Here is a 115,343-nt window from a genome sequence, read left to right on the forward strand (position 1 = left end):
GCCCGCCAATGACGATGATCTCGCCGTCGTCCGCCAGGATCGTGCTCTTCAAGGCGCGCTTGTTGGTGATCAGGTCGGATGAGTCCACGCCGGTGACCGAGGGGGCGATGTCCGAGACTTCCTGCTGGACCTCCAGGCGCAGGGTGGAACCTTCGTTGATGTACGGCTTGACCTTGAGGCTGATGCCGACGTCCTTGCGCTCCACGGTGGTGAACGGGTTGTCGGCGCCGTTGCCGCTAGTAGCGTAGGAACCCGTCTTGAAGGGGACGTTCTGGCCGACGATGATTTCCGCCTCCTGGTTATCCAGGGTCAACAGGCTGGGCGTGGACAGCAGGTTGCTGTGGGTATTGCCCGCCAATGCCGAGACCAGTGCACCGAAGCGATCACTCCCCAATTGCAGGACCGCGCCTTCTGGCGCGTTTTTCAGTGCATCGGCATCCAGCCCGCCGAAGATCGGCACCTTGGTGCCGGGAAAATTGATGAAGCCAGTGGCACTGCCGCTCTTGAGGCCCCATTGCACCCCCAGGGCCTCGGCGATGTCCCCGGTGATCTCGACGATGGCCGCGTGGATGAGCACCTGGGCGCGCGGTTGATCCAGTTCCCGGACAATGTTTTCCACCGTGCGCACCTGGGCCGGCTCGGCGAGCAGCACCAAGGCGTTCTGGCTTTCGTCAGCCTTGACCATGAAGCCGCCATTGGCCGCGCTTTCCCGCTGGCCGGCCAGGGTCGGCGTGGTTTTCCGGTCCTGGCCGACCGCTTCCAGCACTTGGGCCAGCTGCTTGGCATCGCTGTGGCGCAGGCGGATGACCCGCGCGTTGCCCTGGGAGGCGGCCGCTGGCACATCGAGGGTCCGGGCCAGGTCCGCCAGGCGCTGGCGCACCGCCGGCGCGCCGATGATCACCAGGCGATTGCTGCGCGCGTCGGCAATCACCAGGCCTGCCGTGTCGCCGTCGCGCTTGCCGGAGGCGGCTTCCATCACCGGCGCGATGTCCACGGCCTGGGCATGGCGCAGGGGCAGCACCACGTGGTTGCGGTTACGCCCGGCGTCCAACTGCGCCACGACCCCGGCAATGCGCTGCACGTTGGCGGCGGTGTCGGTGACCACCAGCGCGTTGGAGGAAACCGAAGGCCCGACGTAGCCATTGACCGACACCAGCGGCCGGACCAGCCCGGCGACATCGGCGGCAATGCTCGAATGCAAGTCCAGGACCCGAGTCACGAATTGCGATGGCGTGGCGCTGTTGGCGTCGCTGGCGCCGGCCCGGGTCTTGGCCTCGGCGACCGGGGTAATCAGGATCCGCTCACCTTCATCGATCACCGTGAAGTTGTGTGCATCGAGCACCGAATAGAACAACCGGCGCACGCCTTCGCGGTCCAGTGCCTGGCGCGACATGACGGTAATGCGCCCCGACACCCGCGGATCGAGCACCACGGTCTTGCCCAGGATCGCCGAGATTTCCTCGACCACGTCACGCAATTCGGCATTGTTCATCGCCAGTTGCCAATGGGTTTCCTCGGCCCGCAATGAGCCGGCAAAGGCCAGCGGGCCACACACGGCAAGGCAGAACAGGACGCGCGATACGGGGCCCCGGATAAAACTGTTCATCAAATCGATCACTCTGTTTGCCCGGCGACCGGGCGTAGGTATTGCGAGGAAGGCAGCGTGGCCTGGCGCGGCGATTCGGCAGCCACCTGGCGCAACAGCGGCGGGGTCGCCGGTTGCAGGGCCAGGCGTTCTTCGCGGCCGTTGCGCCACAACATCACGTGGCCGGGTTCGACCCGGCGCAACACGCTGCCACCGGGCAAGCGTTCGCCCACCTGGTAGATGCGCGGCCCCGTCGCATCCGCCAGCAACGCCCGCGACAGGCCCTGGTCGACCACGAAGCTGGCCTGCAACGTCATCGGTTCCGCGCTGGGTGCGTGGGCACCTTCGGGTGCCAGGCCAAGCACGGTCGCCACCGCCTGCACGTTGGGCAAGCCGCGAGTGGCCGTGGCCGGCGCGGCAGCCACCACCGGCATATCCCGACCCAGCGCCTGGCGAAAACGCCACTCGCGTTCCACCAGCCAACCTGCGTACAGCAGCGGCACGAGCACCAGCAAGGCCGTCGCTGAACGGCTGCCGGCCCAACGGGCAAGGCTCACTGCGGCAACCGCTGCACGGGCGCGTCCGGCTGCCGTGCAAAGGACATGCGCCGCACCACCCGACGCCCGGAAAACTCATGCCAGGCCACGGCGCAAAGATGCAGCACGATGAGCAGCGACAACACCGCGCAAGACACGACATGGGCCGCGTTCGCCCAGTCGATCAGCGCCGGATCGTCCAGCGGCTGAGGGAGCTGGATAAGCCCGAACACACTGATGGCGCTTTTCATCATCAGCACCCCGGTCACCAGCACGACGCCGATGGCCAGGTAGATCGAGGCATGCACCGCCAGGGCCAGCCGGTGGATCGCCGAAGGCGTCGGTTCCCGGGTTTGCAGCGCGCCGGCAAACAGCCAGAGCCGCCAGGCAAACAACGGGATGAACAACGTGGTCAGCGACACATTGAGCGAGCCGACCCAATGTTCGGTGGCCGCCGACACCGGGTAATACGCCACATAAAAGCCCGACACCAACGCCCATAGAATGATGACCGCGGAAAGCCAGTGCAGCAGCACCCGCCGTGCACAGTAATGAGAGGAATGCATCATCGCGTTCTCGCTTGAAGGCCCCAGGCAGCCCATCCGGGTTGCCTGGGGCCATGCCTGTCGGGACTTACAGCTTGTCCCAGGCGCTTTGCCAGGAAGCGCCGACACCCGGCTCGAAGCCGTTGGCCGTCGGCGTGTACTGCTTGCAGTAGCCGGAGGCCGGGAACGGCTTGCATTCGAAGACTTCATCGGTTTTCGGCTGCAGCACTTTCGTGCCGGCGGCGTAGTCACTGAGGCCTTCCGGGAAGACGAAGTCGTACTCGATGCCCGCGCCTTCACCGCCCAGGGTGACAGGCTGGGTCTGCTGGCGAGTGGTCCGGCCGTCTTCGGTGGTGCCCACCAGCGTCAGGGTGTGGGCGCCCGGCGCGCTGCGCACGTCGATACGCAGCTCGGTGTTGCCTTCGCCTACGGTCTGGCTCACGACACCGACCTGCTTGTTGTTCTCGTCGAACAACGTGGCTTCGACGTTCATCCTGCGGTTGGTCTGCGCCGCGAACGTCATGCCGACCCGCCCGTTGTCGAGAACGTACTCCGGCTGCAAGCCAGCGATGGCCATGCTCGCGCTGGCGTCTTCCTTCATGTCCAGTTGCACTTCATAACGGCTCACGCCGCTTTCTTTCTGGGCGTACAGCTTGTTGGTGCCCTGGACTGGCGTGATGTTGCCGTCCTCATCGCGGATACCGGCACGAATCTGGGCATGGGCCTGGTTGATGGCTTCGGCCAGTTTGAACGACCAGTTCTCAGGCTTGCCTTCTTCCGCGTTGTCGATGCTGATCTCAACGCTGTACTGCGGGTTTTCGCCTGTCGCGGAAAACGCTCGGGCCTTGACCTTGTCACCCGCCAGCAGCGCGGTCGACGGCGCGATGCTGCCCACCGGCGACCAGCCGCCCGGCAATGCCGCTTCGGCGAGGATGTTCACATCCGCCGGGTTGTAGAACGCGTTGTCGGTATCGCCCACCGTCCACACCGCGAGGATGACGTGATGCCCCGACTTGCTGTCGGGAATCACGCAGTGGTGCTTGGTGCCACTCACTGGAACCTGATGAGCGCCATCGACCGTGCAGAACGGAGCGCTGTCGAACGACGCACGCTTGAGCGGCTCGTTCGGGTTCCAGCCGTCGCGAGTGATGAAATATTCGTGCTTGGTCGCCGGGTGCGGGGCGGAGTATTGCCACTGGAAGTCGATCTCCCGGTCCCTGATTTCGGTCAGTTGCCAGCGAGAAGCAGACTGCGCATCCAGGGCAGAAAACAGCGAATTGCCGCCGCTGGCGATCTTGCCGTCGATGGGGCCTTGCAGCGGACCACCGCCTGCGCCATTCGGGAATCCCTTGAACGTCTCACCGGTGCTGTGAGGTTCGTATTGCGCGCCACCACAATGATTGTTTTCACCTTTCTGGCACAAGAATGCACGCGAAGGGGGTACTTCAAGAAAACCGTGGGCAAGTACGCCCTGGGACGCGGCCAGTGCCGACAATAGAACCAATGACGACGCACACCCCGTTAATGTGCTGCGCGTGTTGAAATTGTTTTTCATATAAGTTCCAGACTAGTCATCGAGATTTAAGGACGTATAACCGTCATCTTGAAAGGCACGCCGGATCGTTTGGCGCCGCACCTCGCAAGCGCCGAAACCTTATAGAAAATCGAAACCTCGCTATGTAGGGCAAATCTCCCAAGGGGGAAGGAATGATCTCTGAATCGATTTCCCCTTACATGACAAAAGAAATCTCTTACCAACAGAAACAGCCATCCAACATAAACAAACAGAAACATCAGACGTAAATGAGTTTGATGTTGAGTGGATAAACAACGGGCAATAAAAAGCCTGTCCGGCACGGGTCCGGACAGGCTGGGGTCAACGTTGCAACTGTTACGGGTGGTATTGCGCCGACAACTCGTGCACCGCCCGCAGGAAGGCACCGGCGTGTTCCGGATCAACTTCCGGGGTGATGCCATGGCCGAGGTTGAACACGTGGCCAGTGCCGCTGCCGTAGCTGGCGAGGATACGTGCGACTTCGGCACGGATGGCCTCGGGCTTGGCATACAGCACGGTCGGGTCCATGTTGCCTTGCAGGGCGACCTTGTGACCGACGCGCTCACGGGCGTTGCCAATGTCGCAGGTCCAGTCCAGGCCAAGGGCATCGGCGCCAACATCGGCAATGCTTTCCAGCCACAAGCCGCCGTTCTTGGTAAACAGGATCACCGGGACCTTGCGGCCCTCGTGCTCGCGGATCAGGCCGCTGACGATCTTGCGCATGTAGGCCAGGGAGAACTCCTGGTAAGCCGCCGCCGACAGGTTGCCGCCCCAGGTGTCGAAGATCTGCACCGCTTGCGCACCGGCCAGGATCTGGCCATTGAGGTAGGAGGTCACCGACTGCGCCAGTTTATCCAGCAGCAGGTGCATGGCTTGCGGGTTGTCGTACAGCATGGCCTTGGTCTTGCGGAAGTCCTTCGACGAGCCGCCTTCGACCATGTAGGTGGCCAGGGTCCACGGGCTGCCGGAGAAACCGATCAGGGGCACACGGCCGTTGAGCTCACGACGGATGGTGCTGACCGCGTCCATGACGTAGCCCAGGTCTTTCTGCGGATCGGGAATCGGCAGCGCTTCGATGTCGGCCAGGGTGCTGACGACTTTCTTGAAGCGCGGGCCTTCGCCGGTCTCGAAGTACAGGCCCTGGCCCATGGCATCGGGAATGGTGAGGATGTCGGAGAACAGGATCGCCGCGTCCAGCTGCGGGTAACGGTCCAGCGGTTGCAACGTGACTTCGCAGGCGAACTGCGGGTTCATGCACAGGCTCATGAAGTCGCCGGCCTTGGCGCGACTGGCGCGGTACTCCGGCAGGTAGCGACCCGCCTGGCGCATCATCCACACCGGGGTGACGTCTACGGGTTGCTTGAGCAGGGCGCGAAGGAAACGGTCGTTCTTCAGGGCAGTCATGTCGGCATCCGGAAAAAAAGTGCGGGCATTTTCTCAGAGCGCGACGCAAAAGGCACGGATGCAGGTCAGCCTTTTGTCTATCGGGTCAATTTGTCGCGCTGCAAATGCGCTGTTAGCAACACTGAGAAACGACTGTGGGAGCGAGCTTGCTCGCGAAAGGGCCGGCACACCAACATTGCTGTTGTCTGATAGTCCGCTTTCGCGAGCAAGCTCGCTCCCACAGGGTTATTGCGTTTGGCTCAGGATCCCGGCTTAGACGCCCAGGTAATCCAGGATCCCTTCAGCCGCATTACGGCCTTCGAAGATCGCCGTCACCACCAGGTCGGAACCACGGACCATGTCGCCACCGGCGAAGATCTTCGGGTTGCTGGTCTGGTGCTTGTACTGGCCTTGCTCCGGCGCCACGACCCGGCCCTGGCTGTCGGTCTGGATGCTGAACTGCTCGAACCACGGCGCCGGGCTCGGACGGAAGCCGAAGGCGATGACCACGGCGTCGGCCGGGATGATTTCTTCGGATCCGGGGATCGGCTCGGGGCTGCGGCGACCGCGGGCGTCGGGTTCGCCGAGACGGGTCTCGACCACCTTCACGCCTTCGACCTTGTCTTCGCCGACAATCGCAATCGGCTGGCGGTTATAGAGGAATTTCACGCCTTCTTCCTTGGCGTTCTTCACCTCTTTGCGCGAGCCGGGCATGTTGGCCTCGTCACGACGGTAGGCGCAGGTCACCGACTTGGCGCCTTGACGAATCGACGTGCGGTTACAGTCCATCGCCGTGTCGCCGCCACCCAGTACCACGACCTTCTTGCCCTTCATGTCGACGAAGTCTTCCGGCGACTTTTCAAAGCCCAGGTTGCGGTTGACGTTGGCGATCAGGAAATCCAGCGCGTCGTACACGCCCGGCAGGTCCTCGCCGGCAAAGCCGCCCTTCATGTAGGTGTAGGTGCCCATGCCCATGAAGACCGCATCGTACTCGGCCAGCAGTTGCTCCATGGTCACGTCCTTGCCCACCTCGGTGTTCAGGCGGAACTCGATGCCCATGCCGGTGAAGACTTCGCGACGATTGCTCAGCACGGTCTTTTCCAGCTTGAACTCGGGAATGCCGAAGGTCAGCAGGCCGCCGATTTCCGGGTTCTTGTCGAACACCACGGGGGTCACCCCGCCGCGCACCAGCACGTCGGCACAGCCCAGGCCCGCCGGGCCCGCGCCGATGATGGCCACGCGCTTGCCGGTTGGCTTGACCTTGGACATGTCCGGGCGCCAGCCCATGGCGAACGCAGTGTCGGTGATGTACTTCTCCACCGAACCGATGGTCACCGCGCCAAACCCGTCGTTCAGGGTGCAGGCCCCCTCGCACAGGCGGTCCTGCGGGCACACCCGGCCGCAGACCTCCGGCAGGGTGTTGGTCTGGTGCGACAGCTCGGCGGCCTGGAGGATGTTGCCCTCGGCCACCAGCTTCAGCCAGTTGGGAATGAAGTTGTGCACCGGGCACTTCCATTCGCAGTACGGGTTACCGCAACCCAGGCAGCGGTGGGCCTGGTCGGCCGACTGCTGGGGTTTGAAAGGCTCGTAGATTTCCACGAACTCTTTCTTGCGTTGACGCAACAGTTTCTTCTTCGGATCCTTGCGCCCGACATCGATGAACTGGAAGTCGTTATTCAGACGTTCAGCCATTGTTAAAACCTCATCAAACTCTTCAGGCGCATATCACTGCGGGTTGGCACGGGTGCTGGAAAGCAACGACTTCAGGTTGGCAGCCTTCGGCTTGACCAGCCAGAAGCGGCGCACGTAGTCATCGAGGTTCTCGGCGAGTTCACGACCCCACTCGCTGTCGGTTTCCTCGACGTACTCGTCCAGTACGCGTTGCAGGTGGCTGCGGTAGGCTTCCATCGCCTCGCCGCTGATCCGCTGGATTTCCACCAGTTCGTGGTTGACCCGGTCAACGAAGGTGTTGTCCTGGTCGAGCACGTAGGCGAAACCACCGGTCATGCCAGAGCCGAAGTTGTAACCAGTCTTGCCCAGTACGCAGACGAAACCGCCGGTCATGTACTCGCAGCAGTGATCCCCGGTGCCCTCCACCACGGTGTGGGCACCGGAGTTACGCACGGCGAAGCGCTCGCCCGCGGTGCCGGCGGCGAACAGCTTGCCGCCCGTGGCGCCGTACAGGCAGGTGTTGCCGATGATGGCACTGTCCTGGGTCCGGTAGACGCTGCCCTTGGGCGGAACGATGACCAGCTTGCCGCCGGTCATGCCCTTGCCCACGTAGTCGTTGGCGTCGCCTTCGAGGTACATGTTCAGGCCGCCGGCGTTCCAGACGCCGAAACTCTGGCCGGCGGTGCCCTTGAAGCGGAAGGTCACCGGTGCCTTGGCCATGCCCTGGTTGCCGTGCTTGCGGGCAATTTCGCCGGAGATCCGCGCGCCGATGGAACGGTCGCAGTTGCAGATATCCAAGGCGAATTCGGCACCGCTCAGGTCGTTGATCGCCGAAGCGGCCATCTCGACCATTTTCTCGGCCAACTCACCCTTGTCGAACGGCGGGTTGCGATCGACCTGGCAGAACTGAGGCTTGTCCGCCGGGATGAGGTCGCTGCCCAGCAACGGGCTCAGGTCCAGGTGATGCTGCTTGGCGGTCTGGCCTTCGATCACTTCCAGCAGGTCGGTACGACCGATCAGTTCCTCAAGCGAGCGCACGCCCAGCTTCGCCAGCCACTCACGGGTTTCTTCGGCCACGTAGGTGAAGAAGTTCACCACCATGTCGACGGTGCCGATGTAGTGGTCCTTGCGCAGCTTGTCGTTCTGGGTCGCCACGCCGGTGGCGCAGTTGTTCAGGTGGCAGATGCGCAGGTATTTGCAACCCAGGGCGATCATCGGCGCGGTGCCGAAGCCGAAGCTCTCGGCGCCGAGGATCGCGGCCTTGATCACGTCCAGGCCGGTTTTCAGGCCGCCATCGGTCTGCACCCGGACCTTGCCGCGCAAGTCGTTGCCGCGCAGGGTCTGGTGAGTTTCGGCCAGGCCCAGCTCCCATGGCGCGCCAGCGTACTTGATCGAGGTCAGCGGCGATGCGCCGGTGCCGCCATCGTAGCCGGAGATGGTGATCAGGTCGGCATAGGCCTTGGCCACGCCAGCGGCGATGGTGCCCACGCCGGCTTCCGCCACCAGTTTCACCGAAACCAGCGCCTGCGGGTTCACCTGCTTGAGGTCGAAGATCAGTTGCGACAGGTCTTCGATCGAGTAGATGTCGTGGTGCGGTGGCGGCGAGATCAGGGTCACGCCAGGCACCGCGTAGCGCAGCTTGGCGATCAGGCCGTTGACCTTGCCGCCGGGCAGCTGGCCGCCTTCGCCGGGCTTGGCGCCCTGGGCCACCTTGATCTGCAGCACTTCGGCGTTGACCAGGTATTCGGGTGTCACACCGAAACGGCCGGTGGCGACCTGCTTGATTTTCGAACTCTTAAGGGTGCCGTAGCGCGCCGGGTCTTCGCCGCCTTCGCCGGAGTTGGAACGCGCACCGAGGCGGTTCATGGCTTCAGCCAGGGCTTCGTGCGCTTCCGGAGACAGGGCGCCCAGGGAAATACCGGCGGAGTCGAAGCGCTTGAGCACCGATTCCAGTGGCTCCACTTCGCTGACGTCCAGCGGCGCCTCGAGCGTCTTGACCTTGAGCAGGTCGCGGATCATCGACACCGGACGGTTGTCCACCAGCGCGGTGTATTCCTTGAACTTGCTGTAGTCGCCCTGTTGCACGGCCGCTTGCAAGGTGTTAACCACGTCCGGGTTGTAGGCGTGGTATTCGCCGCCGTGGACGAACTTCAGCAGGCCGCCCTGCTGGATCGGCTTGCGCGGGCTCCAGGCTTCGGCCGCAAGGGCTTTCTGTTCGGCCTCGATGTCGACGAAGCGTGCGCCCTTGATGCGGCTTGGTACGCCACGGAAGCTCAGTTCGCAGACTTCTTCGGACAGGCCGATGGCTTCGAACAATTGCGCGCCACGGTACGACGCGATGGTCGAGATGCCCATCTTCGAGAGGATCTTGAGCAGGCCCTTGGTGATGCCGCGGCGGTAGTTCTTGAACACCTCGTAGAGGTCGCCCAGTACTTCACCGGTCCGGATCAGGTCGCCCAGCACTTCGTAGGCCAGGAACGGGTACACCGCCGAGGCACCGAAGCCGATCAGCACCGCGAAGTGATGCGGGTCGCGGGCGGTGGCGGTTTCCACCAGGATGTTGGAGTCGCAGCGCAGGCCTTTTTCGGTCAGGCGATGGTGCACCGCGCCGGTCGCCAGCGAGGCGTGGATCGGCAATTTGCCCGGAGCGATGTGACGGTCGCTCAGCACGATCTGGGTGCGCCCGGCACGCGCGGCTTCTTCAGCCTGGTCGGCCACATTGCGGATCGCCGCTTCGAGGCCGATGCTTTCGTCGTAGTTCAGGTCGATGACCTGACGCTCGAAGCCCGGACGGTCGAGGTTGGTCAGCGAGCGCCATTTGGCCGGGGAAATGACCGGCGAGCTGAGGATCACGCGCGATGCGTGCTCCGGCGATTCCTGGAAGATGTTGCGCTCGGCGCCCAGGCAGATTTCCAACGACATCACGATCGCTTCACGCAGCGGGTCGATCGGCGGGTTGGTGACCTGGGCGAACTGCTGGCGGAAATAGTCGTACGGCGTCCGCACGCGCTGCGACAGCACGGCCATCGGCGTGTCGTCACCCATGGAACCGACCGCTTCATAGCCTTGCTCGCCCAGCGGACGCAGCACCTGGTCACGCTCTTCGAACGTCACCTGGTACATCTTCATGTATTGCTTGAGCTGGTCGACGTCGTAGAACGCCGAACCATGGTCGTTGTCTTCCATGGTCGCCTGGATGCGCAGGGCATTCTTGCGCAGCCATTGCTTGTACGGATGACGGGACTTGAGCCGGTTGTCGATGGCGTCGGTGTCGAGGATCTGGCCGGTCTCGGTGTCCACGGCGAAGATCTGGCCCGGGCCCACGCGGCCCTTGGCGATAACGTCCGCCGGCTGGTAGTTCCAGACGCCGATTTCCGATGCCAGGGTGATGAAACCGTTGGTGGTGGTGACCCAGCGCGCCGGGCGCAGGCCGTTACGGTCCAACAGGCACACGGCGTAGCGACCGTCGGTCATGACGATCCCGGCCGGGCCGTCCCACGGTTCCATGTGCATGGAGTTGTATTCGTAGAAGGCCCGCAGGTCCGGGTCCATGGTCTCGACGTTCTGCCACGCCGGCGGCACCAGCATGCGCACGCCGCGGAACAGGTCGATGCCACCGGTCACCATCAGCTCCAGCATGTTGTCCATGCTGGAGGAGTCGGAACCGACGCGGTTGACCAGCGGGCCGAGCTCTTCGAGGTCCGGCATCAGGTCGTTGGCGAACTTGGTGCGACGGGCCAGGGCCCAGTTGCGGTTGCCGGTGATGGTGTTGATCTCGCCGTTGTGGGCGAGGAAGCGGAATGGCTGGGCCAGCGGCCATTTCGGCAAGGTGTTGGTGGAGAAGCGCTGGTGGAACACGCAGATCGCGGTTTTCAGGCGCTCGTCGCTCAGGTCCGGATAGAAGGCGGTAAGGTCCGCCGGCATCATCAGGCCTTTGTAGATGATGGTCTTGTGGGAAAAGCTACAGATGTAGTGATCGGTGTCGGCGGCATTGGCCACGGACGAACGACGACGGGAGCTGAACAGCTTGATCGACATTTCCTGGTCGCTCAGGCCATCGCCGGCGATGAACACTTGTTCGATCTGCGGCAGGCGCTCCAGGGCCAGGCGGCCGAGGACGCTGGTGTCGATCGGCACTTTGCGCCAGCCAACCAGTTGCAGGCCGGCGGCCAGGATCTCGCGGTTCATGTTCTCGCGAGCAGCCTGTGCCTTCACCGGGTCCTGGTTGAAGAACACCATGCCCACGGCGTATTGCTTGGGCAGGGTCACGCCAAACGTTTCCTGGGCAATGGCACGCAGGAACTCATCAGGCTTTTGAATCAGCAAGCCGCAACCGTCACCGGTCTTGCCGTCGGCGTTGATCCCACCGCGGTGGGTCATGCAGGTCAGGGCCTCAATGGCCGTTTGCAAAAGGGTATGGCTGGGCTCGCCCTGCATATGGGCTATCAGGCCGAAACCACAGTTATCCTTGAATTCATCTGGTTGGTACAGACCTGCTTTCATAGACACTTTCTCACCAGGCTGCCTCTAATCGAGGCAAATTTCTTTTCAATTCAACCAGTTGCATGCCGCGCCGAACGTACGCCAGCTTTGCGGGGGCAAAAGGGAGGTCATTGTACACACCGACACGAAGCCCCACAAATTTGACGACGAACTGTCGCAAATTCATGTCGCATTTGTGAAAGGTTTAAAGCTATATGCTGTGCTAGTCAAAACTTTTTTGGGTTCCGACCGCGACGACTCAAACGCTACTGTGACGCAGACACCACAAGGCGCGCGGCCCGAAAGGCCGCTCGCCCTTGTGGAAATGTTGAGGTTGCCGGGAGAGGCGGCCTGGGTAAGGCCGCCGAATCTTCAGCGAGTTGCAGCCAGTTCCTGTTGGACACTGGCGACAGTGCGAGGCCAAGGTTTACCAGCCTGGACCTTCGCTGGCAAGGCCTTGATGGCGGAAACAGCCGCATCACGGTTGGCAAAGCTGCCATAGGTGATGACATACAGCGGCTTGCCGTTGAGCACTTTCTTGAAATAGCGGTACTCGCCGCCCTGCTCCTTGACGAAGTTCTGGGCGGTGGCTTCCGAGCTGGTGCCGAGGATCTGCACCACGTAGTTGCTCGGTGCCTGGCCGGCGTACCAGTTGCCGCCAGCGGCCTTGGCCGGTGCCGCAGGCTTGGCCGCCGGCGCGGCGGGCTTGGTGGCCGGGGCCGGCGTCGGCGCAGGCTTGGCGGTGGCCACCTGGGTCGGGGTCGGGGTTGGCTTGGCGGCCGGGGTCGGTGCTGGCGTCGGGGCCGGACCGGCCGGCACGCCGGCTGGCGGCGCGGTGGTGGTCACGGTCGGCGGCGTGTCGCTGCTGTCGTCGATCGGCGGTGCCGCGCCATCGTCACCCTCGGTGATTCCGCCGGCGGCTTCGGCCAGGGGCCCACGCATGACCGGTTGCGACTGGCCGACCAGCGGCAGCGGCATTGGCTGGGTGTTGCCGGCAAATTCCACCGCCGGTGCGCCGCCGTTAGGTTGTGGCGTGCCCTGGCCGAGGGGCAGTTGTGCCTGTTCGTTGGCAGGTGTGCCCGTGGTAGGCGCCTTGTTGCGCCCTGGCATCAGCCAGGCGGCAGCGACCGCGACCACGACCACGGCGGAAATCGCCAATACGTGTTTCTTCGGCATGTTGAACCCCATACTTGGACGCTTCACCGCGGAGCGGCTGGCGATCATGACTTCGATCAGAGCATCGCGGGCAACCTGGTTGATGTTGCCAGGCCAGCCGTCGGCGCTTTGGTGAATCTCAGAGATCTGATCGGCGGTAAAAAGTTCGATACCCCGGCCAGCCCCCTCAAGACGCTGGGCCAGATATTCACGGGTCTCTTCCTCGGTGTAGGGCGCCAGTTCGATGACGTGGAAGCGCTCTTCCTCGAGGCTCAGTTGATCCAGTTCGGCGATCAGCGACGACTCACCGAACAGGAACACATGGGGACGGCCTTCCGGCGCGCCGGCCGCCAGGGCCAGCAGGGCTTCGAGGGCCGACTCGTCAAGCTGCTCGGCGTCGTCCACCAGCAGGTAGACTTCCTGCCCGGTCAGCGCCAGTTGCACGATCTGGTCGAGAATCGCACCGATTTCGGCCTGGGCCACATTCAGCGCCTCGGCCATCTGGCGCAACACACCCGCGGCATCGCCGGCGCCGCGGGCAGACACCACCACGCTCTGCACGGACTGCTTGTTGGTGCTGGCCACCAGGGCCTGGCGCAGCAAGGTCTTGCCGCTGCCCTGGGGACCGGTAACCACCAGCAGCAACTGGCTGTAGCGCGCCAGGTGATGCAACTGGCCCAGCACCGGCTTGCGCTGGGCAGGGAAGAACTTGAAGCCCGGGACCCGTGGCGCAAAAGGGTCGTGACTCAACTGGAAATGGCCGAGGAACGCCTCGTCGGCATGCAAACTAGTCATCGGAATCTTATTAACCTTTAAGCTGAGCCAGGGCGCGGTAGTCCGCTCCCAGCGTGGCCTGTAGAACCTCTTTCGGATAATCGTCGGTCACTACCGCTTCGCCCATGCGGCGCAGCAGCACCAGACGCAGACGACCGTCGATCACTTTCTTGTCGATTGCCATGTGTTCGAGGAAATCCGCCTCGGTCATTTCCTCGGGCGGGATCACCGGCAGCCCGGCACGCTGGAACAGGCGAATGCCGCGATCACGCTCCTGCTCGCTGATCCAGCCCAGCCGCGCGGACATCTCCAGGGCCATGACCGTCCCCGCCGCCACGGCCTCGCCATGCAGCCAGACACCATAGCCCATGTGGGTTTCGATGGCGTGGCCGAACGTGTGACCCAGGTTGAGCGTGGCACGCACGCCCGACTCCCGTTCGTCGGCACCGACCACCGCGGCCTTGGCGGCGCAGGAGCGCTCGATGGCGTAGGTCAGGGCCGTCTGATCCAGGGCTCGCAGGCGGTCGACATTCTCTTCGAGCCAGCCCAGGAACGGCTCGTCGCAGATCAGCCCGTACTTGATGACTTCCGCCAACCCGGCGGACAGCTCGCGGGCCGACAGGGTGTTGAGGGTGGCCGTGTCGATCAGCACCACGTTGGGCTGATAGAACGCACCGACCATGTTCTTGCCCAGCGGATGGTTGATGCCGGTCTTGCCGCCCACCGAGGAGTCGACCTGGGACAGCAGCGTGGTAGGGATCTGGATGAAATCGACGCCGCGCTGGTAGCAGGCGGCGGCAAAGCCGGCCATGTCGCCGATCACACCGCCCCCCAGGGCCACGACCGTGGTGCGGCGGTCGTGCCGCGCGCTCAGCAGGCCATCGAAGATCAGTTGCAGGGTTTCCCAGTTCTTGAACGCTTCGCCGTCGGGCAGTACCACGGAAATGACCGAATAGGCCGACAAGGTGCGAGCCAGGCGTTCCAGGTACAGGGGGGCGACGGTTTCGTTGGAGATGATCGCCACTTGTCGCCCGGCGATATGCGGCGCCAGCAGTTCAGGCTGGTCCAGCAAACCTTCGCCAATGTGAATCGGGTAGCTGCGCTCGCCCAGGTCGACCTTAAGTGTCTGCATGTGTCCCCACAGTGAAGATGGAATCAGGCGTCCTGCCTGCAATTAACGAAAGTCCACGGTGATACGACGCCGCCCAATGGCCATACGCCACGCCCCAAGCGGGCCACGACGGGACGTCGAGGATAGCGCATTTCGCCAGGCGCATTAACGGGGAGGCAGTTGCTGCAAGCGCTCAAGGATGTCCAGCACCACCATCCGCGGCGGCCGTTCATCGGTTTCCACCACCAGGTCGGCGATCTCCCGGTACAGCGGATCACGCAACTCCAGCAGGTCGCGCAGGGTCTTGGCCGGATCGGCGGTGCGCAACAACGGCCGGTTTCGGTCGCGTGCCGTGCGACCGACCTGCTGTTCGACCGACGCGTGCAGGTAGACCACCCGTCCGCCGGCATGCAGCGCCCGACGATTGGCTTCGCGCATGACCGCGCCGCCACCGGTGGCCAGCACCACGCCCTCGAACGCGCACAGCTCGGCGATCATCGCCTGCTCACGGTCACGAAAGCCCGGTTCGCCTTCCTTGTCGAAGATCCATGGGATATTGGCGCCCGTGCGCAATTCAATTTCCTTGTCGGAATCTTTGAACGGCAGGCGCAGCTCTTTGGCCAGCAAACGGCCGATGGTGCTTTTTCCAGCCCCCATCGGCCCTACAAGAATCAAATTTCGCACAGAATCAACGACTCACAGCAATCGCCTGGTTGTTCATGATACGCGGAGTGAGGAACACCAGCAGCTCGGATTTTTTCTCCGAGACCACATCACGCCGGAAAAGGCGGCCAAGATACGGCACATCGCCAAGAAATGGCACCTTATCTACAACCTTGCTCTGAGTATTCGAGAAAACCCCGCCAATCACAATGGTCTCGCCGTCGTTGACCAGCACCTTGGCATTGACCTCGTTTTTCTTGATCGGCGGTACATCCTGCACCTTGTTCAGGTAGTCGGGCTCATCCTTGGTGACCTTGACCTCCATGATGATGCGGTTGTCCGGCGTGATCTGCGGCGTGACTTCCAGCGACAGCGAGGCCTCCTTGAACGACACCGAGGTAGCACCACTGGAGCTGGCTTCCTGGTAGGGAATTTCCGTGCCCTTGAGGATCTTCGCCGTCTCCTTGTCGGAGGTCACGACCTTGGGCTGGGAAACGATTTCGCCGTTGCCGGTTTTCTCCATCGCCGTCAATTCCAGGTCCAGCAGGACGTTGTCGGTGATGAACGCAATGCCGATCCCCGAGGTGTTGCCTGACACACCCATGTCGACGAACGGCTGGTTGGTGCCCGTACTCCCCGGCGTACCGATGGTCGTGGAAGTCCCGGACGTGACCCCGGAAGAGTTCCAGTTGCCCTGGTTCTGTATCGAACCGCCCCAGCGAACGCCCAGGTTCTTGTCGTAGTCGACGTTGGCCTCCACGATCCGGGCCTCAATCATTACCTGGCGCACCGGGATATCCAACTGCGCGACGATCCGACGCAGCTCGTCGAGCCGGTCCTGGGTCTGGTAGGCAATGATGTTGTTGGTGCGCTCATCGACGGTGATCGTGCCACGCTCATCGGCTTTGGCCTCGGCGCTGGTCACCGACTGGAACAGCTTGGCGATGTCCGCGGCCTTGGCGTAGTTGACCTGCAGCAGCTCCCGGCGCAGCGGCGCCAGGTCGGCAATCTGCTTCTGGGATTCGAGCTCCTGGCGCTCACGCGCCGCAATCTCGTCGGCCGGCGCCACCAGCAGCACGTTGCCGACCTTGCGCTTGTCCAGGCCCTTGGTCTTGAGCACCAGGTCCAGCGCCTGGTCCCACGGCACATTCTGCAACCGCAGGGTGATGCCACCCTGCACCGTGTCGCTCGCCACCAGGTTCAGGTTGGTGAAATCGGCAATCAGTTGCAGGACCGAGCGCACCTCGATGTCCTGGAAGTTGAGGGAAAGCTTTTCACCACTGTAGGCGGCGCGATCGGCATTGCGTTTCTGCAAGTCCTCGACAGTCATGGGCCGGACGCTGACGGTGAGCTTGTTGTCGGTCTGGTAGGTCGAATAATCGAAGGTGCCACTGGGCTCGATGCTGATCGTCGCCCGGTCGGTGCCGGCACTGGCATTGACGAACTGCACCGGGGTGGCGAAATCCTTCACATCCAGGCGCACCCGCAGGGGTTCGGGCAGCTGTGTGCGGGCGAAATTGAGGATGATCTTGCCTTCACGCTCCTGGATATCCGGCGCGATGGCGGGGTCGGACAAGTCGATCACGACATTGCCCTCGCCCTGGGTGCCGCGCTGGAAGTCCACCCCGCGAATCGCCTTGCCCGCCGGCGCGCGGGCCTTCACCGGGGCCGCACTGGCCAGCGCCGGGCGCGGCGCCGCGGCGGCCGGCGCGGGGGCTGTCGCAGGGGTTATCGCAGGAACCGCGCCCTTGCCCACCACCACGAACAGGTTGTTACCCTCGATACGGGTGTTATACGGCGCCAACTGAGTCAGCCCTATGATCAGCCGGGTGCGATCCCCTGCTTCGACCACGGTGGCGCTGCGGGCATTGCCGCCGCCCAGGTCATGGCTCTTGCTCGCCAGTTGATTGGTGACGCCCGGCAGGTCCAGGGCGATCCGCGCCGGCTGTTCGGTGGTGTAGCCCCGCGGCGTCGGCGGCGGCCCGTCGAAGGAGAGTTTCAATTCGACGCGGTCGCCCGGCAGCGCCGCCACGTCCAGGGTCTTCAGGCCGGCCCCATGAACCATCGGTGATAAGAGCGCTATCCCTAGCGAAACACCAAAGGCTGAAAAAATCCTGTTCATTGTTGGGTTTCCACTAATGAGTGCTCTTTCAAGGGAATGGTCCGTGGTCGCTCCAGCCAGGCGCCCTCGCCATCGGGAACGATTTCGATCACATCGACCTCAGTGGCGGTAATGGCGACGATCCGTCCGTCGTTGCGCCCCAGGTAGTCACCAACCTTTAGCCGATGCACCCCGCTGGCGCCGCGCAGCAGCGCGAAGGAACCGCTGGCATTGGAGATCGTGCCGACCATTTCGAATTGCTCGATATTGAAGCCTTCCAGGTACTGCTTGACCCGGTTGGGATCGGGCCGGACGTTGCGCGAGCCCTGCTGGCGACCCGCCTGGTCCACCCGGATCTGTCGGGAAAACGGGCTGCGCAGGTTGGCGGCGCTGTAGGTGAAGGTTTGCGCAGGCTTGAACGTCGGCGTCGGCTCGATCTTTCCGGGCGGACGCAGGCGCACTTCGTTCATGTAGGCATCCAGGTCGCTGAAACCGTCGTCGTTGTTGCAGCCCGTCAATGCCAGCAGGCCCGCCAGCAGGCAAACGCGAGACGCCGTGCTCATGGCTGCGCCTCCTGCTCGTTATAGCGGTAGGTCTTGGCCTGGATGCTCATGCGCAGCTTGGCGCCCGCCTCGGGCTCCATGGGCGCGATCTCGAAATCGTGCAGCGTGACGATCCGGGGCAACCCGGCCACGCCGCTGACGAATGTCGCCAGGTCATGGTAGCCGCCGGTGACGGTGATCTGGATCGGCAACTCAATGTAGAACGGCTGGGTGACTTCCGGCAGCAGCTTGATTTCCTCGAACTCCAGGCCGCTGCCCAGGCCGGTGCGAGTGATGTCTTCCAGCAGGCCCGGCACTTCGGTGTCGCTGGGCAACTGCCGCAACAGCACGCCGAAAGACGCTTCCATCTGCTTCATCTGCTCGGTGTAACGCTCAAGGTTCGCCGCCATGTGGGCCTTGCCCGCGAATTGTTCCTTGAGGGTGTTTTCTTCCTCGCGCACCTGCTGCAGCTGGTTCTCCAGGTCACTCAAGGCAAAGTTGTAGCCCAACCCCAGCACCATGGCCACCAGCAGGATGCCCGCCAGCCATTTGATCGGTGCCGGCCAGGAACCGACGTTATTGGTGTCGAGCTCGCGCAAATCGACTTTGCGCAGGGCCTCCAGCCATTCCCCCGGCTTCATTGGGCGTCCTCCGCATCGACTGGACGGGTCTGGCGGACCGTCAGCTGGAAAACGTTGGCCTGGTCAAGCTGACCGGCCGTGGTGGCCTTGACCTCGGTCAGGCTGGGGGTATCGAACAGGTCCGATGAATCCAGGTTGCGCATCAGGTCCGAGACCCGGTTGTTGGACTCGGCGGCCCCCTTGATGGAAAGCGTGCCGTCTTCCATCTTCACTTCGGTGAAGTAAACCCCGTCCGGCAGGGTCCTGGTCAATTGGTCGAAGATGCGCCCGCTGACGGGCCGGTTGCCTTGCAGGTCCTGGATGATGCGCATGCGTTCCAGCAACTGCTGGCGACGGGCCTTGAGGTCGCCGATCTGTTTGATGCGCTCGTCCAGCACGGCGATCTGTTCCGAAAGATGGGTGTTGCGGGCCACCTGATGGTCGATGGCGCTGTCGATGTATTGCACGGCAATCAGCGTCACGCCGACCGCGCCGACCAGCGCACCGACCAACGCCAGCAGGAAACGCTTGCGCCGTTCCTCGCGCAGTTCCTCGCGCCAGGGAAGGAGGTTGATCCGCGCCATCAGTCGAAACTCCTGAGGGCCAGCCCGCACGCGATCATGAGTGCCGGCGCGTCACTGGCCAGCGCACCGGCATTGACCTTGCTGCTCAGGGCCATGTTGGTGAACGGGTTGGCCACCTGGGTCGGCGTGCCCAGGCGCTGTTCGATCAGTCGGTCCAGACCGGTGACCGAGGCCGTGCCGCCGGCCAGCAGGATATGGTCCACCGCGCTGTACTGGCCCGAGGCGAAGAAAAACTGCAAGGAACGCGACACCTGCTGCACCAGCGCCTCGCGAAAGGGTTGCAGCACCTCGCCGACATAATCGTCGGGCAGGCCGCCCTGCTTCTTCGCCAGGCCGGCTTGCTCGGGCGTCAGGCCATAGCGGCGCTGGATTTCCTCGGTGAGTTGGCGGCCACCGAACAATTGTTCGCGGGTATAGATGATGCGCCCGTTGTGCAGGACGCTGAGGGTGGTCATGGTCGCGCCGATGTCGACCACCGCCACGGTCAGGCGCTCCTGGGAGGCGGCCAGTTGCGTGGCGAGCAGGCCGAACGAACGTTCCAGCGCATAGGCCTCCACGTCCACCACCCGGGCCGTCAGCCCGGCCAGCGCCAGCGCGGCCTCGCGGACCTCGACGTTTTCCTTGCGACAGGCCGCCAGCAGCACTTCGACCCGCTCGTCACTGCGCGGCGACACGCCCTGGACCTCGAAGTCGATGGCCACTTCATCCAACGGATAGGGAATGTATTGGTCGGCCTCGATCTTGAGCTGGTTTTCCATGTCGTCGTCGGACAGGCCGGCGTCCATCTCGATGGTCTTGGTGATCACCGCCGACCCCGCCACGGCCACCGCCACGCTGCGCACGGGCGTCCGGGCCTTGACCAGAACCCGCGACAACGCCAGGCCCACGCCTTCGAGCTCGGCGATGTTCTTCTCGACCACGGCATTGGCCGGCAGCGGTTCCACCGCGTAGGACTCGACGCGGTAGCGCTCGCCCTGGCGGCTCAACTCCAGCAGCTTCACCGACGTTGAACTGATGTCGATCCCCAGAAGTGCATGGGTTTTTTTATTGAAGAGTCGTAGCACTACCAATTCCCTATGACTATCCGTGAGTTACGGACTCTCTAATATGCGTTGCGTTCAATCACTCCGGTCCGACGGACGTCCGGATGGCATTCCTGGCGAAAAAAAATGCTTATAATGCCCAGCGTTTTTTTCGCTTTGTTGCAAGCACGGGGCCTTCCCTGCACCTGGCGCCTTTTTCATTCTTTGCCTGGATATCCAAAAGCCTTGATTCGTCTGCTGAAATTTTTCGGATGGTCCATCATCGCCGTTTTCTGCGGACTGCTCCTGGGTCTGAGCGGTGCGTTTCTTTACCTTAGTCCGGGTTTGCCGTCCGTGGAGGCTCTGAGAAGTATTCAGTTGCAGATTCCCCTGCGGGTCTACAGCAGCGACAACAAGTTGATCGCCGAATTTGGCGAAATGCGCCGCACACCGATTCGTTTCGCCGACATTCCCCCCAATTTCATCAATGCGTTACTAAGTGCTGAAGACGACAATTTCGCCAACCACTACGGCGTCGATCCCGGCAGCCTGATGCGCGCCGCCAGCCAACTGGTCAAGAGCGGACACATCCAGTCCGGCGGCAGCACCATCACCATGCAGGTGGCCAAGAACTTCTTCCTGACCAGCGAGCGCAGCTTCTCGCGCAAGACCACCGAGATCCTCCTGGCCTTGCAGATCGAGCGGCAGTTGACCAAGGACGAGATCCTCGAGCTGTATGTGAACAAGATCTACCTGGGTAACCGCGCCTACGGCATCGAGGCGGCGGCGCAGGTGTACTACGGCAAGTCGATCCGCGATGTGAGCCTGGCGCAGATGGCGATGATCGCCGGCCTGCCCAAGGCCCCGTCGCGCTTCAACCCACTGGCCAACCCGGCACGCAGCAAGGAGCGGCGCGACTGGATCCTGGGGCGCATGTACAAGCTCGGCAAGATCAGCGAAAGCGACTACACCGCCGCGATCAACGAGCCCTTGAACGCCAGCTATCACGTGCCGACCCCCGAGGTGAACGCGCCCTACATCGCCGAGATGACCCGTGCCGAAATGGTCGGCCGCTATGGCAGCGACGCCTATACCGAAGGCTTCCGCGTCACCACCACGGTGCCCAGCAACTTGCAGGAAATGGCCAACACCGCCCTGCACGAAGGCCTGATGACCTACGATCAGCGCCACGGCTACCGCGGCCCGGAATCGCGCTTGCCCGGCAAGACCCAGGAAGCCTGGGCCCTGGAGCTGACCAAGCAACGCACCATCAGCGGCCTGGAGCCGGCCATCGTCACCTCGGTGGACAAGGACGGGCTCAAAGTCCTGACCCGCAACGGCGAGCAGCAAGAGCATGTCGGCTGGGACAGCATGAAATGGGCCCGGCCGTTCCTGAACACCAACAGCATGGGCGCCAACCCTCGCCAGCCGTCGGACGTGGCCCAGGTCGGCGACCTGATCCGGGTGCAGCGCCAGGCGGACAATACCCTCAAGTTCAGCCAGATCCCGGCCGCCCAGGGCGCGCTGGTGTCCCTCGACCCACAGGACGGTGCCATCCGTTCGCTGGTGGGGGGCTTCGCGTTCGAGCAGAGCAATTACAACCGCGCATTGCAGGCCAAGCGCCAGCCGGGTTCGAGCTTCAAGCCGTTCGTCTACAGCGCTGCCCTGGATAACGGCTACACCGCCGCCAGCCTGGTGAACGATGCGCCGATCGTGTTCGTCGACGAGTACCTGGACAAGGTCTGGCGGCCGAAGAACGACACCAACACGTTCCTCGGGCCGATCCGCCTGCGCGAAGCGCTGTACAAGTCGCGCAACCTGGTGTCGATCCGCTTGCTGCAAGCGCTCGGCGTGGACCGCACCATCGACTACATCAGCAAGTTCGGCTTCAACAAGCAGGACCTGCCACGCAACCTGTCCCTGGCCCTGGGCACCGCGACCCTGACCCCGATGGAAATCGCCACGGGCTGGAGCACCTTCGCCAACGGCGGGTACAAGATCACGCCGTACATCATCGACAAGATCGAGAGCCGCAACGGCGAGACGCTGTTCGTGGCTAACCCGCCACGCGTGCCCACGGGCGAGCAGGCCAGTGATGGACTGGCCGCTCCGTCCACCGAGACGTTCACGGTCAACGCCCTGCCGGGCGAAGCCACGACCGCCCCAGGGGTGCCGCAAGCACCGGCCGTCGCCGAGCGCATCGTCGACGGACGCACCACCTACATCCTCAACAGCATGCTGCAGGACGTGATTAAGCTCGGCACTGGCCGTCGCGCCTTGGCCCTGGGGCGTACCGACCTGGCGGGCAAGACCGGCACCACCAACGAGTCCAAGGACGCCTGGTTCTCCGGCTACAACGCCGATTACGTGACCACCGTCTGGACTGGTTTCGACCAGCCGGAAAGCCTCGGTCGCCGCGAGTTCGGCGGCACCGTGGCGTTGCCGATCTGGATGAGCTACATGGGCGCCGCCCTGAAGGACAAGCCGCCCCACACCCAACCGGAACCCGAAGGCATCCTCAGCCTGCGCGTCGACCCGGTCAGCGGCCGTGCCGCCACCCCGGGCACCCCGGGGGCCTACTTCGAGCTGTTCAAGAGCGAAGACACCCCGCCGTCGGTCAACGAACTGGGCAATGGCGTTGCACCGGGCAGCCCGCTGCCGGCGGACGAAGCGGCGCCTATCGATCTGTTCTAGGAAAGCAGCGGCGAGCCGCAAGCTTCAAGTAAAGGCCAAAGCAAGCACGGTAGGCTTCGCCTCTACTTGCAGCTTGAAGCTTGCCGCTCGAAGCTCATAAAAAAACCTGGCCGAGGCCAGGTTTTTTTATGAGCGACTGCTGTTAACCGTTGAACACGTCATCCACGCTCTTGAGCGGGTAGTTCTTCGGATACGGCAGGGTCGCCACGCCCGTCTCGATCGCAGCCTTGGCCACGGCGTCGGAGATCAGGGTGATCAGGCGAGCATCCATAGGTTTCGGAATGATGTACTCACGACCGAATTCCAGCTTGATGCCGCCGTAGGCGTCGCACACTTCCTGAGGTACGGGCAGCTTGGCCAGTTCGCGCAGGGCGTTGGCCGCCGCGACTTTCATCTCTTCGTTGATGCGCTTGGCGCGAACGTCCAGGGCACCGCGGAAAATGAACGGGAAGCCCAATACGTTGTTGACCTGGTTCGGGTAGTCCGAACGGCCGGTGGCCATGATTACGTCGCTACGAGTCGCGTGGGCCAGCTCCGGGGAGATTTCCGGATCCGGGTTGGAGCAGGCGAACACGATCGGGTTCGGCGCCATGCGCAGCAGGTTTTCCGGGCTCAGCAGGTTAGGACCGGACAGACCGACGAAAACGTCGGCACCGTCCAGCGCTTCAGCCAGGGTGCGCTTGTCGGTGGCGTGGGCGAACACGGCCTTGTACTGGTTCAGGTCGTCGCGGCCGGAGTGGATCACGCCGGTACGGTCGACCATGAAGATGTTTTCGATCTTCGCGCCCATGCTCACCAGCAACTTCATGCAGGAGATGGCGGCAGCGCCAGCGCCCAGGCAGACGATCTTGGCTTCCGGCAGGGTCTTGCCGGCGATTTCCAGGGCATTGATCATGCCGGCCGCGGTCACGATGGCGGTGCCGTGCTGGTCGTCGTGGAACACCGGAATGTCGCACTGTTCGATCAGGGTGCGTTCGATCTCAAAGCACTCAGGCGCCTTGATGTCTTCCAGGTTGATGCCGCCGAAGGTGATGGAGATACGCTTGACGGTGTCGATGAAGGCTTGCGGGCTCTCGGAGTCGACTTCGATGTCGAACACGTCGATACCGGCGAAGCGCTTGAACAGCACGCCCTTGCCTTCCATGACCGGCTTGGAAGCCAGTGGCCCCAGGTCACCCAGGCCGAGAATCGCGGTGCCATCGGAAATGACTGCAACCAGGTTGCCCTTGCCGGTGTACTTGTAGGCCAGTTCAGGGTCGCGGGCGATCTCGCGCACTGGTTCGGCTACGCCGGGGCTGTAGGCCAGCGACAGGTCGCGGGCAGTAGCGGTGGCCTTGGTGAGCTCGACACTCAGCTTCCCTGGACGAGGATTAGCGTGATATTCGAGAGCGGCAGTTTTCAGATCAGACATGTGGGCATTCCGCTTTTTACTGTGTTGGACAGACGGACCGCCGAGGATACGCGCCTCGCAAAGTCCCTACAAGACTGACCGGTCACCCCTGTCAAGCGCCCTGCCCTACGACTTTGGGCCAAGAGCCGCGAAACATAAGGGCTAGCTGCATACAATAAGCGCGAAAAATGTCTACAATTTTTATTCGGTCGTCACGCTCAGCATGGTCGGATCGGTCAGCGGCAGCATCCAACGGGCTTGTCCGGGCTCGCGCCCGCCCCGTCGTGAACGGTCGACCACCCAGCCCCGCGCCTCGACCTGTCGGCCCTTGAGCCGTTCAAGGCTCGCCGTGTCGAATTGCCCCAGCAGATTGGGTGCAACGCGCAGCACAACCGAATCCTGCAATTCGATCCAAATCCCGCCGCGATTGCGCCTGACATCACTCACCCGTCCGCTCAGTACGGCGAAGCCCGGCGCCTGGATTTGCTGTGGCTTGAGCACCGGCGAGCGCTTCCACAGGCCAAGTCCTGCCTCACGCGCCTGGCGTTCGGCCGCACGCTGGCAGGCCACAAGGTCCACATTCGGCGCCACCGCCACGTAGAACCCCAAGCCTTCGGCGAGCAACTGCGCTTCAAGGTTCTGGCCATCGGCCCCGTAGACATGGGCCAGGGTACGGCCGTAGCGGTCCTTGCCTTCCTTGCCGGGCTGCAAGGCCACGCGCCCATCGCTGGCGGCCACCAGGGCTTCGAGCCGACGCCGGGCCGCCACGGCAAAGGGCTCGTCGGAACGCCCCTGCCGCCCCAGCTCGGGGCTGTTGAGGCCGATCATGCGTACATGGCGGCCATCGCTCAGGCGCAGGGTGTCGCCGTCCACCACGCGCTGGACCGTCGCCTGGGCAAGGCCCGCCGGTGCCGGACAGAACGCCTGGGCTTGCCCCAGCCAAATCGCGGACACAAAAAAGGCGCCCGCAAGGGACGCCTTTTTCATCAGTCTGGAGCCGTCGAGACGAACCTCCAAAATGATCAGCCTCAGGCCTTTTTGGTAGCGCCGAAAGCGCCGAAACGATCGGCGAACTTCTGAACGCGGCCGCCGGTATCCAGAGTCTTTTGCTTACCGGTGTAGAACGGGTGGCATTCGTTGCAAACGTCGATCGCCAGGGCTTTGCCGTAGGTCGAACGGGTTTCGAACTTGTTGCCGCAGCTGCAAGTCACGGCAATTTCTGGGTATTCCGGGTGGATATCGGTTTTCATGGTGTTTCCTCAGGCTAGCGTGCCGCCACCCAACACTATTGTTGAATACCGCACGTAATTAGGCCGCGGATTCTACCAGACATCGCCAATCACGCAAGCTATGCCTTGTACCAACCGTCTGCTAGGCTCGCCGCCTCAAACACAAATCCCTGTGGGAGCGGGCTTGCTCGCGAATGCGGCGTATCAGACACATTATTGTCGACTGGCACACTGCATTCGCGAGCAAGCCCGCTCCCACATGTGCAAGATTCTCTAACTGCCTACGTATCGAGACCCTCCCGCGTGCCCAACGCCATTCTGCGCCTTGCCCTGCCTTCGCCCCTGCGCCGCCTGTTCGACTACCGCGCTCCGGCCGGGGTCCCGCGCGCCCAGTTGCAGCCGGGCATGCGCCTGCGGGTGCCGTTCGGCCGACGGGAGATGATCGGGATCCTGGTGGAGGTCACCGACCACAGCGAAGTACCGGCCGACAAGCTCAAGCCGGCCCTGGCGCTGCTCGACGCCACGCCGCCGCTGCCGGCCTCGCTGTTCAAGCTGTGCCTGTGGACTGCCCAGTATTACCAGCACAGCCTCGGCGATACCTTGAGCTGGGCATTGCCGGTGCTGTTGCGCCAGGGTGAGCCGGCCGAGGCGCGCCAGGAGCGGTTCTGGTCGGTGGCGCCGGGCGCGAGCCTGGACGATCCACGCATCGCCCGCGCGCCGCGCCAGCGCGAGGCCTTGGCGACCCTGGCCCAGCACCCCCACGGCGTGGCGCATCAATTGCTGAGCAAACTGATGCTCAGCAAGGACAGCCTCGACCTGTTGCTGGCCAAGGACCTGGTCCAGGTAGACGTTCGCCGGCATGCCCCGGGCCTGCGCCATGAGCACTGGCTAGCCCAGCCGGAACTGCCGCTCAACACCGAGCAACGGGCCGCTTGCGAGGCGATCCGCGCAGGCTTCGACAGCTACCATGCCTTTCTCCTGGCGGGCGTCACCGGCAGCGGCAAGACCGAGGTCTATCTGCAACTGATCCGCCAGGCCCTTGAAGCCGGCAAGCAGGCCCTGGTGCTGATTCCGGAAATCAATCTCGGCCCGCAAACCCTGGCGCGCTTCGAGCAACGCTTCAACGCCCGGATCGCCCTGGTGCACTCGGCGGTCAATGACCGCGAACGCCTGGACGCGTGGCTCGCCGCCCGGGATGGCGAGGCCGACATCATCATCGGCACCCGCTCGGCCCTGTTCACGCCGATGAAAAACCCCGGCCTGATCATCATCGACGAAGAACACGACGGCTCCTATAAACAGCAGGAAGGCCTGCGCTACCACGCCCGCGACCTGGCGCTGGTACGCGCCCGCCAGGAAAACATCCCGATTGTCCTCGGTTCCGCGACGCCGTCCCTGGAAAGCCTGCACAACGCCTACACCGGCCGCTACGGCCTGCTGCGCCTGAACGAACGGGCCGGCGGCGCCAAACAGCCGCGTTTCCTGCGCCTGGACGTGAAAAGCCGTCCGCTGGACAGCGGTATTTCCGGCCCCATGCAGCAAGCCATCGGCCAAACGCTTGCCGCCGGCCAGCAGGTTTTGGTGTTCCTCAACCGCCGCGGGTTCGCCCCGACGCTGCTGTGCCACGACTGCGGCTGGATGTCCGGCTGTGAGCGCTGCGACGCGCGAATGACCGTGCACCAGCGCTCTGGCGAACTGCGTTGTCATCATTGCGGCCACTGCGAACGGGTGCCCCGGCATTGCCCGCAGTGCGGCCGGGTGGACTTGCGTCCGGTGGGCGCCGGCACCGAACGCGCCGAGGAACGCCTGGGCATCCTGTTTCCCGATTACCCGGTACTGCGGGTGGATCGCGACAGCACGTCGCGCAAGGACGCGATGAATCAATTGTTCGCCACGATCCAGAAGGGCCAGCCGTGCATTTTGGTAGGCACGCAGATGCTTGCCAAAGGCCACCACTTTCCACGGGTGACCCTGGTGTCGATCCTCGATGCCGATGGCGGGCTGTTCTCCGGTGATTTTCGCGCCAGCGAGCGCATGGCACAGTTGATTGTCCAGGTCGCCGGGCGCGCCGGGCGGGCGGAAGAGCCAGGCAAGGTCATCATCCAGACGCACCTGGCGGACCATCCGCTGCTGATCCAACTGACCGAACAAGGCTACTTCGCCTTCGCTGAACAAGCCTTGAGCGAACGGCGCAGTGCCGGCCTGCCGCCGTTCGCCCACCTCGCGCTGTTGCGCGCCGAAGCCCACAAGCCCGGGCAGGCCGAAGGCTTCCTCGACGAAGCCTGCAGCGAGGCGGAGCACCTGCTGGCGCAGCAGAATCTCACCGGGATCGAACTATTGGGCCCGGTGCCCGCTCCGATGGAACGGCGGGCCGGGCGCTACCGGGCCCAGCTCCTTTTGCAGGCCAACGCCCGGGCGCCGCTGCACCGCCTGTTGAGTGCCTGGTTGCTGGCGCTGGAGCAGATGCCGAGTGGGCGCGCGGTGCGCTGGTCATTGGATGTGGACCCGGTGGATTTGTATTGATTGAGCAGATCGCAAGCTTTGCCCCCTGTGGGAGCGGGCTTGCTCGCGAAAGCGGTGGGTCAGTTGTGGTGATGTTGGCTGTGCCGCCGCTTTCGCGAGCAAGCCCGCTCCCACAGGTGGACCGAGTGCATCCAGGCCAGCAAGAATAGTCACCACACAGCCCCAACCGACCCGCTACAGTTGGCAAGCTCGCCTGGGCCACGGATAATGCCCAGTTTTTCCACCTGCGCCTCGAAGCGCCGCCGCGCCTGCGGTTGATAGAGAAGACCATGAAAGACACCATTCGCCAGCTCATCCAGCAAGCCATCGCCCGACTCGTCACTGAAGGTGTGTTGCCAGAAGGCCTGTCGCCGGCGATTCAGGTCGAAAACACCCGCGACAAGACCCATGGCGATTTCGCCAGCAACATCGCGATGATGCTGGCCAAGCCGGCCGGCATGAAACCGCGGGACCTGGCGGAGAAAATCATCGCCGCACTGCCGGCCGATGAAAACGTCAGCAAGGCCGACATTGCCGGCCCCGGCTTCATCAACTTCTTCCAGAACACCCAGGCCCTGGCCTCGCGCCTGGACGCCGCCCTGGCCGACGAACGCATCGGCGTGCGCAAGGCCGGCCCGCTGCAGCGCACCGTGGTCGACCTGTCGGCCCCCAACCTCGCCAAGGAAATGCACGTCGGCCACCTGCGCTCGACCATCATTGGCGACGGCGTGGCCCGGGTCCTGGAGTTTCTCGGCGACACGGTGATCCGCCAGAACCACGTCGGCGACTGGGGCACCCAGTTCGGCATGCTGATGGCCTACCTGCAGGAAAACCCCATCACCAGCGATGAGCTGTCGGACTTGGAAAACTTCTACCGCGCCGCCAAGCAACGCTTCGATGAGTCGCCGGAATTCGCCGACCGCGCCCGTGGCCTGGTGGTCAAATTGCAGGCCGGCGATGCCGAGTGCCTGGCGCTGTGGACCCGGTTCAAGGACATTTCCCTGTCCCACTGTCAGAAAATCTACGAACTGCTGAACGTCAAACTGACCATGGCCGACGTGATGGGCGAAAGCGCCTACAACGATGACCTGATCAACGTGGTCAACGACCTGCGGGCCAAGGGCATGCTGGTGGAAAGCAACGGCGCCCAGTGCGTGTTCCTCGACCAGTTCAAGACCGCCGACGGCGAACCGCTGCCGGTGATCATCGTCAAGGCCGACGGCGGCTATCTCTACGCCACCACTGACCTCGCCGCCGTGCGCTATCGCAACCGCGTGCTCGAGGCCGATCGGGTCCTGTACTTCGTCGACCAACGCCAGGCACTGCACTTCCAGCAGGTGTTCGAAGTGGCGCGCCAGGCCGGCTTCGTGACCCGCCCGATGGAGATGGAGCACATGGGCTTCGGCACCATGAACGGCGCCGACGGCCGCCCATTCAAGACCCGCGATGGCGGCACGGTGAAGCTGATCGACCTGCTGACCGAAGCCCAGGACCGTGCCTACACACTGGTCAAGGGCAAGAACCCGGACCTGGCCGAAGACGAGCTGCGCAAGATCGCCAAGGTCGTGGGCATCGATGCGGTGAAATACGCCGACCTGTCCAAGCACCGCACCAGCGACTACAGCTTCAACTTCGACCTGATGCTCAACTTCGAAGGCAACACCGCGCCGTACCTGCTTTACGCCTATACCCGCGTGGCCGGCGTGTTCCGCAAGCTGGGCAAACGCTTCGAGGAAGTGGACGGCCGCATCGTGCTTGAAGCCGCCCACGAACAGGAGCTGGCGGCGAAACTGGCGCAGTTCGGCGAAGTGCTGAACAACGTCGCCGACAAGGGCACGCCCCACACCCTGTGCGCCTACCTGTACGATGTGGCCGGGTTGTTCTCCAGCTTCTACGAGAACTGTCCGATCCTCAGCGCACAGACCCCGGAGCAAATGCAGAGCCGCCTGCGCCTCGCCGCGCTGACCGGGCGTACGCTCAAGCAAGGCCTGGAATTGCTGGGCCTGGAAACCCTGGAGCGCATGTAAGTTGGCCGCCAAGAAAAAACCTGCACCCAAACGCGGCGCCAGTCGTTACCAGCCTCCTGCCAAGAAGCCGATTCCAGGCTGGTTGTGGATGGCCATCGGCCTGAGCGTCGGCGCGTTCATTGTGTTCCTGATGAAGCTGGAGCCGGGCCAGGGCGATGACGTCAAGCGCGTCCGCCAGGAGCAGCAGAAAGCCACGCGCATCGCCGAGGCCAACAAGACCCCGCCGAGCCCGACGCAACCGGTGAAGCCGAAATACGACTTCTACACCTTGCTGCCGGAATCGGAAGTCATCGTGCCGCCAGACGCCGTGCCGGAAAAAACCCTGCCGACGCCGCAAGTGCCGACTACGCCGGTGACCCCGGCCGAAGCGGCAAAGATCGACACCGCTCGCGCCCAGGCGGCACTGGCCGGCATCACGCCACCGCCGGCCCCGCCCGTGCAGAAAGCCGCGCCGGTGACCAAGTTCTTCCTGCAGGCCGGCTCGTTCCGCAAGGAAGCCGACGCCGACAAGGTCCGGGCGCAGATCATCCTGCTGGGCCAGTCCGTGTCGGTGGAATCGGGGACCGTGAAGGACGAGACCTGGTACCGGGTATTGGTAGGCCCGTACAGCAACCGGGAAGAACTGACCAAGGCTCAGAAGCAACTGGCTGGCAGCGGGTTTAGCAACCTGTTGTTACAACAACGCCAGAGCCGCTGAACCAGGCGACACCAACCTCTGTGGCGAGGGGATTTATCCCCGCTGGGCTGCGCAGCAGCCCCAAAAGCTTGAAGCAATTAGCCTGACACTCCGATGACAAGCTTTGGGGCCGCTGCGCGGCCCAACGGGGATAAATCCCCTCGCCACAGGAGCGCTGAGCATCCACCGCACCACTCGTCCATTGCCTCACCCCGCAGTTGAAAAACCCCACCTCACCCCCATATGAGTTCCATCCGGGCATTTTCGCCCCGCTGCGTGGAGACTCTTCCCTTGACCACCATCGTTTCAGTCCGCCGTCATGGCAAAGTCGTCATGGGCGGCGACGGCCAGGTTTCACTGGGCAACACCGTGATGAAAGGCAACGCGAAGAAAGTCCGCCGCCTGTATCACGGCCAGGTCATCGCCGGCTTCGCCGGGGCCACCGCCGACGCCTTCACCCTGTTCGAACGTTTCGAAGGCCAGCTTGAAAAACACCAGGGCCACCTGATCCGCGCCGCCGTGGAACTGGCCAAGGAATGGCGCACCGACCGTTCCCTGAGCCGCCTCGAAGCCATGCTCGCGGTCGCCAACAAGGACGCTTCGCTGATCATCACCGGCAACGGCGACGTCGTCGAGCCCGAGGACGGCCTCATCGCCATGGGTTCCGGTGGGGCCTACGCCCAGGCGGCAGCCAGCGCCCTGTTGAAAAAAACCGACCTGTCGGCGCGCGAAATCGTCGAGACTGCCCTGGGCATTGCCGGCGACATCTGTGTCTTCACCAACCACACCCAAACCATTGAGGAGCAGGATCTCGCGGAATAAGCCTGTCCCGGCCCCGTGCCACGGCTCATTTCTGCTTGAGGACCGCCAATTACTATGTCCATGACTCCCCGCGAAATCGTCCACGAACTCAACCGCCATATCATCGGCCAGGACGATGCCAAGCGCGCCGTCGCCATCGCCCTGCGCAACCGCTGGCGCCGCATGCAGCTGCCTGAAGAGCTGCGTGTCGAAGTGACGCCCAAGAACATCCTGATGATCGGCCCGACCGGCGTCGGTAAAACCGAAATCGCCCGCCGCCTGGCCAAGCTCGCCAATGCACCGTTCATCAAGGTCGAGGCGACCAAGTTCACTGAAGTCGGCTACGTCGGCCGCGATGTCGAATCGATCATCCGCGACCTGGCCGACGCCGCGATCAAGCTTTTGCGCGAACAGGAGATCACCAAGGTCCGCCACCGCGCCGAAGACGCCGCCGAAGAGCGCATCCTCGACGCGCTGCTGCCGCCGGCGCGCATGGGCTTCAATGCCGATTCCGCCGCGACCCAGGATTCCAATACCCGCCAACTGTTCCGCAAGCGCCTGCGTGAGGGCCAGTTGGACGACAAGGAAATCGAGATCGAAGTGGCCGAAATGGTCGGCGTCGACATTTCCGCGCCGCCGGGCATGGAAGAGATGACCAACCAGTTGCAGAGCCTGTTCGCCAACATGGGCAAGGGCAAGAAGAAAAGCCGCAAGCTCAAGGTCAAGGAAGCGCTCAAGCTGGTGCGCGAGGAAGAGGCCAGCCGCCTGGTCAACGAAGAAGAGTTGAAGGCCAAGGCCCTGGAGGCCGTCGAGCAGCACGGTATCGTGTTCATCGACGAGATCGACAAGGTGGCCAAGCGCGGCAACGTCGGCGGCGCCGATGTGTCCCGCGAAGGTGTGCAGCGCGACCTGCTGCCGCTGATCGAGGGCTGCACGGTCAACACCAAGCTGGGCATGGTCAAGACCGACCACATCCTGTTCATTGCCTCCGGTGCGTTCCACCTGAGCAAGCCAAGCGACCTGGTGCCTGAACTGCAAGGCCGCCTGCCGATTCGTGTCGAGCTCAAGGCACTGTCGCCGGAAGACTTCGAACGCATCCTCAGCGAGCCTCATGCGTCCCTGACGGAACAGTATTGCGCGCTGCTCAAGACCGAAGGCCTGAACATCGAGTTCACGCCCGAAGGCATCAAGCGCCTGGCGCAGATTGCCTGGCAGGTCAACGAGAAGACCGAGAACATCGGTGCCCGTCGCCTGCACACCCTGCTCGAGCGCTTGCTCGAGGAAGTGTCGTTCAGCGCCGGCGACCTGGCCAGCACCCACGACGAAGCGCCGATCCTGATCGATGCCGAGTACGTCAACAGCCACCTGGGCGAACTGGCGCAGAACGAAGACCTGTCGCGGTATATCCTCTAGAGCTTCGAGCCTCAAGCTGCGAGCTGCAAGCAGGTCACCTCCAGCTTGTAGCTTGTAGCTTGTAGCTTGTAGCTTGTAGCTTGTAGCTTGTAGCTTGTAAGCTGCTTGTATGACCAAACTCCCCACCGCCATCAACCTGCACAAAGCCTCCAAGACCCTGACGCTGAAATACGCGCCGGATGAGGAGTACCACCTGAGCGCCGAGTTCCTGCGGGTGCACTCGCCTTCCGCCGAGGTCCAGGGCCACGGCAAGCCCATCCTGCAATACGGCAAGCTCGGCGTCGGCCTGACCAAGATCGAGCCGGCCGGCCAGTACGCACTAAAACTGACCTTCGACGACGGCCATGACAGCGGACTGTTCACCTGGGACTACCTCTACCAGTTGGCGGTGCGCCAGGAAGACCTGTGGAACGATTATCTTGGCGAACTCAAGGCCGCCGGAAAAACCCGCGACCCGAACACTTGCGTCGTCAAGCTGATGCTCTAGCTCAAGGGCTGGCGCTTTAGGGCGAATTTTCTAGACTCATCTGCTTGAATGTCCGCCCGGCGAGGTCAATGACTGGCCTGCTTGCGAAAAAAATTAAACTCGGGTAACCAATGGAGCTGGCAAGTTCCCTGCAAAGGAACGGGCGAGTTCCCTTGCACATGTTTCCTCATTGGTCACGATGCGGAATTAACGGTCACCCGAGCAGCGTACTGGTATTGGCTGTGGCTTGCGGCACGGCGCCGGTACTCGTCTGACAATGGAGCGTCGTAGATGAGCAACAAGAACAACGATGACCTGAAGTACCAGGCCTCGGAAAATACCCTGGGGTTGAATCCTGTCGTCGGCCTGCGCAGGAAAGACCTGCTGGCCTCTGCTCGAATGGTGCTGACCCAGACCCTCAAGCAACCGTTGCACAGCGCCAAGCACGTCGCCCACTTCGGTGCCGAGCTCAAGAACGTCCTGTTCGGCAAATCCGAGTTGCAACCGGCCAGCGACGACCGTCGCTTCAACGATCCGGCCTGGAGCCAGAACCCTCTCTACAAACGCTACATGCAAACCTACCTGGCCTGGCGCAAGGAATTGCACGCCTGGATCGACGACAGCAACCTCGCGCCCCAGGACATCAGCCGCGGGCATTTCGTGATCAACCTGATGACCGAAGCCATGTCGCCGACCAACTCGGCGGCCAACCCCGCCGCGGTCAAGCGCTTCTTCGAAACCGGCGGCAAGAGCCTGCTGGACGGCTTGTCCCACCTGGCCAAGGACCTGGTGCACAACGGCGGGATGCCGAGCCAGGTCAACATGGGCGCGTTCGAGGTCGGCAAGAGCCTGGGCGTGACCGAAGGCGCGGTGGTGTTTCGCAACGACGTGCTGGAGCTGATCCAATACCGCCCCATCACCGAGCAGGTCCATGAGCGGCCGCTGCTGGTGGTCCCGCCGCAGATCAACAAGTTCTACGTATTCGACCTGAGCCCGGACAAGAGCCTGGCGCGCTTCTGCCTGCGCAGCAACGTGCAGACGTTCATCATCAGTTGGCGCAACCCCACCAAGGAACAGCGCGAGTGGGGCCTTTCAACCTACATCGAGGCGCTCAAGGAAGCGGTGGACGTGGTCACGGCCATCACCGGCAGCAAGGACGTGAACATGCTCGGCGCCTGCTCGGGCGGCATCACCTGCACCGCGCTGCTGGGCCACTACGCGGCCCTCGGCGAGAAGAAGGTCAACGCCATGACCCTGCTGGTGAGCGTGCTCGACACCACCCTGGACACCGACGTGGCGCTGTTCGTCGACGAGCAGACCCTGGAAACGGCCAAGCGCCATTCCTACCAGGCCGGCGTGCTCGAAGGTCGCGACATGGCCAAGGTCTTCGCCTGGATGCGCCCCAACGACCTGATCTGGAACTACTGGGTCAACAACTACCTGCTGGGCAACGAACCGCCCGTGTTCGACATCCTGTTCTGGAACAACGACACCACGCGCTTGCCGGCGGCGTTCCACGGCGACCTGATCGAGATGTTCAAGAGCAACCCGCTGACCCGGCCCAACGCACTGGAAGTGTGCGGCACCCCCATCGACCTCAAGCAGGTCACGGCCGACATCTTCGCCCTGGCCGGCACCAACGATCACATCACCCCGTGGAAGTCCTGCTACAAGTCGGCCCAGTTGTTTGGCGGCAAGGTGGAGTTCGTGCTGTCGAGCAGCGGCCACATCCAGAGCATCCTCAACCCACCGGGCAACCCGAAGGCGCGCTACATGACCGGCGATGACCTGCCGGCCAAGGCCGAGGACTGGCAGGAGAACTCCACCAAGCACACCGACTCCTGGTGGCTGCACTGGCAAGCCTGGCAGGCCGAACGCTCGGGCAAACTGAAAAAGGCGCCCACCGTACTGGGCAACAAGACGTATGTGGCCGGCGAAGCGGCGCCCGGCACTTATGTGCATGAGCGGTAATGGATGCAACTCGTCCGGAACAAGGGTGGACTGGCTCACGAACGCACGCCGACGGCCGACATTGAGGTTGGATGCAAGGCCGTCTTCGCGAGCAAGCCCGCTCCCACAGTTGGATCGATGGTGAAGCTGAAGTTCAGGTTCACACCGCTCCCTTGTGGGAGCGGGCTTGCTCGCGAAGGCCGCGACTCGGTCTACCGATCGATCACAGGAACCCGGACATAACCCACAGGGCTTGAAGCATGCCGCAACCGTACATCTTCCGTACCGTCGATCTGGATGGCCAGACCTTGCGCACCGCGGTACGTCCCGGCAAGCCTCACTTGACGCCCCTGCTGATCTTCAATGGCATTGGCGCCAACCTTGAGCTGGTGTTCCCGTTCATCCAGGCCCTGGACCCGGACCTGGAAGTCATCGCCTTCGATGTGCCGGGTGTCGGCGGTTCATCGACGCCCAGCCGACCGTATCGGTTTCCGGGCCTGGCAAAACTCACCGCGCGGATGCTCGATTACCTCGACTATGGCCAGGTCAACGCGATTGGCGTGTCCTGGGGAGGCGCACTGGCCCAGCAGTTCGCCTACGACTACCCCGAGCGCTGCAAGAAACTGGTGCTGGCGGCCACGGCGGCCGGCGCGGTGATGGTGCCGGGCAAACCGAAAGTGCTATGGATGATGGCCAGCCCCCGGCGCTACGTGCAGCCCTCCCATGTGATGCGCATTGCCCCGCTGATCTATGGCGGCTCGTTCCGTCGCGACCCGGGGCTGGCGGCCAGCCACGCGGCCAAGGTGCGCTCGGCCGGCAAGCTGGGGTATTACTGGCAACTGTTCGCCGGCCTCGGCTGGACCAGCATCCACTGGCTGCACAAGATCCACCAGCCGACCCTGGTGCTGGCCGGCGACGACGACCCGCTGATCCCACTGATCAACATGCGCATGCTGGCCTGGCGCATCCCCAACGCCCAGTTGCACATCATCGATGACGGCCATCTGTTCCTGATCACCCGGGCCGAGGCGGTGGCGCCAATCATCATGAAGTTCCTGCAGGAGGAACGTCAGCGCGCGGTGATGCATCCGCATCCGTCGCCGCTGGGCGGCTGACGCGGCCCATTAGCGCCTGGCAGGACGCCGGATCGCGCAACTACCCGAAACAGCGTCTATGTTGTCTGGTTCGGTGCGTTTGTTTTTAGCCTGATGACGAAGGAGTTGACTCATGCGCGACAAGCCGGCAAAGGATTCCATGCCCGCCCCTGCCAGCTTCATCAACGCCCAGAGCGCGGTCACCGGCTTGCGTGGCAGGGACTTGCTGTCCACCTTGCGCAACGTGGCCGCCCACGGCCTGCGCAACCCGGTGCACAGCGCCCGGCATGCGTTGCGGCTCGGTGGCCAGCTGGGACGCGTGTTGCTGGGTGAAACCCTGCACGCCGCCAACCCCAACGACCCGCGCTTCGCCGATCCCACCTGGCAGCTCAATCCGTTCTATCGGCGCAGCCTGCAGGCGTACCTGAGCTGGCAAAAACAGGTCAAGAGCTGGATCGACGAGAGCACCATGGACCCGGATGACCAGGCCCGCGCCCACTTCGCCTTCGCCCTGCTCAACGACGCCGTGTCGCCGTCCAATACCTTGCTCAACCCGCTGGCGGTCAAGGAGCTGTTCAACTCCGGCGGCGGCAGCCTGGTCCGCGGGATCAGCCACCTGGTGGACGACCTGCTGCACAACGACGGCTTGCCACGGCAAAGCACGCCCCACGCCTTCGAGGTCGGCAAGACCCTGGCCACCACGCCCGGCTCGGTGGTGTTTCGCAACGACCTGCTGGAACTGATCCAGTACCGGCCCATGAGCGAAAAACAGTACGCCAAGCCGTTGCTGATCGTGCCGCCGCAGATCAACAAGTTCTACATCTTCGACCTGAGCCCCTCCAACAGCTTCGTCCAGTACGCCCTGAAGAACGGCTTGCAGGTATTCATCATCAGTTGGCGCAACCCCGACGTCCGCCACCGGGAATGGGGGCTGTCCAGCTACGTCGCGGCCACGGAAGAAGCCATGAACGTCTGCCGGGCCATCACCGGCGCCCGCGAGGTCAACCTGATGGGTGCGTGCGCCGGCGGCATGACCATCGCCGCCCTGCAAGGCCACCTGCAAGCCAAGCGCCAGCTGCGCCGGGTCGCCAGTGCCACGTACCTGGTGAGCCTGCTGGACAGCCAGATGGACAGCCCGGCCGCGCTGTTCATCGACGAGCAGACCCTCGAAGCCGCGAAGCGCCGCTCCTACCAGAGGGGCATCCTCGACGGTCGCGACATGGCCCGGGTGTTCGCCTGGATGCGCCCCAACGACCTGATCTGGAGTTACTTCATCAACAACTACCTGTTGGGCAAGGAGCCGCCGGCGTTCGACATCCTCTACTGGAACAACGACCACACCCGGCTGCCCGCGGCCTACCACGGCGACCTGCTGGACTTCTTCAAGCACAACCCGCTGACCCATCCCGGCGGCCTGGAGGTGTGCGGCACGCCCATCGACCTGCAGAAGGTGACGGTGGACAGCTTCAGCGTCGGCGGAATAAACGACCACATCACGCCATGGGACGCGGTGTATCGCTCGACCCTACTGCTGGGGGGCGACCGGCGCTTCGTGCTGTCCAACAGCGGCCACGTCCAGAGCATCCTCAACCCACCGGGTAACCCCAAGGCCAACTACATCGAGAGCCCGAAACTGAGCAGCGATCCTCGGGCCTGGTACTACGACGCCCAGCACGTCGAAGGCAGCTGGTGGACGCAATGGTTGGGCTGGATCCAGGAACGCTCCGGTGCCCAGCGCGAAACCCTGATGGCCCTGGGCAACGCGAACTATCCGCCCCTGGAGGCGGCCCCCGGCACCTATGTCCGGGTGCGCTGAAGCCCTGACGCCACGGCCGGCCGCTGGCCATGGCATGACTTGATCAATTAAGAAGACTGGATGAAAACCCGCGACCGCATCCTTGAATGCGCCCTGCAATTGTTCAACGAAAAGGGCGAGCCGAACGTTTCCACCCTGGAAGTGGCCAACGAAATGGGCATCAGCCCCGGCAACCTCTACTACCACTTCCACGGCAAGGAGCCACTGGTCCTCGGCCTGTTCGAGCGATTCCAGGGTGAACTGGCGCCGCTGCTGGACCCACCGGCGCAAGTGCAGCTGGCGCCGGAGGACTACTGGCTGTTCCTGCACCTGATCGTCGAGCGCCTGGCCCAGTACCGGTTCCTGTTCCAGGACCTGTCGAACCTGGCCGGGCGCCTACCGAAACTGGCCAAGGGCATCCGCCAGTTGCTCAACGCCCTCAAGCGCACCCTCGCGTCGCTGCTGGCGCAACTCAAGGCCCAGGGACTGCTGGTCAGCGATACCCAGGCCTTGGGGCAACTGGTGGAGCAGATCACCATGACCTTGCTGTTCTCGCTGGATTACCAACGCATTCTCGCTCGCGAGGGCGAGGTCCGGCTGGTGGTCTACCAGATCATGATGCTGGTGGCGGCGCACTTGCTGCCGCAGGTGAAAGCCGCCACCGAACAATTGGCGCACCAATACCTGGAAGACCACGATTAGCAACCTGTGGGAGCGGGCTTGCTCGCGAATGCGGTGGGGCATTCAGCATCGATGTTGGCTGATCCATCGAATTCGCGGGCAAGCCCGCTCCCACATTGGATAGGTGGCAATGCAAACAAAAACGCCCGACCTTCACAGGCCGGGCGTTTTGATTTGCCCTGTAAATCAGGACTGACTGGTCGGCGTCGTTGGAGCCGGCGCTGGCGTCGGGGTGGCCACCGGAGCCGGTGCCGAGGCGGAGTTCGCCGTGCTCGCCACAGGGGCTGGCTTGGCGGCCGCCGTCGGTGCCTTGGAGGCTGCGGCTTTCGGTGCGGCGGGTTTTTTCACGGCAGGTTTCTTCGCCGCGGCGGGTTTGGTCGCAGGCTTGGCGGCCGGTTTCGCGGCGGCCTTGGTGGCAGCAGGTTTGGCCGCTGCGGTTTTCGCCGCTGGCTTGGCTGGAGCCTTTGCCGCGGTGGTCTTGGCCGCTACCGGTTTCGCCGCAGCCTTGGCAGCAGGCTTGGCCGCTGCGGTTTTCGCCGCTGGCTTGGCCGCCGGCTTGGCAGCGGTTTTGGCCGCGGCCTTGACCAGAGGCTTGGCCGCTGTCTTGCTGGCCGGCTTGGCCGCAGCAGTCTTGCTCGCCGCAGGCTTGGCTGCCACCGGGGTCACCTTGGCACCGGTGAGTTTTTCGATCTGCTTGGTCAGGGTGTCGACCTTGCTGTGCAACGCCTTCACTTCATTGCGGCTTGGCACACCCAGACGGGAGATCGCGCTGTTCAGGCGCTTGTCGAAAGCCCCTTCCAGTTCGTCCCACTTGCCCAGTGCCCGATCCTTCACGCCGCCGATGCGCGACTTGGCGGACTCGGCAGAGCCCTTGGCGGCATCGACCTGCTTGCTGACCGCCGTCTTGGTGAGTTTTTCGGCCTTCTCGCCGTCCTTTACCAGGGACTCGAAGAGTTTGCTGCCGTCAGAGTCGATCTTCGAGTACACGCCTAAACCAGCCAGCCAGATTTTGCGGGAGTACTTTTCAATCGTCCCGGCCCACGAGCTGCCTTCTTTTTCTGTGCTTTTTTTACCAGCCATCCCGTTCTCCTTAATGTTTACGCGCAACACGCTCGAGCAATGCCGTCAGCTCATCGAGCTTGACAGAGAGTGCCTCAACGTCATGTTTAGACGGAATGCCGATACGATTCAAGGCACTTGCAACACGAGCATCAAATACCTTTTCTACTTTATCGAGCTGAACTTCAACCCTGGCCTTGAAGGTATTAACGTCGGACTTGACTTCCATCAACTCACTGTTGGCGGCTTCAAGTTTTCCGGCAACGTTCTTTTTACCTTTGGTTTCAACAACTTCGCCAGCCTTGATCAACTCCTGGAAGTATTCGCTGCCTTCCTGTCCGACCTTCGCGTAGGCGCCCAGGCCAGCCAGCCAGATCTTGCGCGCGTACGTTTTCACGTCGCTCAGCGTGGAAGATTCAACGTCGGTTTTTTTCTTCAGAACAACTTTGGCCATGGTGCACCTCACTCGCAGATGGGTTTGAGGAACTGCCCGCACACGGACGGGCTCAGGCACAAAGTAGTGACAATAATTAGAAAGGGCACCCTAACAACTGACACAGAGTGAACGACGATTGACCACGGGTGGGAGCGGGCTTGCTCGCGAATGCGGTGGATCAGTCAACATCAATACTGAATGTCATACCGCATTCGCGAGCAAGCCCGCTCCCACAGCGTTTGGTGGTGAACTTGAGGCGGTATCCTCCTTTCGATCAATCAGGCCAACGCTTTATCCAGCGCCTTTTCAATCTCAGTCTTGATCGTCCCGCTCATCGCCGACATCAACATGCCCAGTTCCACGTCGATACGGATCGAGTCCTCACCGACCAGCACTTCGCCCTTGACCCCGGAGCGCTTGAGTTTGAGCGTGTCACCAACCCATTGCGGCTCCAGACCGTAGCTCTCGGACAACTTCTGCGCCAACTTGTCGGCCTTGGCACGGGCCGCTTCCTTGCCCAGGTCATGGGCACGTTCAACAGTAATACGGGCCATCGGGTGACTCCTGTTTTATCGGGACTTGCCTGAACGTTTCAGACCCTGGCTGCGTCAAAACGTCCCGGCGGTGGTTCATCTTACCTTCAGCCTTGCCAAGACAAAGCCCTCCACCGGGATTAGAATGTCCCGCATTCTTTTTTGGTGACAGCGATATGACTGACCCGCGCAAAGGCAGCGATGCCGAACCCACCACTCACTTCGGCTTCAAGAACGTGCCGGAAAGCCAGAAGGCGGAAAAAGTCGCTGAGGTTTTCCACTCGGTGGCCGCCAAGTATGACTTGATGAACGACCTGCTCTCGGGCGGCATGCACCGCCTGTGGAAGCGCTTCGCGATCGAACTGTCGGGCGTGCGCAGCGGCAACCGCGTGCTGGACATCGCGGGTGGCACCGGCGACCTGACGAAGAAGTTCTCCCACATCGTCGGGCCGACCGGCCAGGTGGTGCTCGCCGACATCAACGAATCCATGCTCAAGGTCGGCCGTGACCGCCTGCTGGACCTGGGGGTGGCCGGCAATGTCGAGTTCGTCCAGGCCGACGCCGAGAAGCTGCCATTCCCGGACAACCACTTCGACTGCGTGACCATCGCCTTCGGCCTGCGCAACGTCACCCACAAGGAAGACGCCCTGCGCTCGATGCTGCGGGTGCTCAAGCCCGGCGGACGCTTGCTGGTGCTGGAGTTCTCCAAGCCGACCAACGCGCTGATGTCCAAGGCCTACGACGCCTACTCGTTCGCCTTCATGCCGCTGATGGGCAAGCTGATCACCAACGACTCGGAAAGCTATCGCTACCTGGCCGAATCGATCCGCATGCACCCCAACCAGGAAACCCTGAAGTCGATGATGGTGGACGCCGGCTTCGACCGCGTGACCTACCACAACATGACGGCCGGCATCGTCGCCCTGCACCGCGGTCTCAAGCCCTGATGCTGCTCACCGGCCTGCTCGCCAGCGTCGAACTCGGTATAAACCGCGTTCTGCGCCTGGACAGCACGGCGCTCGCGCGCCTGGCGCCCTTGAGCGGCAAGGTGATTGCCGTCGACTGCCGCAGCCCGGCGTTGCAACTGTTCCTCCTGCCCAGCGACGAAGGCCTGATGCTCGCCGCACACTGGGAAGCCGAGGCGGACTGCACGCTGCGGGCCCCGGCGTCGAGCCTGGTGAGCCTGGCCTTGAGCAAGGACAAGACCGCGGTCCTGCACCGCCCCGACGTCGAGCTCGACGGCGACAGCGGCGTGCTGCTGGAGCTGGCGGCGGTCCTCCAGGACCTGGAGCTGGACTGGGAGTATGAAGTGTCCCGATGGCTCGGCCCGGTGGCCACCCCACTGCTCGGCGGCCACCTGCGCAGCCGCGCCCGCTGGTACCGCCAGGGGTTCGCCAGCCTGGGACAGAACCTGAGCGAGTACCTGGCCGAGGAATCGCGTACGCTCGTCGGCCAACGCGAAGCCCAGGCCCGCTTTAATGAACTGGACCAGGTCAAGCTTGACCTGGAACGACTCGAGGCGCGTTTCGAGCGCCTTTCCCGATCCCTTGAAACCAAGCGATAACGCATGAAGCTGCTTGCCGTCCGCCGTTTGTTGCGCATCCAGCGCGTCGTGATTCGCTACCGCCTCGATGACCTGCTGTTCGCCCTGCCGTTGCCCTGGTTTCTCCTGGCGCTGCGCTTCGTGCTGCCGTGGCGCTGGCTGCCCCGGCGCACCCTGGACCTGAGTCGCGGCGCACGCCTGCGCCTGGCCTTGCAGGACCTGGGGCCGATTTTCATCAAGTTCGGGCAGATCCTCTCGACCCGTCGCGACCTGTTGCCCGAAGACATCGCCGATGAGCTGATGCTGCTGCAAGACCGCGTGCCGCCGTTCGACTCCAAGGTGTCGGTGGCACTGATCGAAGGGCAGTTGGGCAAGAAGATCAGCGAAGTCTTCAGCCGCTTCGATGTCGAGCCCCTGGCTTCGGCCTCCGTGGCCCAGGTGCACGCCGCGCAACTCAAGAGCGGCGAAGAAGTGGTGGTCAAGGTGATCCGTCCGGGCCTCAAGCCGGTCATCGCCCAGGACCTGGCGTGGCTGTTCATCCTCGCCCGCGCCGCCGAGCGGCTGTCGGCCGATGCACGCCTGCTGCACCCGGTGGACGTGGTCCAGGACTACGAGAAAACCATCTACGACGAGCTCGACCTGCTGCGCGAGGCGGCCAACGCCAGCCAGTTGCGCCGCAACTTCGAAGGCTCGCCCCTGCTCTATGTACCGCAAGTCTACTGGGACTGGTGCCGCCCGAAAGTGCTGGTGATGGAGCGCATCTACGGCATCCAGGTCACCGATCTGGCGACCCTGGCCGACCAGCGCACCGACATGAAGATGCTCGCCGAACGCGGCGTGGAGATCTTCTTCACCCAGGTGTTCCGCGACAGTTTCTTCCACGCCGACATGCACCCGGGCAACATCTTCGTCAGCACCGTGCAGCCGTGGAGCCCGCAGTACATTGCCATCGACTGTGGCATCGTCGGCAGTCTCACCCCCGAAGACCAGGACTACCTGGCCCGCAACCTGTTCGCCTTCTTCAAGCGCGACTACCGTCGGGTGGCCCAGTTGCACATCGACTCTGGCTGGGTGCCGGCCGAGACCAAGCTCAACGAATTCGAAGCGGCGATCCGCACCGTGTGCGAACCGATCTTCGAAAAACCGTTAAAGGATATTTCCTTCGGCCAGGTGCTGATGCGCCTGTTCCAGACCGCACGCCGCTTCAACATGGAAGTCCAGCCACAACTGGTGCTGCTGCAAAAGACCCTGCTGAACATCGAAGGCCTCGGTCGCCAGCTGTACCCGGACCTGGACCTGTGGAACACCGCCCAGCCCTTCCTCGAACGCTGGATGCGCGAGCGCGTCAGCCCGCGCACCTTGCTGGGCAACGTGCAGAGCCAGTTCGAGCAGATCCCGCACCTGGCCAACATGACCCGCGACCTGCTGGAACGCATGTCCCAGCCCCATGCCCAGGATCCGCCACCGCCCTGGCACAAGCGCAAGGACGACTGGTTCCTGCGCCTGCTCGGCGCGGCCCACCTGGGCGGTGGTGCGGTGCTGGCCAGCGGTGGGCCGTTGAGCCAACTGGGCCACTGGCCGGCCGGTGTCATGGTCGTGGTGGGTCTGTATCTGGTCGTTCGCCGATAGCCAGCACCGGTTCGCACTGGCACACTGTTTCAACGCTGGGCCCGCCGACGCCAAGTGCGCGGCCCATTGTCGGAGTCGAAGATGAAAAACTGGCAGGACGAGATCAAGTGGGACGCTGACGGCCTGGTGCCGGCCATCGCCCAGGATCACAAGACCGGGCGCGTATTGATGATGGCCTGGATGAACCGCGAGGCGCTGGCCCTGACCGCCGCCGAGAACCGCGCCATCTATTGGTCACGTTCGCGTGGCAAGCTGTGGCGCAAGGGTGAAGAGTCCGGGCATGTGCAGCACCTGCATGAGATGCGCCTGGACTGCGACGGCGACGTCATCATCCTGATGGTCGAACAGGTCGGCGAGATCGCCTGCCACACCGGCCGTCAAAGCTGCTTCTATCGCGTCTTCGAGAACGGCGACTGGAAAACCGTCGACCCGGTGCTCAAGGACCCGCATGCCATTTATTCAGGACATCCCCATGAGTGACACCCTGACCCGCCTGGCCCAGGTGCTGGAAGAGCGCAAGGGCGCCGCGTCCGACAGCTCCTATGTCGCCAGCCTGTACCACAAGGGTTTGAACAAGATTCTGGAAAAAGTCGGCGAAGAGTCGGTCGAGACCATCATCGCCGCCAAGGACGCCGCCATCAGCGGTGACTGCAGCGACGTGATCTACGAGACCGCCGACCTGTGGTTCCACAGCCTGGTCATGCTGGCCCAACTCGGGCAGCATCCACAGGCCGTACTGGATGAACTGGACCGTCGCTTCGGTCTGTCCGGGCATGTCGAGAAAGCCTCGCGTCCGTCCGCCTGATCAACTCTTGAGAGGAATAGCCACATGGGTATTTTTGACTGGAAACACTGGATCGTCATCCTGGTCGTCGTGGTGCTGGTGTTCGGCACCAAGAAACTGAAGAACCTCGGCACCGATGTCGGCGAGTCGATCAAGGGCTTTCGCAAGGCCATGAACGATGACGAAAAACCCGCCGACCCGAGCGCGGCACCGGCCCAACCGGTTCCACCGGCCCAACCTGTCCATCCCCAGGCGACCCAGCCTGTGAGTGCGCCGCACACCATCGACGTGCAGGCCCAGAAAGTCGAAGAGCCGACCCGCAAAGACTCGTGAGCACTGACTAATGTTTGGGATCAGCTTCACTGAACTGCTGCTCGTCGGCCTCGTTGCCCTGCTGGTCCTGGGCCCCGAGCGCCTGCCGGGTGCTGCGCGCACCGCCGGTCTGTGGATCGGGCGCCTGAAGCGCAGCTTCAACGCGATCAAACAGGAAGTTGAACGTGAAATCGGTGCCGACGACATCCGTCGGCAACTGCACAACGAACACATCCTGTCCCTGGAGCAGGAAGCGCGCAAAATCCTCACGCCGACCCAGCAGGAGCCGACGCCGGTCGCCCCTGCGGTCGAGCCGACGATTGCCCCGCAAGCGCCGGCGACCGATTCGTTGCAGGCACCGGCCGAACCGGCCAAACCAGTGGAGCCGGCCCCGACGGCCACGCCCCAAGCCGCTCCCAACGACCCTACATTGCCGCCGCGAGCCCCATGAGCAATATCCCAGAGCATGACCAGCCGATGCCGCTGGTATCGCACCTCACCGAGCTGCGCACGCGCCTGCTGCGTTGCGTCGCGGCGGTCTTCATCATCTTCGCCGGGCTGTTCGCCTTCACCCAGCAGATCTACACCTTCGTCTCCACGCCGCTGCGCCAGTACCTGCCGGCCGGCGCGACGATGATCGCCACCGACGTGTCGTCACCGTTCCTGACGCCCCTGAAGCTGACGATGATGGTTTCGCTGTTCCTGGCGATCCCGGTGATCCTGCACCAGATCTGGGGCTTCATTGCGCCCGGCCTGTACAAGCACGAAAAACGCATCGCCGTGCCACTGCTGGTGTCCAGCATCCTGCTGTTCTACACCGGCATGGCCTTCGCCTATTTCCTGGTGTTCCCGCTGATCTTCAAGTTCTTCGCCGCCGCCACTCCGGCGGGCGTGGAGATGATGACCGACATCACCAGCTACCTGGATTTCGTCATGACGCTGTTCTTCGCCTTCGGCGTGGCGTTCGAAATCCCCGTGGCGGTGGTGCTGCTGGTGTGGATCGGCGTCGTTGACGTCGAGTACCTGAAGAAGATCCGTCCGTACGTGATCATCGGCTGCTTCGTGGTCGGCATGATCCTGACCCCGCCGGACATCTTTTCCCAGACCCTGCTGGCCGTACCGATGTGGTTGCTGTTCGAGATCGGCGTGCTGTTCGGCGGCCTGGTGCGCAAGCGCAGCGAGCACCCGGAAGACGAGACGGTTGACGACCACAACGACCAACCGCCTGCGACCCAAGCGTGAACCTGCTGCTACTCGAAGAGGCCGACTTCATCGGGCCGGACCGGGTGATCCTGGGCGATCGCCGGCTGACCCACATGCAGGAAGTCCACCGCAGCGCCGTCGGCGACAGCCTGCGGGTCGGGCGCCTCGGCGGCTTGATGGGCACGGCCCAGGTAGTGCGCCTGGAAGCCCGCGAGGCCGAACTGCAGGTGAGCCTCGACCAGCCGCCACCGGCCAAGCTGCCGTTGACGCTGGTGCTGGCCCTGCCTCGCCCCAAGATGCTCCGCCGGGTATTCCAGACCGTCGCCACCATGGGCGTACCGCGAGTGGTGCTGGTCAACAGCTACCGGGTGGAGAAGAGCTTCTGGCAAACGCCGTTCCTCGAGCCCGAAGCCATTCGCGAGCAATTGATCCTTGGCCTGGAGCAGGCCCGGGACAGCGTGCTGCCCGAGATCATCATCGAAAAACGCTTCAAGCCCTTCGTCGAAGACCGCCTGCCGGCCATCACCCAAGGCACCCTGGGCCTGGTGGGCCATCCGGGCAACCACCCGCCCTGCCCCCGGGCGCTGACGGAGCCGGTGACACTGGCCATTGGCCCGGAAGGTGGCTGGATCCCCTACGAAATCGACCTGCTGGGCAAGGCCGGCCTGCAACCGGTGCAACTGGGCGAGCGAATCCTGCGGGTCGAGACCGCGGTCACGGCGCTGCTTGCACGGCTGTTCTGATGCCCTGCGGTTGATTGACGTCCTGTGGCGAGCCCCGCCACAAGCCCCACACGCTTAAGTTCGTCAGCGTCATGGCTACAGATCCCACCCGAGCCGCCGATACAGCGCCCACAAGTCCAATTCAACGCTCCAAGGGAGTATCAGCATGTTCCGATGGCTTGCCCAGGGTCTGGGAAACGTAAGCGTTAATCGCAAACTCGGTGCAGGCTTCGGCCTGGTGCTGTTTCTCACAGTGATGATCGCGTTCACCGGCTGGTCCGGCCTGGGCAATGTCATCAGCCGGGGCGACAAGCTGGGGTTCATCGCCAGTCTCAACGACTTGAGCCAGGACCTGAATCTGGCAAGCATCGAGTACAACACCACACGCGGCGAGAAAGGACCACAACCGGTCAACGACCTGCTTGGCCGACTCGAAGCCGGGCTCAATACCGCTCGCCAGTTGATTGAACAACCGGCCGATGTGGCGCTGATCGATAAACAACTGGCCGCCGTCACGGAATACAAAGGCGCTTTTGCCCAGATGACCCGCGCCACCGTCAGCCGCGAAGATGCCCGCAGCAAGCTGGGCGCCAACGCCGACAATGCCGTGGCCCGCGTCGCCGACGTTGAAAAGGCGCTGCTGCAATCGGGCGATATCTCGTCCTTCAACAGCATCGTGACCCTGAGCAAAGCGGTCCAGCAAGCGCGTTATCAGGTGCGCGGTTATACCTACAGCGGTAAGAGCGATGCCCAGCAACCCGCCCTCGAGGCCATCGATAACGTACTCAAGCTGCTGGCTCGTTTGCCCGAGCAGTTGCCTGAGGAGTATCGGGCCAACCTGCAACAGGCCAACGACTCGTTCAACCTCTATCGCGCGGCTGTCAGCCAGTTCCGAGACTCGCAGATCGACAACGCCGCGGCGCTCCAGCGCATGACCGAGCAAGGCCAGGTGTTGATGGACGCCAGCCAGAAACTGACCGTCTCCCAGACCGCCGTGCGTGACCGTGACGCCGCCCAGGCCAAGACCGTCCTGATCGTCGCCGCCGCGCTGGCGCTGCTGTTGGGTGTGGTCGCCGCTTTGTTCATCACCCGTCAGATCGTCGGCCCTCTCGGCCAGACCTTGACGGTGGCCGAACGCGTAGCCGCTGGCGACCTGACCTATAACCTCACCTCAGATCGGCGCGACGAACTGGGCCAACTGCAACGCGCCATGCACAGCATGACCGTGGGCCTGCGCCAGTTGATCGGTGGCATCGGCGAAGGCGTCACGCAGATCGCCAGCGCCGCCGAACAACTCTCCGCCGTCACCGAACAGACCAGCGCCGGGGTCAACAGCCAGAAAGTGGAAACCGACCAGGTCGCCACCGCCATGCATGAAATGACCGCCACGGTGCAGGAAGTGGCACGTAATGCCGAGGAAGCGTCCGAAGCCGCCGTCGCCGCCGACCAGCAGGCCCGCGAGGGTGAACGGGTAGTGGGCGAAGCCATCTCACAGATCGAACGCCTGGCACTCGAAGTGGGTAACTCCACCGCGGCGATGGGCGACCTCAAGCGCGAAAGCGACAAGATCGGCAGTGTGCTCGACGTGATCAAGTCCGTGGCCCAGCAAACCAACCTGCTGGCCCTCAACGCCGCCATCGAGGCCGCCCGCGCCGGTGAGGCCGGACGTGGGTTCGCGGTAGTGGCCGATGAAGTCCGCAGCCTGGCCCAACGCACCCAGAAGTCCACCGAAGAGATCGAAGAGCTGATCCTGGGCTTGCAGAACGGCACCCAGCAAGTCGCCACAATCATGGACAACAGCCGCGGTCTGACCGACAGCAGCGTCGAACTGACGCGTCGCGCCGGTGGCTCGCTGGAAAACATCACCCGCACCGTCTCGGCGATCCAGTCGATGAACCAACAGATCGCCGCGGCCGCCGAGCAGCAGAGCGCCACGGCCGAGGAGATCAACCGTAGCGTGCTGAATGTGCGCGACGTCTCCGAACAGACCTCGGCCGCCAGCGAAGAAACCGCCACCTCCAGCGCCGAACTGGCGCGGCTGGGTGTGCATTTGCAGACGCTGGTGGGGCGGTTCAAGGTCTGACGCCGCCAAAGGCAGGGATACCGGCCGTCTCGTCACGGCTGTACAACTGCCGATTTCCTACAGATCGCCCATCTATGGTCGATACTCCCTTCATAAGACCTATAAAGGTTCGAGGGGAGTATCAACATGTTCAGTTGGCTGACCGAGAAGCTGGGAAATGTAAGCGTCAATCGCAAACTGGGCGTCGGTTTCAGCCTGGTGCTGTTCATGACCCTCCTGAGCACCCTCGCCGGCTGGAACAGCCTGAGCAGCGTGATCAGCCGCGCAGACAAGCAGGCCTCCATCTCCAGCCTCAACGAGTTGGCCAAGGACCTTCGAGTCGCCCGCCTCGACTACGAGATGCGTCGCGGCGAACAAGGGCCGGCAGCCGTGAGCGACTACCTGGCCAAGCTTCAAGAGAGCCTCCAGGCGGCCCTCGATCGATTCGTGCGACCAGCGGACCGCGACCTGCTCAACCAACAGTTGGCCAACCTGGACGAATACAAGCGCGCTTTTGCCGACATGACCCAGGCGACGCAGGATCGCGAGTCGGCCCGAGCCAAGCTGGGCGCCAACGCCGACAATGCCGTGGCCAAGGTCACTGAAGTCGAGAACGCCCTGCGCCAAGGCGACAGCATTGCGCCGTTCAACGACGTGGTCGAACTGAGCAAGCTGATCCAGCAGGCCCGCTATCAGGTCCGCGGCTACACCTACAGCGGCAAGGCCGATGCCGAACAGCCGGCGTTGGACGCCATCGACAACGTCCTGAAAAACCTGGAAGGCTTGCCGGGCAAACTGCCGGAGCAGTACACCGCCAACCTGCAACAGGCCGGCGAGTCGATGAAAGCCTATCGAGCGGCGGTCAGCCAGTTCCGCGACTCCCAGGTCGCCACTGCATCGTCGCTGAAAAAAATGATGGAGCAGGACACCCGCCTGAATGACCTGAACAATCATTTGACGACCTCGCAGACCGAGAAACGCAACGAAGAGACGGCCAGTGCGAAAAGCACGCTGATCATCGTCACCGTCCTGGCGTTGACGTTCGGCTTGCTGGCCGCCTGGCTCATCACCCGGCAGATCGTCGTGCCGCTGCAACAAACCCTGGTCGCGCTTGAGCGGGTCGCGTCCGGCGACCTGAGCGAGAACCTTGAGGTTCGACGCCGAGACGAAATGGGCCAGTTGCAAGGAAGCCTGCAACGGATGGTGGTGAGCCTGCGGCAACTGATCGGCGGCATCGGCGAAGGCGTCACGCAGATCGCCAGCGCCGCCGAACAACTCTCCGCCGTCACCGAACAGACCAGCGCCGGGGTCAACAACCAGAAAGTGGAAACCGATCAGGTCGCCACCGCCATGCACGAAATGACCGCCACGGTGCAGGAAGTGGCACGCAATGCCGAGGAAGCGTCCGAAGCCGCCGTCGCCGCCGACCAGCAGGCCCGCGAGGGTGAGCGGGTGGTGGGCGAAGCCATTGCGCAGATCGAACGCCTGGCCGAGGAAGTCGGCCACTCCACCACCGCCATGAGCGACCTCAAGCGCGAAAGCGACAAGATCGGCAGCGTGCTCGACGTGATCAAGTCCGTGGCCCAGCAAACCAACCTGCTGGCCCTCAACGCCGCCATCGAAGCCGCCCGCGCCGGCGAAGCGGGCCGTGGCTTCGCCGTGGTGGCCGATGAAGTCCGCAGCCTGGCCCAGCGCACCCAGAAATCCACCGAGGAAATCGAAGAACTGATCGTCGGCCTGCAATCGGGCACCGAACAGGTGGCAACCATCATGGACAACAGCCGCGGCCTGACCGACAGCAGCGTCGAGCTGACGCGCCGTGCTGGCGGTTCGCTGGAAAACATCACCCGGACCGTATCGGCGATCCAGTCGATGAACCAACAGATCGCCGCGGCCGCCGAGCAGCAGAGCGCCACGGCCGAGGAGATCAACCGCAGCGTGCTGAATGTGCGGGATGTGTCGGAGCAGACTTCTGCGGCCAGTGAAGAGACTGCGGCTTCGAGTGCTGAACTGGCGCGGTTGGGGGTGCATTTGCAGACGTTGGTGGGGCGGTTCAGGGTTTAGCTTGGTCTTGTTGGTGGTGCTCTCTGGGTTGCGTGTATATCCGTTGCTGCGGTTACGGCCGCTGGCGGTTCCGCCCTTACGGCGGGTCACTTTTGGATAAGGCGCCAAAAGTAACCAAAAGCGCCTTGCCCCACCACTGGGCACCTCGCTTAGGCGAGGTGTTCCCTCACTCCGGCATTGCTCCGTGGGCCCGCCGCGAAGGGCCATCCATGGCCCAGCGCGGCTATCCCGGCATCCATGCCGGGATACCCACTACGCAATGCCTGCGTTCGGCCCTTGTGGTTGATGGGGCCCCAAGATCAAAAGCAGGATCAAAAGCAAAAGCGAGGCGGCTTAACAGCCGGCTCGCGAGCCAGCTCTGGTCCCATAGCGGGCCCAGGTACAGCCAATATCCAGGCCAGCAATCCGTCAGCTCGAGGCTACGCAGCCTTGCGCCATTGCCTACAGCTACGCCAGAATCCGCCGGCTTGTGCGTCTTGGCCCCCCAGGCCTAATGTCTGCGGGTCGCTATCGGCTTAGCGATCGGGTTTAGCAGCCTGGACAATCCTAGACGTGCGCTCTCCACATGCGTGAGCAGGCTTCGGTGCCTACTCATTTATGTCATGGCGGTTGTGCGTGGGAGACTTTCGAGTCTGCCGGGTTCTAGGGTCCCGGTCTGCTAACCCGCGTACAGTCGCCACCCTTCTCGTTTAGCAGCGATGTCTGGCGACTCCATTACCCTAGGAGCGTCAAGCATGTACAAGGTCACACCTAACCCACCAGAACCAGAAACCGATACCAAAAAACTTCAGGAAGCCACTGATCGTGCGCTCGATGACTACCTGAACCCAAAACAGACCAAGCCCGAGGACGAACAGACTTCGGGCCAGTTATTTACTGTCGTTGACGGCGTCGATACTGAGAGCATGCTGGCCAACCTAAGCGAAACCCTGGCTTCAGCGAATACCATGATCAACAACCTTGCATTCGACCTGGATGGTTCGCGGCGTCATTTTGCCCTAGGCATTCAGCAACTGATTGAGCTGGGCGGTTTGTTGACGAATCGAATGCTGGACGAACTCATACACAACCTTAAGCGCACCTAAAACGTGGCGAAGCAGCTTGCTCCCGCTCGACCGCGCAGTGGACGTCAATAAAAAAGGGGCGGCTGCGCCACCCAGCGGGAGCAAGCTCCCTCGCCACGGGCAGCATGTTTCCATACCAAAGCCGTTGCCGTTGCCGTTGCCGTTAGCTTTGGCTTTGGCTTTGGCTTTGGCTTTGGCTTTGGCTTTGGCTTTGGCTTTTGATCTTGAGCGCCCCATTAACCACAAGGGCCGAACGCAGGCATTGCGTAGTGGGCAACCCGGCATGGATGCCGGGTTAGCCGCGCTGGGCCATGGATGGCCCTTCGCGGCGGGCCCACGGAGCAATGCCGGAGTGAGGGAACACCGAGCCTTGGCGAGGTGCCCAGTGGTGGGGCAAGGCGCTTTTGGTTACTTTTGGCGCCTTATCCAAAAGTGACCCGCCGTAAGGGCGGAACCCCAAGCCGCCGTAACCGCAGCAACGGATATACCCCAAATACCCAGACCAACAAACCGAGAGCAAGCTCCCAAAACTCAGAAACTGCGCCCAACAAAAAGCCCCGAATCTTTGCAGAAACGGGGCTTTTTGCGGATCAGGCCAATTGAGGCTGCGTGCTCAACGGCTGAAGCGGTAGCAACGGCGCATGAGGATCGGCCTTCACCGATGCACGCCACGCTGCCAGCCACTCCGGATGAGCCTCGCTCCAGACCTGCTGATGCAGGCGCGACAGGGCCACCGGGTCGCTCAACAGTGCCAGGCGCTCGCCGTTGTTCAGCCCCGACGGACCGACCTTGAGGGCATGGCGCACGCGTTCGACCCGCAGCCACTCGATCGGCTCGGCCTTGCCGTGTCGCGAGGTGGCCAGCGCATAGGCCAGGGCGTTCTGTTGCGGATCGACCACCGCCCGGATGAAGCCGTCGTTCAGCGCGTGCCAACGGTTTTCATGGGTGTACTGGTCAGTCGACACCAGTTCCTGTGGCGGCGCGTATTCCTCAGGGATCAGGAACAGGTTTTCGTCACGGGACTTCAGGCCCAGGCCGACGCGGCTGGAGATCACCGACACCGGGATCGACAGCATCAGCGAACCGACGATCGGCACCAGCCACCACAGGAAGCTTGGGTTCAGCCAGATCACCAGCAAGGCCCAGAAGAAGCCCAGCAGGGTTTGCGGGCCGTGGCGCTTGACCGCCTCGCTCCAGGGGGTGGAGTCGTCGTCACGTTGCGGCGAGTTCCAGGTCGCGGCCCAGCCGAGGAACGCGGCGAGCACGAAACGGGTGTGGAAGATCATCCGCACCGGCGCCAGCAGCATGGAGAACAGCATCTCCAGCAGCATCGACAAGGTCACCTTGAACTTGCCACCGAACTCTTTCGCGCCCTTGGCCCAGATCAGCACGATGCTCAACAGCTTGGGCAGGAACAACAGCACGATGGTCGTCGAGAACAGGGCGATGGCCTTGTCCGGATGCCATTGCGGCCACAGCGGATAGAGCTGGCGCGGTTCGAGGAAGTACTGCGGCTCCATCAGCGTATTCACCGCCAGCAGCGCGGTGGACAGCACCAGGAAGAAGAACCACAGCGGCGCCGACAGGTACGACATCACGCCGGTCAGGAACACCGCACGGTGCACCGGGTGCATGCCCTTGACCAGGAACAGCCGGAAGTTCATCAGGTTGCCGTGGCACCAGCGACGGTCACGCTTGAGTTCGTCCAGCAGGTTCGGCGGCAACTCTTCGTAGCTGCCTGGCAGGTCATAGGCAATCCAGACGCCCCAGCCGGCACGACGCATCAACGCGGCTTCGACGAAGTCGTGGGACAGGATCGCCCCGGCGAACGCGCCTTTACCGGGCAGTGGCGCCAAGGCGCAGTGCTCGATGAACGGCTTCATGCGGATGATCGCGTTATGGCCCCAGTAGTGGGATTCGCCCAGTTGCCAGAAGTGCAGGCCGGCAGTGAACAGCGGACCGTACACCCGGGTGGCGAACTGCTGCATGCGCGCATACAGCGTGTCCATGCCCGAGGCCTTCGGCGCGGTCTGGATGATGCCGGCGTCCGGCGTCGCTTCCATCAGGCGCACAAGGCTGGTCAGGCACTCGCCGCTCATGACGCTGTCGGCGTCGAGCACGACCATGTACTTGTAGTCACTGCCCCAGCGACGGCAGAAGTCGTCGAGGTTACCGCTCTTGCGCTTCACGCGACGGCGACGGCGACGGTAGAAAATCTTGCCGAAGCCCCCGGCTTCACGGCAGACGTCCAGCCAGGCCTGCTGCTCGGCGACACAGATATCGGTTTCGTTACTGTCGCTGAGCACGAAGAAGTCGAAGCGGTCCAGGTCGCCGGTGGCGGCCACCGACTCGAAGGTCGCGCGCAAGCCGGCGAAAACCCGCGGCACGTCTTCGTTGCAGATCGGCATCACCAGGGCGGTGCGGGCGTCCTTGGGAATCGGCTCGTTGCCAGCACTGGCACCGGAGATACGGTACTTGTCGTGGCCGGTGAGCAGTTCAAGAAAGCCCATCAATGCGGTCCAGAAACCCGCCGACACCCAGCAGAACAGGATCCCGAACAGGATCAGGATGCTGGTTTGCAGGGCATACGGCAGCACCTGCGTAGCGGTCTGGGACAGCGGTTGATGCAGGACTTCGTCCAGGTCCACCAACGACCAGCCCTGGTACGGCATGATGCCTTTCATGTACCAGCCGGCGACGATGGTCTGGCCGAGCATCAGGATCAGCAGGATATAACGACGGATCGACCCCACCGTACGCCAACGGGCGTGTGGCAGCACACGCTCGTCCTTGGGCGGCTTCGGCGGGTTGGTCCGGCCGGTCAGGCGCCGCCAGCCGCGCACCAGGATGTTGGTGCGCCAGGGTTCCGGCACGACCTTGGTCCGACGAATCGGCGGCGTCGCCTTGAGGCATACCCGGCCGCTGGCGTCGAGCCCCAGCATTTCGGCGTCGGCAAGCTCCTCGGCGGTGCTCAGGGTCAAGCGACGACCCACCGAAGCCTGCGCCGCCTCTTCAGGGGCGTCGAACGTCGACGACGAAAGGCGCTCGTGCAGTTCGCTGAAGGACTTGCAGCCCGCCAGTTCGGCGCGCTGCTCGTCGGTCATGGGCAAATGGGCCAGGTACTCGCTGAGTGACTCTGGCTTGACTGGCGTATTACTCATCGGCTGGCAACTGATAGCTCCAGGTCTCGGTCAGGACTTGTTCAGTCGCTTCCGGTTCCTGCGGGGTTGGGGTCGCTTCAACGGCAGCGGAAGCAGACTTGACGGCCTTGGCTTCTTCCTGCCCTTTTTCCTTGGCGGTTTCTTTTTCGCTCTGCTGCCTGGCGACCTTGTCAGCCTTGGCCAGCGTCGTGGTGACGGTGTGCGCCGCGGCCGGCGCCTCGACAGGCGTCAACGGACGTACCAGCGCTGCGCGCATCTCGGTGGCCTGCTTGGCGTCCTTGATCTTCATGCGCAGGGTCAGGCGCCAGCCCTTGGTTTCCGGGTTGTAACGCACGCTGTTCTCGACGATCTCGGCGTTGTCGCCGACGCTGACCTGGCTACGCACCTCGGCGTCTTCCGGCAGGGCCTGCAACGAAGGACCTTCGAAATCCACCAGGTAGGCCACGCTGCCATCCGGCTGGCGGATCAGGTTGGATTGCTTCACGTCACCGGTGGAACGCAGGGTCTGCTTGACCCAGGCGCTGTCCGGCGAATGCAGGCTGGCTTCGTCGAGGGTCCAGTGCAGGCGGTAGCTGAAGTCCAGCGGTTGGCCGGGCTCAGGCAGTTTTTCCGGGCTCCAGAACGCAACGATGTTGTCGTTGGTTTCGTCGGCGGTCGGGATTTCCACCAGGTCGACGGTGCCCTTGCCCCAATCGCCTTTCGGTTCGATCCAGGCACTTGGACGCTTGTCGTAGCGGTCATCCAGGTCTTCGTAGTGGCTGAAATCGCGGCCACGTTGCAACAGGCCGAAACCGCGTGGGTTCTCCACCGAGAAATTGCTCACGGCCAGGTGTTTCGGGTTGTTCAGCGGACGCCAGATCCACTCGCCATTGCCGGCATGGATCGACAGGCCGCTGGAGTCGTGCAGTTCGCGACGGTAGTTGAGCACCTTGGACGGCTGGTTGGCGCCGAACAGGTACATGCTGGTCAACGGGGCAACGCCCAGCTTGGTCACGCGATCACGCAGGAACATGCGCGACTTCACGTCGACCACGGTGTCGGTGCCCGGACGCAGGGTCAGGCGGTAGGCGCCCGTGGCTCGTGGCGAATCCAGCAGGGCAAAGATCACCAGGTGCTTGTCGGTCGGTTTCGGGCGCTGGATCCAGAACTCGCGAAAGCGCGGGAATTCTTCACCGGAAGGCAGTGCCGTATCGATGGCCATGCCACGGGCGGACAAGCCATAGACCTGGCCCTTGCCGATGACGCGGAAGTAGCTCGCGCCCAGCATGGTCATGATTTCGTCTTGCTTGTCGGCCTTGTTGATCGGGTACAGCACGCGGAAACCCGCATAGCCCAACTGTTCGGTGGCTTTTGGATCGAATTTGACATCGCCGAAATCGAAACGCGAAGGATCGTATTTGATCTCTTCGACGTTCGTGGCGGTGATTTCGTTGATTTTCACCGGCGTGTCGAAATGCATGCCCTGGTGATAGAACGACAGCCGGAACGGCGTCTTCTGGTCGGCCCATTCGGCTTTTTCGGTGCGGAAACGGATTTTTTGATAGTCAGCGAATTTCATTTCGCGGAATTCGTTCGGCAGATTGCTGCGCGGGGCTTCATATTTTTGCCCGGCCAGTTCTTGAGCCTTCGCCGATACATCATCCAGGCTGAATGCCCACAGTTGGCCCGCGCCGAACAGGCACAACAGGGCCGAGCCCGCTACCAGAGCGTTTCTAAACCGTTTGGCAGACATTTTTTGTGCATTACAGGGACTAACAATCACGAGCAACCCTCGCCGAAAACAGATCAAAAAACCAACGGCCAGATAAAGTATCTGCTGGGTATCGGCTTTGAAAAAACCGACCTCGCGGACCACTCCTGCCAAGTTGGCGAGCATTGTTCCGACTCCGATGGAAGAAAATGATTCCCCAAACGGTCCAGGACAAGTCTCTACCTAAGTCAAATGGACCAGCGAATGCCGGTCCCCCGTAGCGCGCGATTATCTAGTAGGCCGCGTGACAACGCATCAGGGGCAACAAAGTATTTATCGAGAAAACTCCTAGTTTTTCCTGGAAAAAGGCCTGAAAAGATGTTTCAAACGCTTTCAGACCTGTAACAGGAACGTTACCGGGCCATCGTTGACCAAATGGACCTGCATGTCGGCGCCGAATCTACCTGATGCCACAGTGCCATGCACCTGTTTCGCCTGCGTGACCAGATACTTGAACAGTGCTTCCCCCTGGGCGGGAGGCGCGGCCGTCGAGAAGCTCGGGCGCAAACCGCTCTTGGTGTCCGCCGCCAGCGTGAACTGCGACACCAGCAGCAAACCGCCCCCCACGTCGGCCAGGGACAGGTTCATCTTGCCGTCGGCGTCACTGAACACCCGATAGTTAAGCAGCTTATGCAGCAGTTTGTCGGCACTGGCCTGGGTATCTTCAGGCTCGACCGCCACCAGCACGAGCAAGCCTTGGTCCACGGCACCGACCACCTCGCCGGCGACTTCGACCCGAGCGCCACGAACCCGCTGCAACAGCCCCTTCATGCTTCTTCGGGCGGCAGGTCGAGCAGGCGCCGGGCCATTTGCCCGGCGGCGCGCACCAGTGCGTCGGTGATGCCCGGCTCAGAGGCGGCGTGCCCGGCGTCGCGGATCACCTGCAATTCGCTGTTGGGCCAGTTCTGGTGCAGCTCCCAGGCGTTGTCCAGCGGGCAGATGACGTCGTAGCGACCGTGCACGATCACGCCCGGCAAATGCGCGATCTTGCCCATGTCGCGGATCAACTGGTTGGGCTCCAGGAAGGCATTGTTGGTGAAGTAATGGCATTCGATCCGGGCGATCGACAGCGCGCGCTGCGGCTCGGAGAAACGATCGACCACCAACGGGTTCGGGCGCAGGGTCGCGGTACGACCCTCCCAGATGGACCAGGCCTTGGCCGCGTGCATCTGGGCGATCTGGTCGTTGCCGGTCAGGCGTTTGTGGAAGGCGCCCAGCAGGTCGTCGCGCTCGTCCAGCGGGATCGGCGCGATGTAGTCCTGCCAGTAGTCGGGGAACAGGCGACTGGCACCGGCCTGGTAGAACCACTCGATTTCCTGCGGGCGGCACAGGAAGATCCCACGCAGGATCAGGCCATGGACCCGCTCCGGATGCGTCTGGGCGTAGGCCAGGGCCAGGGTCGAGCCCCAAGAGCCGCCGAACAGCACCCACTTCTCGATGCCCAGGTGCTTGCGAATGCGCTCGAGGTCTTCGACCAGATCCCAGGTGGTGTTGTTTTCCAGGCTGGCGTGGGGCGTGGAGCGCCCGCAGCCACGCTGGTCGAAGGTGACGATACGGTACAGGTTCGGGTCGAAATAGCGACGACTCTGGGCATCGCAGCCGGCACCCGGGCCACCGTGAATGAACACCACCGGCAGGCCTTCGGCAGAGCCGCTTTCATCGACGTAGAGCGTGTGGGTTTCATCGACAGCCAGATCGTGCCGGGCATGGGGTTTGATCTGCGGGTACAAAGTCTGCATTGCGCGCTCCGTAAGGGGTCGAGTCATCCCTGTGGGGACTTCTATTTAGTCTGCCGTCCGGCATCATAAACCCGAATGACCTTAATGAGCATGCCCTCGCGCAGTCAACGCCTGTAAGCCACAGGCCAAGACAAGTTTCGTGGCGAGGGCGCTGGCTCCCGCTAGAGTGCGCAGCGCTTTCCCGCTGTGTGGGGCGGCTGCGCCACCCAGCGGGAGCAAGCTCCCTCGCCACGGGTTACTTGCCGTAGGTTGTCCGTCCCCAAGCCAGTAGGCCCTCGAGCAATTCCCGGATGACCACCCGGGTTGGCGCAGCGAGGTCGGCCCGATAGCTGAACGGTTCGAACTCTTCCATGTAGGTGCTCTGGCACAGCTCCAGCTGCACGGCCTGGATGTTTTCGGCCGGGTTGCCGTACTGCCGGGTGATGTGCCCGCCCTTGAAGCGCCCGTTGAGCACGTGGGTGAACGCGTCATGACGGGCGCAGATGGCTTCGAGCTGGCTGGCCAGTCCCGGGTCGCAACTGGCGCCGTTGAAGGTGCCGAGGTTGAAGTCCGGCAGCTTGCCGTCGAACAGGTGCGGGATCACCGAGCGGATCGAGTGGGCGTCGAACAGCAACGCGTAGCCGAACTCGGCCTTGAGCCGCGCCAGCTCCTGTTGCAAGGCCTGGTGATAAGGCATCCAGACCTGCTCCAGGTACCGGGCCCGCTCCTCGGCGGACGGCTCCAGTCCTTCACGAAACAAAGGCACGCCATCGAACAGCGTCGCCGGGTACAACCCCGTGGTGGCGCCCACGTACATCGGCTTGTCGTCGGCGGGACGGTTCAGGTCGATGACAAAACGCGAATACTCGCCAGCCAGGGTACTGGCGCCCAGCTCGGCGGCAAAGTCGTAGAGCCTGGGGATGTGCCAGTCGGTGTCCGGCAGGCTCCGGGCCTCGGCGATCAACCCGGCCTCCACCGCCGGCGTCAGGCGCAAGCCCGCGTGGGGCATGCTGATCAACAGCGGCACGCGCCCCTGGGTGAAATTCAGGACCTTCTCCACAAGCGTTCTCCTCAATCGATTTCAACGCCGTGACGCACGACGCGTTTTTCCAGTTCGCCACCGAGCCAGTACGACAGGTCGGCCGGGCGATCGATGTGCCAGGCGACGAAATCGGCCACCTTGCCGGCTTCCAGCGAACCGTGGGTCCGGGCCATGCCCAAGGCCTGGGCGGCATGAATCGTCACGCCGGCCAGGGCTTCTTCCGGGGTCATCCGGAAGCAGGTGCAGGCCATGTTCAACATCAGGCGCACCGACAGCGCCGGCGAGGTACCAGGGTTGAGATCGCTGGCCACGGCGATCTTCACGCCGTGCCGGCGCAGGGCGTCCATTGGTGGCAGTTGGGTTTCACGCAGGAAATAGAACGCCCCCGGCAACAGCACGGCCACGGTGCCGGACTCGGCCATGGCGATGGCGTCGTCCTCGGTCATGAACTCCAGGTGATCGGCCGACAGCGCCTGGTAACGGGCCGCCAGGCTCGAACCGTGCAGCGACGACAGTTGCTCGGCATGCAATTTCACCGGCAGGCCCAGTTGCTGCGCAGCCATGAAGACTCGCTCGACCTGCGCCGGGGAAAACGCCAGGTACTCGCAAAAGGCATCCACCGCATCCACCAGCCCCTCGGCCGCCAGGGCCGGGAGCATGTCGGTGCAGATGTGCTCGATGTAGTCATCGGCGCGATCTTTGTATTCCGGTGGCAAGGCATGGGCCGCCAGGCAGGTGCTGCGCACGCTCACCGGCAACTCGGCGCCCAGACGACGAATGACCCGCAGGATCTTGCGCTCGCTGGCCAGGTCCAGGCCGTAACCGGACTTGATTTCCACCGTGGTCACGCCGTCGCGCAGCAGGCTCTTCAGGCGCTTGGCGGCGCTGGCGAACAATGCTTCTTCGCTGGCGGCGCGGGTCGCGCGCACGGTGCTGGCGATGCCACCACCGGCCGCGGCGATGTCGGCGTAACTGACCCCTTGCAGGCGCTGCTCGAACTCACCGCTGCGGTTGCCGCCGAACACCGTGTGGGTGTGGCAGTCGATCAGTCCCGGCGTGACCCAGGCGCCCTTGAGGTCGTTGGCCGCCGGATAGTCGCCGGCCGGCAGTTCTGCCCGCGGGCCGATCCAATGAATGTGTTCGCCCTGGGTGACGATGGCGGCGTCTTCGATGATCGCGTAGACGCCCTGGGCCATGGTCGCGGCGTGGCAGTTTTGCCAGAGGGTTTTCATCCCGGTTTCCTCGAATTATTCAAGATCGATTCGCGAGCAGGCTCGCTCCCACAAGGACTGCACAGAACCTGTGGGAGCGGGCTTGCTCGCGAAGACGGCGGCACATTCGACATTGATGCAAGCTGATCCTGCGCTTTCGCGAGCAAGCCCGCTCCCACAGGTATCGAGTAGGATCAACATCATGTGTGCTTGCTCGCGATGGTGTCCTTACAGGCTCGGCAACAACTGCGCCGTGACCAACTCGTTCAGGCAACGACTCGCCAACAGTTCACTGGCGGCATTGATGTCCGGCGCAAAGAAGCGGTCCTTCTCATAAAACGGCACTTCTGCACGCAGCAGGCCACGGGCCTGCTCCAGCTTCGGCGAGGTCTTCAGGCCGCCGCGCAGGTCCAGGCCCTGGCACGCCGCCAGCCATTCCACCGCGAGAATCCCGCGGGTGTTCTCAGCCATCTCCCAAAGACGCTTGCCAGCGGCCGGGGCCATGGAAACGTGGTCTTCCTGGTTGGCCGAGGTCGGCAGGCTGTCCACCGAATGAGGATGGGACAGCGCCTTGTTCTCGCTCGCCAGGGCAGCCGCGGTGACCTGGGCAATCATGAAGCCGGAGTTGACCCCGCCATTGCCCACCAGGAACGGCGGCAACTGCGACATGTGCTTGTCCATCATCAGCGAAATGCGGCGCTCGCTGAGCGAGCCGATTTCCGCGATCGCCAGGGCCATGTTGTCGGCAGCCATGGCCACCGGTTCGGCGTGGAAGTTGCCGCCGGAAATCACGTCACCTTCGGCGGCGAACACCAGCGGGTTGTCCGACACGGCGTTGGCTTCGATCACCAGCACCTCGGCGGCCTGGCGGAACTGGGTCAGGCACGCGCCCATCACTTGCGGTTGGCAGCGCAGGGAGTACGGGTCCTGGACCTTGTCGCAGTTCTGGTGCGAGGCGGAGATTTCGCTGCGCTCGCCCAGCAAGTCGCGGTACGCCGCGGCGGCGTCGATCTGGCCTTTCTGGCCACGGGCGGCATGAATGCGGGCATCGAACGGCGAGCGCGAGCCGAGCACGGCTTCCACGGTCAGGCTGCCCAGGGCCAGGGCGCCGGCGAACAGGTCTTCGCCTTCGAACAGGCCACGCAGGGCGAACGCGGTGGACACCTGAGTGCCATTGAGCAGCGCCAGGCCTTCTTTCGCGGCCAGGGTCAGCGGTGCGAGACCGGCGACTTTCAAGGCCTCGACGGCCGGCAGCCATTCGCCTTTATAACGGGCCTTGCCTTCGCCCAGCAGCACCAGCGACATGTGGGCCAGCGGCGCCAGGTCACCGGAAGCCCCGACCGAGCCCTTGAGCGGGATGTGCGGATACACCTGGGCATTGACCAGCGCGATCAGCGCATCGATCACCTGCCGGCGAATGCCGGAAAAACCCCGGCTCAGGCTGTTGACCTTGAGCACCATGATCAACCGCACCAGCGCATCGCTGATCGGCTCGCCCACACCGGCGGCATGGGACAGCACGAGCGAGCGCTGCAGGTTTTCCAGGTCTTCGCTGGCAATGCGGGTCGAGGCCAGCAGGCCGAAACCGGTGTTGATGCCGTAGGCGGTGCGGTTCTCGGCGAGGATCTGCTCCACGCACGCCACGCTGGCTTCGATTTGCGCCGAGGCACTGGCGTCGAGGCTCAGTGTCACCGGTTGCTGATAGATGTCACGCAATTGAGCCAGGCTCAGTTGGCCGGGGATCAAGTTCAACGCTGTCATTTCCTGCTCCTTTTGAGAGTTTTTATGTATCCGCCAGTCGCTCCGGAATGTTCCGTTATCCGTCACCTTCGCTTTGTGGGCGATGCCTTGTGGGCAAGAGGTGCCTTGGCACGCTGGCGGTTGTGTTCAATTCAGATTCGGTAACGCGTCATGCAGCACGTAGGGGTCCTTCAGCAGCGCGGCGGCACTGGCGATGTCGGGCGCCAACCAGCGGTCCTGGTCGTAGGGCGGAACCCGTTCACGCAGCAATTGCCAGGCAACGCCGGTGCCGGCGCCGAAGCGTTGCCCCTTGAGAAATTCGAAGGCCTGGGCCGCCAGCAGGTACTCGATGGCAAGGATCTGCGTGCAGTTTTCCAATACGCCGTGCAGCTTCAAGGCCGCGTTGGTGCCCATGCTCAGGTGATCCTCCTGCAAACCCGAGGTCACGTAGTTATCGAGCACCGCCGGTTGCGCCAACTGACGGTTCTGCGCGCACAAAGAGGCGGCGACGTACTGCACGATCATCATCCCCGAGTTCACGCCGGGGTTGGCCACCAGGAACGCCGGCAGGCCGCTGACGTGCGGGTTGATCAAGCGGTCGAGGCGGCGCTCGGCGATGGAGCCGATTTCCGCCATGGCAATCGCCAGCAGGTCCGCCGCCAGCGCCACCGACTGGCCATGTGGGTTGGCCTGGGACATCACCCGGAAATGCTCCGGCGTGCCCAGCAGCAGCGGGTTATCGGTGGCGGCATTGAGTTCGGTTTCGATCTGCTGCCGGGCATGCGCCAACTGGTCGCGAGCGGCCCCGTGCACCTGGGGGATCGAGCGGATGCTCAAGGCATCCTGGGTGCGAATGCCCAGGCTCAAGGCAATCACTTCGCTGCCGTCGAGCAAGGCGCGCAAATTGGCCCCGACCTGCTGCATGCCGGGGTGCGGCTTGAGGGCGATGATCTCGGCGTCGAACGCGGCAATCTGTCCGCGCTGGGCCTCGAAGCTCATGGCGCCGACGACATCGGCCCATTGCACCAGGCGCGTCGCATCGGCCAGGGCCAGGCAACTGAGGCCCGTCATGCATGGCGTGCCGTTGACCAGGCACAAACCGTCCTTGGCCCCCAGTTGCACCGGTTGCAGGCCTTCGGCAGCCAGGGCCTGTTGCGCCGGAACGATGTGCCCGCGGTAGCTGACCTGCCCAACACCCAGCAGGGCGATGCTGATGTGGGCCATGTGGGTCAGGTAACCCACCGACCCCTGGGACGGCACTTGCGGGGTGATGCCGCGATTGAGCAACGCCAGCAGCGCTTCGACCACCCGGCGATGAATGCCGGACTTGCCCTGGCTGTAGTTGAGAATGGCGGCGCAGAGAATCGCCCGCGCCTGCTCATCGGCCAGCGGCGCGCCGACGCCACAGGCATGGCTGAGCAAGGTGTTGCGCGACAGCTGGCTGAGTTGTTCGTCCTTGAGCGAAACATTGCACAAGGCCCCCAGGCCGGTGTTGACGCCATAGGCGCGCTCGCCGCTTTCGACGATGCGCTGCACGATGGCCTGGGCATTGTCGATCCGCGCCCAGGCCTGGGCCGACAGCTCGAGCGGAGCGCCGAAACGGGCGACGGCGACCACGTCCTGCCAACGCAGGGGGGCATCGGCGATGATGATTTTTTCAGCCTGGGACATCTTCAACCTCATCCGTACAACTTGAATATTGATGCAACTTTGCCGACGCCTTCGCGAGCAAGCTCGCTCCCACAGAGTGCGCATTCCAGGGTGGTGCGCTCTTGTGGCGAGGGAGCTTGCTCCCGCTGGGCTACGCAGCAGACCCGAAGAGGCGGCCGCTTCGCGCCCGAGCGGGAGCAAGCTCCCTCGCCACAACAGCGCACCCGCCACAATCGCCCATGGACCTAAACCACCGCCGCCCGGCGCTGCACGAACCGATCGACATACTCATCGGCCGGCGAATGCAGGATCTCCCGGGGGGTGCCGACCTGGATCAGCTTGCCATCCTTGAGAATCGCGATGCGGTTGCCGATGCGCACGGCTTCGTCGAGGTCGTGGGTGATGAACACAATGGTCTTGTGCAGGGTCTTTTGCAGTTCCAGCAACTGGTCCTGCATTTCCGCGCGGATCAGCGGGTCGAGGGCGCTGAAGGCCTCGTCCATCAGGATGATGTCGGTGTCCGCCGCCAACGCTCGGGCCAGGCCCACGCGCTGGCGCATGCCGCCGGAGAGCTGGTGCGGGTACTTGTTCTCGTAGCCCTTCAGGCCCACGGTGTTGATCCAGTGCAGCGCTCGTTCGGTGCAGACCTGCTTGCTTTCGCCGCGCACTTTCAAGCCGTAGGCGACGTTGTCCAGCACGCTCTTGTGGGGCAGCAGGCCGAAGCTCTGGAACACCATGCTGATCTTGTGCCGGCGAAATTCGCGAAGGGCGTCCATGTCCAGTTGCAGGATGTCCTCGCCGTCCACCAGGATCGCGCCGCTGGTGGGGTCGATCAGCCGGTTGAAGTGGCGCACCAGGGTGGACTTGCCCGAGCCGGACAGGCCCATGATCACGAAGATTTCGCCGGTGCCGATGCTCAGCGACAGGTCGTTGACCCCGACCACGCAACCGGTTTCGGCCAGCACCTGGTCCTTGGTCTTGTTCTGGCGGATCAGGTCCAGGGCGTCCTTGGGGCGATTGCCGAAGATCTTGAAGACGTTCTTGACTTCGATTTTGCTGATGGCGGTGTTGTTCATTTGCTCACCTCATGCCGAGGGCGACCATAGGCCTGGGTAATGCGGTCGATGACCACGGCGAGAATCACGATGGCCAGGCCGGCTTCCAGGCCGCGTCCGACGTTGAGGGTCTGGATACCCACCAGCACGTCTTCGCCCAAGCCACGGGCACCGATCATCGAGGCGATGACCACCATCGACAGGGCCATCATGGTGGTCTGGTTGATCCCGGCCATGATGCTCGGCAGGGCCAGGGGCAGTTGCACGCCGAACAGCTGTTGCCAGCGGTTGGCGCCGAAGGCATTGATGGCTTCCATCACTTCGCCGTCCACCTGGCGGATGCCCAGGTCGGTGAGGCGAATCAGGGGCGGCGCGGCATAGATCACCGTGGCGAAGATCGCCGGGACCTTGCCCAGGCCGAACAGCATCAACACCGGAATCAGGTACACGAAGCTGGGCATGGTCTGCATGATGTCCAGCAACGGCATCAGCACCGAGCGCAGGCGGTTGCTGCGCGCCGAAAGGATGCCCAGCGGAATGCCGATCAACACCGAGATCAGCGTTGCGACCAGCATCAACGCGAGGGTCTGCATCAGTTTGTCCCACAGGCCCACCGCGCCCACCAGGAACAACAGGCCGACGATCACCGCCGTGGCCACGACCTTGCGCGTGGCGTGCCAGGCAATGCCACCGACGATGGCCAGCATCAACCACCACGGCGCCAGGCGCAGCAGGCCTTCGAGGTTGACGATGGCCCACAGCAACGTGTCGGAGATGTGCCGGAACACATCACCATAGTTGGTCACCAGCGAATCGACCCAACCGTTGACCCAGTCGGCGATGGAAAAGGTAAAGCTTTCGGGAAACATAAGAGACTCTCGATCAAAGGGATGCGGTGAACGTCCCGGCCAGCCCTATGGTTGGCCGGGAAGAATTCGACCTACAGAGCCGCGTCGATTTTCTTGGCAGCGTCTTCACTGACCCAGGCGTGCCAGACTTCAGGATGTTCCTTCAGGAAGATCTTCGCCAGTTTTGGCGACTCGATCCGCTCTTTGGCCATGCGCCCCAGGTTCTGGTTCAGGATATCGATGGGCAGGTTGACCTTTTCCAGTACCGCGACCAGTTCCGGTGCCTCGTCGTGGAACGTCTTGGACAGGCCGACCTTGATGCTCACGCTCTTGTCCACGCCCGGTTTTTCTTCCAGTTTTACCAGGTCCACCTGGCCCATCAGCGGCGTGGGCGACCAGTAGTAGAACAGGATCGGCTCGCCACGCTTGTAGCTCGACAGCACGGCGGCATCCAGCGCCGGGCCAGTGCCAGGGCGGAAGTTGGTGTAGGTATTTTCCAGGCCATAGCTTTTCAGCATTTCGCTGTTGTCCAGCTCGCAGGTCCAACCGGCCGGGCAATTGTAGAAGCGGCCCTTGGACGGTTCTTCCGGATCCTTGAACACGGCGGCGTACTGGCCCAGGTCGGCAATGTTCTTCAGGCCCGGTGCCTTGGCTTCGAGCTTGCGCTTGGCATCGCCTTCCACCACGTAGCGCGGCACGTACCAGCCCTCGATGGCGCCCACCACCGGCGCCCCGACGCCGACCACCTTGCCGGCCTTCTCGGCCTTGTTCCAGACCTCGCTGCGGCCGACCCACTCTTCGGCAAACACCTGGATGTCGTTGCTGCTCAGGGCGTTTTCCATGGTGATGGAGTTACCCGGCAGGCTGTCGGTCTTGCAGCCGTAGCCTTTTTCCAACACCACTTGCAGGACGTCGGTCAGCAGCATGCCGCTTTCCCAGTTCAGGCCGGCGAACTTCACCGGTTTGCCCGACTCGCACCAACCCGCCGCTTGCGTGGCGCCGGCACTGGCCAGCAGGCCCATGGAAAGCAACGTGGTCAGCAGGGTCTTGTTCGATTTCATTGTGTGACGCTCCTAATCATTTGAGTTGGCTTACGGCAGTCAAGAGGCATCCAGCCCTGTCAACGTCCCATCAGGCCGCGTGAACGCGGCCCGCCCTGCTCGGTTGTGCGTCAACCGTGTCCTGCTCGACCGGCAGGATCAATTGATCGGGTACTGCGCTGTGCCACCGCTTGGCGAGGACGTAGTACAGCGCCGCCGGGACCACCAGGCCGATGATCCACGAGATGTCCACGCCCCCCATCGCAGCCACCAGCGGGCCGGTAAAGAACTTGGTGGCGATGAACGGCAACTGGACCAGTACACCCAAGGCATAGACGCTGATACCCAAGGCGTTCCAGCGACCATAGCGACCGTTTGGATCGGCCAGCGCCGGCACGTCATAGCGCTCGCGCGTGATGCAGTAGTAGTCCACCAGATTGATCGCGCTCCAAGGCGTGAAGAACGCCAGCAAGAACAGGATGAACGACTTGAACGCACCCAGGAACGAGTGCTGGCCGAGCAACGCGATCAGGGTCGCGGCGCCGACGATGACCAGCACGAAGGCCACGCGCTGCAAGCGCGTTACGTTCAGGTGGCCACGAAAGCCGCTAATGATGGTCGCGATGCACATGAAGCTGCCGTAGGAGTTCAGCGTGGAAATGGTGACCTTGCCAAACGCGATGCTGAAGTACAGCAGCGCAGCCGTGGCGCCAGCGCCGCCCAGGCCCACGATGTAGGCCACTTCGTGACCCGCGAACTGCCCGTTGGCCGAAGCGGCGGCAAACACGCCGAGGATCATCGCCACCTGCGCGCCGATGACCGAGCCGGCGCCCGCGGCGAAAAAGGTTTTCACCGAGGACGTCCTGCTCGGCAGGTAGCGCGAATAGTCGGCCACGTAGGGGCCGAAGGCGATCTGCCAGGACGCGGCGAGCGACACCGCCAGCAGGAAGCTGCTCCAGCTGAAATGGCGGATCTGCAGGAGGGCACCGACATCTACCTGGCCAATCAGGCGAGCGAACAGGTACACAAAGGCAATCACGCCAATCACGCTGGCGACACGGCCGATGAAGTGGATCACCCGATAACCCAGCACCGTGACCAGCACGATGACGCTGGCGAAAATGAGGATGCCGACACTGTCGCTGACGCCAAACAACTGGCCCAGCGCCTGGCCGGACAGCACGGTTCCGGTGGCGGTGAAACCCAGGTACATCAGGCACACCAGCACGATCGGGATGGCCGCGCCATAGACGCCGAACTGCACCCGGCTGGAGATCATCTGCGGCAGGCCGAGCCTGGGGCCTTGCGCGGCATGCAACGCCATGACGCCGCCGCCGAGCAGTTGGCCGATCAGCAGCCCGATCAACGACCAGAACACATCACCGCCCAGCACCACCGCCAAGGCACCGGTGACAATCGCCGTGATTTGCAGGTTGGCCCCCATCCAGAGGGTGAACTGGCTCAACAATCGGCCGTGCCTCTCCGCTTCCGGGATGTAGTCGATCGAGCGTTTCTCGATCAACGGCTTGCTGCTTGCACCTGTGCTGCTGGTGGCCATGATTCAACCTCTATGGATTGTTTTGGGTTCCTGTGGAGCCTGCTTCCTGTGGGAGCGGGCTTGCTCGCGATAGCGGTGTATCAGCCGATGCCGGTGTCGAATCTGATGACGCCATCGCGAGCAAGCTCGCTCCCGCAGGGGGCCTGCGTTACTTGCCGGTAATCATCGGCAGATTCAGCCCCTGCTCCTTGGCGCAATCGATCGCGATCTGGTAACCGGCGTCGGCATGACGCATCACGCCGGTGCCCGGGTCGTTGTGCAGCACGCGGGCGATCCGCGCGGCGGCTTCATCGGTGCCGTCGCAGACAATCACCATGCCCGAATGCTGGGAGAAGCCCATGCCCACGCCACCACCGTGGTGCAGCGATACCCAGGTCGCGCCGCTGGCGGTGTTGAGCAACGCATTGAGCAGCGGCCAGTCGGAGACAGCGTCGGAGCCGTCCTGCATGGATTCGGTTTCGCGGTTGGGGCTGGACACGGAACCGGAGTCCAGGTGGTCGCGGCCAATCACGATCGGCGCGGACAGCTCGCCGCTGCGCACCATTTCGTTGAACGCCAGGCCCAACTTGGCGCGCTGACCCAGGCCGACCCAGCAGATACGCGCCGGCAGGCCCTGGAAGCTGATGCGCTCGCGCGCCATGTCCAGCCAGTTGTGCAGGTGGGCATCGTCGGGGATCAGTTCCTTGACCTTGGCGTCGGTCTTGTAGATGTCTTGCGGGTCACCCGACAGCGCCGCCCAACGGAACGGGCCGATACCGCGGCAGAACAGCGGACGGATATAGGCCGGGACGAAACCGGGGAAGTCGAAGGCATTCTCGACGCCTTCTTCCTGGGCCATCTGGCGAATGTTGTTGCCATAGTCGAAGGTCGGCACACCCATTTTCTGGAAGGCCAGCATGGCTTTGACGTGAACGGCCATCGATTGCTTGGCGGCTTTCACCACGGCGGCAGGTTCGGTCTTGGCCCGGGCGCGGTACTCGTCCCAGGTCCAGCCGGCCGGCAGGTAACCGTTGAGCGGGTCGTGGGCGCTGGTCTGGTCGGTGACCATGTCGGGGCGCACTCCACGACGGACCAATTCCGGCAGGATTTCAGCCGCGTTCCCACACAGCGCGATGGAAATGGCCTTGCCTTCGGCGGTGTATTTCTCGATACGGGCCAGGGCGTCGTCGAGGTCGGTGGCCTGCTCGTCGACGTAGCGGGTCTTGAGACGGAAATCGATACTCACCTGCTGGCACTCGATGTTCAGCGAGCAGGCACCGGCCAGAGTCGCGGCCAACGGCTGCGCGCCGCCCATGCCGCCCAGGCCGGCGGTCAGGACCCAGCGGCCCTTGAGGTTAGCGTCGTAATGCTGGCGACCGGCTTCGACGAAGGTTTCGTAGGTGCCTTGCACGATGCCCTGGCTGCCGATGTAGATCCAGCTGCCGGCGGTCATCTGGCCGTACATGGCCAGGCCCTTGGCGTCGAGTTCGTTGAAGTGTTCCCAGGTGGCCCAGTGCGGCACGAGGTTGGAGTTGGCGATCAGTACGCGCGGGGCATTGCTGTGGGTCTTGAACACGCCCACTGGCTTGCCGGACTGCACCAGCAAGGTTTCGTCGTCATTCAGATGGGTGAGGCTTTCGACGATCTTGTCGTAGCACTCCCAGTTGCGTGCCGCGCGGCCGATGCCACCGTAGACCACCAGCTCCTTGGGGTTCTCGGCCACTTGTGGGTCGAGGTTGTTCATCAGCATGCGCAGCGGCGCTTCAGTCAGCCAGCTCTTGGCGGTCAGCGTGTTACCGCGAGGGGCGCGGATTTCAACGTCACGGTATTTTTCAGGTTTGCGGGTAGCGTCGGTCACAGCAAAAACTCCTCAGCGATCAATTCAGACCAGCCCGGCAGCGGGCAGCGATTTTGCGAACGTCGCGTTGAATGTCGTCACTCATACGCATACGTCTTTACTTGTATGTACAAGCATATGCAATCAAGCGGCCAACTTGCTGGAGAGGATGTTTCAGAATCGCTGGGAGATTAGCTGCGAGCCCCGTGGTTGATGGGTTTGCAAGCCGGATGATTTTTTTTTGAGAGGTTTTTTTGGAGAGAAATCGGAGGGACAAAAAAGCGCAGCATTGCGCCGCGCTGGGGCATTCGGTAACAAGTTGGTGCGCATAGAAGGAAACAGTGAGGGTTTTTTGTGGTGAGGGAGCTTGCTTCCTCACCACAAAAACCCTGTCGCAAGATGTGTCAGTGAGCTGTCAGCTCGATCACACAACATTGGCCGTGGGTGGCGACTTCCACCAGCCCAGTGTTACCGCTCAGTTGCAAACAGTCGTAAAGACCCAGGCCCGCAGTGGTTTCACCCACTTTGAGCGTCAGCCCCGGGGCCGCACTGAATATCAGCAGCGTCTGCGCCTCGCTGAAAAACCGCTGCTGGCCGCCTAGCCATTGCAGCCGTGCGCGGTAACGCTGTGGCGCGTAGATCAGGTTGAAGTCGCGAATCGGCCCGCCGAGCAAGGTGCAATGCACATGGCTCTCGCCACTGAACGCAAAGGGATCCAGCGGCTGCAGCGGCCGCGTGGTCTGGCCATCGACGCTCAGCGTCATGCCGTCACCCTGCAAGACACTGATAATCCGCTCGTAACCGGCGAACGTGGAAAAACCGCCAGACTCGCCAATATCGGCAATCGAGAGGCGCCAGCCGAAACCTTCCAGGCCGGTGCCGGCATCGCGGGTGATTTCCTCGGTGCTGCCACCGCCGTTCTTCCACGGCATGCGCGGGTAATCCGCCGCGCGCAGGATCTTCAAGTCGCTCACTTATGAAACCGCCCTTCCAGACTGTGACGGGAACCGGGATGAATCAGCCGTGCCGCGGTCACCGGCTGGCGCCCCGACCAGGTACGGCGGCGGATCAACAGGCACGGTTCGCCCTTTTCGATCTGCAACAACTTGCACTCATTCGGCTCGGCGAGGATCGCTTCGACCACATGCTCGCCTTCAGTCAGCGGCGCGACCTGGTTCAGGTAGGCGTAGGGCGTTTGCAGGGTGAAGTCCTGCTTGAGGTATTCCGGCGCCACCAGCGCGTTGACGAAACGGTCCTCGATTTGCACGGGAATATCGTTTTCGAAATGCACGATCAACGAATGGAACACCTTCTGGCCTTCACGCATGTCCAGCGCCAAGGCCCGCTCGGAACCGGCGGCCTCTTCTTCCAGGGTGATGACCTTGCAGGTGTGGCGATGCCCACGGGAGGCGATCTCGTCGGCGATGTTGTGCACTTCGAACAAGGCAGACTGGCTCTTGGGCTCGGCCACGAACGTGCCGACACCCTGCATGCGCACCAACAGGCCGTCGGCGGTCATTTCCCGCAAGGCCCGGTTGATGGTCATGCGGCTGAAACCCAATTGGCTGACCAGCTCGCTTTCCGACGGCACGCGGTAGTGCGGCGGCCAGTTTCCACTGTCGATCTGCTGGGTGATCATCTGTTTCACGCGGGCATACAAGGGCGCCGGACTGTCACCCATGGTTGCGGCCAGCGGCGGTTTGGCAGGCGGAGTCGGCACGGCGGTTCCCTGTTCTGCGAATAAGAAGGCTAGCTTGCCGGAGTTTACCGGCCAGGCAAACGTCTGTATATGTATATACAAATTACGCACGATGAGGTTGAACCATGTCCGCCTTCTTTGCCGAACGCGCGCTGCTGCCTAGTGGATGGGCCAACGATATACGCCTTGAGGTCAACGCCGCGGGCGTGCTGACCCTTATCCAGGCCGATTCCCACGCAGACGGCGCCGAACGCCTGGCGGGGCCGCTGCTGCCGGGCATGCCGAACCTGCACTCCCATGCGTTCCAGCGCGCCATGGCCGGCCTGGCGGAAGTGGCGGGCAACCCCAACGACAGTTTCTGGACATGGCGCGACCTGATGTATCGGCTCGTCGGAAAAATCAGCCCCGATCAGCTCGGCATCATCGCCCGGCAGCTGTATATCGAAATGCTCAAGGCCGGCTACACCTCGGTCGCCGAATTCCACTACGTGCACCACGATACCGACGGCTCGCCTTACGCCGACCCGGCGGAACTGGCCTTGCGCATCAGCCAGGCCGCTAGCAGCGCCGGAATCGGCCTGACGTTGCTGCCGGTGCTCTACAGCCATTCCGGTTTCGGCGGTCAGGCGCCCAATGACGGGCAGCGGCGCTTCATCAACAGTACCGAGAACTACCTCAAACTCCAGTCACGCTTGCAGCCGATCCTGGCCGGGCAACCCACCCAGGCCCTGGGTTTGTGCTTCCACTCCCTGCGTGCGGTGACACCTGAGCAGATCCACGACGTGCTGGCGGCGAGCGATCGCCAGTGCCCGGTGCATATCCATATCGCCGAGCAGCAGAAGGAAGTCGACGACTGCCTGAGCTGGAGCGGCGCCCGCCCGCTGCAATGGTTGTACGAAAACGTCGAGGTGGACCGGCGCTGGTGCCTGGTCCATGCCACCCACGCCAACGCCCACGAGGTCAGCCTCATGGCCAGGAGCCAGGCGATTGCCGGCCTGTGCCTGACCACCGAGGCCAACCTGGGCGACGGAATTTTCCCGGCCGTGGATTTCCTCGCCCAGGGCGGCCGGCTGGGCATCGGTTCCGACAGCCATGTGTCATTGAGCGTGGTGGAAGAACTGCGTTGGCTGGAATATGGTCAGCGCCTGCGGGATCAACGGCGCAACCGCTTGTATCGGGCGGATCAGCCGATGGTCGGACGGACTTTGTTCGATGCCGCGCTGGACGGCGGCGCCGAGGCGCTGGGGCAACCGATCGGCGCCCTCGAAGTCGGCAAGCGTGCCGACTGGCTGGTGCTCGATGGCCAGGACCCGTATCTCGCCACCGCGCAGGGCGACGGGATCCTCAATCGATGGCTGTTTGCCGGCGGGGATCGCCAGGTGCGTGATGTGATGGTGGGCGGTCAATGGGTGGTGCGCGACGGTCGTCACGCCGCCGAAGAGCAAAGCGCCCAGGCGTTTACCCAGGTGTTGCGCGAGCTGTTGGGCTGACACCTAAGAAAAATGTGGGAGCGAGCTTGCTCGCGATGAGGCCCTCACATTCAACGCTCAAGTTGAATGAAAGTCCGTCATCGCGAGCAAGCTCGCTCCCACAGGGGTCTGAGCAGATCAATCCGACGTCTTGGCCATCTGCCGATCCGACGCTCGCCAGATCAACCGTGTCGTGTCATAGCCCTGCTGGCGCGCCTTGCTCAGCAGCTCTTCGCGCACGACGCTGTTGACGGTGGGCGTGCGGGACAGCAACCACATGTAGCGGCGGCTCGGGTCGCCAACGATGGCGGTCTTGTAGTCGTCACTGACGTACAACACCCAATACTGCCCTTTCGCCACGCCCGGCACGATCCGCGAGAACCAGTTGTCGAATTGGACCCAGAGCTTGTCGGTCTTGCCCGGCACCTGCGGCGTGGCGGTGCCGCGGGCTTCTTCCCACTGCCAGTCCGAGGTCAGGCAGCGATTGAGCACGCCCACGTTGCCGTCAGGCTTGAGGGTGTAATGGGCTTCGGATTGCGCACAGTTGCGCTGGAAATACATCGGCAGGCGGGCCAACTCGTACCAGGTCCCTTGGTAACGCTTGAGGTTGACGCTGTGGACAGTCTTGGGCGCCAACGGGTCTTCGCCAGAAGTGGCACAGCCAGCCAAAACCAGACCGGCTAAAAGTACTAACAATAACCGCATTATTTTTCTCCCGCAGGCACCTAGCGGCCGACACAGGCCACTAGCCCCGGTTTACTTCAGGCCTTGGCCGGAAAACATCAACACTTTGTCACCGGCGTACTGCACGCTGATAAAGCTTTTCTGGTCGCCCCAGGTGCAACTGGACATGCCAAGCGCGCCCGAGCAATCGGTCGGTTTCCCCAGCAACGCTTCGACTTCGGCCTTGGGCATGCCGGCTGACAGCTTCGAATAGTTTTCCTGGTTGACCTTGCTGCAGGCCGTCAATACGACGCACACGAACAACAGGGCGATAGAGCGCAGTGACATGGTGTAACTCCTGGAACGGAAGGGGGTGGCTAGGGTGCCAACCAGAACCTTAGAAGAGAAAACCCTCTTCTGGTTCCCCGACAACCCCAGTATTTATTGGCCTCGGATGCGCCGTTTCGTCGGTAAATCAATCAGTTTGTGACGGTGTTGGCCATTTCGTCGGGATCGCGGCACCGGGCGCTGATCCTTGGCGCCCGCCGGCCGATAAAAAGAGCAGCGCAAAGCCCTGCGTTATGGCAAATTGCCCCCCTTCCTGACCAGCTCCTCTGCGGTAGCGCTCTTAATGACCAGAAACATGAAATTCAGCCACAAAATCCTGCTGGCTGCCGCCCTCGTGGTAGCCGTTGCATTCGCCTGTTTCATCCTGTTCAACGACTACCGTCAGCGCCAGAGCCTGAACAGCAGCACCGAAACCACCATGCAGGAACTCGGCAGCCTGACCAGTCGCAACATCCAGACCTGGGTCGAAGGACGCATCCAGTTGCTGCAATCGCTGGCCCAGCAGATCGCCATCGACGGCAACAGCGCCGCCAGCCTCAAGCGCGCCGTCGACCTGCCGGCCTACACGGGCAACTTCCAGCTCAGCTATTTCGGCGGCACCGACGGCGTGATGTTCTCGGTCCCGGCCGGCAACCGTCCCGCCGACTACGACCCTCGCGCCCGTGGCTGGTACAAGGCCGCCAACAGCGCCCAGCAGACCATCGTCACCGAACCCTACATCGCCGCCTCATCGGGCAAACTGGTGATCACCGTGGCCACCCCGGTGCAGCGCCAGAACCAGATGATCGGCGTGGCCGGGGCGGACATCGACCTGTCCAGCGTCAGCGCCATCATCAACTCGCTGAACTTCGGCGGCCACGGCCATGCGTTCATCGTCAGCGCCGAAGGCAAGATCCTGATCCACCCGGACAGCAAGCGTGTACTCAAGACCCTGGCCGAGGCCTACCCTAACGGTGCGCCGCAAGTCAGCCCCGGCATGAAGGAGGTCGAACTCGACGGCAAGACCCAGTTCATCTCCTTCACCCGCGTCAATGGCGTGCCGGGCGCGGACTGGTACGTGGCGCTGGTGCTGGACAAGGACACCGCCCTGGCGATGCTCAGCGAGTTCCGCACCTCGGCGCTGATCGCCATGGCCATTGCCGTGGTGTTCATCATCGCCCTGTTGGGCATGCTGATCCGCGTGTTGATGCAACCGCTGCTGACCATGGGCCGCGCCATGCATGACATCGCCGAAGGCGAAGGCGACCTGACCCGGCGCCTGACCATCCACGGCCACGACGAATTCGGTGCACTGGGCGTGTCGTTCAACCGTTTCGTCGAGCGCATCCACACCTCGATCCGCGAAGTGGCGTCGGCCACCGGCCAGGTCAACGAAGTTGCCCTGCGCGTGGTCAGTGCGTCCAATTCCTCGATGTTCAACTCCGACCAGCAGGCTTCGCGCACCAGCAGCGTCGCCGCGGCCATCAACCAGCTCGGCGCCGCCGCCCAGGAAATCGCCCAGAACGCCGCGCTCGCTTCGCAGCATTCCAGCGACGCGCGCAACCTGGCTGAAGAAGGCCAGCATGTGGTGGACAAGACCATCACCGCCATGCAGCAGTTGTCCGCCAAGATCAGCGATTCGTGCGGCAACATCGAGACCCTGAACAGCAACACGGTGAACATCGGCCAGATCCTCGAGGTGATCACCAGCATTTCCCAGCAGACCAACCTGCTGGCCCTGAACGCCGCCATCGAGGCCGCCCGGGCCGGAGAAGCCGGTCGTGGCTTTGCAGTGGTGGCCGACGAAGTGCGCAACCTGGCTCACCGCACCCAGGATTCGGCACAGCAAGTCCAGAAGATGATCGAAGAACTGCAAGTCGGCGCGCGGGAGGCGGTGCTGACCATGACCGACAGCCAGCGCCAGAGCGAAAGCAGCGTCGGCATCGCCAACCAGGCCGGCGAACGCCTGGGCAGCGTGACCCAGCGAATCGGTGAAATCGACGGCATGAACCAGTCCGTCGCCACCGCCACCGAAGAACAGACCGCGGTGGTGGAGTCGATCAACGTCGACATTTCCGAGATCAATACGCTGAACCAGGAAGGCGTGGAAAACCTGCAAGCCACGTTGCGGGCCTGCACCGACCTCGAACAGCAGGCGGCGCGGTTGAAGCAGTTGGTGGGCAGTTTCCGGATCTAGCGCTCTTGCGGGCCCTTTCGCGAGCAAGCCCGCTCCCACAGTTGACCGTGTTCCGTCAGAGGAAACGCAATCAGTTGTAGGAGCGGGCTTGCTCGCGAAGGCGGCATCCGCCTCACCGCAAAATCAGAATTTTGACCCCGGCTTTTTCAGAAACGCCACTTCCTCAGCCGTAGATTCCCTTCCCAACACCCCATTGCGATGGGGAAACCGTCCAAACCGGGCAATGATCCTCTGGTGCCGCTCGGCATAATCCAGGTTGTCTTCAAACACCGCCCGCTGCGCTTCAGGCTGTTCTCGAACCAGGTCGATAAACCGTGACACGGCTTCGTTCTGCACCGCGAGGTTTTCGCAGTGTTCGAGTACGAGGTAGATGAACACGCGCTGGATCGGCTCAAGCTGCCGGTCGAAACCCGCCGCCATGCCTTGGGCCACGAGGGCCTGTGCACGAAGGTCGCCGGAGAAGGCCTTGGGGGTGTCGCGAAAGATCATCCGCGGTAACTGGTCGAGCAACAGCACCAAAGCCAGCCAACCTTCCGGGCGTTGCGCCCAGTCGACCAATCCGCCGGCCAGTGCCTGCTCGACCTGATCGCCGAAGCGCTCGCGCGCCTGGCGGTCATGGTGTTTGCCGAACCACAGCTTGCCCTTGTCAGCGGCTATTTCGTCCGGTGTGTCGGCTGAACCAAACCACCAATCGAGTAACGGCTGCCAAGGCTCGGCCATGATTTACTCCTTGTGGTACGCCGTGGCGCGGGCGACTTCTTCCTTCGAACCGAGGAACACCGCCACGCGCTGGTGCAGGCCTTCAGGCTTGATGTCGAGGATCCGCTGGTGGCCGTCGGTGGAAGCGCCGCCGGCCTGCTCCACCAGGAACGACATCGGGTTGGCTTCGTACATCAGGCGCAGTTTGCCTGGCTTGGACGGCTCGCGGCTGTCGCGCGGGTACATGAACAGGCCACCGCGGGTCAGGATACGGTGGACGTCGGCGACCATCGCGGCGACCCAGCGCATGTTGTAGTTCTTTTTCAGCGGACCTTCCTCGCCAGCCAGCAATTCGCTGACGTAGCGTTGCACCGGCGCTTCCCAGTGGCGCTGGTTGGACATGTTGATGGCGAATTCCTGGGTGGATTCAGGAATGGTGATGTCTTCGTGGGTCAGTACGAAGCTGCCCATTTCGCGATCCAGGGTGAAACCCTTGACGCCGTCGCCCAGGGTCAGCACCAGCATGGTCTGCGGCCCGTAGATGGCATAGCCGGCAGCGACCTGCTGGGTGCCGGGTTGCAGGAACGCCTTTTCATTCAGGGCTTCGTTCTGGCTCAGGTATTCGTTCGGGCAACGCAGTACCGAGAAGATGGTGCCGACCGGTGCGTTGATGTCGATGTTGGACGATCCGTCCAGCGGGTCGAACACCAGCAGGTAGGCACCCTTGGGGTATTTGCCCGGGATCTGGTAGGCGTTGTCCATTTCCTCGGACGCCATGCCGGCCAGGTGACCGCCCCATTCGTTGGCTTCGAGCAGGATCTCGTTGGAGAGCACGTCGAGCTTCTTCTGCACTTCACCCTGCACGTTTTCGGTGCCCATGCTGCCCAGGACACCACCCAGGGCGCCTTTGGAGACGGCGTGGCTGATCTCCTTGCACGCACGCGCCACCACTTCGATCAAAAAGCGCAGATCGGCAGGGGTATTGTTGCTGCGGGTCTGCTCAATCAAATAGCGACTCAAGGTAACGCGGGACATGGACGGCTCCGAAGAATAGGGGGCGGAAAAACCAGCGCAGTTTAGCGCGAGTCGGGACTTAATTCCTCCTATGAGACGGGATAAGGAGGATTGAGTTCACAGGGTGACGATGGCTTGCAGATCGCCTGCCTGCCGGGGCGAGCACCTTCGCGAGCAAGCCCGCTCCCACAGGCGACCCAATTGTCCTGTCGAACAGGGCCAAATGTGGGGCGGGCTCGCTCGCGAATCAGGCGACTCGGTGCTCAGTCATGCCCATCTTCAGGACTTGACCGGCGGCTTGCGCAGCAAGCTGAACGCCATCGCCCCAAGGAACAGCACACTGAGCAGCAACACCGCCCACAAGCCGATTTTCTTCCAGGAGGGGTCGACTGGCGCAGGCGCGGCGGCCGGTGCGGCCACCGTGGTGGAGGTGGTCGCTGCGCTCACGGTCGCCGAACCCAGGGCGGCCAAGCGCGCGGGGCGATAATCCGGCACCAGGGTGGTCAGCGGCAGGCTCGCGGCCTTCACCGTCGCACTGCCCAGAGCCAGGCTGTAGGGCCCCTCGCCACGCGCCAGGAACACCACCTGGGTCGGGCGCACGGCAAAACGCAGAGCCGGCGCTTCGGTGCCGAGGCCACCGCCCCGCTCATCCACCGTCAGCTTCAACTGCTGCACGGTCTGGCCAGACAACTGCAACTGGTTCTGCTGCACATCCTGGCCGTTCTGGGTCAGGCGATACAACAGGCCACTGCCCATCGGTTGCCACGGCTGGCTGCTTTCACGCCGCCCCGCCAGGGTCACCGGCGCCAGGCTGTTGGCCTGGCTCAGCTCGACCTGCAACTCCTCGATCTCCAACCCCATGGGCAGTTGCCAGGTGTATTCACCGGCCTTGAGGGTGGTGCCGGCCAACGGCTTCGACCAGACCAATGGCAACGGCAGGCTCTCGTGGCGGGTGCTCTGCAACTGGGCCGACGTCAGCACCGGTGCGGAGGACGGTGAATCCCACAACAGGCGCAGGTAACGCGCCGGTTGCCCCGGCAGGTTGACCTCATGCTGTTCGACCCGCTCATCGGCAAAGGTCAGGCGCGCCACCTGGCCATCGCCCCAAGACTGCCAGTGCTGCAAGTCGTCGCTGGCCTCGATGGTGAAGCGCTGGAAACCGTCGCGCTCGCTGGTCCAGTCGAGGATCAACTGCTGCAACGGTGCCTTGATCGCACTGGCGTCCAACAGCCAGCCACGCAGTTCTTCCTCACCGGCTTCAAGGCGGCTGGATGGCTGGACTTCTACCAGCGTGCCATTGGCATTCGATTGCACCCGCACGCTGGGTGCGCGCTCGTTGTCATCGGCGGCGTTGTACAGGGGGAACCACTTTACGTCGGTGAGGGTGCGGTTTTCTCGGCTTTGGGCCGACTCGCGCACCAAGGCATAGGCCTGGGGCTGCCCGGCGGCGTTGAACACCCGCAGGTCGCTCAAGTCGGTCTGCCGCGCCTGCAGTTGCACGTCCAAGGGCAATGACAGGCGATACCACGGCCCCTCACCGCTCAAGGCCAAGGGCACCTGGTGGGCAAAATCCGCCGGTTGCTCCTGGGCGGTGGCCGACAAGGCCACCCACAACCCCACCACACCCAGCCCGATCCGATTCAACGTGCGACTCAAGATGACACTCCCTCACTGACAGGTATTGGCGGTTCGGTCGATTCGACCGTTTCCGAGCGTTTGGGTGGCAGCGGCGCGAAGTAGCCGACCACCAACAGCAACACGCCCACGCCGATGAACGACACGATCCGCGCCAGACCGCCGCGGTTACTCAACTCGACAAAGAACAATTTGGCGACCACCACCGCGATCAACGCGGCGCCGACCAACCAGACCTCGCGGCGATGCCGCAGGTGCCCGCCGATCATCAGGCCCAGGGCAATCAGGGTCCAGACGATGGACAGCCCGGCCTGCACGAACATGGAGTCGAGCAGGGCGTCCAGTTCGAACGGCACGCCGATCCAGTGGTGAGCGCTGCGCATCACCACGGCGGTGAAGAATGCGAACAGCGACAGCCCGGCGAGCAACTGGGCGACATGCTCGGCATGGGCCCAATGAAGCGTCAATTGCGCCACCGCGCTGCGCGCCCACACGTAGACCCCGAACAAGGCAAACAGCAGGCCCAGTTCCAGCGGGTTGAGCAGCGGCACATAAGGCAAGGGCTGCGCCGTACCGTCGCTGAAGGTGTTCGCCAGCCAGAACCAACCGAGCATCAACAGCGCCAGGGGCGCCGCCGCATAGAGCCGATATTCACGGGGCTGGGCTGCCACCGGCCATGGCCAGGCCCGCGGCGAGGCCATCAGCACCAGGTACAGACTCGGCAGGATCGCCCAGCCCAGCCAACGCCAGGCGTTGTACGCTTCGGAGAGCAACAGCAGGCCGTAGCGCAACTCCAGCGCCAGCACGCCGATCAGCAACCAGGCGCCGAGCACATGGGCGCTGCTGCGAACCTGGGCCGGCAGCGTCGGCGCCAGGCGCTTGAGGGACAGGAAATGCACGGCGAACACCGCCAGCCAGGCCAGCCAGCCAAACTCCGCGGCTGGGTGATAGCGGTTGTGCCAGCTCGCCACCAGCACACAGCCCGCCGCCGGAACCAGCAAAGTGCAGAGCACGCCCAGCGCCGGCCACTTCAAGCGCAACGACAGCAGGGCCCACACCGCGACACTGGCGGCCGCCACCACCAGCAGCAAGCTGCCCGACAGGTGGGCCGGGGCGAACCGCAGCACTTCGCTGACCCAAGCCAACGCCCACCAACCGGCGCCCCAGACCAGCAGCAGCTCGGACAAGCGTCGCAGGCTCAAGGCTTCGAACACCGCCGCCGCTTGCCCTCGCTGCAAGCGCCAGGCGCCGACCAGCGCCGCCAATCCTAATACCAGCGGCGTCCAGAACCCGCCATGGGCCAGGGGACGCAGGCCCTCGGCGTCGAGCGGCCCGAGCAATGCCGGCCCCGCCGTGAGAAACGCCGCGCCACCGAGCAATTGCAACAACAGGCCGAAGACAAAGCTGGCGCGCTGTTTCAGGTACAGGCTCAGCCAGATGATCAACAGGCCGCTGGCGGCCCACACACCGCTCGCCGTTTGCCACGGCAGGACGAACAGCACGGCGAGGTTGATCAACACCAACCCTGCCAACAACACCACCGACAACCCACGCAGCAGGCGTACATCGTTGCGCACCATGTCGTCACGCGCCGCCAGCAACATGCCGCCAATCAAGGCCAGGCCGATCAGTGAGGCAGTGAGCAAACCACTCCAGCCGGCACTGAACACCGCCGTTGAATCACTCTCGGCGCCTTGCAGGCGCATCAGGAACAGCGCACCGCCCAGCAGTTGCACGGCAAACGCGGTGAACAGGAAGCTGCGCGAGTGCAGGCGCAAGCCCACGAACAACGTCGCCAGCCCCGCCAGGGCCCAGGCGATGGCCGTGCCGTGGGCAAAGAAAAACAGCGGCGCCAACAGATAGAGGAAAGACAGCCCCAGCACGGCCAGCACCGGCAAGCCTTGACGTTCCCAGGGCGAAGACTGCTGCGGTTCGGCCTGGCGCAATCGGTAGAAGGTAAACAGCAACGCAGCGCCCAACATCAGGGCGCCCAACGGCGCGCCGTCGAGCAGGCTGCTTGTGCCGCCGCGCAGTTCGCTGACGAACGCCAGCGCCGCACCCAGTTGCAACAACAGGGCGAATGCACGGGCAACAGGCCGTTGCTGGCGCAGGCCCAACCAGAAGATCCCCGCGCCCTCCACCGCCCAGGCCGCCGATGTCCAACGGGCATCGAGGCCCAGGGGAATGGCCAGGCTGGCAAAAACCACCCCCAGGGCCAGGCACGTTTCGGCCAGCAACAAGGCACGACCGCCCATCAGGACACGCGCCAGGCCCATGTAGATCATGCCCAGGGCCAGGGCACTGAAAGCGGCGGCGAATTCCAGGTGCTGGACCAGCACGAATTGCAGGCCGAAGCCCACCAGCGGCGGCCCGAACAGCATCGTCCCATCGACGTAATCGCCCTTGTGCGCCGACCAGCGCAGCAAGGCTTCACGGCTGCCGTCCGCGGGGGCGTCGCTCATCTCCAGGAGTTTGCGCCGGGTGAACAGCAAGCCGATCGCCAGGTACATGAGGAAGAAGACAACCAGGAACGGCTCGGTGCTCAAGAGCAGTTCCGGTGTATAGGAGCGCAGCCCCCAGGCGATGCCGATGCCGAACGTGCCGACAAAACCGATCAGGTTGAGCAGGCGCCAGGCCTTGAACCAGGCGATCGCCAGGATGCCGGCATTGAGCAGGATGAAATAACTGAACAGTGCGACGTGATTGCCACTGCCGGTAGATGTCAGGATCGGTGCGGCAAACCCGCCCAGCGCGGCGGCGGCCGCCAGGCCCAAGGCGTTCTGGGTCACCGCCAGGATCGCCGAGAACACCGTGACCGCCACCAACAGGCCCAGGGCCGCCTTGGCGTCGAGCAGCGGGTGCAAGCGCATGGCGGCGAACACCGTGAGGTAGAGCACCGCGATCCCGGTGCCTTGCAGCATCAACGCATAGCCATTGTTGCGTTGGCGCAACCACCAGCCCAGGCCCAGCAGGCCCAGGGCACTGGCGGCAACGCCGGCATACCGCAGCTCGATGGGCACCACCATGCCTTCGGTGGCATAGCGCAGCAGGAACGCCAGGCCGAGGAACAACAGCACCACGCCAACCCGCAGCACCGTGTTGCCGCCGAACAGCCAGTTGCGCGCGCCCGCCAAGGCCCGCTCGATGAGGTTCGGCCCACGGGGCGCCGCCGGTTGCGCGATGACCGGCTCCACGGGCTCGGACGCCACTGGGCGGTCTTGCCGCCGACTGACGGGCGCAGGCGTCCAGACATCGTCGGGCAACGGCTGGCTGGCCTCGGCAGCCATCGCGGGAGCGGAAATGGGTTCGAGATCAGCAGGCAGTTCCCAGACCAGCTCCGGTTCGGCCTTAACCTCGGGCTCCGGCACCCGGGCCACGATGATTTCCCGCGCCGGCGCCGCGGCCGGTTCGCTCGGCACCGGGGCGCGATTGTGCTCGAACAGGGCCAGGCGCTGCTCCAGCGTGTCGAGGGCCTGCTGGGTCTTGCGCAGCAGGTTCTGCTGTTCGGCCGCCTGGGCTGCCAGGCGGCTCAGGCGAAACCCCTGAGCAATGCCGAGCCCCAGCAGCGCGCCTATCAGCGCGTCGGCGAACGACTCATCCACCACCCAGCCAAGTGCCAGGCCTAACAGCGTCAAGATCCATTGCATGGTCGATATCCCTAAGCGGCCCGTTGCGGGCATAACCGGGGCGATGCGGTGCCTGGCTCAGTCCAGTGAAAACCACACCATCTCATGTGGGAGCGGGCTTGCTCGCGAGGGGGGTGTGTCAGGCAATGACGATGTTGCCTGGCATACCGCCTTCGCGAGCAAGCCCGCTCCCACATTGGATGGGTGACAATGCAATAGATGAGCCCAGTCACACAGCCCGGCGAAACTGGCGCCTAGTATATCGACGAAGCCCAGTCGCCGTTGGGCTTCGCTCACATTTCTTACAGCAAACGCTACTCCAGGGCTTTCCAGATGTCAGTGGCGTACTCACGGATGGTCCGGTCCGAGGAGAACCAGCCCATGCGCGCGGTGTTGAGCACCGCCGAGCGCCACCACTGTTTGGAGTCGTGCCAGCGCTCTTCGACCTTGGCCTGGGCATCCCAATAGGCATCGAAATCGGCGCAGACCAGGAAGCGGTCGTAGTCGATCAGCGAATCCACCAGCCCGGTGTAGCGCATCGGATCGTCCGGTGAGAACACCCCGCCACGAATCGCCTGCAGCACATCGTTGAGGCGATGGGACGCGGCGATGTCCGGCGCGGCGCTGAATTCGCCATTGCGCTTGCGCGCTTCCACCTGCTCGGCCGTCAGGCCGAAGATGAACATGTGCTCACCCCCCACCCGCTCATGCATCTCCACATTGGCGCCGTCCATGGTGCCGATGGTCAACGCCCCGTTGAGGCCGAACTTCATGTTACTGGTGCCCGACGCCTCGAAACCGGCGGTGGAGATCTGCTCCGACAAATCCGCCGCCGGAATGATGCTTTCGGCCAGGCTGACGTTGTAGTTGGGCAAGAACACCACCTTGAGCAGGCCGCGCACGGTCGGATCGTTGTTCACCACCCGGGCGATGTCGTTGGTGAGCTTGATGATCAGCTTGGCCTGGTGGTAACTGGCAGCGGCCTTGCCGGCGAAGATCTTCACCCGAGGTACCCAATCCACTTCCGGCTCGGCGCGGATGGCCTGGTACAGCGCCACGGTGTGCAGCAGGTTGAGCAACTGGCGCTTGTACTCGTGGATACGCTTGACCTGCACGTCGAACATCGCCGCCGGGTTCACGGCGATGCCCAGCCGCTCGTGAATCAGGTAGGCCAGGGCCTTCTTGCTGTGCAGGCGCTGCTCGGCGAACTGCTTGCGGAACGCCGGCTTATCGGCAAACGGCTCCAGTTCGATCAAGCGCTCCTCGGGGTTGTCGAGCACGTTCGGGCCGAGGGCATCGACCATCATCGAGGTCAGTTCGGCGTTGGCCTGGAACAGCCAGCGGCGGAAGGTGATGCCGTTGGTCTTGTTATTGATCCGTTCGGGGTAGAGCTTGTGCAGCTCGGAGAACACCGTGCTGCGCATCAGTTGGGTGTGCAAGCCGGACACCCCGTTGACGCTGTGGGAACCGAGGAACGCCAGGTTGCCCATGCGCACCCGCCGGCCATTGTCCTCTTCGATCAGCGACACCGAGCGCAGCACGTCGAAGTCATGCACGCCCTTGGCCCGCAGCGAATCGATGTGCTGGGCATTGATCAGGTAGATGATCTGCATGTGCCGGGGCAGCATGCGCTCCATCAACCCGACCGGCCAGGTTTCCAGGGCTTCGGGCAGCAGTGTGTGGTTGGTGTAGGACAGCGTGTCCTGGGTGACCTGCCAGGCTGCGTCCCACGCCACGTCGTAGACGTCCACCAATTGGCGCATCAGCTCGGCTACGGCGATCGACGGGTGGGTGTCGTTGAGCTGGATCGCCGCGTGGTCGCCCAGGGTCAGCACCGAGGTGTGCATGTTGCGATGACGGCGCAGCAAGTCCTGCAACGATGCCGCGACGAAGAAGTATTCCTGGCGCAGGCGCAGTTCCTGGCCGGCCTCGGTGCTGTCGGCGGGGTACAGCACGCGGGAGATACTTTCGGCCCGGGCCACCTCCGCCACCGCGCCAAGGTGGTCGCCGGCGTTGAAGCGCTCCAGGTGCAGGTCTTCCATGGCGCGGGCCCGCCACAGGCGCAGGGTGTTGACGCTGGCGCCACGCCAGCCGACCACCGGCGTGTCATAGGCAATGGCCCGCACGGTTTCGGCCGGGGACCAGACTTGCCGGGTCTTGCCGGTGTCGTCGGTCACGGTCTCGACGCTGCCGCCAAAACCGATCGGATAGACCACCTCGGGCCGTTCGAACTCCCACGGGTTGCCGAAATCCAGCCAATGCTCCGTCTGTTCCTGCTGCCAGCCATCCACCATCGCCTGGCGGAACAGGCCGTGCTCATAACGAATACCGTAGCCATGGCCGGCGATGCCCAGGGTCGACATGCTTTCCATGAAGCACGCCGCCAGACGCCCCAGGCCACCGTTGCCCAGCGCCGCATCGGGCTCCAGCAGACGGATGCGCTCCAGGTCCACGCCCAGCTCGGTCAGGGCCTCACGCGCGGTGTCCAGCAAGCCAAGGTTGCTCAGGCTGTCGTAGAGCAAGCGGCCGATGAGGAATTCCAGGGAGAGGTAATAGACCCGCTTCTGGCCCTTGCGGTAGATCTGCCGCGTATGGTCCATCCAGTGGTCGACCATGTGGTCGCGGGCGGCAAGGGCAATGGCTTCGAACCAGTCATGATCAAACGCGTGATCCGGGTCCTTGCCGACGGCGTAAGTGAGTTTGGTCAATACGGCATCGCGAAATGCAGCCACTTCGGCTTCGCGAACAAGTGGTTCTTGAGTCATTGATGAAGACCTCGAACGAGCAGGGAATTGTCTGAGCCTAGTCGGTCTGACAGACGGCACAGGCGCAGGTTCGGTGGTTTTTCCTCCCGCGCCGGAGAATCGCCGCCATAGAATTGCCGGATGGGCGAATGAATGCAGGGGCCGTGCCGGTCTCGGAGCGGCTCGTCTCGAATGAAAAAAAACCGGCAGATGGTCGTTCAAAATTTCACCAGTCCCGGTATGATCGCGCGCCCTGATACACGCCGGTACACCCTGATGATGAAGCCCAACCTGATCGCCGCCGCGGAGATCGACCGACTCGATACCTGGGCCAAGTATTCCGCCCCGATGTGCGGCTCCTGCGTATCGAGCTGCTGCACGCTGCCGGTGGAGGTCAAGATCAAGGACCTGATCCGGATTGGCATCGTCGACGAATTCGAGCTCGGCGATCCGCCGAAGAACATCGCCAAACGCCTGCAAAAGGAAGGGATCGTCGAACGCTACAACCAGAAATCGGAAATCTTCACGCTCCAGCGCATGAGCAACAACGATTGCCTTTATCTGGACCGCAAGAGCCGCCTGTGCACCATTTATGACAAGCGCCCGGACACTTGCCGCAACCATCCGCGGATCGGGCCACGGCCAGGTTACTGCGCGTACAAGCCCAAGGAAGTGGAGCGCGAGCGTAATCCGCGGACGCTGGATCGGTTTTGATCCACTGATGGTTCAGCGGTGCCTGGACTGACGCTATCGCGAGCAAGCTCGCTCCCACCTGGATAGCGCCGAGCCTGTGGGAGCGAGCTTGCTCGCGATGAGGCCCGAATAGGCCCTAAAAAATCACAGGCATAAAAAAACGCCCCCGATCTCACGACCGGGGGCGTTTTTCATTCAGCCGAGGCTAAAAGATCAGTTCTTGGCTTTCTTGGCAGCGCGGGTACGCTCGCCTTCGTCCAGGATCTTCTTGCGCAGGCGAATCGACTTCGGCGTCACTTCGCACAGCTCGTCGTCCTGGATGAATTCCAGAGCCTGTTCCAGGGTGAAGCGAACAGGTGGAACCAGGGCGATGGTTTCGTCTTTACCCGAAGCACGCATGTTGTCGAGCTTCTTGCCCTTGGTAGGGTTGACGCCCAGGTCGTTGTCACGGCTGTTCAGGCCAACGATCTGGCCGTTGTAGATTTCCTGGCCGTGTTCGACGAACAGCTTGCCACGCGCTTGGAGGGTTTCCAGGGAGTAGGTCAGCGCCTTGCCGGTTTCTACCGAGACCAGTACACCGTTCTGACGGCCGGACATGTGGCCGGACTTCATGGTGTCGTAGCGATCGAAGATCGAGGTCAGGATGCCAGCACCGTTGGTCAGGGTCAGGAACTGGTTACGGAAACCGATCAGGCCACGAGCAGGGATGTTGTATTCCAGGCGTACACGGCCCTTGCCATCCGGGGACATGTTGGTCAGGTCGCCCTTACGCAGGCCCATTTCTTCCATGACCTTGCCCTGGGATTCTTCAGGGATGTCGATGGTGACGTTCTCGAACGGTTCCTGCTTGGTGCCGTTGACTTCGCGGATGATCACTTCAGGACGGCCCACGGCCATTTCGAAGCCTTCGCGGCGCATGGTTTCGATCAGTACCGACAGGTGCAGCTCACCACGACCGGAAACCTTGAACTTGTCGGCCGAGTCGCCTTCTTCAACGCGCAGTGCCACGTTGTAGAGCAGTTCCTTGTCCAGACGCTCCTTGATGTTACGGCTGGTCACGAACTTGCCTTCCTTACCGCAGAATGGCGAGTCGTTGACCTGGAAGGTCATGGAAACGGTTGGCTCGTCGACGGTCAGCGGCTTCATCGCTTCGACAGCGGTCGGGTCGCACAGGGTGTCGGAGATGAACAGCTCTTCGAAGCCGCTGATGCAGACGATGTCGCCGGCGGCTGCTTCTTCGACGTCCACGCGGTGCAGGCCGTGGTGGCCCATCAGCTTCAGGATACGGCCGTTGCGCTTCTTGCCTTCGGTGTCGATGGCGACGACCGGAGTGTTCGGCTTGATACGACCGCGGGCGATACGGCCAACACCGATCACACCCAGGAAGCTGTTGTAGTCCAGGGCAGAGATCTGCATCTGGAACGGACCGTCACGGTCAACGGCAGGGGCCGGTACGTTGTCGACGATCGACTGGTACAGCGGGGTCATGTCTTCAGCCATGGCGGTGTGGTCCAGACCGGCAATGCCGTTCAGGGCCGAGGCGTAGACGACCTGGAAGTCCAGTTGTTCGTCGGTGGCACCGAGGTTGTCGAACAGGTCGAAGATCTGGTCCAGGACCCAGTCAGGACGCGCGCCCGGACGGTCGACCTTGTTGATCACGACGATTGGCTTCAGACCGGCTTCGAACGCCTTCTTGGTCACGAAGCGGGTTTGCGGCATCGGGCCGTCCTGGGCATCGACCAGCAGCAGTACGGAGTCGACCATCGACATCACGCGCTCTACTTCACCGCCGAAGTCGGCGTGGCCCGGGGTGTCCACGATGTTGATGTGGTAGCCATTCCAGTTGATGGCGGTGTTTTTCGCCAGGATGGTAATACCGCGCTCTTTTTCCTGGTCGTTGGAGTCCATCACGCGCTCGTCGTTGAGCTCGTTGCGCTCCAGGGTGCCGGATTGACGCAAGAGTTTGTCTACCAGGGTGGTCTTACCATGGTCAACGTGGGCAATGATGGCGATGTTGCGTAGATTTTCGATCACTTGTGTATCTCGATCAGAGGATTCGGTGTGCTGACAGGACGTGACAGCGATTTACGTTGAGTCCGACAAAAGCCGTTACAGCTTGCCGGCGGCGTCGGGGGGCCGGTGACGCAGGCCACAGGCAAACAGCCCCGGGCACTTAGCTCGGTCGATAAACGCGCACATTGGCATGCCCCTCACTGAGCAAATGGTGGGCATGCAGGCGACTCATCACGCCTTTGTCGCAATACAGCAGGTACTGGCGAGTAGGGTCCAGTTCCTTGAAACGCGCGTTCACGGCATAGAACGGCATCGTTTGTACCTCGATGCCGGCGATCTCCAGCGGGTCGTCTTCAGCGTCATCCGGGTGACGGATGTCGATGATGATCTGACCGGCCAGCGCTTCGCCGACTTCTTCAACCTGAATGTCCTGGCCCAGTTCATCGATCACGCGATCGATCGGCACCAGCCTGGCATTTTCGAGCGCACGCTCGAGAATCGCCATGTCGAATTCTTTCTCTTCATGCTCCACCCGCCCGCGCTTGGCCGCCGTCTTCGGGTTGACCGAGATGACCCCGCAGTACTCCGGCATGTGCCGGGCGAAATCGGCGGTGCCGATCTCGATGGCCGTGTCGATGATGTCCTGCTTGTGGCTGGCGATCAGCGGGCGCAGCACGAGTTTTTCGGTGACGCAGTCGATCACCGACAGGTTCGGCAGCGTCTGGCTGGAGACCTGGGAGATCGCCTCGCCAGTGACCAGCGCATCGATGTGCAGGCGGTCGGCGATGCTCGACGCGGCACGCAACATCATACGCTTCAAAATGACGCCCATATGACTGTTGTCGACTTTACCGAGAATCTCGCTCAGCACTTCTTCGAATGGCACGCTCACAAATAGCACACGCTGCGAGCTGCCGTACTTCTTCCAGATGAAGTGCGCCACTTCCATCACGCCCAGTTCATGGGCACGCCCGCCCAGGTTGAAGAAGCAGAAATGCCCCATCAAGCCGCGGCGCATGATCTGGTAGGCGGCGACCGTGGAGTCGAAACCGCCGGACATCAACACCAGGGTCTGCTCCAGCGAACCCAGCGGGTAACCGCCAATGCTGTCGTGCTGGCTGTGGATGACGAACAGCCGCTGGTCGCGAATCTCGATGCGCACTTCGACCTGCGGGTCCTTCAATGAAATACCGGCGGCGCCGCACTGCTGGCGCAACTGGCTGCCCACGTACTTCTCCACGTCCATCGAACTGAACGGGTGCTTGCCGGCACGCTTGCAACGCACCGAGAAAATCTTGCCGGCCAGCGCATCACCGTAATGGCGCTTGCACTTGGCGAGGATGTCGTCGAAATCACCCAGCGGGTATTCGTCCACCTGCAGGAAATGCGCGATGCCCGGCATGCAGCTCAGGCGCTCGGTCATCTCCTTCAGGATCTTGGGTTCGCTGACACGGGTTTCCAGCTCGAGGTTGTCCCACACGCCATTCACCACCACGGCCGGATCCAGGTCACGGAGCACGGCACGGATGTTCTTCGCCAACTGGCGGATGAAACGCATCCGGACCGGGCGGCTCTTGATGGTGATTTCGGGGAAGACTTTTACGATTAGTTTCATGAAAACAGCGCGCGAACGGCCAGCCGAAAAAGGGGGGCGCGGATTATAGCGGAAATTGCTCAAGGTTTAACCAGTTAATGTGAAGATGGTTTTGCATGCACCAAAACAGGTCAAGCCCTCCTTAAAACGCCACTTTGCGGTGCATCATTGTCGGACAATCTGCGGTTTCTGGCTGGAAAAGCGTGGATTTGGTGCAAAAAACCCATTGCTGGGGCACTGGCATGCAAATTGCTCCCTTGTGAGGCAGGTTGCCTTGGCAGAGTATTCGCGCCGGCATCACCCATATCTTAGGGCACACCATTACCCGCCCGAAGCCACCCGGAGGACATATGTCGAAGTCGGTTCAACTCATCAAAGATCATGACGTCAAGTGGATTGATCTGCGCTTCACTGACACCAAAGGCACTCAACATCACGTGACCATGCCGGCCCGTGATGCCCTGGACGACGATTTCTTCGAGATCGGCAAGATGTTCGACGGTTCCTCCATCTCCGGCTGGAAAGGCATCGAAGCCTCCGACATGATCCTGATGCCGGACGACGAAACCGCCGTCCTGGATCCATTCACCGAAGAGCCGACCCTGATCCTGGTTTGCGACATCATCGAGCCTTCGACCATGCAAGGCTATGACCGCGACCCACGCGCCATCGCCCACCGCGCCGAGGAATACCTGAAGTCCACCGGTATCGGCGACACCGCTTTCTTCGGTCCGGAGCCTGAGTTCTTCATCTTCGACTCGGTCAAATTCAAGTCCGACATTTCCGGCTCCATGTTCAAGATCTTCTCCGAACAAGGTTCGTGGATGTCCGACCAGGACGTGGAAGGCGGCAACAAAGGCCACCGTCCAGGCGTGAAAGGCGGCTACTTCCCAGTACCACCGTTCGACTTCGACCACGAGATCCGTACCTCCATGTGCAACGCACTGGAAGAAATGGGCCAGACCGTCGAAGTTCACCACCACGAAGTGGCGACTGCCGGCCAGAACGAAATCGGCGTGAAATTCAACACGCTGGTCAAGAAGGCTGACGAAGTCCAGACCCTGAAGTACTGCGTACACAACGTTGCCGACGCCTACGGTCGCACCGCGACCTTCATGCCTAAGCCTCTGTACGGCGACAACGGTTCGGGCATGCACGTTCACATGTCGATCTCCAAAGACGGCAAGAACACCTTCGCAGGCGAAGGCTATGCCGGCCTGTCGGACACCGCCCTGTACTTCATCGGCGGTATCATCAAGCACGGTAAGGCCCTGAACGGCTTCACCAACCCGTCGACCAACTCCTACAAGCGTCTGGTCCCAGGCTTCGAAGCACCGGTCATGCTGGCCTACTCGGCTCGCAACCGTTCCGCCTCGATCCGTATTCCATACGTGAACAGCCCTAAAGCCCGCCGTATCGAAGCTCGCTTCCCGGATCCGGCTGCCAACCCATACCTGGCCTTCGCTGCACTGATGATGGCCGGCCTGGACGGTATCCAGAACAAGATCCACCCTGGCGATGCCGCCGACAAGAACCTGTATGACCTGCCGCCTGAAGAGGCCAAGGAAATCCCACAGGTGTGTGGCAGCCTGAAAGAAGCCCTGGAAGAACTGGACAAGGGCCGTGCGTTCCTGACCAAGGGCGGCGTATTCAGCGACGACTTCATCGACGCTTACATCGCACTGAAAAGCGAAGAAGAAATCAAGGTTCGTACCTTCGTACACCCACTGGAATACGAGCTGTACTACAGCTGCTGATCCGGTAGCGTCGCCCCACGCGGCGTGAAATAAAAAGAGGCCTCCTTCCGGGAGGCCTTTTTTATGGGCGCAGATTACGGGCATGATGGCTGACCTCCTTCCTCCAAGACGAGACTGCCCATGACGCTGCGCTTCACGCTTGGCCTTGCCCTTTGCGCCGCGGTGCTGGCCAGCACCGCCCAAGCCGCTCCCGCCCCCGACGCCCTTACACCGTTGCTCAATGCCATCGGCGAACGCATCGCCATCGCCGATCAGGTAGCGCTGAGCAAATGGGACACTCATAAACCCGTGGAAGACCGCCAGCGCGAGCGCGAGGTCATTGCCGCCGCCGTCGCCCAGGCACCGGCCTACAAGCTCACGGCCGACACCGTGGAAGCGTTCTTCAGTGCCCAGATAGAAGCCAACAAAATGGTGCAATACATCGACCTGTCCGACTGGGCCCTGGCAGGCAAGGCACCGGACCTGCCACGCCCCGACCTGGTAGGAGAGATCCGCCCGCAACTGGATCGACTGCAAAAGCGCCTGCTGCAACAACTGGCCGACTTCGCCCCCTACCGCACCGACCCGCAGTGCCCGCAATGGCTGGCCCGGGCCACCCACAATGACAAGCAGCACCCGGTGCACCGACTCGCCCTGATCCGGGCGACCGGAGAGCTGTGTATCTCCACAAAATCCTGAAACAACCACCTCCCCCTGTGGGAGCGAGCTTGCTCGCGATGAGGCCAGCACATTCAACATCTCAGTGACTGACACTCCGCTTTCGCGAGCAAGCTCGCTCCCACAGGGGTTATGTGCATCAACTTGGGTCAATCATCCTCCCTGGCCTATGCTGCAACCCATCACTTTTCGTTTTCGGTCGATTTTCCATGGGTCGTGGTTTTTCAATCATCCTGTTGTTGCTGCTGGCTCTGCCCGCCGCCGCGCAGATCTACAAGTACACCGACGCCGAGGGCAACACCGCCTACAGCAACCAGCCGCCCCAAGGTGTACCGGCCCAGACGGTGGAACTGCCGCCACTCAACAGCATCGAGCGCCAGCCCGCCGCCGGCCCGGACACACCGCCAGCCCCGGCGCAGAGGGATGAGCCACGCAACGCCTACGAGATGCTTGAACTGACGGACCTTCCCAGCGAGGAGGCCCTGCGCGCCAACAACGGCACCTTTACCGTGGGCGTGCGGGCGCAGCCAAGGCTGCAAAGCCCGCATCTGTTTCGACTGCTGGTGGACGGCCAACCCTATGGCCAGCCCACCAACGTGCCACGCCTGCAAGTGGTGAACATCGACCGGGGCGAGCACAGCCTGGCGGTGCAAGTCATCGACGGGGACAACCTCGTGCAGCAGAGCGACACCGTCACCTTCACCGTGCAGCGGGTTCACCAGCCATGATTCGCGGCTGGCTCACGTTGGGCCTGGCGCTGGTCGCGTTGCCGGGGATGGCACAGGTCTATACCTACGTCGACGCCCAAGGCAATCGTGTCTTCACTGACCAGCCCCGCCCCGGCAATGCCCGGAAAGTCGAGCTCTCGCCCGGCAACCGAATGCCCACGCCCCCCAAGGGCACGCCCGCGATGCCCGCCAAAGAAGCCTCGCCCGAGCCGCTGTTTCATTACGAAATGCTCCGCCTGCTGATCCCCGAGCCGGACGCCACTCTACGCAGCACCGAAGGTGCGCTGATCGTCAGTGTCACCAGCGAACCCGGTTTGAAAAAAGGCCATCGCTATCGCCTGTTGCTCGACGGCCAGCCCACCGGGGCCGCGGGTACGAGCCCGGTGTTCGCCCTGGACAACGTCGATCGCGGCACCCATCACCTGGCGGTGGAGATCCTCGACGAGCAAGACCGCATCCTCGAACGTACGGCCAACCAGCCTTTCCACATGCAGCGCATGTCCCTGGCACAAAAGCGCCGCATCAAGCCGTGCGTCATGGCCGACTATGGTCAACGCCCGGAATGCCCGCTCGCCGAAAAACCCGAAGAAGAAAGCAGCATCCTGCCGTTCTTCTAACCCCGTTCAGGCTGACGCACTATATTAGTGCATCAATCTGCCCGCTTCCCGGATTCCAGCCCATTTTGGTTCGAAAGTACCCGTAGAAGCTGGCAGTACGCCACGCAACAGGGCGCAAAAAGGCCTCTTTAGGGCTCTAAACGCTTCTTTTCAGAGCCTTGGTTTGGTTTTTGCATTTTCCTCGTACCGGCGCGTCATACGAATGCCCGCTACGCTCCAAAAGAGGTCCCGATGACCATCAGCGATGCACTACACCGCTTGCTACTCGACAACCTCACCACCGCGACCATCCTGCTCGACGCCGAATTGCGCCTCGAGTACATGAACCCGGCGGCGGAAATGCTGCTGGCTGTCAGCGGCCAGCGCAGCCATGGGCAGTTCATCAGCGAGTTGTTCACCGAATCGGCCGAGGCGCTCAATTCCCTGCGCCAGGCGGTAGAGCAGGCGCACCCGTTCACCAAGCGCGAGGCAATGCTGACCGCACTGACCGGCCAGTCCCTGACCGTGGACTACGCGGTCACCCCGATCCTGAATAACGGCGCCACCCTGTTACTGCTGGAAGTCCATCCCCGTGATCGCTTGCTGCGCATCACCAAGGAAGAGGCCCAGTTGTCCAAGCAGGAAACCAGCAAGATGCTGGTGCGCGGCCTCGCCCACGAAATCAAGAACCCTCTCGGCGGCATTCGTGGCGCCGCGCAATTGCTGGCCCGGGAACTGCCGGAAGAAAGCCTCAAGGACTACACCAACGTCATCATCGAGGAAGCCGACCGCCTGCGAAATCTGGTAGACCGCATGCTCGGCTCGAACAAGCTGCCGTCCCTGGCGATGTGCAACGTCCACGAAGTGCTGGAGCGCGTCAGCAGCCTGGTGGAAGCCGAAGCCCAGGGCTGCATCACTTTGGTGCGCGACTACGACCCGAGCATTCCCGACGTCCTGATCGACCGCGAGCAGATGATCCAGGCGGTGCTGAACATCGTGCGCAACGCGATGCAGGCCATCGGCAGCCAGAACGAACTGCGCCTGGGTCGCATCACCCTGCGTACCCGCGCCATGCGCCAGTTCACCATCGGCCATGTGCGCCACCGCCTGGTGACCAAGATCGAAATCATCGACAACGGCCCGGGCATCCCTGCAGAACTGCAGGAAACCATCTTCTTTCCCATGGTCAGCGGCCGCCCGGACGGTACCGGGCTGGGCCTGGCCATTACCCAAAACATCATCAGTCAGCATCAGGGCTTGATCGAGTGTGAGAGCCACCCCGGCCACACCACCTTCTCGATCTTCCTGCCACTGGAACAAGGAGCCACATCGACATGAGCCGTAGTGAAACCGTGTGGATCGTCGATGACGACCGTTCTATCCGTTGGGTCCTGGAAAAAGCCTTGCAACAGGAAGGCATGACCACCCAGAGCTTCGACAGCGCCGACGGGGTGATGAGTCGCCTGGCGCGTCAGCAACCGGACGTCATCATCTCCGACATCCGCATGCCGGGCGCCAGTGGCCTCGATCTGTTGGCGCGCATCCGTGAACAACACCCACGGCTGCCGGTGATCATCATGACCGCCCATTCGGACCTGGACAGCGCAGTGGCGTCCTACCAGGGGGGCGCCTTCGAATACCTGCCCAAACCGTTCGACGTCGATGAAGCCGTCTCGCTGGTCAAGCGCGCCAACCAGCACGCCCAGGAGCAGCAAGGCCTGGAAGAAGTGCCGGCCCTGGCCCGCACCCCGGAAATCATCGGCGAAGCGCCGGCGATGCAGGAAGTGTTTCGCGCCATCGGGCGCCTGAGCCACTCCAACATCACTGTGTTGATCAACGGCGAATCCGGTACCGGTAAAGAACTGGTGGCCCACGCACTGCACCGCCACAGCCCACGGGCCGCGTCGCCGTTCATTGCCTTGAACATGGCGGCGATTCCCAAGGACCTGATGGAATCGGAGCTGTTCGGCCACGAGAAAGGCGCGTTCACCGGCGCGGCCAACCTGCGGCGCGGGCGCTTCGAGCAGGCCGACGGCGGCACCTTGTTCCTCGATGAAATCGGCGACATGCCGGCCGACACCCAGACCCGCCTGCTGCGGGTGCTGGCCGATGGCGAGTTCTATCGGGTGGGCGGGCATACGCCGGTCAAGGTGGACGTGCGCATCATCGCCGCGACCCACCAGAACCTGGAAACCCTCGTCCACGCCGGCAAGTTCCGCGAAGACCTGTTCCATCGCTTGAACGTGATCCGTATCCATATCCCACGCCTGGCGGATCGTCGCGAAGACATCCCGACACTGGCCCGGCACTTCCTCAGCCGCGCCGCCCAGGAGCTGGCCGTGGAGCCCAAGCTGCTCAAGAGCGAAACCGAGGAATACCTCAAGAACCTGCCGTGGCCCGGCAACGTGCGCCAGCTGGAGAACACCTGTCGCTGGATCACGGTCATGGCGTCCGGTCGCGAAGTGCATATCAGCGACCTGCCACCGGAACTGTTGAGCCTGCCACAAGATTCGGCCCCGGTGACCAACTGGGAACAGGCCTTGCGCCAATGGGCAGACCAGGCCTTGGCCCGCGGTCAGTCCAACCTGCTGGACAGCGCCGTCCCGAGCTTCGAGCGCATCATGATCGAAACCGCCCTCAAGCACACAGCCGGCCGCCGCCGCGACGCCGCGGTGCTGCTGGGCTGGGGCCGCAACACCCTGACCCGCAAGATCAAGGAACTGGGGATGAAGGTCGATGGTGGGGATGATGATGAAGGGGATGAAGGCTGAGCAGCCTTAACCCCGCGTAAAACCCCATGTGGGAGCGGGCTTGCTCGCGAAGGCGTCATGTCAGCCAGCATCCAACTGGCTGATATACCGCTTTCGCGGGCAAGCCCGCTCCTACAAGTCACTCTGCAGCGCCAGTCGCATGAGCTCGCCAGTTGAAATCCTGGACTTGCGTGCACCACACCAATGCACCACGACCCGCAACTGCGCGCTTCATACCGGCCCAGGCCGATCGATTCACCTCGAAAAACTCCGCCGTAAAAAAGCCAAAGCCCCGGAATACGGGGCTTTGCGTCTCATCAGCAGTTTTTTTGTGACAAACCATTAAATCTGGCACGCGCCCTGCAGTAACCCCATCACTACCCAGTTTCGGGGACCTTGGTACAGGCAGGCCGGGGATTCCCCATTTTCTACCGGGCTCGATGAGCCCACCCTTTTGGGGGCCTTGATACAGGCAGGTCAAGGTTTCCCTTCTTTACACCCTGGGCTGACGCTTGCAGTCGCCCTCCCGTTTTGGGGACCCTGGTACAGGCAGGCCGGGGATTCCCTCTTTTATTGCTCCTGGAGACGGACCTCCAGCCGCCAGCGGTCATCCACTTCGCTGCCGGCCCACTCCCCGCGCAACGGCCGCGCCGCCACCAACGTCAGCAACAAGCCCTTGTCGCTCAAGCGCACCCGCCAGTTCACATCCTTGCCATTGAGCTTGAGCTGGCCATTCTGCGGCCGCCCCTCGGCTTCGAACAGCAGCGCTACCGAACCATCGATGACTTCGCCATGCAGTTTCGGCTCACTGTCGAACCAGGCCACCAACGTTCCATCGCTCGCCTCGATTCGTTGCAGCACGTTCGGCTCGGGCGTGGTCAGGCGCCCGATCATCAGCCCGACCATCAGGCCGAAAATCGCCAGGGAACCCATCACCCGAGGCATTAGCTTCGAACGTCGATCGGTTTGCGGCGTAGAATGCCGCTCATCTTCATCTGCGGAGCCGTGCATGTTTCACGTCATCCTTTTTCAACCGGAAATCCCGCCGAATACCGGCAATGTCATCAGGCTGTGCGCCAACAGTGGCTGCCACCTGCATCTGATCGAACCGCTGGGCTTCGAAATGGACGACAAGCGCCTGCGCCGCGCCGGCCTCGACTACCACGAGTATGCCACCTTGCAGCGCTACGCCGACCTTGCCAGCTGTCTGGAAAGCCTGGGGCATCCACGCCTGTTCGCCTTCACCACCAAGGGGTCGCGGCCCTTCCATGACGCCCGGTTCGTGGCCGGCGATGCCTTCCTGTTCGGGCCCGAAAGCCGTGGCCTGCCCGCCGACGTGCTCGACGCCCTGCCATCGGACCAGCGCCTGCGCCTGCCGATGCGCGAAGGCTGTCGCAGCCTGAACCTGTCCAACACCGTGGCGGTGGCGGTCTATGAGGCCTGGCGGCAGAATGGCTTTCAATAGCCCCCATAACAAATGTGGGAGCGGGCTTGCTCGCGAAAGCGGAGTGTCAGGCAACATTGATGTCAACTGACACACTGCTTTCGCGAGCAAGCCCGCTCCCACATTGGACTTGCGTCGACCGACTTACTGAACGGTCGCGCCTTCTTGCTGCATGCGCTGCAGTTCTTGCGCGTACAGGGCGTCGAAGTTCACCGGTGCCAGCATCAGGGCCGGGAACGAACCGCGGGTCACCAGGCTGTCCAGGGTTTCACGGGCGTAGGGGAACAGGATGTTCGGGCAGAACGCGCCCAGGGTGTGGCTCATGGACGCTGCATCGAGGTTCTTGATCAGGAAGATCCCGGCCTGTTGCACTTCGGCGATGAATGCCACTTCTTCACCGTTCTTCACGGTCACCGACAGGGTCAGCACCACTTCGTGGAAGTCGTCTTCCAGGGCTTTCTGGCGGGTGTTCAGGTCCAGGCCGACGCTCGGTTCCCACTGCTGGCGAAAGATCGCCGGGCTTTTCGGGGCTTCAAAGGACAGGTCGCGGACATAAATGCGCTGCAAGGAGAATTGCGGTGCGGCTTCTTCTTCGCTGGCAGCTGTGTTTTGTTGGTCAGTCATCGCAGATCCTTCTTACTTTCAGGTTCTTGAGTAGGGAATTCAGGCCTTGAGCATCGCGTCGAGCTTGCCGGCGCGCTCCAGGGCGAACAGATCATCACAACCGCCCACGTGGGTGCTGCCGATCCAGATCTGCGGGACGGACGTACGCCCAGCCTTCTGGGTCATTTCGGCACGCAGTTGCGGCTTGCCGTCGACCTTGATCTCTTCGAAGGCCACCCCTTTGTTCTGGAGCAGGAACTTGGCTCGCGAGCAATAGGGGCAGTAATCACTGGAATAGACAACGACGTGGGTCATCTCACTTCACCAGGGGCAGGTTGTCGGCTTTCCAGCTGGCCACGCCACCGGAGAGCTTGGCCGCGGTGAAGCCGGACTTCATCAGTTCACGGGCATGGGTGCCGGCGTGCTGGCCCTGGGCATCGACCAGGATGATGGTCTTGGCCTTGTGTTTTTCCAGCTCGCCGATACGTGCGATCAGTTTGTCCTGGGGGATGTTCACCGCCCCGACAATGTGACCGGTGGCGTATTCCTTGCTCGGACGGATATCCACCACCACGCCGGCATCCTTGTTGACCAGCGCGGTCAGCTCGCCGGTGCTCAGGCTGCGCCCGCCGCCCTGCATCGTGTGGGCCACCAGCAATGCCAGCAGTACGACGAAGATACCGACGAGAATGTAGTGGTTAGTGGCAAATTCAATCAGGTGAGCAACCATCGAAGGAGGTTCCAGGGCGTTAAAATGTCGGCCAGTATACACAGCACGCAAGGCCGGCCAAACCCCGCCCGGCGGTGACGCCACCGGAACTTACCTTTAAACTGCCCGTCCCTTTTGCATCGTCTTCTTTTAACCGCCACGAGTGGATTCCATGACTACCACGCCTAAACCTTTGGTCCTGATGATTCTCGACGGCTTCGGTCACAGTGACAGCCACGAATCCAACGCCGTGTATTCGGCCAAAAAGCCTGTCCTGGACCGCCTGTGGGCCACCGTGCCGAACGGCCTGATATCCGGCAGCGGCATGGACGTCGGCCTGCCGGACGGGCAGATGGGCAACTCCGAAGTCGGCCACATGAACCTCGGCGCAGGCCGGGTGGTGTATCAGGACTTCACCCGCGTGACCAAGTCGATTCGCGACGGCGAGTTCTTCGAGAACCCGACCATCTGCGCGGCCGTGGATAAGGCCGTGGCCGCCGGCAAGGCCGTGCACTTCATGGGCCTGCTGTCGGACGGTGGCGTGCACAGCCACCAGGATCACCTGGTGGCCATGGCCGAGCTGGCCTTCAAGCGTGGCGCCGAGAAGATCTACCTGCACGCGTTCCTCGATGGCCGCGACACCCCGCCAAAAAGCGCCGCCTCCTCGATCGAACTGCTGGACGCCACCTTCCAGGCCCTCGGCAAGGGCCGCATTGCCAGCCTCGTCGGCCGCTACTACGCCATGGACCGCGACAACCGTTGGGACCGCGTCTCCCAGGCCTACAACCTGATCGTCGACGGCCAGGCCGAGTTCAGCGCCGCCACCGCCCAGGAAGGCCTGAACGCCGCCTACGAGCGCGGCGAAAGCGACGAGTTCGTCAAGGCCACCACCATCGGTGAACCGGTCAAGGTCGAAGACGGCGATGCCGTGGTGTTCATGAACTTCCGTGCCGACCGGGCTCGCGAGCTGACCCGTGTGTTTGTCGAAGACGACTTCAAGGAATTCGAACGCGCCCGCCAGCCAAAACTGGCCGGCTTCGTGATGCTGACCCAATATGCCGCCAGCATCCCGGCCCCGTCGGCCTTCGCCGCCGGCAGCCTGGAAAACGTGCTCGGCGACTACCTGGCGAAAAACGGCAAGACCCAGCTGCGCATCGCCGAAACAGAGAAGTACGCCCACGTGACGTTCTTTTTCTCGGGCGGACGAGAAGAGCCCTTCCCGGGCGAAGAACGCATCCTGATCCCCTCGCCGAAAGTCGCCACCTACGACCTGCAGCCGGAGATGAGCGCCCCTGAGGTGACCGACCGCATCGTCGATGCCATTGAAAACCAGCGTTACGACGTGATCGTGGTCAACTACGCCAACGGCGACATGGTCGGCCACAGCGGCGTGTTCGAGGCGGCGGTCAAGGCCGTGGAATGCCTGGACACCTGCGTGGGTCGCATCGTCGAGGCCCTGGAGAAGGTCGGCGGCGAAGCGCTGATCACCGCCGACCACGGCAACGTCGAGCAGATGTCCGACGAATCCACCGGCCAGGCCCACACGGCCCACACCACTGAGCCGGTGCCCTTCATCTATGTCGGCAAGCGTGACCTCAAGGTCCGCGAAGGCGGCGTGCTGGCTGACGTGGCACCGACCATGCTGATGCTGCTGGGCATGGAAAAACCGGCGGAGATGACCGGGACTTCGATCCTGGTGTAACGACACGTAGTCACGGAGCATTGGCTTGCTGTGGCGAGGGAGCTTGCTCCCGCTCGATGGCGCAGCCATCGCAGGGGCCCTGGCTTGATCAACTGTCGAGGGGCTGCTTCGCAGCCCAGCGGGAGCAAGCTCCCTCGCCACAGCAGCCTGGCGGCTTTCAGTGTTTTGCCGGCCAGTTATCACACAGCCCCAAATGGGCGTTTTTTTTGCCGCGTGGGGCGGGCATACTAGGCCGTCCCTTTCCCTGGTATCACCCGCCTCTATGCTTCGCGTCCTGATAGCCCTCGTTCTGACCTGCCTGCTCCAACCGGCCTTTGCCGACGAGCGCGCGCAAACCCAACAACAGTTGGAGGCCACGCGCCAGGACATTGCCGAGCTGAAGAAACTGCTGGGCAAGCTGCAGGAAGAGAAATCCAGCGTCCAGAAAGACCTGCGCGGCACCGAGACCGAGATGGGCAAGCTGGAGAAGCAGGTGGACGCCCTGCAGAAAGAGCTGAAGAAAAGCGAATCCGAGCTGCAGCGGCTCGATGGTGAGAAAAAAAAACTCCAGAGCGCGCGCACTGAACAGCAACACCTGATCGCCATCCAGGCCCGCGCCGCCTACCAGAACGGCCGCCAGGAGTACCTCAAGCTGCTGCTCAACCAGCAGAACCCCGAGAAATTCGCCCGCACGCTCACCTATTACGATTACCTGAGCCAGGCCCGCCTGGAGCAACTGAAGAACTTCAACGAAACCCTGCGCCAGCTCGCCAACGTCGAGAAGGACATCGAATTGCAGCAGGCCCAGTTGCTGGTACAGAAAAGCAGCCTCGACAGCCAGCGCGATGAACTCGACAAGGTTCGCAAGGAACGCCAGGTGGCCCTGGCCAAGCTCAATGACGATGTGAAGGCCCGCGACAGCAAGCTCAAGGCCCGTGAACAAGACCAGGCCGAGCTGGCAAACGTACTCAAGACCATCGAGGAAACCCTGGCCCGCCAGGCGCGAGAGGCAGAGCAAGCGCGGCAGCAAGCGCTGATCGCCCAGCAGGAAGCCGAAAAAAAGCGCTTGCGTGAGGCCGAGGCGGACTCGGACGAGGCGCCCCGCAAGGCGACCAGATCCAGCCCCGGCGCGCTGGTTTCCAGTGACGGTGAAACCTTCGGCGGCGCATTTGCTTCGGCGCGCGGCAAACTTCCATGGCCGGTCAATGGTCGATTACTGGCACGCTTTGGTGAAACCCGTGGCGACGACACCCGCACCAAGTGGGATGGCGTGATGATCAGCGCTTCCGCCGGCAGCCAGGTGCACGCCGTGCATGGCGGGCGCGTGGTGTTCGCCGATTGGCTGCGCGGCGCCGGCCTGCTGGTGATCCTGGATCACGGCAACGGGTACCTGAGTCTGTATGGCCACAACCAGACGCTGCTCAAGTCGGCGGGGGATGTGGTCAAGGCCGGCGAGTCCATCTCCACGGTCGGCAACAGTGGTGGGCAGGATACGCCAGCCCTGTATTTCGCTATTCGTCAGCAGGGTCGCCCCAGTGACCCGGCCCAATGGTGTCGTGCGCAAGGATAAGCGCACCCATCCACTTAAGGAGTTCGTTCGACATGCTGCATTTGTCCCGTCTCACCTCGCTGGCCCTGACGATCGCCCTCGTGATCGGCGCGCCCCTGGCTTTCGCCGCTGAACCGGCCCCCTCGGCCCCCGCCACCACGGCGGCGACCACCAAGGCGCCGTTGCCGCTGGACGAGCTGCGCACGTTTGCCGAAGTCATGGACCGGATCAAGGCCGCCTATGTCGAGCCGGTGGACGACAAGATGCTGCTGGAGAACGCCATCAAGGGCATGCTCAGCAACCTGGACCCGCACTCGGCCTACCTGGGACCGGAAGATTTCGCCGAGCTGCAGGAAAGCACCAGCGGCGAGTTCGGCGGCCTGGGCATCGAGGTCGGCAGCGAAGACGGCTTCGTCAAAGTGGTCTCGCCGATCGACGACACGCCCGCCTCCAAGGCCGGCATCCAGGCGGGCGACTTCATCGTCAAGATCAACGGCCAGCCGACCCGCGGCCAGAGCATGACCGAAGCCGTGGACAAGATGCGCGGCAAGATCGGCCAGAAGATCACCCTGACCCTGGTGCGCGACGGCGGCACGCCGTTCGACGTGACGCTCACGCGGGCGGTCATCCAGGTCAAGAGCGTGAAGAGCCAGTTGCTGGAGTCGGGCTACGGCTATATCCGCATCACCCAGTTCCAGGTCAAGACCGGCGAAGAAGTCGCCAAGGCCCTGGCCAAGCTGCGCAAGGACAACGGCAAGAAACTCAACGGCCTGGTTCTGGACCTGCGCAACAACCCCGGCGGCGTGCTGCAATCGGCGGTGGAAGTGGTGGATCACTTCATCACCAAGGGCCTGATCGTCTACACCAAGGGCCGCATCGCCAACTCCGAGCTGCGCTTCTCGGCCACCGGCAACGACCTGAGCGACGCCGTGCCACTGGTGGTGTTGATCAACGGCGGCAGCGCCTCGGCGTCGGAGATCGTCGCCGGTGCACTGCAGGACCAGAAACGCGGTGTGGTGATGGGCACCACCAGCTTCGGCAAGGGCTCGGTGCAGACCGTGCTGCCACTGAACAATGATCGCGCCCTGAAGATCACCACCGCGCTGTACTTCACCCCCAACGGCCGCTCCATCCAGGCCCAGGGCATCGTTCCGGACATCGAGGTGCGCAAGGCCAAGATCACCAACGAGCAGGACAGCGAATACTTCAAGGAAGCCGACCTGCAAGGCCACCTGGGCAACGGCAACGGTGGCGCCGACAAACCGACCGGCTCCGGCGCCAAGGCCAAACCGATGCCGCAGGATGACGATTATCAGTTGGCCCAGGCCCTGAGCCTGCTCAAAGGACTGAACATCACCTCCGGCCGCTGAAATGCGCCGGCGCTTGATCCTCGGCCTGGTGTGCTGCCTGGCGAGCGCGGCCTTTGCCGCGCCAGCCACGCCCGCCGCTTCACCGCACAAGGCCTACCTGAGCCTGATCATCGACGACCTGGGGCAGAACCTGCCCCGGGATCGCCAGGTACTGGCCCTCCCCGGCCCTGTCACCGCCGCGATCATGCCCGACACGCCCCATGCCGCCGAATTCGCCCGCGAAGCCCATCGCGCCGGCAAGCTCGTGATGTTGCACATGCCCATGGACCCCGCCACCGGGCCGTTCGCCTGGCATCCGGACCTGCCCATCGAAGAACTCGGCAAACGCCTCGACGCCGCTTTCGCGGCCGTGCCCTACACCAGCGGGATCAACAACCACATGGGCAGCCGCATGACCGCCCAACCCCAGGCCATGGCGTGGCTGATGGCGAACCTGCAGCAGCGGCACAAGTTTTTCGTCGACAGCCGCACCAGCGCCCAGACCGTCGCGGCGGCCGAGGCGCAGAAGATCGGCCTGGCCAGTGTGTCACGGGATGTATTCCTCGATGACGAGCGCACGGAAACCGCCATCGCCCACCAGCTCCAGACCGCCATCGACCTGGCTCGCCGGCAAGGCTCGGCCGTGATGATCGGCCATCCCTATCCGCAGACCCTGGCCGTGCTCGAACGCGAACTGCCCCGGCTCAAAGGCCAGGGCATCGAATGGATCGACATCAAGTCGATGATCAGCCTGCGCAGCAATCGGGCGATGGCCGGGCATGGGAAAGATGGGCTCTACCGGTAGCGGCGACCGCGTCGCCGCCATCGCGAGCAAGCTCGCTCCCACAACGGTTCTGCATCGGGCACAAGATTGGCGTTCACAGCAGCCCCCCTGTGGGAGCGAGCTTGCTCGCGATGACGGCGACACATTCAACATCCCTGCAAGCTGACCCACCGCTCTCGCGAGCAAGCTCGCTCCCACAGTGGTTTTGCATCGGGCACAAAAGCGGCGTCCACAGCAGATCCCTGTGGGAGCGAGCTTGCTCGCGATGACGGCGGCACATTCAACATCTCTACAAGCTGACCCACCGCTTTCGCGAGCAAGCCCGCTCCCACAGGTTTGTTCCAGCGGTCAGAGGTAGCGCGCCATGATCGCGTCCACCGCCCCTTCCTTGCGCAGTTCATCCAGGGCGGCTTGAAGCCGGGCGACCACCTCGTCAGGCACGTCCTTGTTCAACGCCAGATACAACTCGGCACTGTTGAAGCGCAGCACGGTCTTGAGATCGGTCACCCCTTCCTGGCGCGCCAGGTAACGTCCAGCCGGATCCCCGGTGGCCCACAGGTCGATCTGACCGTTGACCAGTTTCCTCGCGTTGTCCTGGTCACGCAGCACCACAATGGGATTCAGCCCCTGCTTGCCCAGGGTTTCGGCAATGGCGTCGCCCTTGTAGGCGCCGATCCGGTATTTGCGCGCCTGCTCCAAGGAGTCGAGGGCGATCGGGCTGTCCGCCTTGGCGAGCATGATCCAGTCGTCCGGGCCGATGGGGCCGACCCATTTGAACAGCTTTTCACGTTCCGGCAGCCGCGCCATGACGAAGACGCCGTAGCCGGGGTTCTCCAGGGCGAGCTTATAGATCCGCTCCCAGGGGAAACGCAGCGTCAGGCTGTAGGTGATGTCGGCGCGCTTGAAAACCTCGCGGACGATGTCCACGGCAATGCCCTGGATGTTCTCGTCCTGGGCGAAGTTCTTGCCGTTCTTGGCCATGTTGTACGGTGGGAAGTTTTCCGTCAGCAGCACCAGCGAGGTGTCGGCGGCGCGGGCCGTGCCTGCGAGCAGCAAAGTGGCGCCGGCAAGGGCAAGAACAAGGCGTTTGAGCATGTATAGTGGCCTGTGTGGCTAATTCGTGCACTCAAGTTCGGCGCCAGTGCTCGCCAAGCTGCGTTGCCATTCCTCGCCGTAGCTGGGCTACGACTCGTCATGGCGCCTTGCCTGGCAAGTCCTGGCACTCGAACTTGAGCACCCGAATTAACCGTACAGGCCACTAGCTACCGCAATCCATGGTGTGCCCAAGAGTGCCTTGGGCCCGCCATGGTGTCCAGCGGTCAGCGAATGCAGATACCGCGCTGTGCCATGTAGGCCTTGGCCTCCGGCACCGTGTATTCGCCAAAGTGGAAGATGCTCGCCGCCAGCACCGCGCTGGCGTGGCCTTCCAGGATGCCATCGGCCAGGTGCTGAAGGTTGCCGACACCGCCGGAGGCGATCACGGGAATGCCCAGGGCATCGCTGATGGCACGGGTCACGCCCAGGTCGAAGCCGTTCTTCATGCCGTCCTGGTCCATGCTGGTCAGCAGGATCTCACCGGCACCGAGGCCCTCCATCTTCCTGGCCCACTCAACGGCATCCAGGCCGGTGGGCTTGCGACCGCCGTGGGTGAAGATTTCCCAGCGCGGGGTTTCGCCCGGACCGGACACCTTCTTCGCGTCGATGGCGACGACGATGCACTGCGAGCCGAAATGCTGGGCCGCTTCACCGACGAACTCCGGGTTGAACACCGCCGCCGTGTTGATGGACACCTTGTCCGCCCCGGCGTTGAGCAGGTTGCGGATATCCTGCACGGTGCGCACGCCACCGCCCACGGTCAGCGGGATGAACACCTGGCTGGCCATGCGCTCGACGGTATGCAAAGTGGTGTCGCGGCCGTCGACGCTGGCGGTGATGTCGAGGAAGGTGATCTCGTCCGCACCCTGTTCGTCGTAGCGACGGGCGATTTCCACCGGATCGCCGGCATCACGGATGTTCTCGAACTTGACGCCCTTGACCACTCGGCCGTTGTCCACGTCCAGGCAAGGGATGATGCGTTTGGCTAACGCCATGGGCTTAATCTCCGATTAAGAGTTGCAAGCTTCAAGCTTCAAGCGGCAAGAAAGCGCGGATCGCAGTCGCGCTTTAGCTTGCGGCTTGCAGCTTACCGCTTGGAGCTGGCCGCATAGCCATCACAAAAAGCTTGAGCTTCTGCCACATCCAGCGTGCCCTCATAAATCGCGCGGCCCGTGATCGCCCCGATGATGCCCGGCGCCTTGGCGTCGAGCAGTGTCTTGATGTCGCCCAGGTTGTGGATACCGCCGGAGGCGATGACCGGGATTTTCGTGGCCGCCGCCAGGGCCGCCGTGAACGGCACGTTGCAGCCCTGCATCATGCCGTCCTTGGCGATGTCGGTGTAGACGATGGCCGACACGCCGTCGGCTTCGAAACGCTTGGCCAGGTCGATCACCTGCACGGTGCTGACTTCAGCCCAACCGTCGGTGGCGACAAAACCGTCCTTGGCATCCAGGCCCACGATGACCTTGCCCGGGAACGCGCGGCAGGCTTCGGCGACGAACTCAGGCTCCTTCACGGCCTTGGTGCCGATGATCACGTAGCTCACGCCGGCCTTGACGTAGTGCTCGATGGTTTCCAGGGAGCGAATGCCGCCGCCGATCTGGATCGGCAGGTTCGGATAGCGCTTGGCAATGGCGGTCACCACTTCGCCGTTGACCGGCTGGCCTTCGAAGGCGCCGTTCAGGTCCACCAGATGCAGGCGCCGGCAGCCGCCCTCCACCCACTTGGCGGCCATGCTCACCGGGTCATCGGAGAACACCGTGGAATCTTCCATCCGGCCCTGGCGCAGACGTACGCAAGCGCCGTCCTTGAGATCGATAGCGGGGATAATCAGCATGCTTTTCCTTCGTCAAAGAGCTGCAAGCTGCAAGCTATAAGCTGCAAGCAGGCACGCGTTTCAATTCTTGCAGCTTGCAGCTTGGCGCTTTCAGCTGCTCTTTTCTAAAGCCCACAAGTCGCTTTCAATGCTTTCGAACCTTTCTTTAAGGTGCGCCTGCACATCGAAAATCGCCCTGTTGTAATAGTGCGGAGCAATTTCGCGGGTAAACAGCTCAAGAATTTCCGCCGCCTCGAACGAACCCAGGTCCAGTTCGAAACGCTCCTCCATGAACCGCTGGATCTTGCGGTTCGCCTCACTCTCCTGTTCAGGCGTGAGGGTGAGGATCGGCGGCTTCTTGCGGACCATTACCAGCGACCGTCCCACGCCGCGAAGTTCTGCAACAGTTGCAGGCCATGGGTATGGCTCTTCTCGGGGTGAAACTGCACGGCGAATCGCGAGCCGTCGGCCAGCGCCGCGGCGAAGTCGACGCCATAGTGACCGCTGCCCACCACCTGCCGGGCATTGCCGGCCGCGATGTAGTAGCTGTGCACGAAATAGAAGCGCGCCAGGTCCGGGATGTTGTGCCACAGCGGGTGGTCCACCGTCTGCTTCACTTCGTTCCAGCCCATGTGCGGGACCTTCAGGTGCTCGCCGTCTTCATGCAGGCCCTTGCCAAAGAACTTCACCTGGCCCGGGAACAGGGAGATGCAATCGACGCCGTCGTTTTCTTCACTGCGTTCGAGCAAGGCCTGCATGCCCACGCAGATACCGAGGAACGGACGGTCCTGGCTGACTTCGTGCACCAACTTGTCGAAGCCCAGGCGACGGATCTCGGCCATGCAATCGCGAATCGCGCCCACGCCGGGGAAGACCACCCGGTCGGCTTCGCGAATCACATCGGCGTCACTGGTGATCAGCACCTTGCCGGCACCCACGTGTTCGAGGGCCTTGGCCACTGAGTGCAGGTTGCCCATGCCGTAATCGATAACCGCAACCGTCTGCATTACAGGACGCCCTTGGTCGAAGGCATCTGCCCGGCCATGCGGTCATCGAGCTCCACGGCCATGCGCAGTGCGCGGCCGAACGCCTTGAACACGGTCTCGATCTGGTGGTGGGTGTTGTGTCCGCGCAGGTTGTCGATGTGCAGCGTCACGTTGGCGTGGTTGACGAAACCCTGGAAAAACTCCTGGAACAGGTCGACGTCGAAGCCGCCGACGGTGGCACGGGTGTACGGCACGTGCATCTGCAGGCCAGGACGGCCGGAGAAGTCGATGACCACTCGCGACAGCGCTTCATCGAGCGGGACATAGGCGTGGCCGTAGCGACGGATGCCTTTTTTGTCGCCGATGGCCTGGGTGAACGCTTGCCCCAGGGTGATACCGACGTCTTCCACCGTGTGGTGGTCGTCGATATGCAGGTCGCCCTTGCTGACGATGTCCAGGTCGATCAGCCCGTGACGGGCGATCTGGTCCAGCATGTGCTCAAGAAAAGGCACGCCGATATCAAACCGGGCCTTTCCGGTGCCATCCAGGTTGATCGAGGCTTTGATCTGGGTTTCCAGAGTGTCGCGCTCGACAGACGCCTTACGTTCGGCCATCACCAGCTCCGCAAAATCATTGGGCGAAAAAGGCAGCCATTATAGGGGCGCGAGCGGCAAACAGAAACACGGGAGGTGATATCACTGACGGGTTGTTGCCCGTCCTGTCGGGGTTAGACATGTCCATACAAGCCATGGACGCAGATTTTGCCATCATCCAAAAACAAATGTGGGAGCGGGCTTGCCCGCGAAGAGGGTGTGCCAGTAAACATAAATGCTTCTGACCCACCGTCTTCGCGGGCAAGCCCGCTCCCACAAAGATCGACTTTACCTTGAAGGTTCAGACAACCGTCTTAGTGGAACAACACCGCCGTCTTCTGCAGGGTCACCCAAACACCCCACGCCAACGGAATGCCCACCACCACCCAGGCGGCGAGCGCCAGCAGCTTGGTGCCTGGTGCGGCTTTCCATTCCAGCGAAGTGGTGCTGTCGGCGCCCTTGTCGTGGCCCAGCGCCTGTTCGGCGGCCAGCTCGGCGTCGGTCATGAAGTACTTGTCGGCGACCGGGCGAACCATCAGGTTGCACAGGAAGCCCAGCACCAGCAGGCCGGCGAGGATGTACAGGGTGATGTCGTAGGCCGCGGCACGTTCAACGCCGATGCTCAACTGATACTCACGCAGGTAGTTCACCAGCACCGGGCCCAGCACGCCGGCCGCGGCCCAGGCGGTCAACAGGCGACCATGGATCGCGCCGACCATTTGCGTACCGAACAGGTCCGCCAGGTAGGCCGGCACGGTGGCGAAACCACCGCCGTACATCGACAGGATGATGCAGAACGCCGCCACGAACAGCGCGATGTTGCCCAGGTGGCCCAGGTTCGGGATCAGCGCATACAAGGCGAAGCCCAGGGCGAAGAACACGAAATAGGTGTTCTTGCGACCCAGGTAGTCCGAGAACGATGCCCAGAAGAACCGGCCGCCGATGTTGAACAGGCTCAACAGACCGGTGAAACCGGCGGCGATGGCCGCGATCTGGGCCAGTTGGCCAGCGTCCAGTTGGCCAAACGGCAGGTCGTTGCCGAGCAGCTTGCCGCCGAACACTTCCTGCAACAGGGGCGAAGCCATGCCCAGGATGCCGATACCAGCCGACACGTTCAGGCACAGCACCAGCCATACCAGACGGAACTGGGGGGTTTTCCAGGCCACGTTCACGTGCACGTGACGATGGGTGATCATCGCGTTCGCGGCTTTCTTCGGAGCCGGGGTCCAGCCTTCAGGCTTCCAGCCGGTCGGCGGCACGCGGTACGACAGGGCGCCACCGATCATGAACACGAAGTAGATCGCGGCCATGACCAGGAAGCTCTGCCACACGCCCACGCCGGTTGGCGAAGCGAAATGGTTCATCAGCGCCGCGGCCAGTGGTGCACCCACCATCGCACCGCCACCAAAGCCCATGATCGCCATGCCGGTCGCCATGCCGCGCTTGTCCGGGAACCACTTGATCAGCGTGGACACGGGGGAAATGTAGCCCAGGCCCAGGCCGATACCACCGATTACCCCGGAACCGACCCACATCAGCCAGATCTGATGGGTATAGATACCCAACGCGGAAATCAGCAGGCCACCGCACCAGCACAATGCCGACACGACGCCGGCCTTGCGTGGCCCGGCGTGTTCCAGCCAGCCACCCCAGATGGCTGCCGAGCAACCCAGGAAGATGAAGAACAGGGTGTAGATCCAGCCGAGCATCGAGATCGGCCAGTCGCATTGGGACGAGAAGACTTGCGAGATGAAGCTCATGTCCGGCGCACAGGCCACCGGTTTGGTGATCCCCAGGGCCTTGGACAGTGGCAACCAGAACACCGAGAAGCCATAGGCCATGCCGATGCACAGGTGGATGGCCAGCGCGGCCGGTGGAACCAGCCAACGGTTGAAACCGGGCTTGGCGATGATGCGTTCCTTGGAGAGGAACGCAGGCTGGTCGGCAACGCCGCCGGCCGTGATGCTCGTGCTCATTGTGTATCCCCCAATTATTAGAATGGTTCACCAGCCACGCATCACCCTCAGCCTTCATTGCACGCAGGCATGGCTGTATTTTCTGGTGAAGCTCCATAGTAGTGCGACATCAAGTCGCAGAAGGACGGCGAACGGACGAAAGGTTACCACTTGCAGGTGACAGAAAAACCAAAGTGACATCACCTTTTTCATGTCATCTGTCTTATCGCGCCGATGCCAGGTTTCTGTAGGGGGCTAACCATTTATTTTTTTCACGCCCCTTCTTGAGGGGCTGGGGCGCCGGGCGTCAGCCATGATCGGCCAACGCGCCGTCACTCACGGCGTTATACTCCCAGGCTAAATTTTGAACTCAACCTATAAGGATTCGCCCATGAAAGCGTTCGGCAAAATCCTGGGTCTGGTACTTCTCGGGCTGTTGCTGATCATTGTGGCCCTGGGCTTCGCCCTGACCCACCTCTTCGATCCCAACGACTACAAGGAAGAAATCCGCCAGATAGCCCGCGACAAAGCCCACATTGAGCTGACCCTCAATGGCGACATCGGCTGGAGCCTGTTTCCATGGCTGGGTCTGGAACTGCACGAGGCCAGCGTGGCGACCCTGGCCAACCCGACACAACCGTTCGCCGACTTGCAGATGCTTGGCCTGTCGGTGCGAGTGATGCCGCTGCTGCGCCGCGAAGTGCAGATGAGCGACGTGCGGGTCGAAGGCCTGAACCTGCGCCTGAACCGCGACAAGAACGGCCACGGCAACTGGGAAGACATCGGCAAGGCGCCTGCCACGACGACAGCGAGCGCGCCGACTCCGGCACCGGCCGAACAGCCGTCGACGCCGGCCACCACCGCGCCCGAAAAACCGGCCCAGCCGACCCGCCTGGACATCGACAGCCTGACCGTGAACAACGCCCGGGTCGAATACACCGATGAGCAGACCGGCAAGCAATTCACTGCCGAAAGCATCCAGCTGAGCACCGGCGCGGTCCACGACTCGACCAACATCCCGGTCACTCTTACCGCGTTCCTGTCCAGCAACCAGCCAGCCGTGCGCGTGCGCACCGAGGTCACTGGCGAGCTGCGTTTCGAACGCGCCCTGCAGCGCTACAAGTTCGAAGACCTGAAACTGTCCGGCGAAGTCACAGGCGACCCCTTGCAGGGCAAGACCCTGAACTTTGCCGCCCAAGGCCAACTGTTCCTCGACAAGGCGGCGAACGTTGCCGAGTGGACCGGCATCAAGCTGTCACTCAACCAACTGCGCGCCTTGGGCGAACTGAAGGTCAACGACCTCGACAAGACCCCGCAGCTCAATGGCGGCCTGTCGATTGCCCAGTTCGACCTGGCGAAGTTCGTCGACAGCGTCGGCCAGAAACTGCCGGCCATGGCCGAAGGCAGCTTGAGCAAGGTCGAACTGGTCAGCCGTGTCGCCGGCACGCCGACCAGTGTCGAGTTCAACAATATCAACCTGAAAGTCGACGACAGCAGCTTCAGCGGCCGCATTGCCGTGGAGGACTTCGCCAAGCAGTCCCTGCGTGCGCAGCTCAAGGCCGACACGTTCAACGTCGACCGCTACCTGCCGCCCAAATCCGCCGAGGCCGACAGTTCCAAGGCTGCCCGTGAAGCCGAAGTCAGCAGCACCGAGGCCACTGCCATGGCGGGCGCCGGTACCACCCCACTGCCGAACGCCCCGACCCAGGGCGCCTGGAGCAACGACCGGCTGTTTCCGGTGGAGCGCCTGGGCAAGCTGGACATCGACGCCGACCTGACCTTCGGCCAACTGACCCTCGACAAGCTGCCGATCCAGAATGCCGCACTCAAGGCCACGGGCCTGGGCGGGCTGCTGACCTTGGAGAACCTGCGTGGCGATCTGTACAACGGCAACTTCGAGGCCAAGGGCACCCTGGACGTGCGCCAGCCGACGCCACAATTGAACCTGCAAACCCGCATCAACCGGGTGCCAGCCGAGAAGATCATCGAAAGCCAGGGCAAGGCTGCGCCCGTCAAGGGGCTGGTGACGCTCAACAGCGCGGTGACCGCCAGCGGCAACAGCCAGAAAGCCCTGATCGAGAGCCTCAACGGCAACGCCGGATTCGTCATCAACGATGGCGTGCTGCTCAATGCCAATCTCGAACAGCAGCTGTGCAAGGGCATCGCCACCCTCAATCGCAAGGCGCTCAGCGGCGAGCCCCGGGGCAAGGACACGCCGTTCCAGCAGCTCAACGGCAACCTGACGTTCCGCAATGGCGTGGCCAGCAACCCCGACCTGAAGGTGCGCATCCCCGGCATGACGGTCAACGGCAACGGCGATATCGACCTGCGGGTGCTGGGCATGGACTATCGCGTCGGGATCATCGTCGAAGGCGACAAGAGCGACATGCCCGACCCGGCCTGCCAGGTCAACGAGCGCTATGTCGACATCGAATGGCCGTTGCGCTGCCGTGGCCCGCTGGAACTGGGCGCCAAGGCATGCCGCCTGGACAGCGAAGGGATGGGCAAGGTCGCGGCGAAACTGGCCGGTGACCGCCTCGAAGACAAGATCGACGAAAAGCTGGGCGACAAAGTCAGCCCCGAGGTGAAAAACGCGCTCAAGGGGCTGTTCAAGCGATGACCGCCGAGCAATTTTCCAGCGCCGTGCTGGACTGGTTCGACCGCCACGGACGCCACGACCTGCCCTGGCAACAGGGCATCACGCCGTACCGGGTGTGGGTGTCGGAGATCATGCTGCAGCAGACCCAGGTCAGCACCGTACTCGGTTACTTCGACCGCTTCATGGCCTCGCTGCCCACGGTCCAGGCCCTGGCCGCCGCGCCGGAAGATGAAGTCCTGCACCTGTGGACCGGGCTGGGCTACTACACCCGT

The 115,343-nt window shown here is 62.9% G+C and carries 94 protein-coding genes and 1 pseudogene (2 of these 95 running past the window's edge); 39 read left to right on the forward strand and 56 right to left on the reverse strand.

Going from position 1 to position 115,343, the window contains the following annotated elements:
• From gspD to AD664_RS18815, 15 genes are all read right to left on the reverse strand, one after another.
• Nucleotides 1-1,606 carry the 5' portion of a type II secretion system secretin GspD gene (gene gspD / locus AD664_RS18745; protein ID WP_172679740.1) on the reverse strand. It extends 311 nt beyond the left edge of the window, so 1,606 of the gene's 1,917 nt are visible here — the first part of the coding sequence; its start codon is at nt 1,604-1,606; the stop codon falls past the left edge of the window.
• A gap of 8 nt (nt 1,607-1,614) precedes the next feature.
• Complete coding sequence (locus tag AD664_RS18750; protein ID WP_053148517.1) at nt 1,615-2,142, reverse strand: type II secretion system protein N; 528 nt, start codon at nt 2,140-2,142, stop codon at nt 1,615-1,617.
• The gene (locus AD664_RS18755) at nt 2,139-2,690 is read right to left on the reverse strand and encodes a cytochrome b (protein WP_371260967.1); all 552 of its coding nucleotides are present in this window, start codon (nt 2,688-2,690) and stop codon (nt 2,139-2,141) included. The genes AD664_RS18750 and AD664_RS18755 overlap by 4 nt, the downstream gene beginning before the upstream one ends.
• A 64-nt stretch (nt 2,691-2,754) precedes the next feature.
• A complete protein-coding gene (gbpA, locus tag AD664_RS18760; protein ID WP_053148520.1) occupies nt 2,755-4,221 on the reverse strand; it encodes an N-acetylglucosamine-binding protein GbpA in 1,467 nt (488 codons plus the stop codon).
• Nucleotides 4,222-4,557: 336 nt separating this feature from the next.
• Complete coding sequence (gene hemE / locus AD664_RS18765; RefSeq protein WP_053148522.1) at nt 4,558-5,625, reverse strand: uroporphyrinogen decarboxylase; 1,068 nt, start codon at nt 5,623-5,625, stop codon at nt 4,558-4,560.
• 252 nt (nt 5,626-5,877) lie between these two features.
• Complete coding sequence (locus AD664_RS18770) at nt 5,878-7,296, reverse strand: FAD-dependent oxidoreductase (protein WP_042731563.1); 1,419 nt, start codon at nt 7,294-7,296, stop codon at nt 5,878-5,880.
• 33 nt (nt 7,297-7,329) lie between these two features.
• Nucleotides 7,330-11,778, reverse strand: coding sequence for a glutamate synthase large subunit (gene gltB, locus AD664_RS18775; protein ID WP_042731562.1), 4,449 nt, complete (start codon nt 11,776-11,778; stop codon nt 7,330-7,332).
• Nucleotides 11,779-12,129: 351 nt separating this feature from the next.
• Nucleotides 12,130-13,707: an AAA family ATPase gene (locus tag AD664_RS18780; RefSeq protein ID WP_047736130.1), complete on the reverse strand. Its 1,578-nt coding sequence runs from the start codon at nt 13,705-13,707 to the stop codon at nt 12,130-12,132.
• A 10-nt stretch (nt 13,708-13,717) separates the two neighbouring features.
• On the reverse strand, nt 13,718-14,818 hold the full coding sequence (aroB, locus tag AD664_RS18785; RefSeq protein WP_042731984.1) for a 3-dehydroquinate synthase: 1,101 nt from the start codon (nt 14,816-14,818) through the stop codon (nt 13,718-13,720).
• Nucleotides 14,819-14,962: 144 nt separating this feature from the next.
• A complete protein-coding gene (gene aroK, locus AD664_RS18790) occupies nt 14,963-15,481 on the reverse strand; it encodes a shikimate kinase AroK (protein ID WP_042731985.1) in 519 nt (172 codons plus the stop codon).
• Between the two features lie 4 nt (nt 15,482-15,485).
• Nucleotides 15,486-17,582: a type IV pilus secretin PilQ gene (gene pilQ, locus AD664_RS18795; protein WP_047736132.1), complete on the reverse strand. Its 2,097-nt coding sequence runs from the start codon at nt 17,580-17,582 to the stop codon at nt 15,486-15,488.
• Nucleotides 17,579-18,124: a pilus assembly protein PilP gene (locus tag AD664_RS18800; protein WP_047736133.1), complete on the reverse strand. Its 546-nt coding sequence runs from the start codon at nt 18,122-18,124 to the stop codon at nt 17,579-17,581. Before AD664_RS18800 ends, pilQ begins: the two co-directional genes overlap by 4 nt.
• The gene (gene pilO, locus AD664_RS18805; protein ID WP_042731988.1) at nt 18,121-18,744 is read right to left on the reverse strand and encodes a type 4a pilus biogenesis protein PilO; all 624 of its coding nucleotides are present in this window, start codon (nt 18,742-18,744) and stop codon (nt 18,121-18,123) included. Before pilO ends, AD664_RS18800 begins: the two co-directional genes overlap by 4 nt.
• A complete protein-coding gene (locus AD664_RS18810; RefSeq protein WP_042731989.1) occupies nt 18,741-19,307 on the reverse strand; it encodes a PilN domain-containing protein in 567 nt (188 codons plus the stop codon). Before AD664_RS18810 ends, pilO begins: the two co-directional genes overlap by 4 nt.
• Nucleotides 19,307-20,371: a pilus assembly protein PilM gene (locus AD664_RS18815; RefSeq protein WP_047736134.1), complete on the reverse strand. Its 1,065-nt coding sequence runs from the start codon at nt 20,369-20,371 to the stop codon at nt 19,307-19,309. Before AD664_RS18815 ends, AD664_RS18810 begins: the two co-directional genes overlap by 1 nt.
• Nucleotides 20,372-20,578: 207 nt before the next feature.
• Between AD664_RS18815 and AD664_RS18820 the strand changes: the two genes are divergently transcribed.
• Nucleotides 20,579-23,023, forward strand: a complete 2,445-nt coding sequence (locus AD664_RS18820) for a penicillin-binding protein 1A (RefSeq protein ID WP_371260972.1) — start codon at nt 20,579-20,581, stop codon at nt 23,021-23,023.
• Nucleotides 23,024-23,165: 142 nt separating this feature from the next.
• On the opposite strand, the gene AD664_RS18825 is transcribed toward AD664_RS18820, so the two are convergent.
• The 3 genes from AD664_RS18825 to rpmE all read right to left on the reverse strand — a co-directional run bounded on the left by AD664_RS18825 (nt 23,166) and on the right by rpmE (nt 25,663).
• A complete protein-coding gene (locus AD664_RS18825) occupies nt 23,166-24,434 on the reverse strand; it encodes a malic enzyme-like NAD(P)-binding protein (RefSeq protein WP_042731496.1) in 1,269 nt (422 codons plus the stop codon).
• 180 nt (nt 24,435-24,614) lie between these two features.
• Nucleotides 24,615-25,400 (reverse strand): thermonuclease family protein, encoded by a 786-nt coding sequence (locus AD664_RS18830; RefSeq protein ID WP_053148528.1) that lies wholly within the window; start codon nt 25,398-25,400, stop codon nt 24,615-24,617.
• Between the two features lie 41 nt (nt 25,401-25,441).
• The gene (rpmE, locus tag AD664_RS18835) at nt 25,442-25,663 is read right to left on the reverse strand and encodes a 50S ribosomal protein L31 (protein ID WP_042731498.1); all 222 of its coding nucleotides are present in this window, start codon (nt 25,661-25,663) and stop codon (nt 25,442-25,444) included.
• Between the two features lie 282 nt (nt 25,664-25,945).
• Between rpmE and AD664_RS18840 the strand changes: the two genes are divergently transcribed.
• The 10 genes from AD664_RS18840 to AD664_RS18890 all read left to right on the forward strand — a co-directional run bounded on the left by AD664_RS18840 (nt 25,946) and on the right by AD664_RS18890 (nt 39,068).
• The gene (locus AD664_RS18840) at nt 25,946-28,165 is read left to right on the forward strand and encodes a primosomal protein N' (protein ID WP_042731499.1); all 2,220 of its coding nucleotides are present in this window, start codon (nt 25,946-25,948) and stop codon (nt 28,163-28,165) included.
• 269 nt (nt 28,166-28,434) lie between these two features.
• Entirely contained in the window at nt 28,435-30,171 is a 1,737-nt protein-coding gene (argS, locus tag AD664_RS18845) for an arginine--tRNA ligase (protein ID WP_042731500.1), read from the forward strand.
• A gap of 1 nt (nt 30,172) precedes the next feature.
• Nucleotides 30,173-30,868 carry an SPOR domain-containing protein gene (locus AD664_RS18850; protein ID WP_042731501.1) on the forward strand — a complete coding sequence of 232 codons (696 nt, stop codon included), beginning with the start codon at nt 30,173-30,175 and terminating at the stop codon, nt 30,866-30,868.
• A 270-nt stretch (nt 30,869-31,138) separates the two neighbouring features.
• Nucleotides 31,139-31,669: an ATP-dependent protease subunit HslV gene (hslV, locus tag AD664_RS18855; protein ID WP_007968352.1), complete on the forward strand. Its 531-nt coding sequence runs from the start codon at nt 31,139-31,141 to the stop codon at nt 31,667-31,669.
• A 54-nt stretch (nt 31,670-31,723) separates the two neighbouring features.
• Complete coding sequence (hslU, locus tag AD664_RS18860; protein ID WP_047736137.1) at nt 31,724-33,061, forward strand: ATP-dependent protease ATPase subunit HslU; 1,338 nt, start codon at nt 31,724-31,726, stop codon at nt 33,059-33,061.
• Nucleotides 33,062-33,170: 109 nt separating this feature from the next.
• Nucleotides 33,171-33,548: a gamma-butyrobetaine hydroxylase-like domain-containing protein gene (locus AD664_RS18865; RefSeq protein ID WP_042730508.1), complete on the forward strand. Its 378-nt coding sequence runs from the start codon at nt 33,171-33,173 to the stop codon at nt 33,546-33,548.
• Nucleotides 33,549-33,818: 270 nt separating this feature from the next.
• Nucleotides 33,819-35,498, forward strand: a complete 1,680-nt coding sequence (phaC, locus tag AD664_RS18870; protein WP_053148532.1) for a class II poly(R)-hydroxyalkanoic acid synthase — start codon at nt 33,819-33,821, stop codon at nt 35,496-35,498.
• Nucleotides 35,499-35,737: 239 nt separating this feature from the next.
• Entirely contained in the window at nt 35,738-36,592 is an 855-nt protein-coding gene (gene phaZ, locus AD664_RS18880; RefSeq protein ID WP_053148538.1) for a poly(3-hydroxyalkanoate) depolymerase, read from the forward strand.
• Nucleotides 36,593-36,704: 112 nt separating this feature from the next.
• The gene (gene phaC, locus AD664_RS18885; RefSeq protein ID WP_053148541.1) at nt 36,705-38,387 is read left to right on the forward strand and encodes a class II poly(R)-hydroxyalkanoic acid synthase; all 1,683 of its coding nucleotides are present in this window, start codon (nt 36,705-36,707) and stop codon (nt 38,385-38,387) included.
• Between the two features lie 60 nt (nt 38,388-38,447).
• Entirely contained in the window at nt 38,448-39,068 is a 621-nt protein-coding gene (locus AD664_RS18890) for a TetR/AcrR family transcriptional regulator (protein ID WP_053148544.1), read from the forward strand.
• Nucleotides 39,069-39,233: 165 nt separating this feature from the next.
• Here AD664_RS18890 and AD664_RS18895 read toward each other — a convergent pair whose 3' ends face one another.
• From AD664_RS18895 to AD664_RS18905, 3 genes are all read right to left on the reverse strand, one after another.
• Nucleotides 39,234-40,127 (reverse strand): phasin family protein, encoded by an 894-nt coding sequence (locus AD664_RS18895; protein WP_053148547.1) that lies wholly within the window; start codon nt 40,125-40,127, stop codon nt 39,234-39,236.
• 10 nt (nt 40,128-40,137) lie between these two features.
• The gene (locus tag AD664_RS18900; RefSeq protein WP_053148551.1) at nt 40,138-40,560 is read right to left on the reverse strand and encodes a phasin family protein; all 423 of its coding nucleotides are present in this window, start codon (nt 40,558-40,560) and stop codon (nt 40,138-40,140) included.
• 260 nt (nt 40,561-40,820) lie between these two features.
• Nucleotides 40,821-41,096, reverse strand: a complete 276-nt coding sequence (locus AD664_RS18905) for a polyhydroxyalkanoic acid system family protein (RefSeq protein ID WP_042730515.1) — start codon at nt 41,094-41,096, stop codon at nt 40,821-40,823.
• 155 nt (nt 41,097-41,251) lie between these two features.
• Between AD664_RS18905 and ubiE the strand changes: the two genes are divergently transcribed.
• The 12 genes and pseudogenes from ubiE to AD664_RS18965 all read left to right on the forward strand — a co-directional run bounded on the left by ubiE (nt 41,252) and on the right by AD664_RS18965 (nt 52,479).
• On the forward strand, nt 41,252-42,022 hold the full coding sequence (gene ubiE, locus AD664_RS18910) for a bifunctional demethylmenaquinone methyltransferase/2-methoxy-6-polyprenyl-1,4-benzoquinol methylase UbiE (RefSeq protein WP_053148555.1): 771 nt from the start codon (nt 41,252-41,254) through the stop codon (nt 42,020-42,022).
• A pseudogene (locus tag AD664_RS18915) lies at nt 42,022-42,646 on the forward strand (SCP2 domain-containing protein). Before ubiE ends, AD664_RS18915 begins: the two are co-directional and overlap by 1 nt.
• Entirely contained in the window at nt 42,643-44,247 is a 1,605-nt protein-coding gene (gene ubiB, locus AD664_RS18920; protein WP_053148557.1) for a ubiquinone biosynthesis regulatory protein kinase UbiB, read from the forward strand. Before AD664_RS18915 ends, ubiB begins: the two are co-directional and overlap by 4 nt.
• An 81-nt stretch (nt 44,248-44,328) precedes the next feature.
• Nucleotides 44,329-44,727 (forward strand): phosphoribosyl-AMP cyclohydrolase, encoded by a 399-nt coding sequence (hisI, locus tag AD664_RS18925; protein ID WP_047736140.1) that lies wholly within the window; start codon nt 44,329-44,331, stop codon nt 44,725-44,727.
• Nucleotides 44,720-45,052 (forward strand): phosphoribosyl-ATP diphosphatase, encoded by a 333-nt coding sequence (locus AD664_RS18930; protein WP_053148561.1) that lies wholly within the window; start codon nt 44,720-44,722, stop codon nt 45,050-45,052. The genes hisI and AD664_RS18930 overlap by 8 nt, the downstream gene beginning before the upstream one ends.
• 24 nt (nt 45,053-45,076) lie before the next feature.
• Nucleotides 45,077-45,364, forward strand: a complete 288-nt coding sequence (locus AD664_RS18935; protein ID WP_042730519.1) for a twin-arginine translocase TatA/TatE family subunit — start codon at nt 45,077-45,079, stop codon at nt 45,362-45,364.
• Nucleotides 45,365-45,374: 10 nt separating this feature from the next.
• Nucleotides 45,375-45,794 carry a Sec-independent protein translocase protein TatB gene (gene tatB, locus AD664_RS18940; RefSeq protein WP_053148567.1) on the forward strand — a complete coding sequence of 140 codons (420 nt, stop codon included), beginning with the start codon at nt 45,375-45,377 and terminating at the stop codon, nt 45,792-45,794.
• The gene (gene tatC, locus AD664_RS18945) at nt 45,791-46,585 is read left to right on the forward strand and encodes a twin-arginine translocase subunit TatC (protein ID WP_042730521.1); all 795 of its coding nucleotides are present in this window, start codon (nt 45,791-45,793) and stop codon (nt 46,583-46,585) included. The genes tatB and tatC overlap by 4 nt, the downstream gene beginning before the upstream one ends.
• On the forward strand, nt 46,582-47,289 hold the full coding sequence (locus AD664_RS18950; RefSeq protein ID WP_053148569.1) for a 16S rRNA (uracil(1498)-N(3))-methyltransferase: 708 nt from the start codon (nt 46,582-46,584) through the stop codon (nt 47,287-47,289). Before tatC ends, AD664_RS18950 begins: the two co-directional genes overlap by 4 nt.
• A gap of 145 nt (nt 47,290-47,434) precedes the next feature.
• Nucleotides 47,435-49,351, forward strand: a complete 1,917-nt coding sequence (locus tag AD664_RS18955) for a methyl-accepting chemotaxis protein (RefSeq protein WP_053148572.1) — start codon at nt 47,435-47,437, stop codon at nt 49,349-49,351.
• Between the two features lie 126 nt (nt 49,352-49,477).
• Entirely contained in the window at nt 49,478-51,394 is a 1,917-nt protein-coding gene (locus AD664_RS18960; RefSeq protein WP_053148575.1) for a methyl-accepting chemotaxis protein, read from the forward strand.
• A gap of 734 nt (nt 51,395-52,128) precedes the next feature.
• The gene (locus tag AD664_RS18965) at nt 52,129-52,479 is read left to right on the forward strand and encodes a DUF6124 family protein (RefSeq protein WP_053148578.1); all 351 of its coding nucleotides are present in this window, start codon (nt 52,129-52,131) and stop codon (nt 52,477-52,479) included.
• 569 nt (nt 52,480-53,048) lie between these two features.
• Here AD664_RS18965 and mdoH read toward each other — a convergent pair.
• The 15 genes from mdoH to hutC all read right to left on the reverse strand — a co-directional run bounded on the left by mdoH (nt 53,049) and on the right by hutC (nt 72,728).
• Nucleotides 53,049-55,619, reverse strand: a complete 2,571-nt coding sequence (gene mdoH / locus AD664_RS18970; RefSeq protein ID WP_053148582.1) for a glucans biosynthesis glucosyltransferase MdoH — start codon at nt 55,617-55,619, stop codon at nt 53,049-53,051.
• The gene (locus AD664_RS18975; RefSeq protein ID WP_218187111.1) at nt 55,612-57,351 is read right to left on the reverse strand and encodes a glucan biosynthesis protein G; all 1,740 of its coding nucleotides are present in this window, start codon (nt 57,349-57,351) and stop codon (nt 55,612-55,614) included. Before AD664_RS18975 ends, mdoH begins: the two co-directional genes overlap by 8 nt.
• 351 nt (nt 57,352-57,702) lie before the next feature.
• On the reverse strand, nt 57,703-58,140 hold the full coding sequence (gene dtd, locus AD664_RS18980; protein ID WP_047736147.1) for a D-aminoacyl-tRNA deacylase: 438 nt from the start codon (nt 58,138-58,140) through the stop codon (nt 57,703-57,705).
• Nucleotides 58,137-59,108, reverse strand: a complete 972-nt coding sequence (pip, locus tag AD664_RS18985; RefSeq protein ID WP_042732670.1) for a prolyl aminopeptidase — start codon at nt 59,106-59,108, stop codon at nt 58,137-58,139. Before pip ends, dtd begins: the two co-directional genes overlap by 4 nt.
• A 235-nt stretch (nt 59,109-59,343) precedes the next feature.
• Nucleotides 59,344-60,147 carry an N-formylglutamate deformylase gene (gene hutG / locus AD664_RS18990; protein WP_053148585.1) on the reverse strand — a complete coding sequence of 268 codons (804 nt, stop codon included), beginning with the start codon at nt 60,145-60,147 and terminating at the stop codon, nt 59,344-59,346.
• 11 nt (nt 60,148-60,158) lie between these two features.
• Entirely contained in the window at nt 60,159-61,361 is a 1,203-nt protein-coding gene (hutI, locus tag AD664_RS18995; RefSeq protein ID WP_053148588.1) for an imidazolonepropionase, read from the reverse strand.
• A gap of 207 nt (nt 61,362-61,568) precedes the next feature.
• On the reverse strand, nt 61,569-63,101 hold the full coding sequence (gene hutH, locus AD664_RS19000; RefSeq protein ID WP_042732475.1) for a histidine ammonia-lyase: 1,533 nt from the start codon (nt 63,099-63,101) through the stop codon (nt 61,569-61,571).
• A 126-nt stretch (nt 63,102-63,227) separates the two neighbouring features.
• Nucleotides 63,228-64,751, reverse strand: coding sequence for a histidine ammonia-lyase (gene hutH / locus AD664_RS19005; RefSeq protein ID WP_053148592.1), 1,524 nt, complete (start codon nt 64,749-64,751; stop codon nt 63,228-63,230).
• A 224-nt stretch (nt 64,752-64,975) separates the two neighbouring features.
• Entirely contained in the window at nt 64,976-65,806 is an 831-nt protein-coding gene (locus tag AD664_RS19010) for a glycine betaine/L-proline ABC transporter ATP-binding protein (protein WP_052497403.1), read from the reverse strand.
• Nucleotides 65,803-66,654 carry a proline/glycine betaine ABC transporter permease gene (locus AD664_RS19015; protein ID WP_047736151.1) on the reverse strand — a complete coding sequence of 284 codons (852 nt, stop codon included), beginning with the start codon at nt 66,652-66,654 and terminating at the stop codon, nt 65,803-65,805. The genes AD664_RS19010 and AD664_RS19015 overlap by 4 nt, the downstream gene beginning before the upstream one ends.
• A gap of 71 nt (nt 66,655-66,725) precedes the next feature.
• Nucleotides 66,726-67,694, reverse strand: a complete 969-nt coding sequence (locus tag AD664_RS19020) for an ABC transporter substrate-binding protein (RefSeq protein ID WP_053148595.1) — start codon at nt 67,692-67,694, stop codon at nt 66,726-66,728.
• 70 nt (nt 67,695-67,764) lie between these two features.
• Nucleotides 67,765-69,231 (reverse strand): cytosine permease, encoded by a 1,467-nt coding sequence (locus AD664_RS19025; RefSeq protein WP_053148598.1) that lies wholly within the window; start codon nt 69,229-69,231, stop codon nt 67,765-67,767.
• A gap of 148 nt (nt 69,232-69,379) precedes the next feature.
• Complete coding sequence (gene hutU, locus AD664_RS19030) at nt 69,380-71,068, reverse strand: urocanate hydratase (protein WP_047736153.1); 1,689 nt, start codon at nt 71,066-71,068, stop codon at nt 69,380-69,382.
• Between the two features lie 383 nt (nt 71,069-71,451).
• Nucleotides 71,452-72,021, reverse strand: coding sequence for a HutD family protein (locus tag AD664_RS19035; protein ID WP_053148601.1), 570 nt, complete (start codon nt 72,019-72,021; stop codon nt 71,452-71,454).
• The gene (hutC, locus tag AD664_RS19040; protein ID WP_172679745.1) at nt 72,018-72,728 is read right to left on the reverse strand and encodes a histidine utilization repressor; all 711 of its coding nucleotides are present in this window, start codon (nt 72,726-72,728) and stop codon (nt 72,018-72,020) included. Before hutC ends, AD664_RS19035 begins: the two co-directional genes overlap by 4 nt.
• A 143-nt stretch (nt 72,729-72,871) precedes the next feature.
• Here hutC and AD664_RS19045 point away from each other — a divergent pair, with 143 nt between their 5' ends.
• Complete coding sequence (locus tag AD664_RS19045; protein ID WP_053148605.1) at nt 72,872-74,236, forward strand: formimidoylglutamate deiminase; 1,365 nt, start codon at nt 72,872-72,874, stop codon at nt 74,234-74,236.
• A gap of 117 nt (nt 74,237-74,353) precedes the next feature.
• On the opposite strand, the gene AD664_RS19050 is transcribed toward AD664_RS19045, so the two are convergent.
• Nucleotides 74,354-74,923: a lipocalin family protein gene (locus tag AD664_RS19050; RefSeq protein ID WP_047736157.1), complete on the reverse strand. Its 570-nt coding sequence runs from the start codon at nt 74,921-74,923 to the stop codon at nt 74,354-74,356.
• Nucleotides 74,924-74,971: 48 nt separating this feature from the next.
• Nucleotides 74,972-75,226, reverse strand: a complete 255-nt coding sequence (locus AD664_RS19055; RefSeq protein ID WP_042730859.1) for a lipoprotein — start codon at nt 75,224-75,226, stop codon at nt 74,972-74,974.
• 283 nt (nt 75,227-75,509) lie between these two features.
• On the opposite strand from AD664_RS19055, the gene AD664_RS19060 reads away from it, so the two are divergent.
• Nucleotides 75,510-77,402 carry a methyl-accepting chemotaxis protein gene (locus tag AD664_RS19060; RefSeq protein ID WP_199925083.1) on the forward strand — a complete coding sequence of 631 codons (1,893 nt, stop codon included), beginning with the start codon at nt 75,510-75,512 and terminating at the stop codon, nt 77,400-77,402.
• Between the two features lie 123 nt (nt 77,403-77,525).
• Here AD664_RS19060 and AD664_RS19065 read toward each other — a convergent pair whose 3' ends face one another.
• From AD664_RS19065 to AD664_RS19085, 5 genes are all read right to left on the reverse strand, one after another.
• A complete protein-coding gene (locus AD664_RS19065; RefSeq protein WP_053148608.1) occupies nt 77,526-78,122 on the reverse strand; it encodes a DUF924 family protein in 597 nt (198 codons plus the stop codon).
• Nucleotides 78,123-78,125: 3 nt separating this feature from the next.
• Complete coding sequence (locus AD664_RS19070) at nt 78,126-79,136, reverse strand: class 1 fructose-bisphosphatase (protein WP_042730856.1); 1,011 nt, start codon at nt 79,134-79,136, stop codon at nt 78,126-78,128.
• Nucleotides 79,137-79,394: 258 nt separating this feature from the next.
• Nucleotides 79,395-80,771, reverse strand: a complete 1,377-nt coding sequence (locus AD664_RS19075; protein WP_053148611.1) for a DUF3999 domain-containing protein — start codon at nt 80,769-80,771, stop codon at nt 79,395-79,397.
• Nucleotides 80,768-84,397: a DUF2339 domain-containing protein gene (locus tag AD664_RS19080; RefSeq protein ID WP_053148614.1), complete on the reverse strand. Its 3,630-nt coding sequence runs from the start codon at nt 84,395-84,397 to the stop codon at nt 80,768-80,770. Before AD664_RS19080 ends, AD664_RS19075 begins: the two co-directional genes overlap by 4 nt.
• Before the next feature lie 293 nt (nt 84,398-84,690).
• Nucleotides 84,691-87,141: a glycogen/starch/alpha-glucan phosphorylase gene (locus AD664_RS19085; RefSeq protein WP_053148617.1), complete on the reverse strand. Its 2,451-nt coding sequence runs from the start codon at nt 87,139-87,141 to the stop codon at nt 84,691-84,693.
• Nucleotides 87,142-87,396: 255 nt separating this feature from the next.
• On the opposite strand from AD664_RS19085, the gene AD664_RS19090 reads away from it, so the two are divergent.
• Nucleotides 87,397-87,834 (forward strand): YkgJ family cysteine cluster protein, encoded by a 438-nt coding sequence (locus AD664_RS19090; protein ID WP_042731318.1) that lies wholly within the window; start codon nt 87,397-87,399, stop codon nt 87,832-87,834.
• Between the two features lie 192 nt (nt 87,835-88,026).
• Here the strand turns inward: AD664_RS19090 and typA are convergent, their stop codons facing one another.
• Both typA and thiI read right to left on the reverse strand, forming a co-directional pair.
• Nucleotides 88,027-89,847, reverse strand: coding sequence for a translational GTPase TypA (typA, locus tag AD664_RS19095; protein ID WP_042731310.1), 1,821 nt, complete (start codon nt 89,845-89,847; stop codon nt 88,027-88,029).
• Nucleotides 89,848-89,986: 139 nt separating this feature from the next.
• Nucleotides 89,987-91,441 carry a tRNA uracil 4-sulfurtransferase ThiI gene (thiI, locus tag AD664_RS19100; protein WP_053148619.1) on the reverse strand — a complete coding sequence of 485 codons (1,455 nt, stop codon included), beginning with the start codon at nt 91,439-91,441 and terminating at the stop codon, nt 89,987-89,989.
• Between the two features lie 329 nt (nt 91,442-91,770).
• Here thiI and glnA point away from each other — a divergent pair, with 329 nt between their 5' ends.
• The 6 genes from glnA (at nt 91,771) to ntrC (ending at nt 97,929) form a co-directional block, all read left to right on the forward strand.
• The gene (gene glnA, locus AD664_RS19105; RefSeq protein WP_053148622.1) at nt 91,771-93,177 is read left to right on the forward strand and encodes a glutamate--ammonia ligase; all 1,407 of its coding nucleotides are present in this window, start codon (nt 91,771-91,773) and stop codon (nt 93,175-93,177) included.
• Between the two features lie 120 nt (nt 93,178-93,297).
• Nucleotides 93,298-93,855 (forward strand): chorismate mutase, encoded by a 558-nt coding sequence (locus AD664_RS19110; RefSeq protein WP_053148625.1) that lies wholly within the window; start codon nt 93,298-93,300, stop codon nt 93,853-93,855.
• 188 nt (nt 93,856-94,043) lie between these two features.
• Nucleotides 94,044-94,562: a DUF4124 domain-containing protein gene (locus AD664_RS19115; protein ID WP_053148628.1), complete on the forward strand. Its 519-nt coding sequence runs from the start codon at nt 94,044-94,046 to the stop codon at nt 94,560-94,562.
• Nucleotides 94,559-95,179, forward strand: a complete 621-nt coding sequence (locus AD664_RS19120; protein WP_053148631.1) for a DUF4124 domain-containing protein — start codon at nt 94,559-94,561, stop codon at nt 95,177-95,179. Before AD664_RS19115 ends, AD664_RS19120 begins: the two co-directional genes overlap by 4 nt.
• A 231-nt stretch (nt 95,180-95,410) precedes the next feature.
• Nucleotides 95,411-96,496: a nitrogen regulation protein NR(II) gene (gene glnL / locus AD664_RS19125; protein ID WP_053148634.1), complete on the forward strand. Its 1,086-nt coding sequence runs from the start codon at nt 95,411-95,413 to the stop codon at nt 96,494-96,496.
• Complete coding sequence (gene ntrC / locus AD664_RS19130; RefSeq protein WP_042731317.1) at nt 96,493-97,929, forward strand: nitrogen regulation protein NR(I); 1,437 nt, start codon at nt 96,493-96,495, stop codon at nt 97,927-97,929. The genes glnL and ntrC overlap by 4 nt, the downstream gene beginning before the upstream one ends.
• Nucleotides 97,930-98,478: 549 nt before the next feature.
• Here the strand turns inward: ntrC and AD664_RS19135 are convergent.
• Nucleotides 98,479-98,919: a hypothetical protein gene (locus AD664_RS19135; protein WP_083454223.1), complete on the reverse strand. Its 441-nt coding sequence runs from the start codon at nt 98,917-98,919 to the stop codon at nt 98,479-98,481.
• Between AD664_RS19135 and AD664_RS19140 the strand changes: the two genes are divergently transcribed.
• Entirely contained in the window at nt 98,918-99,373 is a 456-nt protein-coding gene (locus tag AD664_RS19140; protein ID WP_053148641.1) for a tRNA (cytidine(34)-2'-O)-methyltransferase, read from the forward strand. The two genes, AD664_RS19135 and AD664_RS19140, sit on opposite strands and share 2 nt — an antisense overlap.
• Before the next feature lie 123 nt (nt 99,374-99,496).
• Here AD664_RS19140 and secB read toward each other — a convergent pair whose 3' ends face one another.
• The 3 genes from secB to AD664_RS19155 are packed head-to-tail and all read right to left on the reverse strand — an operon-like array spanning nt 99,497 to nt 100,685.
• Nucleotides 99,497-99,976: a protein-export chaperone SecB gene (gene secB, locus AD664_RS19145; RefSeq protein WP_042728163.1), complete on the reverse strand. Its 480-nt coding sequence runs from the start codon at nt 99,974-99,976 to the stop codon at nt 99,497-99,499.
• Between the two features lie 39 nt (nt 99,977-100,015).
• Nucleotides 100,016-100,270 (reverse strand): glutaredoxin 3, encoded by a 255-nt coding sequence (grxC, locus tag AD664_RS19150; RefSeq protein ID WP_053148644.1) that lies wholly within the window; start codon nt 100,268-100,270, stop codon nt 100,016-100,018.
• 1 nt (nt 100,271) lies between these two features.
• Nucleotides 100,272-100,685 (reverse strand): rhodanese-like domain-containing protein, encoded by a 414-nt coding sequence (locus AD664_RS19155; protein ID WP_042728161.1) that lies wholly within the window; start codon nt 100,683-100,685, stop codon nt 100,272-100,274.
• A 151-nt stretch (nt 100,686-100,836) separates the two neighbouring features.
• Between AD664_RS19155 and gpmI the strand changes: the two genes are divergently transcribed.
• The 4 genes from gpmI to AD664_RS19175 all read left to right on the forward strand — a co-directional run bounded on the left by gpmI (nt 100,837) and on the right by AD664_RS19175 (nt 106,048).
• Nucleotides 100,837-102,366 (forward strand): 2,3-bisphosphoglycerate-independent phosphoglycerate mutase, encoded by a 1,530-nt coding sequence (gene gpmI, locus AD664_RS19160; RefSeq protein ID WP_053148646.1) that lies wholly within the window; start codon nt 100,837-100,839, stop codon nt 102,364-102,366.
• A gap of 262 nt (nt 102,367-102,628) precedes the next feature.
• A complete protein-coding gene (locus AD664_RS19165) occupies nt 102,629-103,915 on the forward strand; it encodes a murein hydrolase activator EnvC (protein ID WP_053148649.1) in 1,287 nt (428 codons plus the stop codon).
• A gap of 32 nt (nt 103,916-103,947) precedes the next feature.
• The gene (locus AD664_RS19170) at nt 103,948-105,264 is read left to right on the forward strand and encodes a S41 family peptidase (RefSeq protein WP_042728158.1); all 1,317 of its coding nucleotides are present in this window, start codon (nt 103,948-103,950) and stop codon (nt 105,262-105,264) included.
• 1 nt (nt 105,265) lies between these two features.
• Nucleotides 105,266-106,048, forward strand: a complete 783-nt coding sequence (locus tag AD664_RS19175; RefSeq protein ID WP_053148652.1) for a divergent polysaccharide deacetylase family protein — start codon at nt 105,266-105,268, stop codon at nt 106,046-106,048.
• Between the two features lie 327 nt (nt 106,049-106,375).
• Here AD664_RS19175 and AD664_RS19180 read toward each other — a convergent pair whose 3' ends face one another.
• The 7 genes from AD664_RS19180 to AD664_RS19210 all read right to left on the reverse strand — a co-directional run bounded on the left by AD664_RS19180 (nt 106,376) and on the right by AD664_RS19210 (nt 112,493).
• Complete coding sequence (locus tag AD664_RS19180) at nt 106,376-107,122, reverse strand: ABC transporter substrate-binding protein (RefSeq protein WP_053148655.1); 747 nt, start codon at nt 107,120-107,122, stop codon at nt 106,376-106,378.
• 224 nt (nt 107,123-107,346) lie between these two features.
• Complete coding sequence (gene hisF, locus AD664_RS19185) at nt 107,347-108,117, reverse strand: imidazole glycerol phosphate synthase subunit HisF (RefSeq protein WP_042728155.1); 771 nt, start codon at nt 108,115-108,117, stop codon at nt 107,347-107,349.
• A gap of 92 nt (nt 108,118-108,209) precedes the next feature.
• Nucleotides 108,210-108,959, reverse strand: coding sequence for a 1-(5-phosphoribosyl)-5-[(5-phosphoribosylamino)methylideneamino]imidazole-4-carboxamide isomerase (hisA, locus tag AD664_RS19190; RefSeq protein WP_053148658.1), 750 nt, complete (start codon nt 108,957-108,959; stop codon nt 108,210-108,212).
• Nucleotides 108,960-109,049: 90 nt separating this feature from the next.
• The gene (locus AD664_RS19195) at nt 109,050-109,307 is read right to left on the reverse strand and encodes a DUF2164 domain-containing protein (protein WP_053148661.1); all 258 of its coding nucleotides are present in this window, start codon (nt 109,305-109,307) and stop codon (nt 109,050-109,052) included.
• Complete coding sequence (gene hisH / locus AD664_RS19200) at nt 109,307-109,945, reverse strand: imidazole glycerol phosphate synthase subunit HisH (protein WP_003186750.1); 639 nt, start codon at nt 109,943-109,945, stop codon at nt 109,307-109,309. The genes AD664_RS19195 and hisH overlap by 1 nt, the downstream gene beginning before the upstream one ends.
• A complete protein-coding gene (gene hisB, locus AD664_RS19205) occupies nt 109,945-110,538 on the reverse strand; it encodes an imidazoleglycerol-phosphate dehydratase HisB (protein ID WP_024778052.1) in 594 nt (197 codons plus the stop codon). Before hisB ends, hisH begins: the two co-directional genes overlap by 1 nt.
• Before the next feature lie 293 nt (nt 110,539-110,831).
• Nucleotides 110,832-112,493 (reverse strand): OFA family MFS transporter, encoded by a 1,662-nt coding sequence (locus AD664_RS19210; RefSeq protein WP_053148664.1) that lies wholly within the window; start codon nt 112,491-112,493, stop codon nt 110,832-110,834.
• Nucleotides 112,494-112,863: 370 nt separating this feature from the next.
• Here AD664_RS19210 and AD664_RS19215 point away from each other — a divergent pair, with 370 nt between their 5' ends.
• Together AD664_RS19215 and mutY are read left to right on the forward strand one after the other, a co-directional pair.
• Nucleotides 112,864-115,092: an AsmA family protein gene (locus AD664_RS19215; protein ID WP_053148667.1), complete on the forward strand. Its 2,229-nt coding sequence runs from the start codon at nt 112,864-112,866 to the stop codon at nt 115,090-115,092.
• Nucleotides 115,089-115,343: the start of an A/G-specific adenine glycosylase gene (gene mutY / locus AD664_RS19220; protein WP_053148671.1), read on the forward strand. The gene runs 813 nt beyond the window's last position; the window shows 255 of its 1,068 coding nt (coding positions 1-255); the start codon lies at nt 115,089-115,091; its stop codon lies beyond the right edge, outside the window. The genes AD664_RS19215 and mutY overlap by 4 nt, the downstream gene beginning before the upstream one ends.

The sequence above is a fragment of the Pseudomonas sp. P97.38 genome (assembly GCF_001269745.1).
Lineage (GTDB): Bacteria > Pseudomonadota > Gammaproteobacteria > Pseudomonadales > Pseudomonadaceae > Aquipseudomonas > Aquipseudomonas chlororaphis_E.

Coding starts and splice junctions, on each gene's coding strand:
- AD664_RS18755 (WP_371260967.1), bottom strand. CDS start 2,690: ATGATGCATTCCTCTCATTACTGTGCACGGCGGGTGCTGCTGCACTGG.
- gbpA (WP_053148520.1), bottom strand. CDS start 4,221: ATGAAAAACAATTTCAACACGCGCAGCACATTAACGGGGTGTGCGTCG.
- hemE (WP_053148522.1), bottom strand. CDS start 5,625: ATGACTGCCCTGAAGAACGACCGTTTCCTTCGCGCCCTGCTCAAGCAA.
- AD664_RS18770 (WP_042731563.1), bottom strand. CDS start 7,296: ATGGCTGAACGTCTGAATAACGACTTCCAGTTCATCGATGTCGGGCGC.
- gltB (WP_042731562.1), bottom strand. CDS start 11,778: ATGAAAGCAGGTCTGTACCAACCAGATGAATTCAAGGATAACTGTGGT.
- AD664_RS18780 (WP_047736130.1), bottom strand. CDS start 13,707: ATGACTAGTTTGCATGCCGACGAGGCGTTCCTCGGCCATTTCCAGTTG.
- aroB (WP_042731984.1), bottom strand. CDS start 14,818: ATGCAGACACTTAAGGTCGACCTGGGCGAGCGCAGCTACCCGATTCAC.
- pilQ (WP_047736132.1), bottom strand. CDS start 17,582: ATGAACAGGATTTTTTCAGCCTTTGGTGTTTCGCTAGGGATAGCGCTC.
- AD664_RS18800 (WP_047736133.1), bottom strand. CDS start 18,124: ATGAGCACGGCGTCTCGCGTTTGCCTGCTGGCGGGCCTGCTGGCATTG.
- pilO (WP_042731988.1), bottom strand. CDS start 18,744: ATGAAGCCGGGGGAATGGCTGGAGGCCCTGCGCAAAGTCGATTTGCGC.
- AD664_RS18810 (WP_042731989.1), bottom strand. CDS start 19,307: ATGGCGCGGATCAACCTCCTTCCCTGGCGCGAGGAACTGCGCGAGGAA.
- AD664_RS18825 (WP_042731496.1), bottom strand. CDS start 24,434: ATGTCTGATCTGAAAACTGCCGCTCTCGAATATCACGCTAATCCTCGT.
- AD664_RS18830 (WP_053148528.1), bottom strand. CDS start 25,400: ATGAAAAAGGCGTCCCTTGCGGGCGCCTTTTTTGTGTCCGCGATTTGG.
- rpmE (WP_042731498.1), bottom strand. CDS start 25,663: ATGAAAACCGATATCCACCCGGAATACCCAGAAATTGCCGTGACTTGC.
- argS (WP_042731500.1), top strand. CDS start 28,435: ATGAAAGACACCATTCGCCAGCTCATCCAGCAAGCCATCGCCCGACTC.
- hslU (WP_047736137.1), top strand. CDS start 31,724: ATGTCCATGACTCCCCGCGAAATCGTCCACGAACTCAACCGCCATATC.
- AD664_RS18865 (WP_042730508.1), top strand. CDS start 33,171: ATGACCAAACTCCCCACCGCCATCAACCTGCACAAAGCCTCCAAGACC.
- phaC (WP_053148532.1), top strand. CDS start 33,819: ATGAGCAACAAGAACAACGATGACCTGAAGTACCAGGCCTCGGAAAAT.
- phaZ (WP_053148538.1), top strand. CDS start 35,738: ATGCCGCAACCGTACATCTTCCGTACCGTCGATCTGGATGGCCAGACC.
- phaC (WP_053148541.1), top strand. CDS start 36,705: ATGCGCGACAAGCCGGCAAAGGATTCCATGCCCGCCCCTGCCAGCTTC.
- AD664_RS18890 (WP_053148544.1), top strand. CDS start 38,448: ATGAAAACCCGCGACCGCATCCTTGAATGCGCCCTGCAATTGTTCAAC.
- AD664_RS18895 (WP_053148547.1), bottom strand. CDS start 40,127: ATGGCTGGTAAAAAAAGCACAGAAAAAGAAGGCAGCTCGTGGGCCGGG.
- AD664_RS18900 (WP_053148551.1), bottom strand. CDS start 40,560: ATGGCCAAAGTTGTTCTGAAGAAAAAAACCGACGTTGAATCTTCCACG.
- AD664_RS18905 (WP_042730515.1), bottom strand. CDS start 41,096: ATGGCCCGTATTACTGTTGAACGTGCCCATGACCTGGGCAAGGAAGCG.
- ubiE (WP_053148555.1), top strand. CDS start 41,252: ATGACTGACCCGCGCAAAGGCAGCGATGCCGAACCCACCACTCACTTC.
- ubiB (WP_053148557.1), top strand. CDS start 42,643: ATGAAGCTGCTTGCCGTCCGCCGTTTGTTGCGCATCCAGCGCGTCGTG.
- hisI (WP_047736140.1), top strand. CDS start 44,329: ATGAAAAACTGGCAGGACGAGATCAAGTGGGACGCTGACGGCCTGGTG.
- AD664_RS18930 (WP_053148561.1), top strand. CDS start 44,720: ATGAGTGACACCCTGACCCGCCTGGCCCAGGTGCTGGAAGAGCGCAAG.
- AD664_RS18935 (WP_042730519.1), top strand. CDS start 45,077: ATGGGTATTTTTGACTGGAAACACTGGATCGTCATCCTGGTCGTCGTG.
- tatB (WP_053148567.1), top strand. CDS start 45,375: ATGTTTGGGATCAGCTTCACTGAACTGCTGCTCGTCGGCCTCGTTGCC.
- tatC (WP_042730521.1), top strand. CDS start 45,791: ATGAGCAATATCCCAGAGCATGACCAGCCGATGCCGCTGGTATCGCAC.
- AD664_RS18955 (WP_053148572.1), top strand. CDS start 47,435: ATGTTCCGATGGCTTGCCCAGGGTCTGGGAAACGTAAGCGTTAATCGC.
- AD664_RS18960 (WP_053148575.1), top strand. CDS start 49,478: ATGTTCAGTTGGCTGACCGAGAAGCTGGGAAATGTAAGCGTCAATCGC.
- AD664_RS18965 (WP_053148578.1), top strand. CDS start 52,129: ATGTACAAGGTCACACCTAACCCACCAGAACCAGAAACCGATACCAAA.
- mdoH (WP_053148582.1), bottom strand. CDS start 55,619: ATGAGTAATACGCCAGTCAAGCCAGAGTCACTCAGCGAGTACCTGGCC.
- AD664_RS18975 (WP_218187111.1), bottom strand. CDS start 57,351: ATGTCTGCCAAACGGTTTAGAAACGCTCTGGTAGCGGGCTCGGCCCTG.
- dtd (WP_047736147.1), bottom strand. CDS start 58,140: ATGAAGGGGCTGTTGCAGCGGGTTCGTGGCGCTCGGGTCGAAGTCGCC.
- pip (WP_042732670.1), bottom strand. CDS start 59,108: ATGCAGACTTTGTACCCGCAGATCAAACCCCATGCCCGGCACGATCTG.
- hutI (WP_053148588.1), bottom strand. CDS start 61,361: ATGAAAACCCTCTGGCAAAACTGCCACGCCGCGACCATGGCCCAGGGC.
- hutH (WP_042732475.1), bottom strand. CDS start 63,101: ATGACAGCGTTGAACTTGATCCCCGGCCAACTGAGCCTGGCTCAATTG.
- hutH (WP_053148592.1), bottom strand. CDS start 64,751: ATGTCCCAGGCTGAAAAAATCATCATCGCCGATGCCCCCCTGCGTTGG.
- AD664_RS19010 (WP_052497403.1), bottom strand. CDS start 65,806: ATGAACAACACCGCCATCAGCAAAATCGAAGTCAAGAACGTCTTCAAG.
- AD664_RS19015 (WP_047736151.1), bottom strand. CDS start 66,654: ATGTTTCCCGAAAGCTTTACCTTTTCCATCGCCGACTGGGTCAACGGT.
- AD664_RS19020 (WP_053148595.1), bottom strand. CDS start 67,694: ATGAAATCGAACAAGACCCTGCTGACCACGTTGCTTTCCATGGGCCTG.
- AD664_RS19025 (WP_053148598.1), bottom strand. CDS start 69,231: ATGGCCACCAGCAGCACAGGTGCAAGCAGCAAGCCGTTGATCGAGAAA.
- hutC (WP_172679745.1), bottom strand. CDS start 72,728: ATGGGTGACAGTCCGGCGCCCTTGTATGCCCGCGTGAAACAGATGATC.
- AD664_RS19045 (WP_053148605.1), top strand. CDS start 72,872: ATGTCCGCCTTCTTTGCCGAACGCGCGCTGCTGCCTAGTGGATGGGCC.
- AD664_RS19055 (WP_042730859.1), bottom strand. CDS start 75,226: ATGTCACTGCGCTCTATCGCCCTGTTGTTCGTGTGCGTCGTATTGACG.
- AD664_RS19060 (WP_199925083.1), top strand. CDS start 75,510: ATGACCAGAAACATGAAATTCAGCCACAAAATCCTGCTGGCTGCCGCC.
- AD664_RS19065 (WP_053148608.1), bottom strand. CDS start 78,122: ATGGCCGAGCCTTGGCAGCCGTTACTCGATTGGTGGTTTGGTTCAGCC.
- AD664_RS19070 (WP_042730856.1), bottom strand. CDS start 79,136: ATGTCCCGCGTTACCTTGAGTCGCTATTTGATTGAGCAGACCCGCAGC.
- AD664_RS19080 (WP_053148614.1), bottom strand. CDS start 84,397: ATGCAATGGATCTTGACGCTGTTAGGCCTGGCACTTGGCTGGGTGGTG.
- AD664_RS19085 (WP_053148617.1), bottom strand. CDS start 87,141: ATGACTCAAGAACCACTTGTTCGCGAAGCCGAAGTGGCTGCATTTCGC.
- AD664_RS19090 (WP_042731318.1), top strand. CDS start 87,397: ATGATGAAGCCCAACCTGATCGCCGCCGCGGAGATCGACCGACTCGAT.
- thiI (WP_053148619.1), bottom strand. CDS start 91,441: ATGAAACTAATCGTAAAAGTCTTCCCCGAAATCACCATCAAGAGCCGC.
- glnA (WP_053148622.1), top strand. CDS start 91,771: ATGTCGAAGTCGGTTCAACTCATCAAAGATCATGACGTCAAGTGGATT.
- AD664_RS19110 (WP_053148625.1), top strand. CDS start 93,298: ATGACGCTGCGCTTCACGCTTGGCCTTGCCCTTTGCGCCGCGGTGCTG.
- AD664_RS19115 (WP_053148628.1), top strand. CDS start 94,044: ATGGGTCGTGGTTTTTCAATCATCCTGTTGTTGCTGCTGGCTCTGCCC.
- AD664_RS19120 (WP_053148631.1), top strand. CDS start 94,559: ATGATTCGCGGCTGGCTCACGTTGGGCCTGGCGCTGGTCGCGTTGCCG.
- glnL (WP_053148634.1), top strand. CDS start 95,411: ATGACCATCAGCGATGCACTACACCGCTTGCTACTCGACAACCTCACC.
- ntrC (WP_042731317.1), top strand. CDS start 96,493: ATGAGCCGTAGTGAAACCGTGTGGATCGTCGATGACGACCGTTCTATC.
- AD664_RS19140 (WP_053148641.1), top strand. CDS start 98,918: ATGTTTCACGTCATCCTTTTTCAACCGGAAATCCCGCCGAATACCGGC.
- AD664_RS19135 (WP_083454223.1), bottom strand. CDS start 98,919: ATGCACGGCTCCGCAGATGAAGATGAGCGGCATTCTACGCCGCAAACC.
- secB (WP_042728163.1), bottom strand. CDS start 99,976: ATGACTGACCAACAAAACACAGCTGCCAGCGAAGAAGAAGCCGCACCG.
- grxC (WP_053148644.1), bottom strand. CDS start 100,270: ATGACCCACGTCGTTGTCTATTCCAGTGATTACTGCCCCTATTGCTCG.
- AD664_RS19155 (WP_042728161.1), bottom strand. CDS start 100,685: ATGGTTGCTCACCTGATTGAATTTGCCACTAACCACTACATTCTCGTC.
- gpmI (WP_053148646.1), top strand. CDS start 100,837: ATGACTACCACGCCTAAACCTTTGGTCCTGATGATTCTCGACGGCTTC.
- AD664_RS19165 (WP_053148649.1), top strand. CDS start 102,629: ATGCTTCGCGTCCTGATAGCCCTCGTTCTGACCTGCCTGCTCCAACCG.
- AD664_RS19170 (WP_042728158.1), top strand. CDS start 103,948: ATGCTGCATTTGTCCCGTCTCACCTCGCTGGCCCTGACGATCGCCCTC.
- AD664_RS19175 (WP_053148652.1), top strand. CDS start 105,266: ATGCGCCGGCGCTTGATCCTCGGCCTGGTGTGCTGCCTGGCGAGCGCG.
- AD664_RS19180 (WP_053148655.1), bottom strand. CDS start 107,122: ATGCTCAAACGCCTTGTTCTTGCCCTTGCCGGCGCCACTTTGCTGCTC.
- hisF (WP_042728155.1), bottom strand. CDS start 108,117: ATGGCGTTAGCCAAACGCATCATCCCTTGCCTGGACGTGGACAACGGC.
- hisA (WP_053148658.1), bottom strand. CDS start 108,959: ATGCTGATTATCCCCGCTATCGATCTCAAGGACGGCGCTTGCGTACGT.
- AD664_RS19195 (WP_053148661.1), bottom strand. CDS start 109,307: ATGGTCCGCAAGAAGCCGCCGATCCTCACCCTCACGCCTGAACAGGAG.
- hisH (WP_003186750.1), bottom strand. CDS start 109,945: ATGCAGACGGTTGCGGTTATCGATTACGGCATGGGCAACCTGCACTCA.
- hisB (WP_024778052.1), bottom strand. CDS start 110,538: ATGGCCGAACGTAAGGCGTCTGTCGAGCGCGACACTCTGGAAACCCAG.
- AD664_RS19210 (WP_053148664.1), bottom strand. CDS start 112,493: ATGAGCACGAGCATCACGGCCGGCGGCGTTGCCGACCAGCCTGCGTTC.
- AD664_RS19215 (WP_053148667.1), top strand. CDS start 112,864: ATGAAAGCGTTCGGCAAAATCCTGGGTCTGGTACTTCTCGGGCTGTTG.